The organism is Bacteroides sp. AM07-18, from assembly GCF_003602695.1.
In the GTDB taxonomy this organism is placed as follows: domain Bacteria; phylum Bacteroidota; class Bacteroidia; order Bacteroidales; family Bacteroidaceae; genus Bacteroides; species Bacteroides uniformis.
Genome location: NZ_QTLM01000018.1, coordinates 1 through 86,666 on the forward strand (window position 1 = coordinate 1; position 86,666 = coordinate 86,666).

At 47.0% G+C, this 86,666-nt stretch carries 58 protein-coding genes and 1 pseudogene; 28 read left to right on the forward strand and 31 right to left on the reverse strand.

Going from position 1 to position 86,666, the window contains the following annotated elements:
- Positions 1–23: 23 nt before the first annotated feature.
- The 7 genes from DW096_RS16820 to DW096_RS16850 all read right to left on the reverse strand — a co-directional run bounded on the left by DW096_RS16820 (position 24) and on the right by DW096_RS16850 (position 8,712).
- A complete protein-coding gene (locus tag DW096_RS16820; RefSeq protein ID WP_118931134.1) occupies positions 24–1,484 on the reverse strand; it encodes a serine/threonine-protein kinase in 1,461 nt (486 codons plus the stop codon).
- Between the two features lie 16 nt (positions 1,485–1,500).
- The gene (locus DW096_RS16825; protein ID WP_005833300.1) at positions 1,501–2,559 is read right to left on the reverse strand and encodes a PP2C family serine/threonine-protein phosphatase; all 1,059 of its coding nucleotides are present in this window, start codon (positions 2,557–2,559) and stop codon (positions 1,501–1,503) included.
- A gap of 8 nt (positions 2,560–2,567) precedes the next feature.
- Positions 2,568–4,310 carry an FHA domain-containing protein gene (locus DW096_RS16830; protein WP_005830088.1) on the reverse strand — a complete coding sequence of 581 codons (1,743 nt, stop codon included), beginning with the start codon at positions 4,308–4,310 and terminating at the stop codon, positions 2,568–2,570.
- 16 nt (positions 4,311–4,326) lie between these two features.
- Entirely contained in the window at positions 4,327–5,601 is a 1,275-nt protein-coding gene (locus DW096_RS16835) for an FHA domain-containing serine/threonine-protein kinase (RefSeq protein ID WP_005830090.1), read from the reverse strand.
- A gap of 11 nt (positions 5,602–5,612) precedes the next feature.
- On the reverse strand, positions 5,613–6,437 hold the full coding sequence (locus tag DW096_RS16840) for a zinc ribbon domain-containing protein (protein ID WP_022401387.1): 825 nt from the start codon (positions 6,435–6,437) through the stop codon (positions 5,613–5,615).
- Positions 6,438–6,509: 72 nt separating this feature from the next.
- Positions 6,510–7,280, reverse strand: a complete 771-nt coding sequence (locus tag DW096_RS16845) for a BACON domain-containing protein (RefSeq protein ID WP_005830094.1) — start codon at positions 7,278–7,280, stop codon at positions 6,510–6,512.
- Complete coding sequence (locus DW096_RS16850) at positions 7,267–8,712, reverse strand: serine/threonine-protein kinase (protein ID WP_005830096.1); 1,446 nt, start codon at positions 8,710–8,712, stop codon at positions 7,267–7,269. The genes DW096_RS16845 and DW096_RS16850 overlap by 14 nt, the downstream gene beginning before the upstream one ends.
- Before the next feature lie 345 nt (positions 8,713–9,057).
- Between DW096_RS16850 and DW096_RS16855 the strand changes: the two genes are divergently transcribed.
- Together DW096_RS16855 and DW096_RS16860 are read left to right on the forward strand one after the other, a co-directional pair.
- Positions 9,058–11,088 carry a histidine kinase gene (locus tag DW096_RS16855; protein WP_117749108.1) on the forward strand — a complete coding sequence of 677 codons (2,031 nt, stop codon included), beginning with the start codon at positions 9,058–9,060 and terminating at the stop codon, positions 11,086–11,088.
- A gap of 132 nt (positions 11,089–11,220) precedes the next feature.
- Positions 11,221–11,973: a LytTR family DNA-binding domain-containing protein gene (locus DW096_RS16860; RefSeq protein ID WP_005833286.1), complete on the forward strand. Its 753-nt coding sequence runs from the start codon at positions 11,221–11,223 to the stop codon at positions 11,971–11,973.
- 138 nt (positions 11,974–12,111) lie between these two features.
- On the opposite strand, the gene DW096_RS16865 is transcribed toward DW096_RS16860, so the two are convergent.
- From DW096_RS16865 to hemW, 6 genes are all read right to left on the reverse strand, one after another.
- The gene (locus DW096_RS16865; RefSeq protein WP_005830102.1) at positions 12,112–12,465 is read right to left on the reverse strand and encodes a hypothetical protein; all 354 of its coding nucleotides are present in this window, start codon (positions 12,463–12,465) and stop codon (positions 12,112–12,114) included.
- 290 nt (positions 12,466–12,755) lie between these two features.
- Positions 12,756–13,889, reverse strand: coding sequence for a DUF4249 domain-containing protein (locus DW096_RS16870; RefSeq protein ID WP_057281588.1), 1,134 nt, complete (start codon positions 13,887–13,889; stop codon positions 12,756–12,758).
- A 12-nt stretch (positions 13,890–13,901) separates the two neighbouring features.
- Positions 13,902–16,631 carry a TonB-dependent receptor domain-containing protein gene (locus tag DW096_RS16875; RefSeq protein WP_233555728.1) on the reverse strand — a complete coding sequence of 910 codons (2,730 nt, stop codon included), beginning with the start codon at positions 16,629–16,631 and terminating at the stop codon, positions 13,902–13,904.
- A 2-nt stretch (positions 16,632–16,633) separates the two neighbouring features.
- The gene (locus DW096_RS16880) at positions 16,634–17,152 is read right to left on the reverse strand and encodes a DUF4974 domain-containing protein (RefSeq protein WP_005830106.1); all 519 of its coding nucleotides are present in this window, start codon (positions 17,150–17,152) and stop codon (positions 16,634–16,636) included.
- 285 nt (positions 17,153–17,437) lie between these two features.
- Positions 17,438–17,983, reverse strand: a complete 546-nt coding sequence (locus DW096_RS16885; RefSeq protein WP_057097576.1) for an RNA polymerase sigma-70 factor — start codon at positions 17,981–17,983, stop codon at positions 17,438–17,440.
- 20 nt (positions 17,984–18,003) lie between these two features.
- Positions 18,004–19,134: a radical SAM family heme chaperone HemW gene (gene hemW / locus DW096_RS16890; protein ID WP_057281589.1), complete on the reverse strand. Its 1,131-nt coding sequence runs from the start codon at positions 19,132–19,134 to the stop codon at positions 18,004–18,006.
- 505 nt (positions 19,135–19,639) lie between these two features.
- Between hemW and DW096_RS16895 the strand changes: the two genes are divergently transcribed.
- From DW096_RS16895 to DW096_RS16935, 9 genes are all read left to right on the forward strand, one after another.
- On the forward strand, positions 19,640–20,893 hold the full coding sequence (locus DW096_RS16895) for a DUF2264 domain-containing protein (RefSeq protein ID WP_057281590.1): 1,254 nt from the start codon (positions 19,640–19,642) through the stop codon (positions 20,891–20,893).
- Positions 20,886–22,217, forward strand: a complete 1,332-nt coding sequence (locus tag DW096_RS16900; RefSeq protein ID WP_118931133.1) for a BNR repeat-containing protein — start codon at positions 20,886–20,888, stop codon at positions 22,215–22,217. The genes DW096_RS16895 and DW096_RS16900 overlap by 8 nt, the downstream gene beginning before the upstream one ends.
- Before the next feature lie 17 nt (positions 22,218–22,234).
- Complete coding sequence (locus tag DW096_RS16905) at positions 22,235–23,362, forward strand: glycoside hydrolase family 88 protein (RefSeq protein WP_009037912.1); 1,128 nt, start codon at positions 22,235–22,237, stop codon at positions 23,360–23,362.
- Positions 23,363–23,502: 140 nt separating this feature from the next.
- Positions 23,503–25,413 (forward strand): family 43 glycosylhydrolase, encoded by a 1,911-nt coding sequence (locus DW096_RS16910; RefSeq protein WP_369904505.1) that lies wholly within the window; start codon positions 23,503–23,505, stop codon positions 25,411–25,413.
- A 30-nt stretch (positions 25,414–25,443) separates the two neighbouring features.
- Positions 25,444–27,390 (forward strand): glycoside hydrolase family 97 protein, encoded by a 1,947-nt coding sequence (locus DW096_RS16915; protein ID WP_057281591.1) that lies wholly within the window; start codon positions 25,444–25,446, stop codon positions 27,388–27,390.
- Positions 27,391–27,593: 203 nt separating this feature from the next.
- A complete protein-coding gene (locus DW096_RS16920) occupies positions 27,594–30,137 on the forward strand; it encodes an alpha-L-arabinofuranosidase C-terminal domain-containing protein (protein WP_120028840.1) in 2,544 nt (847 codons plus the stop codon).
- Positions 30,138–30,194: 57 nt separating this feature from the next.
- Positions 30,195–32,186 (forward strand): glycoside hydrolase family 127 protein, encoded by a 1,992-nt coding sequence (locus tag DW096_RS16925; RefSeq protein ID WP_165853735.1) that lies wholly within the window; start codon positions 30,195–30,197, stop codon positions 32,184–32,186.
- Positions 32,187–32,240: 54 nt separating this feature from the next.
- Complete coding sequence (locus DW096_RS16930; protein ID WP_005830131.1) at positions 32,241–34,190, forward strand: alpha-L-arabinofuranosidase C-terminal domain-containing protein; 1,950 nt, start codon at positions 32,241–32,243, stop codon at positions 34,188–34,190.
- A 177-nt stretch (positions 34,191–34,367) separates the two neighbouring features.
- On the forward strand, positions 34,368–37,463 hold the full coding sequence (locus tag DW096_RS16935; protein ID WP_005830133.1) for a glycoside hydrolase family 2 TIM barrel-domain containing protein: 3,096 nt from the start codon (positions 34,368–34,370) through the stop codon (positions 37,461–37,463).
- Between the two features lie 125 nt (positions 37,464–37,588).
- Here DW096_RS16935 and DW096_RS16940 read toward each other — a convergent pair whose 3' ends face one another.
- Positions 37,589–38,167 carry a DNA-3-methyladenine glycosylase I gene (locus DW096_RS16940; protein ID WP_005830137.1) on the reverse strand — a complete coding sequence of 193 codons (579 nt, stop codon included), beginning with the start codon at positions 38,165–38,167 and terminating at the stop codon, positions 37,589–37,591.
- Between the two features lie 137 nt (positions 38,168–38,304).
- Here DW096_RS16940 and DW096_RS16945 point away from each other — a divergent pair, with 137 nt between their 5' ends.
- Positions 38,305–39,525, forward strand: a complete 1,221-nt coding sequence (locus DW096_RS16945) for an ATP-binding protein (RefSeq protein ID WP_005830138.1) — start codon at positions 38,305–38,307, stop codon at positions 39,523–39,525.
- On the opposite strand, the gene DW096_RS16950 is transcribed toward DW096_RS16945, so the two are convergent.
- Complete coding sequence (locus tag DW096_RS16950; RefSeq protein WP_118931131.1) at positions 39,522–41,615, reverse strand: BT4734/BF3469 family protein; 2,094 nt, start codon at positions 41,613–41,615, stop codon at positions 39,522–39,524. The genes DW096_RS16945 and DW096_RS16950 overlap by 4 nt on opposite strands.
- A 572-nt stretch (positions 41,616–42,187) precedes the next feature.
- Positions 42,188–42,628 carry a DUF6078 family protein gene (locus DW096_RS16955; protein WP_005830148.1) on the reverse strand — a complete coding sequence of 147 codons (441 nt, stop codon included), beginning with the start codon at positions 42,626–42,628 and terminating at the stop codon, positions 42,188–42,190.
- Between the two features lie 156 nt (positions 42,629–42,784).
- Between DW096_RS16955 and DW096_RS16960 the strand changes: the two genes are divergently transcribed.
- The 4 genes from DW096_RS16960 (at position 42,785) to DW096_RS16975 (ending at position 53,688) form a co-directional block, all read left to right on the forward strand.
- On the forward strand, positions 42,785–46,921 hold the full coding sequence (locus tag DW096_RS16960; RefSeq protein WP_057252965.1) for a hybrid sensor histidine kinase/response regulator transcription factor: 4,137 nt from the start codon (positions 42,785–42,787) through the stop codon (positions 46,919–46,921).
- A 166-nt stretch (positions 46,922–47,087) separates the two neighbouring features.
- Positions 47,088–50,366, forward strand: coding sequence for a TonB-dependent receptor (locus tag DW096_RS16965; RefSeq protein ID WP_005833257.1), 3,279 nt, complete (start codon positions 47,088–47,090; stop codon positions 50,364–50,366).
- Positions 50,367–50,389: 23 nt separating this feature from the next.
- Entirely contained in the window at positions 50,390–52,447 is a 2,058-nt protein-coding gene (locus DW096_RS16970; RefSeq protein WP_120028830.1) for a RagB/SusD family nutrient uptake outer membrane protein, read from the forward strand.
- A gap of 98 nt (positions 52,448–52,545) precedes the next feature.
- Entirely contained in the window at positions 52,546–53,688 is a 1,143-nt protein-coding gene (locus DW096_RS16975) for a glycoside hydrolase family 43 protein (protein WP_057281598.1), read from the forward strand.
- 77 nt (positions 53,689–53,765) lie between these two features.
- Here the strand turns inward: DW096_RS16975 and DW096_RS16980 are convergent, their stop codons facing one another.
- On the reverse strand, positions 53,766–57,086 hold the full coding sequence (locus DW096_RS16980; protein ID WP_118931130.1) for a beta-galactosidase: 3,321 nt from the start codon (positions 57,084–57,086) through the stop codon (positions 53,766–53,768).
- Between the two features lie 147 nt (positions 57,087–57,233).
- Positions 57,234–59,003, reverse strand: coding sequence for a gamma-glutamyl-gamma-aminobutyrate hydrolase family protein (locus DW096_RS16985; protein ID WP_022401411.1), 1,770 nt, complete (start codon positions 59,001–59,003; stop codon positions 57,234–57,236).
- Positions 59,004–59,253: 250 nt separating this feature from the next.
- On the opposite strand from DW096_RS16985, the gene DW096_RS16990 reads away from it, so the two are divergent.
- The 3 genes from DW096_RS16990 (at position 59,254) to DW096_RS17000 (ending at position 63,962) form a co-directional block, all read left to right on the forward strand.
- Positions 59,254–61,410: a translation factor GTPase family protein gene (locus tag DW096_RS16990; RefSeq protein WP_005830172.1), complete on the forward strand. Its 2,157-nt coding sequence runs from the start codon at positions 59,254–59,256 to the stop codon at positions 61,408–61,410.
- 300 nt (positions 61,411–61,710) lie between these two features.
- Positions 61,711–63,255 carry a sensor histidine kinase KdpD gene (locus tag DW096_RS16995; protein ID WP_005830174.1) on the forward strand — a complete coding sequence of 515 codons (1,545 nt, stop codon included), beginning with the start codon at positions 61,711–61,713 and terminating at the stop codon, positions 63,253–63,255.
- A 5-nt stretch (positions 63,256–63,260) separates the two neighbouring features.
- On the forward strand, positions 63,261–63,962 hold the full coding sequence (locus DW096_RS17000) for a response regulator transcription factor (RefSeq protein ID WP_005830176.1): 702 nt from the start codon (positions 63,261–63,263) through the stop codon (positions 63,960–63,962).
- A gap of 89 nt (positions 63,963–64,051) precedes the next feature.
- On the opposite strand, the gene DW096_RS19470 is transcribed toward DW096_RS17000, so the two are convergent.
- The gene (locus DW096_RS19470; RefSeq protein WP_005830181.1) at positions 64,052–64,228 is read right to left on the reverse strand and encodes a hypothetical protein; all 177 of its coding nucleotides are present in this window, start codon (positions 64,226–64,228) and stop codon (positions 64,052–64,054) included.
- Positions 64,229–64,428: 200 nt separating this feature from the next.
- Entirely contained in the window at positions 64,429–64,875 is a 447-nt protein-coding gene (locus tag DW096_RS17005) for a MarR family winged helix-turn-helix transcriptional regulator (protein WP_005830183.1), read from the reverse strand.
- A 159-nt stretch (positions 64,876–65,034) separates the two neighbouring features.
- On the opposite strand from DW096_RS17005, the gene rpsF reads away from it, so the two are divergent.
- Genes rpsF through rplI form a run of 3 tightly spaced genes read left to right on the forward strand, consistent with a single transcriptional unit; the run spans position 65,035 to position 66,119 of the window.
- Entirely contained in the window at positions 65,035–65,379 is a 345-nt protein-coding gene (gene rpsF, locus DW096_RS17010) for a 30S ribosomal protein S6 (protein ID WP_005657357.1), read from the forward strand.
- Positions 65,380–65,381: 2 nt separating this feature from the next.
- Positions 65,382–65,654 (forward strand): 30S ribosomal protein S18, encoded by a 273-nt coding sequence (gene rpsR, locus DW096_RS17015; RefSeq protein WP_004288442.1) that lies wholly within the window; start codon positions 65,382–65,384, stop codon positions 65,652–65,654.
- A 15-nt stretch (positions 65,655–65,669) separates the two neighbouring features.
- Entirely contained in the window at positions 65,670–66,119 is a 450-nt protein-coding gene (gene rplI / locus DW096_RS17020; protein WP_005830185.1) for a 50S ribosomal protein L9, read from the forward strand.
- A gap of 264 nt (positions 66,120–66,383) precedes the next feature.
- Here rplI and DW096_RS17030 read toward each other — a convergent pair whose 3' ends face one another.
- From DW096_RS17030 to DW096_RS17040, 3 genes are all read right to left on the reverse strand, one after another.
- Complete coding sequence (locus DW096_RS17030; RefSeq protein ID WP_005830186.1) at positions 66,384–66,629, reverse strand: RNA-binding protein; 246 nt, start codon at positions 66,627–66,629, stop codon at positions 66,384–66,386.
- A 333-nt stretch (positions 66,630–66,962) separates the two neighbouring features.
- Complete coding sequence (locus tag DW096_RS17035; RefSeq protein ID WP_005833237.1) at positions 66,963–67,175, reverse strand: hypothetical protein; 213 nt, start codon at positions 67,173–67,175, stop codon at positions 66,963–66,965.
- Positions 67,176–67,332: 157 nt separating this feature from the next.
- Positions 67,333–69,006, reverse strand: coding sequence for a long-chain fatty acid--CoA ligase (locus tag DW096_RS17040; protein WP_008664099.1), 1,674 nt, complete (start codon positions 69,004–69,006; stop codon positions 67,333–67,335).
- 85 nt (positions 69,007–69,091) lie between these two features.
- Here DW096_RS17040 and mtaB point away from each other — a divergent pair, with 85 nt between their 5' ends.
- The 4 genes from mtaB to DW096_RS17060 are packed head-to-tail and all read left to right on the forward strand — an operon-like array spanning position 69,092 to position 72,937.
- Positions 69,092–70,408, forward strand: coding sequence for a tRNA (N(6)-L-threonylcarbamoyladenosine(37)-C(2))-methylthiotransferase MtaB (gene mtaB / locus DW096_RS17045; protein ID WP_120028832.1), 1,317 nt, complete (start codon positions 69,092–69,094; stop codon positions 70,406–70,408).
- Between the two features lie 54 nt (positions 70,409–70,462).
- Positions 70,463–71,362, forward strand: coding sequence for a lysophospholipid acyltransferase family protein (locus DW096_RS17050; RefSeq protein ID WP_005833230.1), 900 nt, complete (start codon positions 70,463–70,465; stop codon positions 71,360–71,362).
- Positions 71,355–72,371 carry a glycosyltransferase family 2 protein gene (locus DW096_RS17055; protein ID WP_005830203.1) on the forward strand — a complete coding sequence of 339 codons (1,017 nt, stop codon included), beginning with the start codon at positions 71,355–71,357 and terminating at the stop codon, positions 72,369–72,371. The genes DW096_RS17050 and DW096_RS17055 overlap by 8 nt, the downstream gene beginning before the upstream one ends.
- A gap of 47 nt (positions 72,372–72,418) precedes the next feature.
- A complete protein-coding gene (locus DW096_RS17060) occupies positions 72,419–72,937 on the forward strand; it encodes a methylglyoxal synthase (protein WP_005830204.1) in 519 nt (172 codons plus the stop codon).
- A 653-nt stretch (positions 72,938–73,590) separates the two neighbouring features.
- Here DW096_RS17060 and folB read toward each other — a convergent pair.
- The 3 genes from folB to DW096_RS17080 form a co-directional block, all read right to left on the reverse strand.
- Positions 73,591–73,956, reverse strand: a complete 366-nt coding sequence (gene folB / locus DW096_RS17070) for a dihydroneopterin aldolase (RefSeq protein WP_009037931.1) — start codon at positions 73,954–73,956, stop codon at positions 73,591–73,593.
- Positions 73,957–74,230: 274 nt separating this feature from the next.
- A complete protein-coding gene (locus tag DW096_RS17075; RefSeq protein WP_120028831.1) occupies positions 74,231–76,924 on the reverse strand; it encodes a 4-alpha-glucanotransferase in 2,694 nt (897 codons plus the stop codon).
- Between the two features lie 131 nt (positions 76,925–77,055).
- Positions 77,056–79,593, reverse strand: a complete 2,538-nt coding sequence (locus tag DW096_RS17080; RefSeq protein ID WP_005827290.1) for an adenosylcobalamin-dependent ribonucleoside-diphosphate reductase — start codon at positions 79,591–79,593, stop codon at positions 77,056–77,058.
- Between the two features lie 417 nt (positions 79,594–80,010).
- Here DW096_RS17080 and DW096_RS17085 point away from each other — a divergent pair, with 417 nt between their 5' ends.
- The gene (locus DW096_RS17085) at positions 80,011–80,745 is read left to right on the forward strand and encodes an NADPH-dependent oxidoreductase (RefSeq protein ID WP_044468986.1); all 735 of its coding nucleotides are present in this window, start codon (positions 80,011–80,013) and stop codon (positions 80,743–80,745) included.
- Positions 80,746–80,830: 85 nt separating this feature from the next.
- On the opposite strand, the gene dnaA is transcribed toward DW096_RS17085, so the two are convergent.
- From dnaA to DW096_RS17100, 3 genes are all read right to left on the reverse strand, one after another.
- Positions 80,831–82,216, reverse strand: a complete 1,386-nt coding sequence (gene dnaA, locus DW096_RS17090) for a chromosomal replication initiator protein DnaA (RefSeq protein ID WP_005827286.1) — start codon at positions 82,214–82,216, stop codon at positions 80,831–80,833.
- 351 nt (positions 82,217–82,567) lie between these two features.
- Entirely contained in the window at positions 82,568–83,461 is an 894-nt protein-coding gene (locus tag DW096_RS17095) for an MlaD family protein (RefSeq protein ID WP_005827282.1), read from the reverse strand.
- 13 nt (positions 83,462–83,474) lie between these two features.
- Positions 83,475–84,710 carry an N-acetylmuramoyl-L-alanine amidase gene (locus DW096_RS17100; protein ID WP_005827280.1) on the reverse strand — a complete coding sequence of 412 codons (1,236 nt, stop codon included), beginning with the start codon at positions 84,708–84,710 and terminating at the stop codon, positions 83,475–83,477.
- A 200-nt stretch (positions 84,711–84,910) separates the two neighbouring features.
- Here DW096_RS17100 and DW096_RS17105 point away from each other — a divergent pair, with 200 nt between their 5' ends.
- On the forward strand, positions 84,911–85,864 hold the full coding sequence (locus DW096_RS17105) for a transporter (RefSeq protein WP_035449132.1): 954 nt from the start codon (positions 84,911–84,913) through the stop codon (positions 85,862–85,864).
- A gap of 12 nt (positions 85,865–85,876) precedes the next feature.
- On the opposite strand, the gene DW096_RS17110 is transcribed toward DW096_RS17105, so the two are convergent.
- Positions 85,877–86,152, reverse strand: coding sequence for a hypothetical protein (locus tag DW096_RS17110; RefSeq protein ID WP_005833197.1), 276 nt, complete (start codon positions 86,150–86,152; stop codon positions 85,877–85,879).
- A gap of 143 nt (positions 86,153–86,295) precedes the next feature.
- Positions 86,296–86,625: pseudogene (locus tag DW096_RS19745) on the reverse strand (Crp/Fnr family transcriptional regulator); the annotation flags it as partial.
- Between the last annotated feature and the right edge of the window lie 41 nt (positions 86,626–86,666).

Below are 86,666 nucleotides of genomic sequence, written 5' to 3' on the forward strand. Positions count from 1 at the left end.
ACCGACTAGTGACCAAAAAATTTTTAGTGGACACTAGTGATGTGTATTTCTTGAGTGGAAGGATTGGACTGCATCATTTCTGATTCTATTTGCTGGATTGCTCTTTTGGCTTTATGTACAAACCTGCCTTTGGGATATTTTCGCAAATATTCTTCGTAATCTGCTACTGACTGGCAACTATAGAAGAGGCGTTCTTCATTTTCTCTTCTGACTTCTCTTATATCAGTAATGGGAAGTTCTGGCTGTGAAGAAGATTGTGGATGCGGGTGGACAATCTGTTTTTTAGGTTCCTCTTGGAACTGTTCAAGTTTTGCAGTATCCGTTTTTACCGAGTCCATAACGATGTTTTCTTCTCTATTTATTGGGGAGATTGGATTTACCTTGTTTCCCAAAAATTGTTTTATAAAGTTTGCATGAGATGAGGAGGGGTATTCTTTTAGAAAATCTCTGTAGTCTTCTTCTGTACGGCATGCAGCGTACTTGCGCTCTTCTTCAAGGTGTCTAAAGTATATGGAACCTCCTTTGACAAGCAATAGAATCAATACTATACCAAGGCCGGTCCATCCTGCTATGCGTTTATGCATGTTCGAAGGACAGAACTTTTCTTTAAGGCGTGGTGATGTTGTTTTAGGAAAAAGTGGAGCAATAGGCTTCAGCTGTACTGAAGGAGAGTCTGTCTTTGTTTGTTTTAGTATGGAGCAAGCAAACTCATAGGCTTGTTGGGCTGTGGGTCGGTCCCAAGTGTTGAGGGCAAGGCATGCGTGAACAAACTGGGACAATTGGGAAGAATATTTCTCATCTAATGCTGGAATATGTGCACCATTCAGTTGGACACAACCTCCCATACCTTCCCATAATACAAGACCAGTGGATAATTCATAAACACTCATCCCTAAAGACCATATATCGCTGGTAGCCACAATCAGTGGTTTCTCTGCAAAACGTTCTGGTCCCATATAGGCGAGTGTTCCGGAACTTTCTACTTTGTTGATACTTTTACGAAAAGTATGCTCCAGTTTACGGCTGATGCCAAAATCTGAGATGATGAATTTGTCATCATCCCCTATCAAAATATTATCGGGTTTTATATCTTGATGAATGATAGGAGGATTCTGATTATGAAGAAACATCAATCCGCATGATACATCGCGTATGAAGCGCCAGATTTGCTTTTCAGACATTTTGCCTTTCAAGCTCGCTGAGGACCCTTTGGGACAGTAAGGCATTACCAAAAAAGGGCACTGTCCAAAAACATCAAAATGATTAAGGTGCAGTAGATTGGGATGGTGTAATTTGTAGGCAAGTTTGAATTCTTCCCGGAAATCTTTTATGCCGTTGTCATCCAACAGTCCGTACAACTTTATGGCAACGTCTACATCTGCCAATATATTTCGGGCAAGCCAGACTTCACCAAAGCTTCCGACTCCTAATAGTTTCTTCAGCTGATAGTGTTCAGCAAATATATCACCATTTTTCAGTTGCATAGTTTCACAATAGTAATCAATCTGTTAGGGTAGTGTTAGTAGTGTCTGTCTCTGTAACCAGAACCGTATCTGCCTGATATAGTATCGTTTTCCATTTTGCATATTGCTGTGGATTTCTATATAAATAGAAGCCTGCCGCTAAAGCCAGTACCAGGAGTAACAGAAGAATTTTCCGGATTTTGTGGTGGTTGGGTTTGCTGAACACTGTATTGTTCAACTTTGCTTTGGGCTCGGTATCCTGTAGCATGATGTGGCATAGCACAATCGTAATATTGTCATATCCACCTGCTTCAAGAGCAGCTTCTATCAACCTATCCTTGCATGTCATTAAATCATCCTGGTTCTCTTCTATAATTTGCATTATCTCTTCGTCGTGGCATAAACCACATAACCCATCACTACATAGTAGGAGAGTATCGCCATCCTTTAAATTATAGGAACGGAAATCGGGATTGGAACGATTGGTCGGGTCTCCCAAACAGCGGGTAATGATATTACTGTAAGGATGGTCAAACGCATTTTCAGGATCTAGTTTTCCCTGATCTACTAAATCTTGTACATAGGAATGGTCTTTAGATAAACGGCAAAAACCTGAATTGCCATTGAATACATAACAACGACTGTCGCCACACCAACAGATATAGGCTTTATCGTTCAATATCCAAGCAATGACAATAGTAGTACCCATTCCCTGGGTACTACTATCTTCTTTACTTGCATTGACAATATTTAAATCAGCGGTTTTGACAGTTCTACCCAGAAATTCTTCAACGGCTTCTTCTGAGGTAACAATGCCTTCCTGCGTAATAATATCTCCTAAATTCTCGGGGGTGAATGCATTTTGCACCGTCTCAATGGCTATGGCAGAAGCAACTTCTCCGGCATTGGTGCCGCCCATTCCGTCGGCCACTACCAATATGCTGCCATACCGTCCTAAAGAAATGGGTTCTATCGATTGGGGGATAATCCACTCTGATTGGCATAAATCACGATTGACAACAAAATTGTCTTCGTTGTTTTTCCTGACTAAACCAACATTGGTACCTGCCGCTAATTTAATGCTTATCTCGGACATGTTTAATTTTAATGTATTAAATTTCTGATTGGTACTAAACGATCCTTACCCTCTATGCTTCCTACCATGAAACCCACTACTTTGTAAGAACCATTTTCTAGAAGGAATGCTGGAGAACCATAATAACCGGGCTCTGCCACACGATTCTGTAATATGGTAGTCTCATATTTTGTGTCGGCTATATTGGTATGGTCATTGAAATGAGCCGGAGTAAGATTATGAATATCAGCATAACCTGCATAGCCCACCATTTGAACTTCTGTACCTCCACTCATGTTGTCTGCGGCGGTAATGTCGTAAGGCAATCCCTCACCATAAACGCCTTTTCCTCTAATGTATGCCCAACTGTTGGCAGCAGGGGTAACAATGCTGACACTGATATATTTCCTACGTGTATAGGTCAATTTTATCCCATGTTCCCTTAGTTGTACCCTGATGGATTTATCTACTTCTATTTCGGTCACTTGTACATCATTTCGTCCGTCTTTGGCAAAATCGCTACTGGTAAATGTCAGAGGCTTTCCAGTTCCTTTGGTACTGTATGCACGGTAATGGATAATGATATTACATCCTGCTCCTTTGTATACAGCCAATAGTTTACGCCATGGGTCTTTCCACTCTGTGTTGGAGTATATCCATGGCTCGACATTCTGCCTGTCTGTTACAAACATTCCGTTTGATAGCATGAAGCCAGTTCCGCAGATTATATCTGAAACTTGTATGCCCGGATCAAACTTTGTTCCATTATATTCGATTTCAATACGGTCGACTTTAATTGTATAGATATAATCATAATAATCTTTCAAATCTCCTGAAGCATTACTGTCTTGTTCATCTGCTATATCAGGGTCTTCATAATATTGGTCTTTGGAGAGTCTGGTGCCTTCTTGTATATTTGCGTTAATGGCATTGCTTGAATTCTCAATGCTTTTAGTGCTTATGCTGTTTGAGAGATTGTCCAAGTCTGATTTGACCTTATAGAAACTTGCATTGACATTCTTTAATTGACTATTAACGTTGTCCAACTGTGTTTTTAAGGCCTCTGCATTACCGTCACTGTTTCGTAATTTGGTCTCTAACTCCCGTTGCTGTGCTTCTAGAGATGCTCTTTCGGTCCCCAGTGAATCCAATTGGTTTTGGTATCCTTTCAGTTGAAGTTCTTGTTCTTCTGTCTTCTGTGCCAACAAATCATTTTTTACACCTAAACTGTAGTTCCAGGCAGCCAATCCTGCCACCGCCAGTACGAAAACAATTCCCATGATTGTTAATGCGGTCTTGTAGGGGCGTAAGGCTTGTTTGCGGAAAAGGCTCATTCTCTCAGTCAATCCAATGCTGGAAGTTAATGCTTGGCGACCTTGTGGAACAATGAATCCCAAGCGTGGTCCGCCAACGGATAATTGTATTTCATCTCCTGTTTGTAAATAGTAGGACCCATTTATAGGATGTCCGTTGACCAATGTCGGATTGGAGTGTGAAAGGTGGATAAGTTTCCAGTTTTCACCGTCGCGTACAATTGCAGCATGTTTGCGGCTAACTGTTTCGAAACTTTCATCAAAGCGTACTTGGCAGGAAGCGTCTCTACCTAATTCTACTTGGTCGACAATGATTTTTTGGGATTCTCCCGCTTGATGATACTTTGAAGAGGTCTTGTGCTCCAAAATAAAGTAAGTTCTACCGGAAGCACCCATTAATGCCCCCATACCAGCCCCTACTGAGCCGGCTAAGGTACGTTTGTAATTTTGTGTATCCATACTACTTGATATATAATTAATAGTTTTCAAATCTCATTTTTACATCCCCAATGGAGATGATATCTCCAATTTTCAGTATATGCCCTTGTTTGGTGACTTGGGTGGAATTGACATAAGTCCCATTACTGGACTCCTGCCACAACTTTAACTCCTTCTGCCATTGCCCGTCTCGAATAATCCATTTATCAGTGGCGGGATTTGTTTCTATTGTGCAATGATGGCGTGATATATAGGCACTTTGCTGTTCTGTTATATGTAGCAGATTGTCGCGTTCTCTCCCGATAGTAAGGATTCTATTGCCATATTTTATAAGTTCACTTAATTGATATATTTTTCCGTACTCTTCACCTTGCATAATACGTATACAGAAACCATTGACTGTTTGTGGTGGACAATATCCTCTTTCCATAGGGACTTGGCTTATTGCTGGCAGGTGTTCCAATACCTCTTGCACAGACTGGAAACGTTTTTTGAAATCTGGATTAAGACATCCTGCAAAGAGTTGCTGCCACTGCTCTCTATGTTTCAACTGTGTCAATTTCTGCCGGTTCCAATCTCCATTTTTCCCACGTTTCTGGTATAGTGCCAATTCATTATGACTGCTCAATTCGCCAAAGGGCAAACTGCCAGTTAATAATTGAAAGGCTAATACTCCAAAAGAAAAAATGTCCGTAGTGGGTAGGACAGTGGCCTCACCTCGCATGCGGTTCACTTGTTCTGGCGGCATATATGCATAAGTCCCGAAGATTTGGTTGGGTTTACCAAAAATATTGCGTTCAGTCATACGTTTGTTTCTATCCCCTGCTATACCGAAATCTGTCAACGCAGCAATTCCGTTACTCTTGAAAAGGACATTCTCCGGCTTTAGGTCACGGTGAACCTTGCCTCTGGTATGCAAAGCATGTAAACCTATTAGAATTTGTTGGCAAATTAGAGGAATCTTACTGCTTCCAGAACCTAAATAAGGTGTTAAATCTCCTCCGGAACAGTATTCCATTACAATATAAGGGTTGCCTCCAACTGTACCGTAGTCCAATGAACGCACTAAATAGTCACAATCAATTTGCCCAGTTTTGAATTCCATCTCGAAACGTTCCATTAATGGTTTACGTATTTCAGGAGGAACTTCCCATAATCTCAGTAGTTTAAGCGCATAATCTTTGCTTGCGCTGTCCGTAACCCGATATACTTTACCGAATGAACCTTCGCCTAATGTTTGGGAAACCCTATAACGGTTATTGATATATTCCCCTACATTATAATCACATCTGTCGACAGTCCGGTTATTCACAAGAGTTATATTTAGTCACATTCAAACTTGAATCTTCGGTCGCCTAGTACAATGATATCATCCGGTATGATTTCTATTTTTCTGTTTACCTGGATATAGGTCGTTTGGAGCATACTTCGGTCAAGCAGATACCAATGACCATCATCGAAAACTATTTCAGCTTGTTCCTTTGAGGTGATTGTACGATTAGACATTTCTGTATTTTCCCGGTTCAAGATGATGGAGTTCCCTTCATATTCAAATCTTTTCGGAAGAATGTTCTCTTCTTCTTCCGGTATAATTGTTAATGAACAGTGAGGTTTGGTTTCCGGTTCTGTCTCTGTGATGTTCTTTATTTGTCGGCGTATGGTTGGCCGATGTACGCGGACACCGCAGTTCGGGCAAAAAGAGCAGGTTATTGCTATCTTACTTCCACATTCATGACAGAGCATTTTCTCTTCAGAAACGGAAGGTGCTTCCTCTTCTACTCTTATTGTTTTGTATTCATTGTTTGTTGATATGTTTGCTCTTTTCAATGGAGTTCCGCAGCAGGGGCAACTTGTGAAATCTCCTACTACCGGGTAATTGCAATTGGGACATTCTATAATTGGCTGTACAACAGTAGAATGATTCTCTTCTTCATTTGTTGTGGAAAACACCACAGTTTTTCTGCATTTTTCTTCATTAGAGCTGACATTCAATACTGTCGGTTTGGGTATAGCTTCTCCATGACCTTCTTTTGAAATAAAAATGTCCTGGCTGTTGGCATAATTCTCCGGCATTCGCAAAGGTTGCCCGCATTTTAGGCATACTGTTGTGTTGGAAAGGTTGTCCCAACCGCAATTCATACATCTCATAAGATTTTACTTTAATAATGGAATTACTTTGTATAAATCAGAGTTTCTCACCATTGTCGGTTTACCATGAATTTAGAATAGACCTCCCTTTTTCTGGGAGAGAATAATTGAAGATATTTTTCCTCCTTTGCTTTTAACTATGAGAGTTCCTTCTCTGGCCTTCTTGGTTTTTCCCACTTTTAGAATGAGTTTGCCACGGTCTTTTGCTATAGCTTCACACCATTCAGGAATATCTGCAACTTCCCATTCGGCATTGGAGTCTACTTGCAGTTCCTTAATTTCTCCTTTGGAGCCGAATTCCAATTTATCTAATGCGATATTAATGAATTCTTCTTGGCCACCTTGGGTAACACTGACCGTAGCTTTCATCTTTTCATTACTGATTGTAATGGTGGCTTTACGTTCGGTAGTCAGCCAATTGGTCTGGCAGCTTATGGAGAGTTTCTTCTCACCGGGAGTCACTTGACACCAGTCTGCATCTGATATTGCAGTCCATTGTTCTGGAAGACTTTCTATTTTTATACTTTCTGCAGTCTTTGTCTCACACCCAAATTCCAGGCTTTTTCTGTCTATGGTAAGTCTGGTGATTTCGGCAGGAGGCGCTGGCTTGGGAGCGGGATTTATTTTTTCCTCACACTCTTTGATTTTATTTTTGCATGCTTGCTCCAGATTGCTGTCGCATTTCATGGCTGCTTTAAAACTTTTAATAGCGTCTCTGTATCTTCCTCTTTTCATGTATGTCTCTCCCTTTTGATAGATGGAGGCGCATTGCCCCCATATACTTATTGGCATAGAGAGAGCGAACGCTAAAACAATCAGTCTGATAAGTTTATTCATTTTCATTGTTGTCTATGTTTATATATGGTTCTATTTTTTTTGCACGGTCTTCAAAAGCCTGGGCTGCTACGGCTTGGTCAAGGTCTTTCATGATATTTGCCTTTTCTTTAAAAACATGATAGGCAGAATCCAGTATGGCCTCTACTTGCTGTTTCAGTTCTGTTGCATTTAAGTATATTTTCGCGGAGATGGAATCTTTGTAGTAATTTATTTGGCGGTATTTGCCAATGGCATTTATGTAAAAATCCTCAAATACGGAATCATTGTTTTGCTTTAAAGTGTCAATGTCAAATCGGAAAACATCTCCTTGTATTTTAGAGTTTTCGCCTTCTTGAATGATTGACAGACACATTTGGTCGTAATCAATCGTTGGAGTCGGTTCCGGTATGGATTCCACTACTGGTTCTTTGCCGCTTATTAGCGAAAAGATGATGACAATTGTTGCGAATATAGCTGTGATTGCTGCTACGACTATAACTTTTTTGCGTTTCCCTTTGTCTTGATAGGGTGACATCTTATTTATGTCAGAAGAGTGTGCGCTAATGGAATCCTCATGGGTTTTGTCCTCTTCCTCTTGCAAAGTATCATGGCTGTTGTTTGACAGACTAAAGGGGACGGGACTTCCATTGATATGTTGGGAAGTGTAGTCTGCAATTTGTCTGGCTGTGGGTCTGTCCCATGGATTTAAGGCAAGGCACTTGTAAATGATATCTTTTAATTCTTGAGAAAAGTCTTCGTTGATAAGTGGAATGTCTGCACCGTTTTTTTGCAATACGCCTCCATGATCGCCATAGGGCGGCATACCGGTTAGAAGCTCATACATTGTTGCTCCCAATGACCAAATGTCACTAGCCATAATAGGGGCGGGAGATGGACCAAAACGTTCTGGTCCCATATAGGCCAAAGTTCCTCCACTGGATTCTTGGCCTTGGTTCCTGCGTAATGTACTTCTAATCCGTGCGCTGATTCCGAAATCCGTAATCATATACCTATTCTCATCATTAATCAGAATATTATCGGGTTTTATATCCTGATGGATAACCGGGGGAGTTTTTGCATGAAGATAAGCCAGTCCCTCTGCAACATCATGGAGCAAATGCCAGCTTTCCGTTTCTGTTATCCGGTTGTTGTCAGTAAGGTATTGGAAGGCTGAACCGTTTTTGCAAAAAGGCAAAATCAGGTATGGCATCCGTTCCCAGCAGTCATAATAAGTAGGATGCAGTAAATTGGTATGATTCATATCAAATACGAGGGAGAACTCTTGTGTGAAAAGGGATATCCCCGCATCGTCAAGCCCCATCCCCGGAGCATATATTTTTATGGCGACCTTAACATCCGTAAGTTTGTCTTGTGCCAGCCAAACTTCAGAAAATCCTCCTCTTCCTAGTTGTTTGAGTAGCTCGTATCTATCTGCTATGATTTGTCCACTGTCTAACATAGAACTTATAAATTATGTAAAAGAACTGTTTTCTTTTGGAAACAGCCTTTCTTTGTGTGATTGTATTATTTTGTTTGATTGAGTATATTCGCAATTCTTTATCCACAAAGTAATTAATAAAAATGTAAATAAGAAAATGAGAAAAAGTTTGAAATGTACTAAAATGTTGTTTTAATGGCTTATGTAGCTAAATATTGTACTATGATGTGATTTTTTGTTTCGTTTTAATAAAGCGGTAGCGTATGCTCTTTTGTGGTTGAGAAATACGCCTTATGCTTGACGGTATTTCGCAAAAATATTTTAAGTTTGCAGATGTATTGAATAAATAATCTAATTACGAGAAACATGGGAGAGAGGATGGATAAGCGAATTCGATTTTATATTTATTGGATATTAGGGTTTGTGCTTCTAGGAGCTTGTGCGCCCGGAGATAAAGAGGACGTATACACAGAAATGAGAGCTTTTGAGGATTTTTCCCATATAAATGGAGATTCTGTGGCCATTGTGCCCCGAAAGGTAAGGTTGAAGGCTTTTCAAAAGATGGAAGAGGCAAAGGATAGCTTGGTCAAGTATAATTATCTGGCAATGACACTGAAAACATATTTGATTACTTCACAGCTTGATTCGGCACAAATCGTAATCCAGCAGATACATGACTTTATAGAAAGGCAGCATAGTTCTTCTCAAATGGCAGATTTGGAGTCTGAATGTTTCAATATGAAGGGAAATATCTTTGCACGTGTTGGGAATATGGATTCTGCCGAAATTTGTTTCCGGAAGGCTTATGAATTACGGATGAGAGGGACTAGGATTGAAGTGGTGCCGGATATTTTGATGAATCTTGCTGATGCGAATAACCGTTTAGGAAAATTGGATATAGGGGCAGCTTGGTATAGGAGAGCTTTATTGATGTGCGACTCTTTGCATATAGCTTCTACCAAGAAACCTCCCATTTATTATGGTTTGGCACAAGTATATGTTACCATGCGTGATTTTGAACAGTGTGATTACTATTATAATCTAGCAGGAGAAAGCTATGACAGTATGCTACCTTATGAAAAATATATTTATTTGAATAATAGAGGGACTTCTTACTATTATAGGGAGGATTACCAGACAGCGATAAAATATTTCCAAAAGGTTATTGATTTAGTCGAAGGATATGCTGATATGAGTTTTGAACTTAATCTGGGGAGGTTGAATTTAGGAGACTGTTATCTTCAACTGAATATGGTTGATTTGGCTGTTAAATATATAAATGAATGCCAACTTTTTTTTGAGGAAATGGGGGTAAGTACTGCACTATATTATATCGATACGCAGAAAATAGAATTGGCTCTGCTTCAGAAAGACTTTCAAGAGGCACGTCGTTTATTGTCCGAGAGTGTAGTCCCTCCGGGCATCGACCCTGATATGGTACATATCCGTAATAAATACCTTCAGCAGTTTTACGAGGAAACCGGCAACTACAAGAGGGCTTATCACTATCTGCAGAGGAACAACCAGCTTGATGATTCTATCAGGAATGAGCGTGTCCGGATGCGTACGGCAGACTTGACTTTGCGTTATCAGCAGGATTCTACCTTGATGGCACATCGGGTTTTGCTTCAGGAGCAGAAAAACGAGGTGCTGGTGCTGAGGCAGACACAGTTTGTCGTGTTTGCTGTAGCTGTTGTATCTATATTGACGGCGGTTTTCCTTTATCTGTACAGCAAAAAGAAACGTGCTTTGTTGCTTGCACGGAATCATCGCACAGTCTCTACACTTCGTCTGGAGAATATCCGTAACCGCTTGTCCCCTCATTTCATCTTCAATGTGCTGAACCGGGAGATGGCGGAGCGGAATGTGGAAGGAAAGCAAGAGCTTTCGTCGCTGGTAAAACTGATGCGTCGCAATCTGGAATTGGCGGAACAACTGTGTGTAACCTTGGCAGAGGAGCTGGATTTTGTGAAAACATATATTAATCTGGAACGCCGTTCTTTAGGTCCGGATTTTCATTCGGAACTGAAGATAGAAAAGGATGTGCAGCCGGAGCAAATAAGGATTCCGTCTATGATGATTCAAATTCCGGTTGAAAATGCAGTGAAGCATGCGTTGCGCGAGAAGGAAGGTGAACGTAATCTTTGGGTTTCGGTCTGCCGCCGGGGAAGCGGTATCTGTATAAAGATAACGGATAATGGTGGCGGTTATCGTCCGGACAGTCGGAACCGGGGCACGGGGACGGGAATGAAAGTCATTATGCAGACCATTCAGATTCTCAACAATAAGAACAAGGAGGCCATTGATGTTTTGGTGCACAATGTCTCTCTACAGAGTGGTGAGATGGGCTGTGAGGTGACTTTCTGGTTGCCTGACAACTACGATTACGGAATTTAAAAGAACCGTTTAATCTTATTTTTTGCAAGGATAGGCATGTTTACGGATAAATAGTCCGTAAATGACCTTCTATTGCTTTGTATGGGAGTAGGATTATGTATATATTCGCGAGAAGAAAAACATAAAAGGAACATGGATAAATATAAGGTTGCAATAGTTGACGACGATGAGGTGGCTCTTGAGAATCTGAGTTTTGAATTGGGAAAGGATGCACGCTTCTTTTTGAAAGGAACTGCCCGTAATGGTAAACAAGGGAAAAAACTCATTGCCAAGGTACAGCCGGATTTGTTGTTCTTGGATGTGGAACTGCCGGACATGACTGGAATGGAATTACTGCAGGAAATACGTGACAGTGTTTCGTGGAATATGCGGATTGTTTTCTATACGGCTTATGATAAGTACATGATTCAGGCTATCCGGGAGGCTGCGTTCGACTATCTGCTGAAACCTTTTGAAGAGCAGGAGTTGCGGGATATTCTTGCGCGTTTTGTAGAGCAGGCAGAGGCCGGGCAGAGAATGTCATATCCCATTGGTGCACCGTTGCATACCGGACAGACATTTATCGTATTTACGCCAACTAATGATATGCGTGCGTTGCGTCCGGCTGAAATCGGCTTTTTTCGCTATTGTTCCGAGCGTAAACAATGGGAGGTGATACTAAACAACCAGCCGCCGTTGGTGTTGCGTCGCGGAATGACTGCTGAGCAGATTACTCAATATTCATCCAGTTTCGTGCAGATACATCAATCGTATATTATCAATATTGATTATCTGATGATTATAAAGGATAGCAAATGCATGCTTTATCCACCATTTGACAAAGTGACGGAACTGCTGGTTTCCAGAAAGTATAAGAAAGAGCTGCAAGACAGATTCTGCTTGTAAAGTGATAAGAATTATTTGGTTAGGGAGTTGACGCCGCAGGTTTTGGTGGCGTTGACGTAAAGAAAAGGCATTGAACCTCTAAAGTCCAATGCCTTTTTATTTATCAAATACTATTTTCGTATTTATCAGAAGCGAAGTTTATTTCACTTCTATACCTTTGTTCTGCAGTGTGACGTTCAATACTCTGGCATAATCAGCATACTGCTTTTCATTCAGAGTCTTTTTCATCAACTTCAGATTACCATAAACTGCATTACGGAGTAACTTCTCCTGATTCTTCTTGGAATTTGTAGCGCGTTCCATCTGTTCTGTAAAATATTCGCAGATGTTTGCCACTTCTTCATGCTGGTTGGAATCCAGATTCAAATACTTGCTCAACTTTGTTATGTTGATGTTACCTTCCCATTTTGCAGTTGTAGGTTGGTTTCCTGCTGCAAATGTTGTAGCAGTCAGGCAGACTGCTGCCACTAATGTTAATCCTAAACGTTTCATAATACCTACTTTTAATTGTTATTCCTAAAAACTAATCTCAATCTAATACCTATTGAAAACTCTCTAAGCGCTTAGCTTTTTCTTTTTACCTATGCAAATATAGGTATATGTTTTATAACACAAAAATGAATACGTGAAAAAGTGTAGTTTATACCTTCATTTCTTGACTTAAATCAATTTTGTAGTGTGAAAATGCTTTGTTTGGATGCTTTTTGTAATACGAATGTAATGTGGGTTAAATGAAATTCAGTTTATTATAATGGATAAAAGGGGTTTTATTAGTCAAAATGTTATCGCCAAACAGTTTCGGGCAATTCTATGATTACTCTGCTTTCCGAGCAGACTCCCACAAAGCCTAATCCGCCTATGACGTTGCAAGGCAGACTGATAGGTTCCATTAAAGCATCGTCGTAATCCCCATCATCCAGGCAGTTTAAGGCTTTCAGGTAGCGGTATTCGGCTTCAGTGATGCTAAGCAGCCGTACGGTGATGGTTTGTTTGCGGGATATATGGTCGTAGTAGTGTCCCTCTACCGGATAATATTCTTGGTAGAGAGGGGTATATACTTTTAATGTGGCATACGAATCACGGAAAGTGTTATCATTGAATATGTTGTATTTGTTATTTATGGTGGGAAACAATTCATTTTCTTCATCATCATAGTTGCCAGGGTGGCCGTCAGTCAGTATAACATCTTCCCGGTTGATGATTTCGTTCTGTCGGGGAGCAAGGATGGTAGTGTCTCTGGGTATGGAGGCCCAATGCCAAGAGCCGTCCTCGTCTTCCACTTTGATGAGGCTGCCGTTTTCATCTTCCAGGTATTCTTTCCATTTGCAATAGTAACTACGGTCATTCCAAATGTCCAGCCGGTAGTAGTTCTTCTCGTTGGGGCGGTCTTGCAATGTAATTTTGTATTGGCGGTAAAGGGTTTGTCCGCTGTACTCGCGCAGGTAGGCCAAGCAAGTGTCCACGTGCAGGCTCTCTATCGGTTGCGGCACGGTGACTTCGGCACTGGCATGGTATTTTCCGTTTTCGGCAGTGGCTTCTAGGCGTATGTTGTCGCCGGGATGCAAAGGGGTGTTGAGGCGAAACAGCTTATACAAGATAGCATCGTATACAAAGATGGCGTCTTCCGGATAATTTTCCGGTGGACCGAAGATTTCCTCCGGTGTCAGTGCTTGAGGAGTTTCAGCAATGCGGTTATTGATAAACAAGGTCAGTGTAGCTTCGTTCAAACGTACTATGCTGCTGCCCTTGCTCAAGTGCAGAAAGACTTCATTAACGTCTTTTCCTGCATCCAGTTGGGCATTCATGATGAGTAGCGGTTGTTGGTTGTCTGGATTGTAAGGAATTTCATTTTCACATGATGCCAACAAGACAATAGCTACTATATATAATAGGTGTAATTTCATTTGGATCTTCATATGCTGATGTGTTTAAAATCTGTAAGTATAGGTAACTGAAGGGATGCAGGGCAGGATGGTCAGTTTTTTGATACTGATTTTCCCTTCCTCTTTATGTTCTATGAATCCTCCATTACCATCCGGTTGGTATAGATAACTGCTTTTCTTGTATTTGCTGTAAACGATGTTCGGATTCATGGCATTGTATGCATTGTAGATACTGATATTCCAGGTGCGTATGCCATGTTTGGTTTTTTTGTTGAAGTTAACACCTAGGTTCAAACGATGGCTGGCAGGCAGGCGATAGTTGTTGCGTCCGGAGATGTAGCCGGTCTCTTCGATGACTCCATCGGGGCTGACGATAATAGTAGCCTTTTCGGGGATAGTGATACATCCACCGGTATTGAATATCCAGGAAGCTCCTGCATCAATGCGGTCACTGAACTTATGGCTGAGATTGAGGCTGATGCTGTGGCGGCGGTCATATTTGTAGGGGAACCATCGGCCTTGGTTGATGGTACCGTTCTTAAAACGGTGATCGGTCTTGGATAGGGTATATGCCAGCCAGCCGGTAGTCTTGCCCAATGTTTTCTGTACCATCAGTTCCAGACCGAAGGAGCGGCCTTCGCCCATTTCCACTTTTTCTTCCCAGTTGGTAGAGGTGCCGAAGAAGGATACACCGTCTTGATATTCAAGTATGTGTTTCATCTGTTTATAATATCCCTCGACGGAGAACTCCCAACCCGGCAGTCCGGAATAGTAGCCTCCTATGGAGAACTGGTTGGCATACATCGGACTGATGTCTTTGGTAATGGGTACCCAGAGGTCGGTAGGCATAGACAGCGGAGTAGAGGACAGCAGATGCACATACTGTGCCATGCACGTATAGGATGCTTTGGCAGAATATCCTTGTCCGAGGTCATAGCGGGCGGAAAGGCGGGGCTGCAGCGAATAGTAGCTTTTCCCTTGTGTGTGGAACAGCGATGTGCGTACACCTGCATTCAGACTGAGCCTGGCGTTTACATTGAAATTGTCTTCGGCGTAAAGGGAGATTTCTTGTCCGCGCATGGCATGGCTGTTGCTGGTATTGTAAACCGTATCTTCCTGGAGGGCGCCATTATCTATATCTTGTATTTTCGAGGTAGCTATTCCCGGACGGAACGTATGGTGGATGTACTCTGCACCGAACTTGATGTGGTGCTGCGGCATGGGGGTGTAGTCAAAGTCCATACGCGCACTCCAGTCACGGATACCGGAGTTGAACTTGGAGGAGTAATAGTATCTGTCTTGTACTTTATTGGCGACAGTATAGGTATCTTCCATGTTTCCGTCCAGCCCCATCTCATATTTGTTGTATGAGACGGTGGTGTTGCAAAACAGCTTGCTGTTGAATACATAGTTCCAGCGGCCGTAGGCGATGGTGTTTCCCCAATTCAGATGGCTGTTGTCCTTGGAATAATTCTTAATGCTGTTGTCGTAATTGTCACCGTGGTAGTAACTGTCATAATGATAGTGGTCTTTCCCCTTGTAGAAACTGAGGAAGATGCGGCTACGGTCGCTGAACTTATGGTTGACCTTTGCATTGACGTCGTAAAAATAGTAGTTGTATTTGTCGGAATAGGTGTCGTCTTTGTCTACAATGAGATTTTTGAAGAATAGGGTGGGGATGGCTCGTGCGCTGAAACTGAAGGAGGTCCGTTCTTTCCAGATAGGGCCTTCGATATGCAGTTTGTCCGTCAGCAGGCCTATGCTGAATGCGCCGTGGTATTTATGCATGTCCCCGTCGTTGGTCCGTACATCTACTATAGACGAAAGACGCCCGCCGTAGCGGGCAGGAAAAGAACTTTTGAAGAGTGTGGTGTTCTTTACCGCTTCGGGCGTAAAGATGGAGAATACTCCCAGCAGGTGGTCTGCGTTGTAAACAGGAATTCCGTCCAGCATAACCAGGTTTTGGTCGGGACCTCCCCCTCGCACATACATGCCTGCAAAACCTTCCATACCGGCTTGCACACCCGGCATCAGCTGAATGGTCTTCAGCAGGTCGGCTTCTCCCAATATGGACGGGGTATGCCTGATTTGTGTCATCGGTATCTCATGCGCTCCCATGGCTGTGCTTTCTATGCCGGCCTCCCGCTTGTCCGAGAGCACCACGACCTCTGCCAGCTGGTTATTGCTGTCCAGCCTGACGTTGAGTAAGGTGTCTTTCGTCAGTTCGAACCGGCTATGCCGGCTTTCGTAGCCCAGGTAGGAGAAAACCAGTTCCGTTTCCCCTTCCGGCAGGGTGAGGGAATAGAAACCGAAAGGATTGGTGGCAGTACCTGTGGAACGACGACTCTCAAGGATATTGGCACCAATCAGCGTCTCGGAAGACGCTCCGTCGGTCACGTATCCGCTGATGGTGAACTTACGGCTAACGGGTTTCTGCGGCACGGGCCGCTTATGGAGTAGAATGTGCTTTCCGGATATTTCGAACGTGATGGGTTCGTTTTCAAAGGCACGTTGCAATATCTCACTGATGTTCTTTTGTTTCATCTCCAGTGTGATGCGGTGCGTGAGCTTTACTTCTTCCCCATAGATGAAGGAGAATCCGGTTGCATTTTCCAGTTGCTTCACGAAACTCTCTAAAGTTGCGTTACGGATATTCAGGTTTATACGTGTTTCCTTGTTTTGTGCCTGTGCATGGAGTGAGGCGCTTAAAAGAACCACACACATCAGAAGTACGGTTCTGATGCGGTGGTGCGAACAGATAGTAGAGCTGGTCATTGTCAGTTAAGTTTAGTAGTAAGGATAATAGTGTTGTTTTCTTTTTTATAGGTAAAGTTGCCGGCGTCCTTCAGTAGGTCGAGGATTTCTGTAAGACTCTCCCCTTCGCGGAAGGTAGCTGTCATATGATAGTTCTTCAGGCTGTCTCCTTCGATACGTATATCGGTACGGAACGTTTCGGAAAGTTGACGGACGATTTCCTGCAAGGGTTGCTGATCGAATGTCAGTACGCTATGGATTACTTGGGTTTCCTCGGTAGTATGTATGGCTTCTGTGGGAATGGCTTCCCGTTGTGGTGCTACGTATAAGAACTGATAGGCTGCCCAGCTCGTTACACAGAGCAGGACTACGGCTGCGGCACTGGCTGTACGCATCCAGAACCGCTTCATGCTGCGGCGCTTTAGCAAACGGCTTTCCAGCAGCCTCCAGCTGTTCTCTGCCGTAAAGCGTCCTCGTGGGGAACGGGTAGAAGCAACCAGTTTGTTCAGTACCTTGTCGAAATTCTCGTTATTCACTTTCATTTTTGGCAATTTATTAAGAGCCTATGACTCCTTTTCCGTATGTAAAGACAGCTGCTTTTCAGGAATTCCCTATGCCTATATCCTGAAATAATGTTAATCTGAAGCTCTTTGTCCGTGAAAGTCCGTCCTGCCTACGTATGACTTCCTTGCTTCTCTGTTTCAATCAATAGGGAAAGTCTGCATGAGATGTCATCTCATGTTGTGCGAAATGTACATCTCATGCAGCTTGAGATGTGCATCTCATACATGCATACGGGGCTTCTTGCGAGGAAGATGAAGCAGAGTTCACTCCGTCAGCAATGCTTCCTTGAGTCTTGTGAGTGCTTTTTGCAGTTGCGCGTCTACTGTCTTTGTGCTGATGTTCAGCTCCTCCGCCACTTGTGCATAGCTTTGTTTCTCTTCGCGCAGGCGGATGAATACTTCACGGCAACGCTCCGGCAGGCGGTCGAGCGCCTTGACATATCGGGCAAACAGTTCTTCGCTGATAAGAGTGTCTTCGGGAGAATCGGCCTGGCCGGAAAGTTCGGGAAGCTGTTCGGACGAGAGTGTAGGGTGTCGGTTCTCTTTTTCCAGGTAATTGAGGGAGGCGTTTTTGGTAAGGATAAAGCAGTAATCCTCTATGTTGTTCACTTCCGGCAACCGGGCGCGTTGTTCCCAAAGCTTCATGAAGACGTCGAGCACAATTTCTTGCGCCCACTCTTCGTGCTTCACGAAATAGCAGGCAATACGGAACAAGCGGTCGTAGCACAGATTGTAGAAACTGTGAAAAGCCCGTTCCGAGTCTTCTTCCTTCATTTGGCGCAGATAGCGTCTGACTTCTTGTTCGGTCATGCAGTCTCCCGGTTTTGTTGTTAATCAATGAACATCAGGTCACTTATTATACCGTCCGAAACAAAGATGCCTTCCCGGGTCAGGTGCAGGCGGTCTGCCTGCATCTCCAGTTTGTGGCTTTGGAGGTAGGGGGCTGCCATCTTCGTGCAATATTGGCGCAACTCTGTGCCGAAGGCTTCTTCCGTATATGTCAGGGAGACTCCCCACATGGTACGCAGGGAAGTCATGATGTATTCATTGTAACGGGTCACTTTATCCAGGATTTCTGTTTCGGAGGAACGCTGTCCCTCTTCAATGGACTTTATGTATCCTTCCAGAGAAGCTGTGTTCCATTCCCTTGTCTCCGCATTGAAGGAGTGGGCGGAAGGGCCGCACCCCAAATACGGAATGCCTTTCCAGTAAGCAGTGTTGTGGCGTGAGTACATGCCGGGCTTGCAGAAGTTGGATATTTCATAATGCTCATACCCCGCGGCTCCCAGGGTGTCCATGAGCGCCGAGAAGAAGCGCACGCTACTCTCTTCATCTACTTCGCTGATGCGGTGGCTTTGCAGCATTTCGTAGATGCGGGTGCCTTTTTCGTAAGTCAGATGATAAGCGGAGATATGCTCCACATCAAGGCCGACGGCTTGTTGCAGGTCGCGTTCCCACCGTTGGTCTGTTTCATCCGGCAGTCCATAGATAAGGTCGATGCTGATATTCCGGAAGCCGGCTTGGCGGAGGCGGTGTACGGCTGCGATGGCTTGCGCGGCATTGTGCCGGCGGTTCAACAGTTTCAGGGTGGGGGCGTCGAATGTCTGTATCCCCATGCTTATGCGGTTGAAGGGGAGGGTGCGCAACATGGACACATATTCTTCCGTCAGGTCGTCGGGATTGGCCTCGAGGGTAATTTCTTCGGCATGTTCTGTTCCATACACCTCTTTGATAGTCCGGAATATCTGTTCGAAATCTTCGTGAGCGAGCTGTGAGGGAGTTCCTCCGCCAAAGTAGATGGTCTCTATCGGTTCTTCCTTCAGATAACCCTTGCGGGTTTTCAGTTCAGTGCACAAGGCACGGATGTACTGCTGCTTCAATTCGCTGCGAGTGGTGGAATAGAAATCGCAATAGATACAGCGTGTCTTGCAAAAAGGTATATGAATATAGATGCCTGCCATGGTATGCTTATGGATATTTGTTGCAAAAATAGTCTTTTGGCAGGAGAATATATCGGTTTTCGGGACATTTAATGTAATATGGAAGTATTCAGTGTCTTGGTGGATATTCTCAGTTTTGTCTGTAATCCGGAAAAATAGAACATTTTTTGAGTCGTATGGAAATTCATTATTCCGAATAAACTCCTTTCCTTTGTTATCAGAAAAAGGAATGGGTGTCTATTAAAATAATGAGTAATATGTTTGAAGGACTTGACTTTTGGTTTGAACAGATTATAGCTTATTGCATTGCCCTTGTACTGGTGCAGTTCATGAAGAAACAAATATAGCGGCAAATACTTTATTCACTCCCGTCGTAGCACGGTTTAATCTTAGGCTTTTTCTTGTGATTTCTGAGCTTTTGGGGTACTAATGACCGATATTTACCCCTTTTTGAAACAATAGTGCCCCCGAAATTACCGGGAATGGGGTAATTTTGCAGTATTGAAAAACAAACTTAAATAATATCATGAGAAAAAGTAACTACTTATGGCTGCTGCTAGTGGCAGTTTTATTGCTGCCCGCTCAGGAAATGGCTGCCAAGAAGAAAAAAGAGAAGGAAGTGACAGACCGCGAACTTTGGGCCGGGGTGTTGTATCAAATGGCTGCTCCGGTACTGAGCAATATGAGTGAAGGGAAGCTCCAGAAAAATATGCAGGTGGAGCTTAGTCCCACTTGGGATGGACGCGACAAACGGGTGACCTATATGGAATGTTTCGGCCGTCTGATGGCGGGGTTGGCGCCCTGGCTCTCTTTGCCGGACGATGACACTGCCGAAGGCAAGCAGCGCAGGCAGCTCCGCGAATGGGCATTGAAAAGTTATGCGCAGGCGGTAGACCCGGAAAGTCAGGATTACCTACTTTGGCGGAAAGAGGGGCAGCCGCTGGTCGATGCCGCTTATGTTGCTGAAAGCTTCCTGCGAGGATACGATGCTTTGTGGGTGCCTCTGGATAGTTTGACCAAACGGCGTTACATTGAAGAGTTCACCCAGTTGCGCCGTGTGGACCCTCCTTATACCAACTGGCTGCTGTTCTCGTCTACGGTAGAATGTTTCCTGCGCAAGGCTGGTTCCAAGAGTGATGCTTACCGTATTGTCTCCGCTCTGCGCAAGGTGGAAGAGTGGTATGTAGGTGACGGCTTCTATAGCGACGGACCGGGATTTGCCTTTGACTATTACAACAGCTTCGTACTCCATCCCATGTATGTGGAGTGTCTGGAAGTCTTTACGAACAGTGGAAAAAATAAGATATGGAATGCGCCGAATTGCAATTTCCAGCGTGCCCAGAAGCGCATGCAGCGTTTCGGCATGATTCTGGAACGTTTCATCTCTCCCGAGGGGGCCTTCCCCGTATTCGGGCGTTCCATTACCTACCGCACCGGTACCCTCCAACCATTGGCTTTGTTGGCATGGCGTGGATGGTTGCCCAAGGAATTGTCGAACGGACAGGTACGTGCTGCCATGACAGCTGTCATCAACCGTATGTTCGGTGACAACCGGAACTTCAACGAGAAAGGTTTTCTGACATTGGGATTCAATGGTTCCCAGCCTCATATCTCCGACTGGTATACTAACAACGGCAGCCTTTACATGGCTTCCCTGGCATTCTTGCCCCTGGGCTTGCCCGCCGACCATCCGTTCTGGACAGATGCTCCGCAGGCATGGACCTCGAAAAAGGCGTGGGGTGGTGAAGAATTCCCCAAAGACCATGCCTATTATGAGTAAGACTGATTCATTTTTTATAGTATTTATATTAATTGTTTGGGGGATTGGTGGATTTCCGGTGGCACTCTGTGCACAGGGTGCTGCCGGTGTCCTTCCCGAAACGCATCTGGTGGAAGTGGGGAAAGGATACAGCCAGACTTCCGTCAACACTGCCGTATTCCGTAATAATTCGCTGGTGACGCAAGGTGACGAGCAATACATCAGTTACTATGATGCGGAAGGGTTCCTGACTCTTGGAAAACGGAACCTCCATGCCGGACAGTGGACACTGCACCGCACACAGTATAAAGGGAATGTGAAGGATGCCCATAACGTCATCAGCATGATGCTGGACGGTGACGGGTATATTCATGTAGCCTTCGACCATCACGGACAGCTCTTGAACTACTGTCGCAGCATTGCACCCCATTCACTGGAATTGGGTGAGAAGGAGCCCATGACGGGCGTGGATGAAGGCAATGTAACCTATCCGGAGTTTTATCTGCTGTCCGGAGGCGACCTGCTGTTTGCATACCGTTCCGGTTCTTCCGGCCGGGGCAACCTGGTGATGAACCGCTATTCCTTGAAGGAGAAGAAATGGAGCCGTGTGCAGGATGTACTGATTGATGGCGAGAACAAGCGCAATGCTTACTGGCAGCTATATGTAGATGAGCTTGGAACCATCCATCTGTCGTGGGTCTGGCGCGAGACTTGGCATGTGGAAACCAACCATGACCTATGCTACGCCCGTTCCTTTGACAATGGCGTAACATGGTATAAGGCAAATGGCAAGAAATATGATTTGCCCATCCGTCTGGGTAATGCAGAGTATGCCTGCCGCATTCCTCAGAATTCGGAACTGATAAACCAGACCAGCATGAGTGCCGATGCAGGCGGCAATCCGTACATTGCTTCCTATTGGCGCGACCCGGACAGCGACGTCCCGCAATACCGGATTGTCTGGCATGACGGGCAGATGTGGCACAGCCGCCAGGTCTCCGGGCGTACCACTCCGTTTTCCCTGAAAGGTGGAGGCACGAAGATGATTCCGATGGCCCGTCCGCGCATCGTAGTAGATGGCGGGGAGATATTTTATGTATTTAGGGATGAAGAACGGGGGAGCAAAGTCTCTTTGGCGCACGCTACGGATGTGGCAAACAGTAAGTGGAGCATCAGCGATTTGACCGACTTCACTGTCGGTGCCTGGGAACCGTCTCATGACACGGAATTGTGGAAGAGCAGGAAGCAGCTGCATCTGTTTGTGCAGCATGCCAAGCAAGGAGACGGAGAGCGGGTTGTGGAGTTTGCACCGCAACCGGTATATGTATTGGAAGTGATAAGATAAAAGAACAGTATTAGTATATGAAAACGACATGCTTATTTTTATTGGGTTTGGCTTTTTGCTGGGGACTGTTCTCATGCACCGCTCAGCAGCCGAAACCGGAAGAAGTGATTGAGATTATCAATCGGGTGAACAACTATTGGCAGGAGACCCATCCGCAACATGGGCGCTCTTTCTGGGACAATGCCGCCTATCATACGGGAAACATGGAGGTGTTCTTCCTGACCGGTAATCCGGAATGCTATGCCTATTCCGAGGCGTGGGCAGAACATAATGAATGGAAAGGCGCGAAGAGTGACAACAAGGAAGAGTGGAAGTACAGCTATGGGGAGAGTGATGATTATGTGCTTTTCGGTGATTATCAGATTTGTTTCCAGACTTATGCGGATTTGTATACCGTGAAGCCGGATTCCGGGAAGATAGCCCGTGCGCGCGAAGTGATGGAATACCAGATGAGTACGGACAAGAACGATTATTGGTGGTGGGCGGACGGACTTTACATGGTAATGCCCGTTATGACAAAGATGTACAAGCTGACCGGCAATCCGTTATATCTGGAGAAACTGCATGAATACTGGACCTATGCCAACAGTATCATGTACGATTCGGAGGAAGGCCTATACTATCGCGACGGCAAATATATTTATCCAAAACACAAAAGTGTGAATGGTAAGAAAGACTTCTGGGCACGTGGCGACGGTTGGGTGCTGGCTGCTTTGGCAAAGGTACTGAAAGACCTGCCCGAAACAGACCAATACCGCCAGGAGTACATAGACCGCTTCCAGACGATGGCCAAATCCGTGGCTGCCTGCCAGCAGCCGGAAGGCTACTGGACACGCAGTATGCTCGACCCTGAGCATGCTCCCGGTCCTGAAACCAGCGGTACGGCTTTCTTTACCTATGGTCTGTTATGGGGGATGAACAACGGCTTGCTGGACAAGGCTGCTTATCAACCCGTAGTGATGAAGGCGTGGAATTATCTGACTACTGTAGCCTTGCAGCCCGATGGCCGCATAGGGTATGTACAGCCGATTGGCGAGAAAGCCATTCCCGGACAGGTGGTTGATGCCAACTCTACTGCTAACTTTGGGGTAGGGGCATTTCTGCTGGCAGCTTGTGAGATGGTGCGTTTTTTGAATGCCGACTGATTGGAGAGATTAAATAAGTGTATATGTTACACAACATATACACTTTCTTTGTATTATAATGTATATAGTGTTAATTTTACACCCGTTAAAAGGTTTAATATAAAAAGATTATGATTGTACGGATGAAAAACACTTTCCGGATGCTTTTGGCAGCAATGTTATTATCGTTGTTTGCACTTCCGGGATATTCCTGGCAAAAATCCTTTCCCGAAAAAGATTATGTAGCTTATTTGTTCACTTATTTCACTGGGAATAGTGGCGATGAAGAAGCTGTGCGCTATGCTGTAAGCATGGACGGTTATACCTACTGGGCATTGAATGATAATGAACCGGTAATCGACTCGAAAGTCATCAGCTCCACCGGGGGAGTCCGCGACCCGCATATCCTTCGTTGCGAGGATGGCAAGACTTTCTATATGGTAGTGACAGATATGGTTTCAGCCAATGGATGGAGTTCAAACCGTGCCATGGTTTTGCTGAAATCTACCGACTTGGTCAACTGGTCCCACTCCGTTATCAATATACAGAAACGTTATTCAGGTCAGGAGGATTTGAAGCGTGTATGGGCTCCGCAGACTATCTACGACCCGGAGGCGGGAAAGTACATGGTGTATTGGTCCATGCTGCATGGCGATGGAGCCGATGTCATATATTATGCTTATGCCAATGCGGAGTTTACGGATTTGGAGGGAGAGCCCAAGCCATTGTTTCTGCCGGAGAACGGGAAATCGTGCATCGATGGAGACATTGTCTATAAGGATGGTGTTTTCCACCTTTTCTATAAGACGGAAGGGCATGGAAACGGCATAAAGGTGGCCACCACCCGTTCCTTGACCTCCGGGGCATGGACGGAAGAACCCGATTACAAGCAACAGACTAAGGAAGCCGTAGAGGGTGCGGGCACTTTCAAACTGATAGGGCAGGATAAGTATATCCTGATGTACGACGTCTATATGAAAGGAAGCTATCAGTTTACGGAAACCACTGACTTGAAGAATTTTAAGGTGATAGACAGCGAGGTGAAGATGAACTTCCATCCCCGTCATGGGACCATTATCCCCATTACCCGCCATGAGCTGTTGCGCATTACCGATGAATGGGGTAAGCCGACAGAACTGGGCGCATTGCCCAACAATCCCGTATTGCCGGGTTTCCATGCCGACCCGGAAATCCTTTATTCCCATCAGACCCAAAAGTATTACATCTATTCTACTACGGACGGACAGCCGGGTTGGGGAGGCTGGTATTTCACCGTATTCTCCTCCACGGATTTGAAGACCTGGCAGGATGAAGGCGTCATGCTGGACTTGAAGTCGGAGCAAGTGCCCTGGGCAGATGGCAATGCTTGGGCGCCTTGCATTGAAGAGAAAAAAGTGGACGGTAAGTATAAATACTTCTTCTATTACAGTGGAAACCCCAAGAATGGCGGCGGCAAGCAGATTGGAGTGGCTACGAGCGATTCTCCTGCCGGCCCTTTCACCGATTTGGGACGCCCTATCATTACCGCTTCGCCCGTCGGTGGCGGGCAACAGATTGATGTGGATGTGTTTACAGACCCTGTTTCGGGCAAATCCTATCTTTACTGGGGCAACGGCTACATGGCAGGTGCCGAGCTGAACGACGATATGGTGTCCATCAAGGAAAATACCGTTACGGTGATGACGCCGGCGGGAGGCACCTTGCAGGACTATGCTTTCCGCGAAGCAGCCTATGTCTTTTATCGCAACGGGCTCTACTATTTCATGTGGTCGGTAGACGATACCGGTTCGCCCAATTACCATGTGGCATACGGTACATCCAAGTCGCCGCTCGGTCCTATCGAAGTTGCCAAGCAACCCGTTGTGCTGATTCAGAATCCGGAAAAGGAAATTTACGGTCCGGCACACAACGCTGTATTGCAGATTCCCGGTACAGATGAGTGGAGAATCGTTTACCACCGTATTAATAAATGGTACTTGAAAGATGGCCCCGGCGTTCATCGTGAAGTCTGCATAGACCGGATGGAGTTCAATGAAGACGGAACCATCAGGCCGGTGGTGCCTACCTTTTAATTTAATGATATAACATAATAATTTAATACCATGAAGAATAGATTGAAATTACTGGTTTGGTTGTTTGCCCTCTCAGGTCCGCTGGCAGCACAGAGTGTATCTGTCAATGGTCCGGATGGAAAATTGCAGCTTACGGTATCCTGCCCGTCAGCCAACGGCGAAGTGTCTTACGCCGTCACCTACAATGGAAAGCAAATGCTGGAATCTTCTCCCTTGGGGATGGAGACAAATGTGGGTGATTTCTATAGAGGATTGCAGTTGAAGGAACATAAAGTCACAGCTCTTGATACGGTTTATGAACAATCCCGAATCAAAGCTTCGCACATCCATTACCGGGCAAACGAATTGCTTTGTTCATTCGTCAACGGTGAGGGGAAGAATGTGCAGATAACTTTCCGCGTCAGCAACAATGACGTGGCTTTCCGTTACACCCTGCCGAGGGAGCAGGGAAAAGGAAGCGTCACGGTGAACAGCGAACGGACCGGCTTCCGCTTCCCGTCGCAGACCACCACTTTCCTTTGTCCGCAGAGCGACGCCATGATAGGGTGGAAGCGTACCAAACCCAGTTACGAAGAAGAATATAAGGCAGATACCCCGATGAACGAACGTTCGGGTTATGGACATGGATATACATTTCCCTGCTTGTTCAAGGTGGGGGATGACGGCTGGGTACTGCTCAGTGAAACCGGAGTGGACAGCCGTTATTGTGGCTCGCGTTTGAGTGATTGGGATAACGGCGTGTATCGCATTGCTTTCCCCATGCCGGAAGAGAACAACGGCAATGGAACGGTGGCACCTGCCTTTTCCCTGCCGGGCTCCACGCCGTGGCGTACTGTGACGGTGGGGGAAACCTTGAAGCCGATTGTGGAAACCACCGTCCCCTGGGATGTAGTGGAACCACGCTATACCACCACCCATGATTACAAGCCGGGCCGTGGCACATGGAGCTGGATTCTCTGGCAGGACGGCAGCATCAACTACGACGACCAGGTGCGCTATGTTGACTTGGCAGCCGCCATGGGATACGAATATGTATTGATTGACAACTGGTGGGACAACAACATCGGTCGCGACCGCATGGAACAGTTTATCAAGTATGCCCGTAGCAAGGGTGTGGAGGTATTTTTGTGGTATAGCTCCAGTGGTTACTGGAACGATATAGAGCAGAGTCCCGTCAACCGGATGGATAACTCCATTGCCCGCAAGCAAGAGATGCGCTGGTTGCAAAGCCAGGGTGTGAAGGGTATCAAAGTAGACTTCTTCGGCGGTGACAAGCAGGAGACCCTGCGTTTGTACGAGGAGATTCTGAGCGATGCCGACGACCACGGTCTGATGGTTATCTTCCACGGCTGTACCTTGCCTCGCGGCTGGGAACGGATGTATCCCAATTACGTAGGCAGCGAGGCGGTGCTGGCTTCCGAGAATCTGGTATTTAGTCAGCATTTCTGTGATAACGAGGCGTTCAATGCCACGCTGCACCCTTTCATCCGCAATGCTGTGGGATGCATGGAGTTTGGCGGTGTGTTCCTGAACAAGCGTTTGAACCGCAGCAACGATGGTGGAACTATTCGCCGCACCACGGACATCTTTCAGCTGGCAACGGCAGTGCTGTTTCAAAATCCTATCCAGAACTTCGCCTTGGCACCTAATAACCTGACGGATGCTCCGCAAATCTGCCTCGACTTTATGAAACAAGTGCCCACTACTTGGGACGAGACCCGTTTCATTGACGGCTATCCGGGGAGATATATTGTTCTTGCCCGCCGTCATGGAAACACGTGGTACATAGCCGCTGCCAATGCAACGGTGGAACCGTTGAAACTGAAACTTGACCTTCCTATGCTGGCAGGACAAGAGGTGTCTCTGTATAGTGATGACAAGAAGATGCAGCCTCAATTAAAGCTACAGAGGATAAAGGCTGACGGCTCTCTGCAACTCACGGTTCAGCCGCAGGGAGGGGCGGTAATCGTGGAATAAAGAAGGCATGGAGCAACCCTTGTTTTGTAATGATATATCATAACGGATTACTCCTTTTGCAAATCTTTGATTATCAGAGGTCTATAATTGTCCTGATTCAGTCGTATACTGAATGGCATTCACTATACGACTGAATGGCATTCAGAATACGGCTGATTGTGACTATCGAACTAAATGTAAATGATTAATACCGACTTAATACCATGAATGGATTCTTGAAATTATTGTCCTTGTGTCTGTTCTTGACACTGACCGTTCCTTTGCAGGCTATAACGAATGGAGTGGCGAATGAACCCGATTCAGTCTATCTCTTTTCCTACTCCCATGCCGACGGCAGTGGCGGTCTGAAACTAGCCTGGAGTCCCAATGGCAACCGATGGTTCAGCGTGGCAGAGGGCAGCTCCTTTGTCAACTCGGACTTCGGCCCCTGGGGGCAAATGAAGCGGATGCTGAAACCGCACTTGATGCAGACCCGTGCCGACGACCGTTGGCACTGTATCTGGGAACTGACGGAAAGCGGAAACTCCCTTGCATACGTCGAGTCTCCCGACCTGCTGCAATGGAAAGCGCAGAAATACTTTGACCGTTCCCGCCTTGCCGAATACCGGCCGGCAGAGGTCTATCCCACCGTGCGGAAGGAGGTTCTGCTGAACGGTACCATGCAGCAGGGCTGGATGCAGCGTGTGCCGTATGCCACGGTGCAGCGTGTCATCTCCTTTGCGGAGCATAAGAAGTACCGCCAGGCACTCTATGCCGAACGTGCCGAGCAAGACCCCATTCGTTTTGCCGGCCTGAAACCGGTGGAGGCGACTATTGAGGTGGAGACGGAATGTGCAAAACCCATCAGCAAGCATCTGATAGGCATCTTCTTCGAAGACATCAACTATGCAGCGGACGGCGGGCTGTATGCCGAGCTGGTACAGAACCGTGACTTCGAGTATTCGTCCAAAGACGGTTCTCGTCAAGGTTGGGACGCTACATATGCCTGGGCGGTGAAAAAGGGCAATGCTTCGGCTGCCGTAACCATTGCCACTGCCGACCCCATCCATCCCAACAATCCTCATTATGCCGTACTGGAAGCTCGTCCCGGAGTGACATTGCAGAACGACGGTTTCGACGGCATCAGCTTGAAGAAAGGGGAGAAGTACGATTTCTCTCTCTTCGCCCGCGTGGCACCGGGCAGCAAGGGAGGCAAGGTGGTTGTTTGCCTGCTCGACCAGACGGGCCGTGAGATTGCCCGCTCTTCCGTCAATGTGTCCTCCAAAGAGTGGAAGAAACAGCAGACGGTGCTGACGGCGAATGCCGACGTGCGTGCCGCCGTCCTCTCGCTCCAGCCGCAGACGGTGGGGACACTGCATCTCGATATGATTTCCCTTTTTCCGCAAAATACATTCAAGGGCCATAAGAACGGCTTGCGTGCCGACCTGGCGCAGACGCTTGCCGACCTGCATCCACGCTTCGTCCGCTTCCCCGGCGGCTGCGTGGCTCATGGCGACGGCATTGATAATATCTATGACTGGAAAGGCTCTATCGGACCGCTCGAGGCTCGTAAGCCGTTGCGCAATCTGTGGGGGTATCATCAGACACGCGGACTGGGCTACTTCGAGTACTTCCGCTTCTGCGAAGATATAGGTGCCGAACCTCTGCCGGTATTGGCAGCGGGCGTGCCGTGCCAGAATTCGGGCACACACTCGCACTATGCCGACAACTGTCCGCAGGGGGCCAACAAGGAACTGATGCGCTACGGCCAGCAGGGTGGCATCCCGATGGAAGAGATGCCTGCCTATATCCAGGATGTGCTCGACCTGATAGAGTATGCCAACGGCGATGCACGCCGCACCGTGTGGGGCAGGAAGCGTGCTGAGGCAGGCCATCCCAAGCCTTTCAATCTGAAGTATATCGGCATCGGCAACGAGGATATGATTACCGAAGTGTTTGAGGAGCGCTTTGCCATGATATACAAGGCTGTCAGGGAGAAGCATCCCGAGATTACGGTTGTCGGCACCGTAGGTCCCTTCTACGAAGGCACGGACTATGCGGAGGGCTGGCGCCTTGCCACGGAAATGGGCGTGCCCATGGTGGACGAACACTATTACGTGGATCCGGGCTGGATGATTCACAACCAGGACTACTACGACCGTTATGACCGTACCAAGTCCAAGGTCTATCTGGGCGAATATGCCGCCCACCTGCCCGGACGTCCCAACAACATAGAGACAGCGTTGGCAGAAGCCCTCTATCTGACTTCTGTGGAACGTAATGCCGATGTGGTGGAAATGACCTCATACGCTCCGTTGCTGGCAAAGGAAGGGCATACGCAGTGGAATCCCGACTTGATTTATTTCAATAACACGGAGGTGAAGCCTACCGTGGGCTACTACACACAGCAGATGTACGGACAGAATGCGGGTACGCAGTACATCACCTCGCACATCACACTGAGTAATGGGCAAGAGGCTGTCCGCAAGCGCGTCGGCGTTTCGGTGGTAAAGGATGAGGCCACGGGTGACCATATCGTAAAGCTGGTGAACCTGCTTCCGGTGGAGGTTTCCTCTACAGTGAAGCTGAAGGGCATCGACTTGCAGAATCCCTCGGCAGTGAAGACGCTCCTGACGGGTGACCCGAAAGACAAGCAGGCACGTTCCGTGACTTCCGCCTTCGTCGACATCGGCGGTACGGAGTTTCCTTATACCTTGCCTGCCTATTCGTTTACGGTGATACGTATCCATGAGAATAAGGGGAAATAAGGATAAATCCGTGTAATTCCGTGCGTGGGAACTTAAGAACTTAAAAACTTAAAAGATATGATACGATTATTGACTTTGGCACTTGTTGCAGCCATGACCGGCAGTGTGTCGGCACAAAAGCAACAGACTTTGCATTCCGGTTATCCCATCGACCCGGTTCCTTTCACTTCAGTGAAGGTGACGGACAGTTTCTGGGGACAACGCTTGAAGGCAAGCCGCGAGGTAACCATCCCGTTGGCTTTCAGTAAGTGTGAGGAAACGGGACGTTATGAAAACTTTGTGAAAGCTACTCATCCCAGTGATGAGTATAAGGTGGGAGGCTTCTCCTTTGACGATACGGATGTCTATAAGACGATTGAAGGTGCAAGTTACTCCTTGCAGACTTACCCGGACAAGAAACTGGAAGAATATATCGACAGCGTATTGGTCATAGTGGCCGCCGCCCAAGAACCGGACGGGTATCTTTACACCGCACGTACCATGAACCCCAAGCATCCGCACGATTGGTCGGGGCCGGAACGCTGGTCGGAGGTGGAGAATTTGAGCCACGAGTTCTATAATCTGGGTCACATGGTGGAAGGGGCTGTGGCTTATTATCAAGCTACAGGCAAGCGGAACTTCCTGGATATAGCTATCCGTTATGCCGACTGCGTATGCAAGAATATCGGTGAAGGCCCCGGACAGAAGCGTGTGATTCCCGGACATCAGATTGCCGAAATGGCATTGGTACGCCTCTATACCGTGACAGGAGATAAGAAATATCTCGACCAGGCCAAGTTCTTCCTCGACGCGCGCGGCACTACGGCACGCAAGGACATCTATTTGCAGTCGCACAAGCCTGTACTGGAGCAGGAAGAGGCAGTGGGACATGCCGTACGTGCCGGTTACATGTATTCCGGTATGGCTGATGTGGCTGCCATTACGGGTGACAGCTCCTACATCAAGGCTATCGACAAGATATGGGAGAATATCGTCGGCAAGAAGATATATATTACCGGCGGTATCGGTGCGCGTCACACGGGCGAAGCTTTCGGTGATAACTATGAATTGCCGAATCTGACTGCCTACAATGAGACCTGTGCCGCCATCGGCAATGTTTACATGAATTACCGCCTCTTTCTGCTGCATGGCGATTCCAAGTATTTCGACGTGCTGGAACGTACGCTTTACAACGGATTAATCTCCGGCGTTTCATTGGACGGAGGCAAGTTCTTCTATCCCAATCCGTTGTCTTGCGATGGTAAGTATCACTTTAATGCCGACCATACGATTACACGCCAGCCGTGGTTTGGTTGTGCCTGCTGTCCTAGCAACATCAGCCGGTTCATTCCTTCTTTGCCGGGATATGTGTATGCCGTGAAAGACAATCAGGTGTACGTCAACCTTTTCTTGTCCAACCGTGCCGAGCTGAAGTTGAATGAAAAGAAAGTGGTGCTGGAGCAGGAAACCGGATACCCCTGGAACGGAGATATTCGTGTGAAGGTGGCTCAGGGCAACCTGCCGTTTACGATGAATATCCGTATTCCGGGTTGGGTGCGCGGCAGTGTACTTCCGAGTGACCTTTATTCGTATGCCGACGACCTGAAGTTGGGCTATCGTGTATTGGTGAATGGCGAGGAGGTGACCGGTGAACTTCGTAAAGGCTATCTCCGGATAGACCGGAAGTGGAAGAAAGGGGATGTGGTAGAGGTGCATTTCGACATGCAACCCCGTGTGGTGAAAGCCAATGAAAAAGTGGTTGCCGACCGTGGACGGGTGGCCGTTGAGCGTGGTCCTATCGTTTATTGTGCCGAGTGGGCCGATAATGATTTTAATATACAGAATATCATCCTGAACCGTCATCCGAAATTCCAGGTGACGGAGAAGCCCGAACTGCTGTATGGCATCAACGAAATTACCACAGAAGTGCAGGCTCTTGGTTTTGATGCTGCCGGAAAGTTGGCAACCAGAGATGTGACGCTGACCCTGATACCTTATTATGCATGGGCACACCGGGGTGAGGGCAAGATGGATGTATGGTTGCCGGTAAATAGGATTGATGTAGAATAGGTAAGTATGTCGTCATAATTTAGCTTATGCTATCGTTATAAACAGATTAAAACCATGAAAAGACTTTTATTTCTATTGACATTGTTCGTTGTTCTTGGCATGCAGGCGCAACAGCATGTGATGACTGTTGATGTATCAAAACCGACGGCTCGGATAAATCCTGCCATGTATGGAATCTTCTTCGAAGACATTAATTTCGGTGCGGACGGTGGTTTGTATGCCGAACTGGTAAAGAACCGCTCTTTTGAGTTCCCGCAGCCGCTGGTGGGGTGGATACCTTTTGGCGAGGTGACGGTACAGGACGAGCGGCCCTGCTTCGACCGCAATCCGCATTATGTGCGCATTACCAATGACGGCTGTCTTTTGCGTGCCGGACTGGATAATGAAGGTTATCGTGGCATCGGCCTGAAAAAAGGAGAAGATTACCGTTTCTCCGCCTATGTCCGTACGCCGGATACCAAACCAATGAAGCTTTCCGTCGAACTGGTGAATTCCAACGGAGAGAATCTCCTGAAGAAGGAACTGGAAGTGAAAGGCAGTGAATGGCAGAAGCTGACGGCTGTGCTGAAAGCTCCTTTTACCGATGTTCGCTCGCGTCTGCGTGTTGTGTTGCAGACGGAGGGTACGGTAGATATGGACCACATCTCTCTCTTCCCGGTGAACACTTGGAAGAAGCGTGAGAATGGATTGCGTGCCGACTTGGTACAAGCCCTCTATGACCTCAATCCCGGAGTATTCCGTTTTCCCGGCGGTTGTATCATCGAAGGCAACAGCCTTGCCACCCGTTATCAATGGAAGAATTCCGTGGGTCCGGTAGAGAACCGTCCTTTGAACGAAAATCGCTGGAACTATACATTCAAGCATAAAGCTTTCCCGGATTATTTCCAGAGTTACGGACTTGGCTTTTACGAATATTTCCTGCTGAGTGAAGACCTCGGTGCAGAGCCTCTGCCGGTACTGAGCTGCGGGCTGTCCTGCCAATACGAAAGCAACGAAGTGGTTCCCCTTGGAGAACTCGGCCCGTACGTGCAGGATGCCCTCGACCTCATCGAGTTTGCCAACGGTGCTGCAACCTCCAAGTGGGGAAAGGTGCGTGCCGATATGGGACATCCCGAACCGTTCGGTCTGAAAATGATTGCCATCGGCAATGAACAGTGGGGGGAAGTCTATCCCGAGCGTCTGGAAGTGTTCACGAAAGCCATCCGTGCGGAATATCCCGATATGCAGATTGTAGGTTCTTCCGGTCCGAGTGCAGATGGGGACAAGTTCGATTACCTATGGCCCGAAATGAAACGCATCGGGGTGGATTTGGTGGACGAGCATTATTATATGGCTCCCGACTGGTTCTTTGCCAATGCTGCCCGCTATGATGACTATGACCGTAAAGGACCGAAAGTCTTTGCCGGTGAATATGCATCGCATGACCACCCCACCGGGAAAGCCAATAATTTCTTGGCGGCACTGTCCGAAGCAGCTTTTATGACGGGACTGGAACGTAATGCCGATGTGGTGCGCCTGGCTACCTATGCTCCGTTGTTTGCCCATGTGGATGCCTGGCAGTGGAATCCCGATTTGATTTGGTTCGACAATCTCCGTATGATGCGGACTCCCAACTATTACGTACAGCAGATGTACGGTATGAATGCCGGAACAGATGTGCTGAACCTGCAAATGGACGGAAAACCCGTGACGGGGCAGGACAGCCTTTATGCATCGGCAGTGCTGGATGCTCCTACGGGAGAAGTAATTCTGAAGCTTGTCAATGCGGGCAGCAGATCGGAGAAGGTACAGATAGAGTTCAGCGGATTGAAGAAGCGGCAGCTTGTCTCGGGTTCCTGCACCTATTTGCAAAGTGATGACTGGAAAGCCAAGAATACACTGGAGCAGGAGGCTATTGTTCCACGTATTCGTCCGGTGGAGGTGGCTTCCCGTTCTCTGAGCCTGGAGCTTCAGCCCCGTTCGTTCGGAGTCTATCGTTTGCGGATAAGTACTCAATCAAAATAAATTCCCATTTAGTCACCTATTTAATTATGTGAACTAGTTATGAACACTTATTTAAAGAATTAAATTCAGCCTTTTTTGAACGATTATTCTTCCTTTTAATTATAGGATAGGCGTATCTTTGTGACGGCATACCGGTTCTGCTTGTATGCCGTTGCTAATTTTTATAAACTATTTACCATGAAGAAACATTTCATTACCGGACTGCTTGCGACTTTTGCCATTGCCGCAAGCGCACAGTCCTTCACTGAATGGCAAAACCCTGAAGTAAATGCCGTGAACCGTGCTCCGATGCACACCAACTATTTTGCCTATGAGTCGGCAGATGCTGCGGCTCGTGGAGCAAAAGAACATTCTTCCAATTACATGACTCTGAACGGTATCTGGAAATTCTTCTGGGTGAAGAATGCCGATGCCCGTCCCACGGATTTCTGGAAAGTGGGGTTCAACGACAAGGGATGGAGCGATATGGCCGTTCCCGGTATGTGGGAACTGAACGGTTTCGGCGACCCTATCTACGTGAATACCGGATATGCCTGGCGCAATCAGTTCAAGAACAATCCACCGCAGGTGCCAACGGAGAATAACAATGTAGGTTCCTACCGTCGTGAGATTGTAATACCTGCCGACTGGAAGAGTAAGGACATCATTGCTCATTTCGGTTCCGTGACTTCCAATATGTATTTGTGGGTAAACGGCAAGTACGTAGGTTATAGTGAGGACAGCAAACTGGAGGCTGAATTCAACCTGACACCCTACTTGAAGCCGGGACAAAAGAATCTGATAGCCTTTCAGGTATTCCGCTGGTGTGACGGGACGTATCTGGAAGACCAGGACTTCTTCCGTTATAGCGGTGTAGGGCGCGATTGCTACTTGTATGCCCGTGACAAGAAGCGCATTCAGGACATCCGTGTCACTCCCGATTTGGATACTGCTTATAAGAACGGTTCCCTGAAAGTACAGCTTGATGTGAAGGGTGGCGGCAATGTCAGTCTTGAACTGCTGGACGCTGCCGGAAAACAGGTGGCTACAGCTGTCGCCAAAGGTAGCGCTACTGCCTTGATAAATGTGGAGAATCCTCATAAGTGGACGGCGGAAACGCCTTACTTGTATACCCTGCGTGCCACTTTGCAAGGCAGCAGTGAAGTGATTCCCGTAAAGGTGGGCTTCCGAAAGATAGAGCTGAAAGGAAGTCAGATACTTGTCAACGGCCAGCCCGTTCTCTTCAAGGGAGCCAACCGCCACGAGATGGATCCGGACGGTGGTTACGTCATTTCTCGCGAACGCATGATTCAGGATATTCAGGTGATGAAGCAGTTCAACCTGAATGCCGTGCGCACCTGCCACTATCCCGACAATAATCTCTGGTACGACCTCTGCGACCAATATGGTATTTACGTAGTGGCCGAAGCCAATATCGAATCCCACGGAATGGGTTATGGGGAAGAGACACTTGCCAAACGTGAGGACTATAGGAAAGCACATATGGAGCGTAACCAGCGCAATGTGCAGCGTAGCTTCAATCATCCCAGCGTCATTTTCTGGTCTTTGGGCAACGAAGCCGGCTATGGCGCTAATTTCGAAGCTGCCTACGATTGGATAAAGGCTGAAGACCCGAGCCGTGCCGTACAATATGAACAAGCCGGTAAAACAGGCAAGACAGACATCTATTGCCCGATGTATTATGGCTATGACGGATGTAAGAAATACAGTGAGGATGATTCTATGACAAAGCCCCTGATTCAGTGCGAATATGCTCATGCGATGGGAAACTCGCAAGGAGGTTTTAAAGAATATTGGGATTTGGTGCGTAAATATTCCAAATTCCAAGGTGGCTTTATTTGGGATTTTGTTGATCAGTCTGTACGTTGGACAGGAAAAAACGGTAAGATGATTTATGCCTACGGCGGTGACTTTAACCGTTTTGATGCCAGCGACGGTAACTTCTGCGATAACGGTCTTATCAGCCCCGACCGTGTGCCCAATCCCCACATGTATGAGGTAGGCCGTATCTATCAGGACATCTGGACTACTCCGGCCGACTTGAAGAACGGCGAAATCAATGTGTTCAATGAATACTTCTTCCGTGATCTTTCTGCCTATTATATGGAGTGGGAGGTACTGAAAGGCGGTAAGGTGATACGGACCGGTCGTGTGGATAATCTGAATGTAGCTCCCCAACAGACAGCCAAAATCAAGTTGGACTTGGGCAAGACTTGCCAATGCACCGAGTGGTTGCTGAATGTTTCCTATAAGCTGAAGAACCGTGAAGGATTGCTTTCCGCCGGACATGTAGTGGCAAAAGACCAGTTGACGCTCAATCCTTACCAAGCTCCTTCCATGGAATTGAAGAACTGCGAACAGAGCAATATCGAGATGACGGCTCCCCAAGTACAGGATAACGATTGGAACTACCTCATCGTCTCCGGTGATGCTTTCCGTGTAGAAATCAACAAGCACAACGGTTATCTGACCAAGTACGAAGTGAATGGCCGGGATATGATTAAAGACGGCGAGGCTTTAAAACCAAACTTCTGGCGTGCGCCTGTTGACAACGACTACGGTGCCAATCTGCAACGCAAATATATCGCTTGGAAGAATCCGGAAATCAAACTGACCTCTTTCAAACAGCGCACGGAGAACAATCTGGTGATTGTAGAATCTGCTTACGACATGCCGGGTGTTTCAGCTAAGCTGAACCTTGTTTATGTCATCAACAATGCCGGTGCCGTCAAGGTGACCCAGAAGCTGACTGCCGACAAGAATGCCAAAGTATCGAACATGTTCCGTTTCGGTCTGCAGATGCCTATGCCGCGCAGCTTTGAAACCGTTGAATACTATGGACGCGGTCCGGTTGAAAACTATATTGACCGTAATCATTGCGCCGACTTAGGCATTTATCGCCAAAGTGTGGCCGAGCAGTTCTATCCCTACATCCGTCCGCAGGAAAATGGAACAAAGACCGATATTCGTTGGTGGAAGATGTTGGATCAGTCTGGTAATGGCATCAAGATTGTGGCAGCCGCTCCCTTCTCCGCATCTGCCTTGCACTATACCATCGAGTCTTTAGATGAAGGCTGGAGCAAAGAGCAAGGACACTCGCAAGAGGTGGATGAAGCTGATTTGACTAATCTCTGTATCGACAAGGTGCAAGCCGGTCTGGGTTGCGAAGACAGTTGGGGACGTATAGCCCGTCCGGAATACCTGGTGCCATACGCTGATTATGAGTTTACGTTCATCCTTTTTCCCGTATGCCATAGTATCGGAATAGAATAACATTTCTTCTCAGTGTATTACATACTGAGAAACAGATTTTATAACACTGAAGCGGTCGCCTTTCCGATGGGGGAGGGTGACCGCTTTGTGTTGATGTTTTGCTTGCTTCTGTATATTTCTTTGTTTTATTGTTTCTGATTTCGGCAAATGCAATCCGTCAGATGGTCGTTGATAAACCCCGAAGCTTGCAGATGGGCATAGCAAATGGTAGAGCCGAAGAACTTGAATCCCCGTTTTTTCATGTCTTTGCTCATGGCATCTGATTCGGGAGATGATACTGGAATCTCACTCAATGACTGAAAATGATTGATAATGGGGTTCCGGTCGGGGAAGAAGGATAGCGTATAGTTGTAAAAGCTGCCGAATTCTTTCTGTATGACAAGAAACTGCTTTGCATTGGTGATGGTCGACTTGATTTTCAGACGGTTTTTCACGATGCCGTCAAAGTGCATCAGCCGTTCCACGTCTTCGTCGGTCATTTGCGCCACTTGCGCGGCATCGAAATTGCAAAAGGCTTTGCGGTAGCCTTCCCGCTTTTTGAGGATGGTTATCCAGCTCAGTCCCGCCTGGGCACTTTCCAATACAAGAAACTCGAATAGTGTCTTGTCGTCTGTTACCGTTTTTCCCCACTCTTCATCGTGGTATTTCACATACAGCTCGTCGGTTCCGCACCAGCCGCAACGTCCGTTTATAATGTCTTGCATAAGCGTTATTTTTGTAATGAGGTGCTAAGGTAGTGCTTTCATTCCGAATAAACAAATCTATCTATTCTAAATGGATAGATTTGTTTATTCAGAATGGAATGTTTATATTTGTATCTGAATATAAATGACATAGCCCTATGATAAGCAAATCGGATATAGTAGAAGCCATACGTGTGCAACGTGAACGGTTGAGGAAATTTCAAAGTTTCCGACGTGACCTATTGTTGTCTTTACCTCCCTTGGTAGCAGACTATGCACTGATTATATCTGGTATTCGCCGTTGTGGTAAGAGTACATTGCTGGCACAATTATCGGTGGATAGATACAAGCCGGAAGAGGTGCTCTCCTTGAATTTTGATACCCCTTTACTGTATGGATTTGAATTCAGTGATTTCCGTATAGTGGATGAAGTTATTAAGGAACATGAAGGGTGTATCGCTCTTCTTTTTGACGAAATACAGATTGTTGATGGTTGGGAGGTGTATATTCGGGGCAAGTTGGATGAAGGGTTTTATGTGGGAATCACCGGCTCCAATGCTTCGATGTTGAGTCGTGAATTGGGCACGAAGTTGACAGGAAGACATATTACGAAAGAACTGTTCCCTTTTTCGTATGCTGAATATTGCGGTTTTACGGGTAAGACTATCGGTGACAGTTCCTTGTACGACTATCTGCATCAGGGTGGCTTCCCTCAATACTTGCAACTGGATGATCAGGATGTTCTGACGGATTTAGTCAATGATATAGTATATCGTGATATTGCCGTGAGATATAATATACGTGATGACCACTCTTTGAAAAGTCTCTTGGCCTATTTGATGGGGAATGTGGGCAATCTGGTGTCTGCTACAAAACTGAAACAGATACTGGGAATGAAAAGTACTTCTACTGTGTCTGATTATTTCTCTTATTTCGAACAGACTTACTTGATAAACTTTGTTCCGAAATTTTCATATTCATATAAAGCGCAACTGTTGAACCCGAAGAAAGTGTATTGTGTGGACAATGGTGTTGTATTTGTCACCTCTCCATCTTTCACCCGTGATGAGGGTCGGAGGCTGGAGAACATGGTTTTTGCGGAATTGCGTCGCCGTTATTCTGAGATATTCTATTATAATGAGAACCGGAAGGAATGCGACTTTATAGTTGTACGCAATTCTGTGCCCCAGCTTGCCATCCAGGTATGCTATGCCTTGACCGCAGAAAACCGGAAAAGGGAAGTAGATGGCTTACTGGATGCCTTGTCTTTCTTCAAGATGGGGCATGGACTGATACTCACTTATAACCAACATGACAAATTTTCCGTAGGAGATAAAACGATAGAAGCATTGCCGGTGTCTGAATATTTTAAAGACTAATCTTCTTGTCTCTTGCACTCCACCACATGATACAGCGTGCCGAACCGTGTTCTGCGGGATGGCACTTCATGTTTCTGCAGTATCCTTCCGAATACATTCACTCTCTTGGTGGACAGCGGGATGGCGCTGTACCGGCGCAGGCGGTTCAGTATTTCGGCAGACGACAGCCATTCTCCCTCCTCGTCATTTCCGGCAACGCGGAAATAGTGGTAGAACAGTTGCTCTTCGGGCGGTATCTGTTCGAAATCGTGGTTGTTTTCCGTCATAATCCGTTCGTCCGACTGGTCGAACCAATAGCGTTCGCCGTGGTCCAGTTCGTGCATGGCCTGGGTATAAAGCTGGTTGTAGTCTATCGGGCGGTTGGTGTCTATTGCTTCCGTCACTTCTATGCAGATGAACCGGCGACTGCCGCTGGGGTCGGTCAGCAAGTCCTTCTGGTTGCTGGTGGCGATGAACGAGGCGTATCGGCGCATCTCGAGCACGGCATTGGCGTATGGCTTGCGCACGTTGACCACCGGCTTCTGGAGGATATGTTTCAGGAATCCTTGCTGGGTGCTGCTTATCTGGTCGAATTCATCGATGTTGATGAGCGCAAAACGGTTGAGGTAAAGCTCAGCGTCACGCTTGCGCGAGAAGTCGATGCTGTCCGTATAATAGGCACGCAGCTCGGGCGGGACGATGCTTCGGCAAAAGGTGCTTTTGCGGGTGCCTTGTGCACCTACCAATAAGGGGGAGACGCTGTTGGCATATTTCTTGTCGGTATTGCCGCGCCAGTGTGCCACCATGTTGAGAAACCAGCGGTGGAACAGTTCGGCCCAGTACGGGTTGTTGCAGGGTACTGTCCGGGCGAGTGCCAGGATACGGTCTTTCCCGTCCCAGTGCGGAAGGTCGTACAGATAATCTTCCAGCGGATTGAATACCGGGATGCGGTTGGAGTAGATATATCGGCTGATGTCCCTATCCCACAGGGGAATGCCTTCGCTCTGTGCGTCGAGGGCAATGCTGTTCAGCGTGCGCTTGTCGATGGGGGAGAAGCGGAAACGGAACGAGTGGCGTTCACGGTATTCCACCTCACCCACTTGGGTGTTGTAGCGGAAGTCGTAGCGGCGTTTCATGAACTCGTCCGTCTGTATGGCAAGTCTTTGCTCTTTGCTGAGGCTGCTTTGGGTATTGAAGCCTTTGTTCTCTTGGTAAACGCTTCTTATAATCTGCCGGATGACAGTCTCTTTTTGGCGTAGATAATAATGGAAATAGGTACGCTTCACGGTCTCTTCTTCGGGGATGCCCGAACGGAAACAGTTCTCGGCAAGGCGCACGGTCAGGGAGTGCAGGCTGTTGTCGGCACCGGCACCCGTCGCTTCGGCGAAAGTCTTCTGCAAGGCGGCCTCAAACAGCATGATGATGGCTTCTTCGGCTTCATATCCCGGCACGGCGCGCGTCAGGGGTGACTTCTCGTCTTGCAGGGCTTCCCGATAGGTGGTTTCGTCGGGCATGGAGACGGGCTGTGCAAGATAGAACTGTATGGAGTCCGGGCGGTACATGGCTTCGGGGTCGAAGGAGAGGCGGGAGTACTGTTCCAGCTTGGGCTCTTTCAGCAGAATGTCGAAAGGCAGTTGGGGCTGGTAGCATTTCACGGCAAGGCGGTAGGCATGGGCGTGGAACACCTCGGCTTCTTCCCGTTTGCCCGGCAGCGAGTTGTTCGGACGGGTGAAGGTAGTCCAAATCTTTACAGTCCGTCCGCTGGAACCGGTGAATACGAGCCGCGTCTGGGGCTGTTCCCAGGCAAGACGTTTCACAAGGGCTATTTCGGACTTGCCGGAAAGCGGGCCTACGGTCAGTTCCACGATGCCGTTGTAGGTTTTCATCTGGCAAACACCGTTCGTCTTGCGGAATTCGGCTGCCGGGAGTACTTTGGGCAGTCGGTCTGCCTCGTTGCAGCGCTTGCCGGGCAAGCAGTATCGCAGTTGCTGGCGGAAAGTGGATACGGGCTGGGTTTTGGTCTCCGTTTTGATTTTCTGTAGGAAGGTGTCTAAGTCTGTCGTGCTCAGTGTCAGATTCCCGTCTTTTTCTCTCAGTTGGGTGATTTTCATTTCTATTTTTTGTTTTGTCACATGCAGGCAAAATGGTTTGCTTACAGTGTACTAAGGTACGACAATCAGGCTCTTTTTGCAAGTGATTCCATGCTTTTTTAGGTCGATTCCAGCGTTTTTCTGTGGAAAATCTGATGTTTTGAGTCGAAAAAGCAGGTGATTTGGGATGCTTTGTGCAGACTTCCACGCTGGTTTTGCTTGTCGGAACAATAGTTTCCGGCTATTGAAACAAAAGGTTTTACTTGTTGAAACCAATGGTTTTCCTAAGGGAAACTCTTAGTTTCTCTTGTTGAAACTTTTGTTTTAGAAGGTTGAAACCAATAGTATTTGCTTAAGAAACTAAAAGTTTCATACTGAGAACTAGGCATATAGCACTATTCTGTGGTGAATGAAGTAAGTATCGGATACTGCTTTTGTTATGGCGTGATGGATGGTTGTGAAGATTTTTATCTATCACGGGTATCTTTCACGCTTTAATCGGTTTATAATCAAAAGGATATCCCCCTCTGCGTGATAGCATGACAGATGTTTTTCAAAAATAAACTTTGTAAGAGCTGAGCTGTCCGGATGCTTCAATCGTTGTAGCTGTATTCTTCGCTGTATCTCTCGAATTTCGGTTCTTCGGCAATTCCGTATTGTTTGAAAACCTGACGGATATATGCTTGTGCCTTTGGAAACAAGCCTTGTTCCTGGCGGTAAAAGCGATAATAGGTGGTCTTGCCAAAGTGTCCTACAAGCTGGTTCCTCATCGGGGCTGCACATTTGTGGGGTACATTGTCCAGCAGGTGCCGGATGCCCCATGCAACCCGGCACTTCAGGGCTTTCCGGAAATGAGGGCAGTTGGTGGTATCGGCAGGGATACAGTTCGGATTGATGATGCTTAAAGTAGGACATTGCGAGGTGCAATTGGTAGCAGCCAAGTGGTGCAGGCATTCTTCCTTATGGACGCACTGGCTGTTGAAGCAATGTGCAAAGCCATAAGGCACAGACTGGTAGTCGAATTTATTTTCCATATGTTGTTTGCTTGTCTACGGTTAGGGTGTAGAACACGGCTGTAAAGGTAAGGAATAAAGCCTTGTTTGAAGTATTTGCAGACAAAAAAAGAGCATAATTCTTCTTTAAAGTGAGCTGAACTTGCTATATTTGTCATAATTCCTAATATCTGGTATATGAAAAATAGAGTAAGTTTTTTTTGTTTGCATACGTGTCTTCTCCTGTTCAGCTTTTGGACAATGTATCCTGCCTTGGGGCATGCGGCTGATGGGAATGTTATTTCCCGTTTGAAGTTCAAGCAGATTTCTACATTAGACGGATTACCGACGGATGAGGTCCAGAAAATATATCAGGATAAGGAAGGTTTTTTGTGGTTTGCTACCCGGTATGGTTTCTGTAAATACGACGGTTACCAGATTACTGTCTATAAATCGAGCTTGAATACTCCCGGTTTGTTGACCAGTAACAACATTTATTGTTTTGCCGATGACAATGACGGCTTCTTGTGGATTGGTACACAAGAGGGGTTGAACACACTCAATAAGAAAACCGGAGAAATCCGTCAATATACTGCGCCTGCCATTCCAAACAATGCGGTCTCATGCCTGTTGGTCACCCGGGAAAATGAGGTATGGATTGGTACGGATTCTGGCTTATGCCGGTATGTGGCAGAGAAGGACTCCTTCGTGATGTATGACGGCAAGTCCACCGATGGTATATTTCCCGCAGCTTCCATCAAATCGTTGTTCGAGGACTCGGATGGGGATTTGTGGGTCGGTACCTGGTCCAGTGGTCTTTTTCGTTATTCCCGGAAGGAGGATAAATTCTATGCATATCCCAAAATCAATGAACGGAACTCGGCACATGTTATCTATCAGGATTCAAACCGGAAAATGTGGGTCGGTGGCTGGGATTGCGGATTATTTCTCTTGAATCACCCAAAGGATATGGCAAACGTGTCTTATACGCATTATTCGCATAGGATAGGGGATGATGCCAGCTTGTCGGACAATATTGTTTATGATATTGTGGAGGATGTACACACCCATACCTTGTGGATAGGGACCCGGGTGGGGCTGAGCATTATGAAGCAGGAGAATCCCGGTACATTCATTAATTACAAGTCGTTGCATTCGGCATATCATATACCTTGTGATGAAATAAATTCACTGTTGCGCGACCGCTTCAATAATATCTGGCTGGGTTCCATTGGCGGCGGTGTCCTGATGATAGACACGAAACAATCTCCGTTTGCTTTCTATTCTTTGAATCTGGCAGAGGATGACGTGCCTACTACTGCCGTCCGCGCTTTGTTTGCCGATGCAGATAAAGACCTTTGGCTGGGTACCGGAAGTTATGGGCTGGCACGCAAGGATTATGAAACCGGTGTGTTGTCGTTCTTTTCCCATATCCCGGAATTCTCGGATATTCCCGGTGTACCCACGGTCAATTACATTATTCAGCGTAAGAATGGAGAAGTATGGTTCGCTACCTATGACGGTGGTATCTTGATTTATGAGAAAGGAGAGAAAGTGAAGGTGCTGACTGAATCCGACACGCCTTATCTCTATTCGGATTGCGTTTCGGCCTTGTGTGAGGACAGTAAGGGGAATTGTTGGGTAGGCTGTCGCGGCGGTATGGGAATCAGTTTGGCCGATGGAGGGCATTATAGGTTCGGAACACTTTCTTTTGCCGGAGGCGGGTTGGCGGATTGGTATCATGTGAAGGATATTGTGGAGGATGCGGATGGCAGCTTCTGGATTGCGACAGCCAACTATGGAATTATACATATTATGGGGGATGTGCAGCATCCCGAAACGCTGAAATATAGTAACTATAGTTATAACAACGGCCAGCTGGCAACGAACTCGGTGTTGTGTTTGCATGTGGATAAATCGGGAAGGCTATGGGCCGGAACTGAGGGAGGAGGGTTGTATCTATATGATTATAAGGAAAATGTATTTACGGAAAAGAATCAGGAATATCAGCTGTCTGCCGACATGATAGGGTCTATAGAGGAAGACAGGCAAGGGTGTCTATGGATGGGGACTAATATGGGGCTGGTACAGCTTTTTGTACCGATGGACGAGAATTTGGCTACGGTCCGTGTCTATACGACAGCAGACGGTCTGCAGGATAACTTTTTCATATCACAGTCTTCTTGCAGTAGGGAGGGCGAGTTATTCTTTGGAGGAAATAAGGGTTATAACAGTTTCCTTCCTGCATCTCTGGAGAAAGACAATGAAGCTGTGCCTTATCTGATTACGGATATAAAAATCTTCAACCGTTCTTTTGCGGTATTGGAACCGGAGGTCAGAGAACGGATTTCTTCTGTCATGCCTTCGTTTACGCGGAAGTTAGATCTGCCTTACGGATATAATAATTTCAGTATTGAATTCGCATCTCTTACTTATAAGAATCCCGGTTTAAATCGGTATGCTTATCAGCTTGTAGGTTTTGACAAGGATTGGCAATATACGGATGCCAACCGCCGTTTTGCCTATTATAATAATTTGAAGAGCGGTACTTATCGGTTCCGTCTGAAAGCCACCAATGAAAATGGCATTTGGAGTCAGGAAATCCGTGAACTTGAGGTGGTGGTATTGCCACCGTTCTGGGCTACATGGTGGGCTTATATCATTTATGCACTGATAGGGGCAGCTATTGTCTGCTTCATTCTCCGGACAGCAAAGAACAGGATGCAGCTGCGTAATGAGCTGCATCTTCGGGAGATGGAGAAGTCCAAACTGGAAGAACTGAATCATGCCAAATTGCAGTTCTTTACAAATATCACGCATGAACTGCTGACTCCGCTGACCATTATCTCGGCTACCGTCGATGAGTTGAAGATGCGGTTTCCCGGGCATGACGACCTTTATACGGTAATGGGTAGCAATATCAGCAGGCTCATCCGTCTGTTGCAGCAGATTCTTGAATTTCGTAAAGCAGAAACCGGCAATCTGAAGTTGCGTGTCTCTCCAGGAGATGTGGCGGCGTTTGTGAAAAATGAAGCCGAATCTTTCCTGCCGCTTGTCAAAAAGCGCAAGATACATTTCTCCGTACTCTGTAATCCGGAGTCGATTATCGGTTATTTTGATACGGACAAGCTGGACAAGATTCTCTACAACCTGCTTTCCAATGCCGCCAAATATAATAAGGAGGGTGGCTATATACAAGTCACGCTGATGTATGCCGAAGACAGGGACTTCGTCCGGTTGCATGTAAAGGATAATGGCAGTGGCATTTCAAAGGACAAGCAGAAGAGCCTCTTCAAGCGGTTCTACGAGGGGGATTACCGGAAGTTCAACACCATTGGTACGGGCATCGGCCTTTCTTTGGTAAAGGACTTGGTGGAGCTGCATGGAGGAAGCATTGAAGTGGAGAGCGAGGAAGGCCGGGGAACGGAATTCATCGTGACCTTGCCCGTAGACCGCTCTTACTTTAAGGAAGAACAGATTGATGAGGAAGCTGTACTTCCGGTACAGAAAACCGTTACCTATCTTGAAGAGGAGAATGCGGAGAATGTGGTTGCTGAAAAGCCCAAAGCGCATACCATATTGGTGGTGGAGGACAATGAGGAGCTTTTGCAGTTAATGGTCCGGCTGCTGAAACGTGAATACAATGTCCATACGGCCGAAAACGGTCAGGAGGCTGTGACTGTGCTTGACAATGAGGATATTGACCTGATTGTTTCGGACGTGATGATGCCCGTAATGGACGGCATCGAGTTTTGCAGGTATGTGAAGAACAAGTTGGAACTCAGTCATATTCCCGTGATTCTTCTGACAGCCAAGAACAAGGAGGAAGACCGTGCCGAAGCTTATGAAGTGGGGGCGGATGCCTTTATCAGTAAACCGTTCAACCTGGCCGTGCTGCATGCACGCATCCGCAATCTGCTGAAATACAAAGAACGCAAGGCGCATGACTTTAAGAACCAACTGGTGTTCGAAATCAAGGAACTGGACTATACCAGCATTGATGAGGACTTCATGCAGCGTGCCATTGACTGCGTAAACCGCCATCTGGAAGATTCAGACTTCGACCAGCCCCAGTTTGTGGAGGAGATGGGCACCAGCAAGTCCACCCTTTACAAGAAACTGAAATCCCTGACGGGACTGAATACTTCTGCCTTTATCCGTAACATCCGTCTGAAAGCGGCCTGCCGCATTATGGAGGAGAAGGGGAGTTCTGTGCGTGTTTCCGATCTGGCGTATGCCGTCGGTTTTAATGACCCGAAATATTTCAGTTCTTGTTTCAAAAAGGAATTCGGCATGTTGCCGACGGAATATCAGGAACGCTTCATACAGTCATAGATCAAGTCAAATTATGCTTCAATTAGGTCGAATAACTAAAATTCTACCTCGTAGAAGCATTATTGGAGGTCTTCCTATCAGCATTCGCCTACATTTGCCATTGTTTTCACGGTTAAAATGAAGAGTGAAAGTGAAACAATTAATGTTTAATCTTAAAGTTTATACAATGAAAAGACAGAGATTCTTTGAAGGACTCGGGCTGAAAGTGTATGTCACTTTGGCCATTTGTATGGCCCTTCTGTTGAATGTTCAGTTCTTGAACGCACAGAGTTCGACAATCAATGTAAAAGGTGTGGTTAATGATGCGATGGGACCGGTGATTGGCGCCAGTGTAGTGGAGAAAGGGAATGCGACGAATGGAACAATTACCGACATTGACGGTAATTTCTCTTTGAAAGTCCCTTCGGATGCCACTTTGACAATCAGCTTTATCGGTTATAAGACGGTAGAGCTGCCGGTGGCTGGAAAAACATCCTTTACTGTGACTCTGAAAGAAGACAGCGAAATGCTGGACGAGGTGGTAGTGGTAGGTTTCGGCACGCAGAAGAAGGTGAACCTGACAGGTTCTGTGGGGCTGGCTACGGCGAAGGAAATTGAAGCACGTCCGGTAGCGAATGCCACGCAGGCATTGCAGGGCTTGGTACCGGGCTTGCAGATTACGACCAATACCGGTGAACTGGACAAGAATATGTCCATCAATATCCGTGGCAACGGTACCATCGGTGACGGCTCAAGCGGAAGTCCGCTGATTTTGATTGACGGTATGGAAGGTGACATCAATACGGTGAATCCGCAGGACATCGAGAATATTTCTGTATTGAAGGATGCTGCCGCTTCCTCTATTTATGGGTCGCGTGCACCGTTCGGTGTTATCTTGGTGACTACCAAGAAAGGCAAATCGGGCAAGCCGACTATCAACTACAACAACAGCTTCCGCTTCAACAGTCCGGTGAATCTGCCGGAGATGATGGACTCCTATACCTTTGCCAACTACTTCAATGAGGCTGCACGCAACGGTCAGGACAATGCCCAGTTCTCTGATACAGTGATGCAGCAGATGCTTGACTTCCAGGCTGCGGGAGGTACTAATCGTGGCGGTTTGCCTACTGATGGCAATGTATGGGGTAAACCGGCAGGCGACCCGTTTACTACGGCGTATGCCAATACTGACTGGTTTTCCGAAATCTACAAGGGCTCTTCCTTCTCGCAAGAACATAATTTCAGTGTAAGCGGTGGTGGTGACAAGTTCAATTATTATGCTTCATTGGGCTATCTGGATCAGAATGGTTTGCTCCGTCATGGTTCCGATGACTTGAAGCGCTATAATGCTACTGCCAAATTTGGTGCCGAGCTGACCAAATGGTTGAAGTTCAATTACAGCTTGCGTTATGTCCGTCAAGACCTTGGCCGTCCTACCAATTTTGGTGGCGGTTTGTATGAGAGAATCGGCCGTCAGACTTGGCCTAATCTTCCGGTTTATGATGAAAACGGCTATTATTTTAATGGTAATGCCGATACGCCGGCGATGTCACTTGCATTGGGTGGTGAGCGCGATGTGCAGACAGATAAGGTTTATCATCAAGCAAGCTTGGTATTCGAACCCGTGAAGAATTGGATTACCAATGTTGAGTTCAACTATAGTACCAATTCTATAGATACACGTGAAACCGGACTTCCTTACTATAACCACGATGTGAGTGGAAATATTGTGGATACGCAAGGAACCTCAAGTCTCTATCAAGACTACAAGAAAGAGAGCTACATGAACTGGAATATTTACTCCACTTATTCTCTTGCTATCAATGATGATCATAATTTTAAGGTAATGGGTGGTTTTCAGTCCGAAGAAATGCGCCAGAAGTTTTTTAGTGCCAAAGGATATGGTTTGCAGGTGGAAGACCTTCCGGAACTGGACTTGATTTCGAATATTGACGGCGCCGGTAAGGATAAGGTGCCCGAGGTGGGTGGCTATCGTAATGAGTGGGCCACAGCGGGTTTCTTTGGCCGCTTGAACTATGATTATAAAGGTCGTTATCTGGCAGAGGCCAATTTGCGCTATGATGGTACCTCCCGCTTCCGCCGTGGCAATCGTTGGCAGTTGTCTCCCTCCTTCTCTTTGGGTTGGAACATTGCCCAGGAAAACTTCTGGGAAGATTTTGCGGATGTTTGCAATCAGTTGAAGTTCCGTTTCTCTTATGGTGAACTGGGGAATATGAATACAAACGGCTGGTATCCTACTTATCGTGCCATGACATTGAAGCAGGCAAACGGAAGCTGGCTGCAGAATGGACTGAAACCAAACACTGCTTATGTAGGCGACCTTATCAGTACAGCCTTGACTTGGGAGAAAGTGCGTACCTGGAATATCGGTCTTGACTGGGGGCTGTTCAACAACCGTCTGACCGGGTCATTCGATGCTTATATCCGTTATACGGACAATATGGTAGGTCCGTCTGTAGAGTTGCCCGCTACATTGGGTATTGCGACTCCCAAGACCAATAACTGTGACTTGAAGACGAAGGGTTGGGAACTTACCATCGGATGGCAGGACCGCACCAACTTCGGTATGGGCTATGGCATTAAGTTCAATGTTTCTGATGCACGTACTTATATAGACAGATACCCGGGTAACCCGACAAACTCAATCAATACTTATATCGCAGGCCGCGAGATTGGTGAAATCTGGGGCTTTGAAACCGTGGGAATTGCCAAGACAGATGATGAGATGCAGGCGCATCTGAATAAAGTGGGCGGACAAAGTGCCATCGGTTCCGGCGTTTGGACTGCCGGTGACATCATGTATGCCGACCAGGATGGAAAACCGGGCATCACCAAAGGTGCACAGACTTTGGAGGACCACGGTGATTTGAAGGTGATAGGCAACAATACTCCCCGTTATCATTTCGGTCTTGACTTGAATGCCAATTACAAGGGATTTGATGTTCGCCTCTTCTTCCAGGGAGTGATGAAGCGTGACTACTGGCAGGGTTCCAATATCTTCTGGGGCGTTGGCCAATGGGGTATGTGGTGGTCAACCGGTTTGAAGGAACACGAAGATTACTTCCGTGATGAACCCGTCGGGCTGGCCGGTCATGAGATTGCCGCCAATGTCAATTCATACTATGCGCGTCCGAGATTTGACAGTACCCAGAACCAGGAAACCCAAACCCGCTATCTGCAGGATGCGTCTTATATCCGTTTGAAGAACTTCCAGCTTGGCTACACATTGCCTGCTTCCATGATTCGCAAAATCGGTATCACCAACTGCCGCATCTTCGTATCGGGCGAGAATCTGTGGACGGGAACCAAACTGAGCAAGTTGTTCGATCCCGAAACCATCAGCGGTGGTAACACGGACAGCAATGCTTCTGCACCTATCAAGAGTGCCGGTAATGCATACCCGCTTTCAAGAACTTGGTCTTTTGGACTTAGCGTATCACTTTAATCCCATAAATAATGAAGAATATTATGAAATCGAATTATAGATATATTGTAAAAGCGTTCATGGCAATGGCAGTGATTGCCGGAACGACTTCCTGCGATGATTTTCTGGACAGAGAGCCGATGTCAAGCATTTCTCCCGAAACCTATTACTCCACTGCGGCCCAGTTGGAAGCCAATCTGAATGATGAATATCCCAATGTCCTTCCGTCATTCGGCCAGTGGACTTATGGCATCTTCGGTGAAGACAAAGGAACCGATAACCAGATAGAGGTGAATGCCAATGACCGCTATACCCAGGATCGCTGGAAAGTACCTCATAGCGAAAGTGACAATTGGAAGTTCGAACGCATCTATCGTATTAATTTCTTTTTGTCTGAAGCACTTCCCAAATTCGGTGAGGACATGAGCGGTTCACAAAATACAATTTCCGGGAGTGTAGCCACCATCAAGCACTATATCGGAGAAATGTACTTCCTGCGTGCTTACGAGTACTTTAAGAAGCTCCAGTTGTTCGGCGACTTCCCGATTATCAACCAACCGCTTGCCGATGAGATGGAAGCTCTCCGTGAAGCCAGCAAACGTTTTCCGCGTAATGAAGTGGCACGTTTCATCATTTCCGATCTTGACAAGGCTTATGCCTATATGAGTGATGTCGATATGGCGACGACCCGTATCAATAAGGATGTTGCGATGCTGGTTAAGTCACGTGTGGCACTGTTCGAGGCTACTTGGTTGCAGAATTTCAAGGGTACGGCATTCGTACCTGGTGGAGAAGGCTGGCCGGGGGCATCTCTTCACAACAATTATCAGTATCCGAGCGGAAACATTGATAATGAAGTGAAGTACTTCTTGGAACAGGCCGTAGAGGCTTCCAAACTTGTAGCAGATAAATACAAAGGGAGTTTGACGGAGAATACCGGTGTGTTGCAACAATCAGCTGATGACCCGTCAAATCCTTACTTTGATATGTTTGCACAAGAAGACCTTTCGGATGTGAAGGAAGTACTGTTGTGGCGCCAGTATGCCCGCGGACTCTCTACTCATAACATCAATGCCGCTGCCGGACGTGGTAATTACCGTATCGGTCTGACCCGTGGATTCGTACAGAATTTCCTGATGAAGGATGGTACTCCGGTTTATGCTCACGGTTCTTATGCGGATGGTGACGGCTATTATATGGGCGACAAGACGGTTGCTGATGTACGTGTAAACCGTGACCCGCGTCTCAGTATCTTCCTGAAAGAACCGGGACAGAAGAACATCCTTTTTGAAGTTGATAATAATGAAGGTACGGAAGTTGTGATGGAAGAGCCCTATCCGGCCATTACGAGTGGTGACGGTGAGCGTGGCTATGCTACCGGCTATGCATTGCGCAAGGGTGGTTCATTCAACCGTAAGTATTATGCCAATGGCGGTGGTTATACGGCAGCTGTATGTTTCCGTGCGGCTGAGGCTCTGCTGAATTATATGGAAGCAAGTTATCTGCTCAATGGAACGCTGGATGCTACGGCTCGTGAATATTGGACTGTACTTCGTCAACGTGCCGGCATCAGTACTGATTTTGACAAGACTATCGCTGCAACGGACATGAGCAAGGAGGCTGAAAATGATTGGGGAGCCTATACGGGTGGAAGTGTCATCTCTGACAAGACTCTGTATAATATCCGTCGTGAACGTCGTTGCGAGTTCCTGGCTGAAGGTCTTCGCTACATGGACTTGTGCCGTTGGCGTTCTATGGACCAACTGATGACTGCTCCCAGCCATCTGGAAGGTATGCATTTGTGGAATACTCCGATGGAGGACTGGTATCTGGATGATAATGGAAAATCCATTTTGGTTGCTGACGGGACAGACAAGGCTAATGTCTCATCGAAAGACAAGAGTGAGTATCTCCGTCCATTCGAGAGAAGCAGCAACCAGTCTGCCTATAACGGCTGCACTTGGAAGATGGCACATTATTTGAATCCTATTATGATAAAACAGTTCCAGTTGACAGCCTCTTCGGGAGCGGATGTATCGACTTCTATTCTTTACCAGAACCCTTATTGGCCGGTGGTAGCTGACCAGCCGGCTGAGAAATAAAGGTATTTTTCAATAGGTATTTGATTTAGGGAGGAGGATACACTTTCCGGTGCGAAGGTATCCTCCTCCCTTCTTTATAAATAGAAACAAGACAGAATATGACTCATTTGAATTTCAAGTTTTTAGTGGTATGCTTGGTTGTCGTGGCGTCAGTCGTCGGCCTGCAGGCACAAAATGATGTCCCTATAAGGGGGGAAGGTGAAATCGTTCCAGCCGGAGTATGGAACGATGTAAACGGGGAGTACATTAATGCACATGGTGGTGGTATACTGTTATTTGACAGTAAATATTATTGGTTCGGTGAACACCGTCCTGCAAAAGGATTCTCTACGGAGGTAGGAGTAACATGTTATTCTTCTGCCGATTTATGTAATTGGAAATATGAGGGGGTGCCCTTGTCTGTATCGGAGGAAGCTGGCAATGAAATAGAGAAAGGCTGTATTATAGAACGTCCCAAGGTGATTTATAACGAAAAGACGAAGAAATTTGTCATGTGGTTTCATCTGGAACTGAAAGGGAAGGGCTATGCGGCTGCCCGTGCAGGAGTGGCTGTCAGTGACTCTCCGGCGGGACCTTATCGTTTTGTTTCTTCAAGTCGTGTTTGTCCGGGAGTATTTCCGCTGAATATGACGGACGAAGAACGGGACATACAGTGGAATATGGAACAGTTTGAAGAATGGTGGACGCCTGAGTGGAGAGAGGCTGTCAATAAGGGGTTGTTTGTGAAACGTGACTTGAAGGGAGGACAGATGTCCCGGGACATGACATTGTATGTTGACGACGATGGAAAAGCTTATCATATCTATTCTTCGGAAGAGAATCTAACCTTGCAAATTGCCGAGCTGACTGATGACTATCAAGGACATTCCGGAAAATATATCCGTCTCTTCCCGGGAGGGCATAATGAAGCTCCGGCACTATTCAAACATGACGGTACGTATTGGATGATTACTTCCGGCTGTACGGGATGGGAGCCCAATGAGGCACGTTTGTTTTCAGCATCCTCCATCTGGGGACCGTGGAAACAGCATCTGCATCCTTTTATAGGTAAGGGGGCTGAAAAGACTTTCGGCGGTCAAAGTACCTTTGTCATTTCTACTCTGGAAAATAGATTTGTCTTTATGGCTGATGTCTGGAAGCCGGAGAGTTTGATGTATTCAAAGTATATCTGGCTGCCGATTGGTTTTGATGATACTGGTAAACCGGTTATCGAATGGAAAGAAAGTTGGAATCCTTGCTGATATATTTGAGAAAAAAGGAAAGGAACTTGCCCCGTTATCGCGGCAAGCTCCTTTTTTTATGGATAAATCTGTCCGGCTTAATAGTTGAAAGCCTTGGATTTTACGTAAACCTTGAAGTCTTTGATTCCACCCGGTACCTCGCTCTCCATTCTGGGAAGATATTGTATGCCAGTCAGTGTGCGGGTACTGCCCAAATCAATCACGACTGCATGCGGGTATGGAGTACCTTTTGTCGTGCTCCAGTAGGTTGATTCCTGGAGGTCGAAGAGTTTGTCTGCAGAACAGTTGACACGGGATACGTCTTCGCTGTCGGCATAATTGACAATCCAGGGCTCGCGTGACAGGCGTTCTCCATTCTCATCCAGCAGGTACATTTCGGCAATGCAAGCCAAGTCTTTCCCGTCTTGGGAACTTAGTGCTTCCAGGCAGACGTAACGTCCGGTGACGGGTTGGCCGAATTTGCGTTCCTGCCAGCCGTTGCCGGAATTGAAGCTGCCGGAGAGGACGGGCTGCTCACCGGACAAGTCGAGGCTCTCGCCCTCATTGCGGTGCGTCAGCGGTTTGGTGACGAGCAACTGGTCCAGCAATGGCTCGCTCAGTCCTTCGGACTTAACTTCTTTGGGACCGATGATGTCGAAGACAATCACTTCATTCTCACCTTTCTTCAACCAGCATCCCGGGATGTAGAGGGTCTGTTGCGGGCCGATTTCCCAAATGCGTCCCATGGCGTGCCCGTTGACGTAGACAAGTCCCTTGCCCCAAGTCTCGAAGTTTAGGAATGTGTCGCTGGGCTTGTTCACCTTAAAGGTGGCACGGTAGCAACCCGGAATGCGTTGTCCTAACTCATCTTTCAGTGAGCCGATGGGCTGGAACTTCATGTTCTTATAGAAATCGTATGTATCTTCGAGATTATAGACTTCCCAATCCTTCAGGTTGCAGGTGAAAGGACGGCCGTCGATGTCTACGGTAAGTTCTACGCTTTGGGTGATACCCTTGAAGTCCTTGATGGCACGTCCAAAGTTGATGCGGCCCATGGCTTCTACCAGAATGTCGAGGCGTGCACCTTTGGGGCAGGCGGGGAATTCCAGTTGCTTTTCACCGTTGCGGCGGTCCAGTTTGCCGATGTATTTGCCATCCAGGAAAACTTGGGCATAATCGTGCGCATCGTTCACAGTGAGCAGGGACGGGGTTTTCATCTCGGGCAGTGTGGTGCGGTAGAGAATACTTCCGAATCCCTGGTTATATTCCTCCATGGTACGGATATTGCGGTCTTTCTTGGCAGCAGGAAGATTGTCGAACAAAGGAGCCATCTCTGTAAATTGGAAAGACGGAATACGGATGGGCTTGATTAAAGCGGGAACTTTAGCCTGCTTCTCGCCGTTCATGTATTTGGACAATGCTTTTCGCAATTCCCAGTATTTGGGAGTGGTCTGTCCCGATTCGCTGATGGGGGCGTCGTAGTCGTAAGAGGTTACGTCAGGGGCGAATCCGGGTGAGTTGGCTCCTGCCCAGTGTCCCCAGTTGGTCCCTCCGTGGGTCATGTAGAGGCTGAAGGAGATGCCTTTGGACAACATCTCGTCAATGCCGGCAATCATGTCGGCAGCCGGACGGGTTTCGTGGTTGGCTCCCCACTTGTCGAACCAGCCGCTCCAGAATTCGGAGCACATCAGCGGGCTATCAGGACGGAGTTTCTTCAGCGGTGCAAACTGTTGGTCGATGTTGGCTCCTGTACCGAAGTTCATGGTCCATACCAGGTCGTGGAGTCCGTTCTTGGTGAAGTTGGACGCCCAGTCGCATTGGAACAGTGCTACGCCGGGGTAGTTGGCGCGTACGATGTCGCGGATTTGCGATACGTAGCCTTTGTCTTCCCCGTAGGAGCCGTATTCGTTCTCTACTTGTACCATGATGATGGGACCTCCGTTCTGTATGGTCATACCAGCTACCTGCTCGGCAACGGCTTTTTCGAAGATACCTACACGCTCCATAAAGTAGGGGTCGGATTCGCGCAGGCGGATATCTTTTTTCTTGAGTAACCACCAGGGCAGTCCGCCCATTTCCCATTCGGCACAGACATACGGTCCCGGGCGCAGGATGACATACATGTCATTCTGCTGGCATAGGCGGCAGAATTCCGCCAGGTCATTCTGTCCGGTGAAGTCGAACACTCCCGGCTGAGACTCGTGGGAGTTCCAGAATACATAAAGGCAGATGGTGTTCATGCCCAGTGCCTTGCATAGCTTGATGCGTTGGTCCCAATAGGCTTTGGGGATACGTGGATAGTGCAGCTCTGCGGCTTTGATGACAAACGGCTTGCCATTCAATAGGAATGTTCCTTTGCCGGCAGAGAAGTCGCCTTGTTCTTCCCATTGGGTACGCGGGTCCCAGCTGTCGCGCCAGGGTATCGTGATTGTGCCGTCCTTGCCGAATTCAAGCGGGAGCCATACGTAGCGTGAGTCCTCAAGGTTTTTCTTTTTCCAGCGGTCGAACATGGCAATGTAGGCATTTCCTTTTCCGTATACTTGCTGCACGTAAGTGCTTTGTGCATAGAAGGTCTTATCTGCATCAGGACCGGTACACGGATTGCCGATGGTAGTCCATTGCCCCATGATGGAGTCGGCCACAGCCAGTTCGGCAACATTGGGATCCCAGCCGGTACAACCGGAAGAGAGCATATAGTACTTGCCGTTATACTTGAATACGGCGGGTGCTTCGCGGCTTTGCTTCACGAAATTGCGTGTATAGCGACCAGTGGGCTTCAGGTAGTCATCCGTTAGTTCGCTTATATATAAGGTAGCGTTGTTTTCCGACGAGTAGAACTGATATGCCTTGCCGTTATCATCAACGAACACTGTTTGGTCGCGGCTCATCGCACCGTTGGGACGGAAGCTGCCTACATAGGTGAATGTCCCGGTAGGAGAATCGCTGACCGCTACGCCGGCACATGCCTTACTGTAGTCGGCGCTTTCCACATGCGCCCACATGACGAATTTCTTTGTCTTTTCGTTGTAAATCACTTTGGGACGTTCCAACACCTTGCTGGGGTGCAGGTCGTGTTTCTCGTCATCTTTCACGGCAGGAAGTACAATACCCTCGAACTTCCAGTTCAGCAGGTCTTTTGAAGAGTAGCAGCTGACACCGGTTACGTCGGTGCGGTAGCATTCCCACGTAGCCCATTCGGGCAGGATGGTTTCCCCTTTTTTGTATTCGCCATACCAATAGTAGGTCCCTTCGTGGTAAAGAAGGCCGCCGCCATGGGCGTTGATGGGATTGCCGTCGGTGTCTTTCCATACTTCCCCGGGTATGATTGCGGCATTTTTCGTTTGTGCTTTTGTTTTTGCAGATGGCAGGCAGCAAAGGCAGGCCAGCAATGCAAAACTCCAAATAATTTTCCTTTTCATTTAAGAATTCGGTATTAGATAATTAATAAATCGTTTATGTTTTGGGCAAAGATATGCGAAAGTTGAGAAATGGAGGGTATGTAAATGTGTCAAAAAGGAGAGATTATAGCTCTAATCTCTCCTTTTTGTGATGTTTTTCGGTCTTTTCTATTTGGTTTGTACTTGTTTCATCACCCGGAGGAAATTTCCACCCCATATCTTGGCGATGTCTGTTTCTGTAAATCCATGTTCCAGCAGACGGACGGTGATATTGATGAAATCATTGTCCCCATTGCATCCTTTGACCCCGCCTCCACCGTCGAAGTCCGAGCCAATGCCCACGTGGTCTATGCCTGCCACTTCAACCATGTGCAGCAGGTGTTTCATGAAGTCCGTAAGGTTGGTTTTCTTGGCATCCGGGTTCAGGAACTCGTCTACCAGGCAGGCTTGAGCCACACCGCCATGTGCGGCAAGGGCGCGTAGCTGTTCGTCGGTCAGATTGCGGTCGTGTCTGTAGATGGCGCTTGCAGAGGAGTGGGAGACTATGACCGGTGCTTTTGAATATTTCAGTACATCCCAGAAGGTGCTTTCGGCTGCATGGGAAAGGTCTATCATTATTCCCAGCCGGTTCATTTCTTTCACCACTTTTCTACCGTAAGGACTTAAGCCGTTCCAACGGGCAGTCGTGTCCGAAGAACTGTCGCAGATGTCATTGTTGCGGGTGTGGCAAAGGGTGATGTAGGTAACGCCTGCATCATGGAAACGGGTGATATTCTTCAAATCCTTGCCGATGCCGTATCCGTTTTCGATGCCAATATAAAAAGCTTTCTTTCCTTCGGTCTTGAGCCTGGACAAATCATCGGGCGTGCGGGCTATGGCACATTGCTCCCCGTTCATCTCCACTTGTCGGTAGATGTGGCGTATCAACTCATCCACTCGGTCAATGGCTTTCAGACTGTTCTCTTCATCGCACGGGCCTTGGCGCACCCAGCATGCCAGGTATTGTCCATCCAATTTTCCTTCTCGCATCTTGGGCAGGCAAACCTGCGTTTTTTCGCGCGTACCTATATTATAGGAAACGTCAAAATCAAGTGGGGTGTCTGTATGCGTGTCGAGGGAGAGGATGCGGCGGTGAATCTCTTTGGCATGCCGGTAGGTAGCTGCCTTTTGAACCAGAAAATAGAAGAATCTGGCAGAGATGCTGTCGCCTGCCGTAGCCAGAGCTTCGGGATGGAATTGCACACCCCATATCGGATATTCGTGGGAAGACTCTATAGCTTCGGGAATACTGTCTGACGACCAACCCGTTACGCTGAATCCCGGGGCAACTTGCTTGACCGCCTGGTGATGGTGAGTATTGGTGAAAAGTTGTGTCTGTCCGGTTATGGATGCCATGGCAGAACCGGGAGTGAGGTGGACGGTATGAGTTGGTATACTGCTCGGTTCCTGCTGCTGGTGGCAGACAGTGGTGTCGGGATGCTGGGTAGGGATATCCTGATAAAGGGTTCCGCCGAAAGCTACATTGATTAACTGTTCTCCTCGGCAGATGCCAAACATCGGAATGTTACGCCGGGTAGCCAGGCGGATGAGTGCCATGTCGTATACATCACGCAGGGAGTCCACCTCTCCCAGCTGTTCGATGGGCGATTCATTGAAATAGGAAGGGTGGATGTCTCCTCCTCCTATCAGAATGATACCGTCCAGCCGGTTGGCAATGTCTGTCAAGACAAGGCTATCGGTAGTGATGGAAATCAGTATAGGTGTTCCACCTGCCTGGATTACAGACTCGGTATACGTCATCTGTGTGGATGAGCTTCGGCCCGGATGTGAGCAGGAAATGCCGATGAGAGGGGCTTTCCTGGTTGTTTTTTGGTTGGACTGTCCCATTGCCAAATATGGACATAGAACGAGCAGTGTTGTTAACAGTAGTTTGTTCATGGTTTTCGGGGGGGATTCTTTTTCCTGCAAAGTTATAAGAAATATTTAAGCCGTCCAAGAAGTTGGATGACTTGTGAATTCGGGCAGTTTATTGGCAGAAGAACATTATATTCTTTGTTGGCGGAGGAAGTGTGTTATATAACATGCTTCCCGATGTTGCTTTTCTTTGAATTAATGCCTAATTTGCGCCTCACAAAAAGTTAACGGCATCATCGTATGTCAGGTTATTCACTTAAAATCTTAATATATCATGAAAGTATATCAGACGAATGAAATTAAGAACATTGCCCTCCTTGGCAATGACGGCTCGGGTAAAACCACTCTCACGGAAGCGCTGCTCTTTGAGAGTGGTATTATAAAACGCCGCGGCAGGATTACTGCCAAGAATACAGTCAGCGATTACTTCCCGGTGGAGCAGGAATACGGCTATTCTGTGTTTTCCACCGTTTTCCATGTGGAGTGGAACGGCAAGAAACTGAATATCATTGACTGCCCGGGTAGTGATGACTTTGTAGGGGCTGCCATGACGGCGCTCAACGTTACAGATACTGCCATTCTGCTGCTGAACGGGCAATACGGTCCCGAGGTAGGTACGCAGAACCATTTCCGCTACACCGAGAAACTGGGCAAACCGGTTATTTTCCTGGTAAACCAGCTCGATAATGAAAAGTGCGATTATGATATGGTGCTTGAGCAGTTGCAAACCATATACGGTCCGAAGGTGGTGCCCGTGCAATATCCGCTGGCTACCGGACCGAACTTCAATTCGTTGATCGATGTACTTTTGATGAAAAAATATTCGTGGGGACCCGAAGGTGGCGCTCCCATTATTGAAGAGATTCCGGCCGAAGAAATGGAAAAGGCTACAGAACTGCACAAGGCTTTGGTAGAAGCTGCAGCCGAACATGACGAAGGCCTGATGGAAAAATTCTTTGAGCAGGACTCTTTGACAGAAGACGAAATGCGCGAAGGTATCCGCAAGGGACTGGCTTCACGAGGTATGTTCCCGGTATTCTGCGTCTGTGCCGGCAAGGATATGGGTGTACGCCGTCTGATGGAGTTCCTGGGTAATGTGGTGCCGTTTGTGGACGAAATGCCACCGGTGCACAATACACGCGGTGAGGTGGTGAAGCCGGATTCTAACGGACCGACTTCCTTGTATTTCTTCAAGACTGCCGTTGAGCCGCATATCGGTGATGTTCAATACTTCAAGGTTATGAGTGGTAAAGTGCACGAAGGTGATGATTTTACCAATGCAGACCGCGGTTCCAAGGAACGCATCGCGCAGATTTATGCTTGTGCCGGTGCCAACCGTATCAAGGTAGAGGAAATGGTAGCCGGTGACATCGGCTGTACAGTGAAACTGAAGGATGTACATACCGGCAATACATTGAACGGTAAGGGCTCTGAAAACCGTTTCAACTTCATTAAATATCCGAACTCCAAATACTCACGTGCTATCAAGCCGTTGAACGAGTCGGATACAGAAAAGATGATGGTTGCTTTGAACCGTATGCGAGAGGAAGACCCGACGTGGGTGATAGACCAGTCTAAAGAATTGCGTCAGACTATTGTACACGGACAAGGTGAATTCCATTTGCGTACCTTGAAGTGGCGTCTGGAAAACAATGAAAAACTGCAAATCAAGTTTGAAGAACCGAGAATACCGTATCGCGAAACGATTACCAAAGCTGCCCGTGCGGATTATCGCCATAAGAAGCAGTCGGGTGGTGCAGGCCAGTTCGGTGAAGTTCATCTGATTGTTGAGCCTTACTACGAAGGCATGCCGTTGCCCGAAACCTATAAATTCAATGGTCAGGAGTTCAAGATGAACGTCAAGGGTACCGAAGAAGTTCCATTGGAATGGGGTGGCAAGCTGGTATTCGTCAATAGTATTGTGGGTGGTTCCATTGATGCACGTTTCATGCCGGCCATCTTGAAGGGTATCATGTCACGTATGGAGCAGGGACCGTTGACTGGTTCGTATGCTCGCGATGTACGTGTCATCGTATATGACGGAAAAATGCATCCGGTTGACTCCAATGAAATCTCCTTTATGCTGGCGGGACGGAATGCGTTCAGCGAAGCGTTCAAGAATGCAGGCCCGAAGATTCTAGAACCCATTTATGACGTGGAAGTATTTGTTCCGTCGGACAAGATGGGTGATGTGATGGGGGACTTGCAGGGACGCCGTGCCATGATTATGGGTATGAGCAGCGAGGCCGGTTACGAAAAACTGAGTGCTAAGGTGCCTTTGAAGGAAATGTCATCCTACTCTACGGCACTTAGCTCACTGACCGGTGGACGTGCTTCGTTCATCATGAAGTTTGCCAGCTATGAACTCGTTCCGAGTGATGTGCAGGATAAACTGATTAAGGAATTTGAGGCAAAGCAAGCTGAAGAATGATTTTCAGGGGTTGGTAGTTTGGCTGTTGTAACTACCGGCTGCTAATATAACAATTGTTAAAGCCGTTGTTACTTCATGGCAAGTAATAACGGCTTTTTTCATTAACGTAGATTAAGAACATGCAGAATTGTGAATTGAATGATTAATTTTTTATTAAATTTGCAAACCAAAGGCTTGTGTTTTTGTTATAATGCTCATAATACAACCTAAAAAATGGTCTTCGGTTAATTTACGAGAACGTCCGGTTAAATCAGGTTAATTGGTTAGGAGTGTTAATTAGGGAGTGTTAATTTTGTGACTATGAAAAAGTCAACTATATGGATATTAGGTGTTGTTATGGGGCTTTCCTTCCTTAGTTTGCTGTATCTGCAGATAAGCTATATTGAGGAAATGGTGAAGATGCGTAACGGACAATTTGATGAATCGGTGAAGCGTGCGTTGATGGCTGCTTCGAAAGAGGCAGAGTCCGCAGAGGTTGTGCGTTGGCTGAATGAGGATATCTCCGAGGCAGAAAAGAAGGCGTGGGAACAATCGCAAAGCAGTAGCGGAGTGATGCGTACCCAGCGGTTTGTGATGACAGCTCCGGATGGCAGTGTCCGTTCTTCGGTGGAATTGAAAACTTTCAGTAACGAGCCTTCTGAATTGCCAAGAGCAATGATTTCACGCAAACACGGAGCAAAAACCATTCCTCAGACTTCACGCTCGCAGATAGAGATGCTTAAAAACCGCTATCTTTACCAGCGTGCATTGGTAGACGAGGTGGTGTTGCAGATGGTATACAATGCCAGCGACAAGCCGATTGAGGAGCGTGTTAATTTCAAAAGTCTGGACCAGTATCTAAAAGCAGGTCTGATAGAGAATGGTCTCGGTGATATGGATTATCACTTCAAGGTGATAGACCGGGAAGGTCGGGAGGTATACCGTTGTGCGGATTATAGCGATGCAGGGAGTGAAAGCTCTTATTCGCAGCCATTGTTTTTGAATGACCCACCAGCCCGTATGAGTATCGTCAAGATACATTTTCCGGGAAAGAAGGATTATATCTTCGATTCGGTCAGGTTTATGATACCGTCGATGATATTTACTTTTGTACTGCTGGTGACGTTCATCTTTACGATTTACATCGTATTCCGCCAGAAGAAGCTGACGGAGATGAAGAATGATTTCATCAACAATATGACGCACGAGTTCAAGACGCCGATATCGACGATTTCTCTGGCGGCACAGATGTTGAAAGACCCGGCTGTGGGCAAGTCTCCGACTATGTTCCAGCATATATCGGGTGTCATCAACGATGAAACGAAGCGCTTGAGGTTCCAGGTAGAAAAAGTGCTTCAGATGTCGATGTTTGACCGTCAGAAGGCTACTTTGAAGAATAAGGAACTGGATGCCAACGAGCTGATAGCGGGTGTTATCAACACGTTTACACTGAAAGTGGAGCGTTATAATGGAAAGATTGAATCGGAGCTTAAAGCTACCAACTCTGCCATTTTTGCCGATGAGATGCATATCACCAATGTGATTTTCAATCTCATGGATAATGCAGTGAAGTATAAACGTCCGGATGCGGATCTGCAACTGACGGTGAAGACTTGGAATGAGCCTGGCAAACTGATGATTTCCATCCAAGATAACGGCATCGGCATCAAGAAGGAGAATTTGAAAAAGATATTCGAGAAGTTCTATCGCGTGCATACAGGTAATCTGCACGATGTGAAAGGCTTCGGCTTGGGACTGGCTTATGTGAAGAAGATTATCATGGATCATAAGGGAACTATCCGGGCAGAAAGTGAACTGAACGTAGGAACTAAATTTATTATTGCATTACCTTTATTAAAAAATTGATTGATATGGACGAGAAACTGCGTATTTTATTGTGCGAAGATGATGAAAATCTTGGCATGCTTTTAAGAGAATATTTACAGGCAAAAGGTTACGCTGCCGAGTTATATCCCGATGGAGAAGCAGGATACAAGGCTTTCCTGAAGAATAAATATGACTTGTGTGTGTTTGATGTGATGATGCCAAAGAAAGACGGATTCACACTGGCACAAGAAGTGCGTGCGGCCAATGCCGAAATACCTATTATCTTCTTGACGGCAAAAACATTGAAGGAAGATATTCTGGAAGGTTTCAAGATTGGTGCCGATGACTACATCACCAAGCCCTTCAGTATGGAAGAGCTGACTTTCAGAATTGAAGCTATCCTGAGACGTGTTCGCGGAAAGAAGAACAAGGAGAGCAACATCTATAAGATTGGTAAGTTTACATTCGACACGCAGAAACAGATTCTGGCGACTGCCGAGAAGCAGACTAAACTGACCACCAAAGAATCCGAACTGCTGGGCTTGCTTTGTGCACATGCCAACGAAATTCTGCAGCGTGACTTTGCGTTGAAGACTATTTGGATTGATGACAACTATTTCAATGCACGTAGTATGGATGTATATATCACAAAGCTTCGTAAGCACCTGAAAGAAGATGATTCGATTGAAATCATCAACATTCACGGAAAAGGATATAAACTGATTACTCCGGAAGCTGAGTCTTGATGAGACTCGGCTCCTCTGGGGGAGAGAAAATAAAAAAGGCGGTCTGCATGTATATGCTAACCGCCTTCTTTATTTCTTTTCTTTTGATATTAGTCGACAATTCTCTTGTTGATGACAATGTAGGAAATCAATCCCACTACAACCAAAACGGCAGAACTGCCCAAGATGGCATTGTTGTTAACATTGCCGGTAAAAGAACATGCAACCAGGATTACAGCTCCTATTACGACTAATATCAATCCCAGATTTTTTAATAAGCCTTTCATGTGTGTGTATTTTAATTAGATTATTATATTCTTTCGTATTCTTGTCACAAAGAAAAGCATAATTCTTTAACAAGCGAAATTATTTTTGCAAAAAATCCATATTTTAATAAAGAATGGAAGATGAGGAATGAAAAATGACGCTTCATCCCCTTGTTTTCTCCTCCCTTAATCTCTAATCCTTAACCCCTAATCCCTATATCTTAGTCCTTCGTATTGAAGAAAATCTTCCTCAGTACCTCCTGGCTCACACTGAGCTCTTCAATGGTGATGCCTTTCAAGGCTTCTTTGAGGGTCTGGTTGGCAATGACGCGCGCGCGTTCTTCCAGCTCCTTGCCGTCCTTGGTCAGATGTATCAGATTGGTTCGGCGGTCTTTCTTGTCCGATATGCGCACGACGAGATGCTGACGCTCCATATTGTCTATCAAGCGCGTCATGCTGGGCTTGTCTTTGAAAGTTGCATTACACAACTCTTGTTGCGTCACCCCGTCCTTTTCCCATAAGAAGATGAGGACGGTCCACTGTTCCGGAGTAATCTCCAAACCGTTCTGGCGGAAGTTGCGGGACAGCTTTCGGTTAATGGCAGCCGACACTTTACCGTTCAGTATGGCAAAGATAAGGCGGATATCAAAGTTGAATTGCTCTATCATGAAATTATTGTTTAAACAACTTTGCAAAGATAGTGCAAGCCGAAGACAATTCCTATATCCCTACACAAAAAAACATTAAATGTTTGTAGTTCAAAATAAAATGTCTACCTTTGCACCGCATTTTTAAAACGAATAATTTATTTATTTAATTAAACGAGTATGAATCAATACGAAACCGTTTTCATTTTGACTCCCGTTTTGTCTGATGTTCAGATGAAGGAAGCGGTAGAAAAATTCAAAGGCATCCTTACTGCTGAAGGTGCTGAGATTGTAAATGAAGAAAACTGGGGACTGAAGAAGCTGGCATATCCTATCCAGAAGAAGTCAACCGGTTTCTATCAGCTGATTGAGTTCAATGCAGAACCTACTGTCATTGAGAAACTGGAAATAAACTTCCGTCGTGACGAGCGCGTTATCCGTTTCTTGACTTTCAAGCAAGACAAGTACGCTGCTGAATATGCTGCGAAGAGAAGAAGTGTTAAATCAACTAAAAAGGAGGATTAATCATGGCACAACAAGTTCAATCAGAAATCAGATATTTAACTCCGCCCTCAGTAGACGTTAAGAAGAAAAAATACTGCCGTTTCAAAAAGAGCGGTATTAAGTACATCGACTACAAAGATCCCGAATTCTTGAAGAAATTCTTGAATGAGCAAGGTAAAATCCTTCCGCGTCGTATTACCGGTACTTCTTTGAAGTTCCAACGTCGTGTAGCTCAAGCTGTGAAGAGAGCACGTCACTTGGCGTTGCTGCCCTATGTAACTGACATGATGAAATAATAGGAGGAGGAAAGTATGGAAATTATATTGAAAGAAGACATTGTAAACTTGGGTTATAAGAACGACATCGTAACAGTAAAGTCTGGTTACGGTCGTAACTACCTCATCCCGACTGGTAAAGCTGTCATCGCTTCACCGGCTGCAAAGAAAATGTTGGCTGAAGAGCTGAAACAACGTGCTCACAAGCTGGAGAAAATCAAAAAGGATGCTGAAGAACTGGCTGCTAAGCTGGAAGGCGTATCATTGAAGATTGCTACTAAGGTTAGCTCTACTGGTACTATCTTCGGTTCTGTTGGTAACATCCAGATTGCTGAAGAGTTGGCTAAATTGGGTCACAACATCGATCGTAAGATTATCGTTGTTAAGGACGCAGTGAAAGAAGTTGGTAACTACAAGGCTATCGTTAAGCTGCACAAGGAAGTTTCTGTAGAAATTCCTTTCGAAGTAGTTGCTGAAGAAGCATAAGAAAAGACTTCATAATGATAAGGAAGCCCGGTTCTGATAAAGGACCGGGCTTTTCTATGTTCGGAGCGTATGTGTGTGAGCTTATTGAGGGATACGTAAAGCTGCGGTTATAGAGGTTTACGAATCTGAAGTAGAGGTTTACGCGCGCGGTATAGAGGTTTGGCAAGAATACTCTTGTGTCTCTTTACGAGGTTACTAATGCAAAAAAAAGAGCATATCCACTCAGGGGTATGCTCTTTGCCTTATTGTCAGCCAATAATTCTTTTAGTTTCTTGGCAATGCTTCTTTCACTACCATTTGGCGGCCTACATATTCTGCTCCATTCAGTTTGTTGATTGCTTGTTGGGCTTCAGCAGCTTCGGGCATCTCTACGAAGGCAAAACCTTTTGATCTGTTTGTATTACGGTCCATAATCAGTTTTACTGATTCTACTGTTCCATACTCTTCCATTACTTGTCTCAAATCTGATTCCCTAACGTTGTAGCTAAGGTTTCCAATGTACATATTCATAAAATACAAAAATAAAAAATTAATAATTCAATAAAGGAGTCTTAGGAAGTTGTAGTCAGAAATGAAAATTCTCAATGTGGCTAATCGAGGAGAAACATAGTGAAACGTAGATCGTAATAAACCTCTTATTGTTTTGTTGATGCAAAGTAACGGCTTTTATTTGGTATATGCACTATACTTTATCATTTATCTGCCATATAATACCCTTTTTTGTGAAATAAGACCAAGACTTAACAATTGGAAGGGAACAGAAGGAGAGGATAAGACATAAAAAAAGTCTGGTGTGCTTGTATGCACGTCAGACTTTCAATTCTCTCGAGTGTTGTACTGAAATTATTCAGCTACAACAGCTGCGCTATCTACTGCTACAGTGTCAGCTGCTGCGGCTGCTGCTGCGGCTTCAGCTGCTGCTGCTTCTACAGCTGCGATTGAGTCAGCGATACGGATAGAATCTGCAGTTGCTTGTTCAGCGTTAGCTGCTTTGTTGCCACAAGATGCGAAAGATACTGCTACGATAGCTGCAGCCATCAAAACTAATTTTTTCATTTTCTTTACTTTTAAAACGTAATACAATCAATTGCTTTATTAAAACGTTGCAAAGGTATGTACTTTTTGAATATGTTGTTCTCGAAACCCCAACTTTTTTTATATTTTTTTTGGAGCTTCGGCTGTTTTTATCCCTATCTATATGTTTTACAACATATTAATCTTCGGCAATGCTGTTGTATAAGTATCTCTTGATACTTCTTTTGGGCGTTTTCTCAAATTCAGTCGGATAAAGTTGGATTTGGCTTACTTTTTCATAGGCTGCCACACTATTATTCAGATTTTTGAGATTCTCATCCATAATGGTTTTGAGGTTGTCCGGCTGGTTCAACCCTAAAGAATCCAAGGCTTCATAGTCGGCATAAACCAGCGCTACCAGTCTTTTATTCCGTTCGATGACAAGACTTTCCAGGACGAAAGGCATGTTGTTGAGCCGTGCTTCTATCTCTTCGGGGAAGATATTCTGTCCACTGGAACTGAGAATCATGGTCTTGCTGCGTCCGCGTATGTATAGGTTGTTGTCGTCGTCCAGTGTACCCAAGTCGCCGGTGCGAAGCCATCCGTCTTCGGTGAAGACTTCTTTGGTGGCTTCGGGGTTTTTGTAATAACCCGTCATCACGTTCTCGCCACGTACTTGTATTTCGCCGAGTTTGTCGTCCGGGTTTTCCTTGCAGATACGGGCTTCCATGATGTCGAGTACCCGTCCGGAGGAAGTCGGGACGAATTCATTCCAGGGAGCATAGCTGATGAGAGGGGCACATTCAGTCATGCCGTAGCCGATGGTGAAGGGGAACTTGATGCGGTGGAAGAATTCTTCCACTTCCGGGTTCATGGCTGCGCCTCCTATGATGACTTCCTTGAAACGTCCGCCCAGTGCGTCAATCAGTTTCTTGCGGATTTGCCCGTATATCTGTCCGTCGAGCAAGGGAATGCTGAGCGCCCATTTCATGGTCTTTTTGTTGATGATGGGCTGTATGACATTCTTGTATATCTTTTCAATGACAAGGGGGACGGTGATAATCAGGTTGGGTTTCACTTCCTCGAAAGCTTTCATCAGAATCTTTGGGGAAGGCACTTTTCCCAACAGTGTGACGTGTGTGCCGACGGCCGTGGCGGTAAGGAAATCGAATGCGCAGCCGTATGCATGTGCCAAAGGCAGGAAAGAGAGCACTTTGTCCCCTTTCTTCAGCAGCTCGGTACGTATGCCGAAGGTGACGTTGCCGGCCAGGTTGTTTCCCGTCAGCATGACGCCCTTACTGAATCCGGTGGTGCCCGAGGTATAATTCAGCAGCATGACCTTGTCGTTGGAAAGGTCCGTGTAAACGATGTCTTCCTTGCGGAACCCGTTCGGGTAGGTCGCTTCCATTTCATCGCCCAGATGCTTGAGGAAACGCTGGATGGTTTCGCCGTCCCGCTGATACAGACAGCGGAAGTCGCTCAGCGAGAACACACCGCGAAGTCCAGTAAGCCGTTCTTCTTCCAGATGTTCCCAAATGGCATCGCTGGTGAAGAGGAACGTTGATTCGGAGTGGTTTACGATATGATGGACATCATTGGGGTTGAAGTCTTGCAGAATGGGGACTACGATACCACCGTAGGTGATGGTGGCCATATAGGCGATGCACCAGCGGGCATTGTTCTTGCCGATGACGGCTATCTTGTCGCCGCGGCGCAGTTGGCAGTACTTGAAAATAAGATGCAGTCTGGCTATTTCTTGTGCCACTTCGCCATAAGTATAGCTCTCGTTTTCTCCATAGTTGGTATAGCAGGGGAGGTCCCAATTCTCGCGGAAACTATGCTCGTATAGTTTGATAAAGTTCTCTTGTATCATTGCACAAATTTTAGTTGAGTGTGCAAAAGTAGGAAAAATAGATTAATAATGTATATATTTGCAGCATAAATGTGTTTATAAGCTCATGATAGATACCAATATATTTCAAGATAAGACGGCGGTTTACTATACGTTGGGGTGCAAACTGAACTTCTCGGAGACCTCTACTATCGGTAAAATTTTGCAGGAAGCGGGCGTACGTACGGCGCGCAAGGGTGAGAAAGCGGATATTTGTGTAGTGAATACCTGCTCGGTGACGGAAGTGGCAGACAAGAAGTGCCGCCAGGCCATCCACAAACTGGTGAAGCAACATCCGGGTGCATTTGTCGTGGTGACCGGTTGCTATGCCCAGCTGAAACCGGAGACGGTGGCAAAGATAGAAGGTGTGGACGTCGTGCTGGGAGCCGAGCAGAAGAAGGACCTGCTCCACTACCTGGGCAATCTGCAGAAGCACGAGACCGGCGAGGCCTACACTTCCGCTTTGAAGGATATACGTTCGTTTGCCCCGTCTTGTTCGCGTGGCGACCGGACACGCTTCTTCCTGAAAGTGCAGGACGGCTGCGATTATTATTGTTCCTATTGCACCATTCCCTTTGCCCGCGGACGTAGCCGTAACGGCAGCATTGCTTCTATGGTGGAGCAGGCCAGCCAGGCGGCTGCCGAAGGTGGAAAGGAAATTGTATTGACCGGCGTCAATATCGGAGACTTCGGCAAGTCTACCGGTGAGACTTTCTTCGACTTGGTGAAGGCGCTGGACGAGGTGGAAGGCATTGAGCGTTACCGCATATCCTCCATCGAGCCGAATCTGCTGACAGATGAAATCATAGAATACGTGTCCCGTTCCCGGCGTTTCATGCCTCATTTCCATATACCGCTGCAGTCGGGCAGTGACGAGGTGCTGAAGCTGATGCGACGCCGTTACGATACCGCCTTGTTTGCCTCGAAGATAAAGAAGATAAAGGAAGTGATGCCCGATTCCTTTATAGGGGTAGACGTGATTGTGGGTACCCGTGGAGAGACGGAGGAGTATTTCGGGCAGGCTTATGAGTTTATCAAGAGCCTGGACGTGACGCAGCTCCATGTCTTCAGCTATTCGGAGCGTCCCGGCACGCAGGCCTTGAAGATAGACCACGTGGTGGCACCCGAAGAAAAGCACCGCAGGAGCCAGCAATTGCTGGAGCTTTCGGACGAAAAGACCCGTGCTTTTTATGCGCGCCATATCGGGCAGACGATGCCGGTGTTGCTGGAACGTCCCAAACCCGGACTGCCGATGCACGGCTTCACTCCCAATTATATCCGTGTGGAAGTCCCTCATGATGCTGCCTTGGACAACCAGCTCGTGTCTGTGCGCCTGGGCGATTTCAATGCCGACGGCACCGCACTCTTGGGAGTAATGGAATGAGGAATGCCGCCTTTGCAACAAATAACTCATAACTTATAACTCATAACTGACGAAGTGAAATCAAAAATTGTCTATTGGTTGACTTATGCGGGCATGTGGCTTGTGGCACTTCTGCCTTTCCGGGCGCTTTATGCATTGTCCGACGGGCTGTACTTCCTGATGCGCCACGTCGTGCATTATCGGAAGAAAGTCGTTCGCCGCAACCTTCGCAATTCCTTTCCGGAGAAGTCGGAAACCGAATTGATGGAGATAGAGCGCAAGTTCTACCATTATATCTGCGACTATATGCTGGAAGAGGTGAAGATGCTGCGCATGTCTTTCGAGGAGCTCTGCCGCCGGATGAAGTATGATAATAAGGAAGAATACCTTGCCATGATAGAGAAGCATGGAGGCATTGTACTGTTGATTCCCCATTATGCCAATTTTGAGTGGATTATAGGCATGGGGGCCATCATGCATCCGGGCGACATCCCGGTGCAGGTGTACAAACCGCTAAGCAATAAGTATCTGGACGAGATGTTTAAGCATATCCGCGCCCGGTTCGGAGGATACAATGTGGCGAAACATTCCACGGCACGCGAAGTGATAAAGCTTCGCCGTGAAGGCAGGCGGATAGCCATCGGCCTGATTACAGACCAGTCGCCCAACCGCAGCGAGGCCCATTATTGGACCACTTTCTTGAATCAGGACACCGTGTTCATGGATGGCGCCGAGCGCATTGCCAAGCTGATGGACTTCCCCGTCTTTTATTGTGAATTGGAACGGACATCCAGGGGATATTGCAAAGTGCTCTTCGATTTGGTTACCGAAACTCCCAAGCAGACGGCGGATGGCGAGATAACCGAGTGCTTCGCCCGTCGTCTGGAGCAGACCATCCGGCGCGAACCGGCTTATTGGTTCTGGTCTCATAAACGCTGGAAAAATAAACGAAAAGAATCTGTGCAACATGGATAAGATTGCTGTTGTCATATTGAATTGGAACGGATGTGATATGCTCCGTTCCTTCCTTCCCTCTGTTGTGCGTTTTTCGGAGGCGGATGGTGCTGTGGTGTATGTGGCGGACAATGGCTCTACGGATGCTTCTGTGGCAATGCTCCGTCGCGAGTTTCCTTCTGTGCACTTGATTCTGCTGGAAGAGAACCACGGTTTTGCCGACGGATACAATCTAGCATTGAAGCAAGTGGAGGCAGAATATGTAGTGCTGCTCAATTCCGATGTAGAGGTCACCGAGCACTGGCTTGTCCCGTTGGCAGAGTATATGGATGCCTATCCGGAGACGGCCGCTTGCCAGCCGAAGATACGCAGTTGGCGTAACAAGGGGCAGTTTGAGTATGCCGGAGCTGCGGGAGGTTTCATCGACCGCTATGGCTATCCCTTCTGCCGCGGCCGTATTATGGGCGTGGTAGAAGAGGACAAGGGGCAATACGACACGGTGATACCCATTTTCTGGGCTACGGGGGCGGCTCTGTTCATCCGTCTGGCAGACTACCGGGAAGCGGGTGGGCTGGACGGACGTTTTTTTGCCCACATGGAGGAGATAGATTTATGTTGGCGGCTTCGTGCCCGTGGCAGACAGTTGGCATGTATACCGCAGAGTGTGGTATTTCATGTGGGAGGGGCCACTTTGAAGAAGGAGAATCCGCGCAAGACCTTCCTCAATTTTCGTAATAACCTTGTCATGCTTTATAAGAATCTGCCGCAGGAGGACTTGGCGTCCGTGATGCGTGTACGTGCGGTGCTCGATTATGTGGCTGCGTTCAGTTTCATGCTGAAAGGCCAGTTACCCAATGCTTTGGCCGTATTCCGTGCGCGCCGTGCCTACCACTCCCTCCGCACTTCATTAGCAGCGTCCCGCAAAGAGAATCTGAAAAAAACTACGCTTGCCGTAATACCGGAACGGACAAAAAACAGTATATTGGCGCAGTTTTATCTGCATGGAAAGAAATTCTTTTCCCAATTGTAGGAACTGTTGCCTTTTATAATTGTTCAATCTATTAAAGGTTTTGAATTATGGAAAAACTAGTTAGAAAAATCGGATTAGTGGCACACGACGCCATGAAGAAAGACCTCATCGAGTGGGTACTGTGGAACTCGGAATTGCTGATGGGGCATAAATTCTATTGTACGGGCACCACGGGTACCCTTATCCTCGAAGCCCTCCGGGAGAAACATCCTGATGTGGAGTGGGATTTCACTATCCTTAAATCCGGTCCTTTGGGCGGTGACCAGCAGATGGGCTCGCGCATTGTGGACGGAGAGATTGACTATCTTTTCTTTTTCACCGACCCGATGACCCTTCAGCCGCACGATACGGATGTGAAGGCGTTGACCCGCCTTGCCGGTGTGGAGAACATCGTGTTCTGCTGCAACCGCAGTACGGCAGACCATATCATTTCCAGCCCGTTGTTTGTCGATCCAACGTATGAACGCACTGTTCCCGATTACAGCAACTACACCAAGCGGTTTGCAAATAAGCCGGTGGTGGCCGAAGCGGTGGAATCGGCAAAGAAGCGGAAACGGCAAAAATAAGGATGAAACTCGGTTCTACTGGGCATTCTTAATCTATCGCTACCCTTCGTTCATGGACAGCCCACACTGGTGCGATAGCCCACCCTTGCCGTTTGAAGTCATAGAGTTGCACAATAATGGTGTTGGTGAATCTGCCCATTCTATGTCGTTGAGGTATTGGTAGGGGAAGCGGAACTCTGTGAGGTTTATTTTCAATAGTTCATTCCTTCTGAAGTCTGCATAGTTGTATGGGTTTGTAAAGTCGTAAGGGGTGGGCAGGTAGAGGGCATTTCTTCAATGAAACTCGGAGCTGTATTTGATAGCAAGCGGCCGGTAGCAGGAAGAGAGCGACGATGGGGAGTAATGCCAGTCGTTGTATAGCGTTTCTCATTGACTTTTTGTTGATGATGGGGCAAAGGTACGGAATATTGGTATCAATGGTTGTATTCTACGGCAGAAAAGTTGCTGCATGCTCACTGCAGAACTTCTGTATACATTTTGCAGTGCTACTGCATATCTGTTGCAGCGTTACTGCAAAGCTGTTGCAGTACTACTGCAAATATATGTGCAGTGTTACTGCAAACCGTTTGCAGCGCCACTGCAAAAAGCATGCAGTGTCTTTGCAGTGGGAAGTGCCTGTGTATCAATAGTGAATGGGGTGATTCGGCAATCTGTCATTCTCCGCGGCGTTGGCATATTTCCACTCCTGCAGCCTCTATATCCGCGCCCATCGGTGGATTGCGCTTTGCCAGCTTGAGGGTTATTTCCTCTATCTGTGGGAAGTCGCGGAACAATCGGTTTATAATTCGCCCGCATACATGTTCCAATAGTTTGGAAGGAATGTCCATCTCTGCCTTCACAGCTGTATGTACATCGGCATAGCTCACGGTGTCGGCTACGTCGTCCGTTTCTGCCGCACGCCGGATATCAACTTGCAGGCGCAGGCTGACGGTAAACTCATTGCCTACCACGGTTTCTTGTTCGCCCACGCCGTGATGGGCGAAGAAGCGAAGCGTGTCAAGGAAAATATAACTGGTCATTACTTGTAGATTGTTTTCTGCAAACTTACTGATATTTTGTGGTACGGGCAAATCAGTATCCGGTTATTACGATTCAGGCTGTGGATTGTATTCTGTAAAATATAAAAATAGCGCGAAATTGTTTTTTATAGAATACAATTATGTGAGGGTCGGAATAAACTTATCGAACTATTTTAGGCACGGAATTATACGGGTTATCACGGTTGCTTTCAATATTATCCGTGATTGTCCATGTAATCCGTGCCTAAAATAATACTTTGCTAAGAATCCTTTCTTATCTTCCGGTGCTTTCTATCATGCACCTTATTTTCTCGTTCAAGCTTTCTGCCTTCATCAGTTGTTCCAGTGTCAGGTGCATGCGCCAGCGCCAGTAGTGCCGCGGGTTGGCAGGAATATTGATGCGTTCTTCCTGCACGTTCGGGTTGCGCCATTTGCCGTCCATGGACATCCAGTCTTGCAGGGAGAGGATGCAGAGGATGGAGTTGCTATGGAGGTGATTGCGAACCACTTCTTCGCAGAGCTCCGGCGTGGCCGTTGCCGGTGCGGCACCGTAGTGCCCGAGCATGGTGTTGTAGTAACGCTGCGTCTGTTGGAAGTCTTCTTCCCACCAGCCGCGCAGGGTAGACATGTCGTGCGTGGAGATGGTGCAGACCGAACGGTATGGATACCAGTCTGTGTGGCCGAATTCTTGTTTCGGGTCTTTCGGCATACGTTGTATCTCCAGGGAAAGGATACGCAGGTCGTTCATCACCCATGCCACGCAATCGGGAATCATGCCTAAGTCCTCACCGCATACCAGCATGCGCGTGGACTGTGTCAGTTGCGGCAGTTTCTTCATGGCTTGCTGTCCCCAGAAGTCGTTGTGGCGGTGATAGTAGTACTGGTCATACAGCCGGTTGAAGGCAGCCTTTTCCCAATCGTTCAGTGCGCGGTAGATGTAGTCGTGCTGCACGCCGATGCGCGGATGGTATTCGTGCGGATTGTTGCGGTCGGGCACGAACAGCACATCGCTGATAAGGGCGTAAAGCCCGTCACGAATCCAGATGCTGTCATCGTCCGTTTTTCCGGCAAAGTAGGCTTCCACCTTGCGCTGGGTGTCGAACTCGGGACGCATGCGGTAAATCTCCCACGTGTCTGTCGGCTCTATGAAGGTCTGTTTCACATAGTCTGTATGCGGGCCGAAGATTTGTCCGAGGAAGTACTCATGGATATAGGGCTTCAGGAAGAAGTCTTCGCGGAATGCCAGCCCGTAGCTTTCTATCTCCTCGCGCGTCATGGGCAGGGCGGGGACGAATTGTCCCAACAGCCCGTGTACGGCGTGCATTGGTATCTCCCAAATGCGGAAGAAGCCGAGGATGTGGTCTATGCGGTAGGCATCGAAGTATTCTGCCATTTTGTGGAAACGTTTCATCCACCAGGCATAACCGTCTTTTTCCATGACATCCCAGTTGTAGGTGGGGAGGCCCCAGTTCTGTCCGTTCACGGAGAAGTCGTCGGGCGGTGCACCGGCTTGGCCGTTCAGGTTGAAGTAGTGGGGTTCCTTCCAGGCTTCCACACTGTTGCGGCTGATGCCGATGGGGATGTCGCCTTTCAGCACTACGCCGTTGGCGCGCGCATGCTCGGTGGCGGCAAGCAGTTGCAGGTGCAGATTGAACTGGATGTAGTAGTAGATGGCAATATGCGGATAGTCGGCAGAGTCCGGCCGGCACAATGTCTCTATCTCTTTGGCATCGTAGGTGGCATACTTGGGCCACTCGTGGAAATTCGGGGTCTTGTAGGCATCACGCAGGTAGCTGAAGACGGCATATGGCTGCAACCATTCCTTATTGGCTTCGTAGAAATTACGGAAAGCATCCGATGCCAGCACCTTTTCCCCTTCCTGCTTGAAGATGAGGTGGAAGTATTCCCACTTTGTCTTGTTCACAGCTTCGTAGTCCACGGTGGGCAGGGCATTCAGTTCCTTCTGGCGTTTGTTGAATTCGGCCATCACCTTCTTGTCCTTCAAGCCGCCCAACTGCTTCAAGTCGGCGTACATGGGATGGAAGGCATAGATGGAGATGCTACTGTAAGGGTAGGAGTCTGTCCAGGTATGCGTCATGGTAGTGTCGTTGATGGGCAGAATCTGCACCGCCTTCTGATTGGTGGCAACTGCCCAGTCAATCATGCGCTTCAAGTCGCCGAAATCGCCTACACCGAAGCTTTTCTCGGAGCGCAGGGAGAATACGGGTACGGCTACTCCGGAACCTTTCCATGCAGGAAGATTGAAGTATACATAACGGTCGCCGACAGCCAGCGTTTCGTTGGCGGCTATCTGCGGGTCGGCCATATAACGGTTGGGATTGTTCTCCCAGGCCACGGCACGGCGCTCTTTCTTGTTGTAAAGGACGAATTTATACTCCAGCGGGAAGCTGATTTTACCGGCATCCACTTCTACCTGCCATTCGGGGAAGTCGATGTCGCTCATAAGGGCAGCTTTGTCCGGGTTCCAGTCACCCAGCGCCTTCTGGTTTCCGCAGAGTGCCAGGCAATGGTCGCTGTCTATGCAGGGGGCGTACGCCTTTATCAGCAACCCCTTTTTGTAGCTTTTCGGGGCGGCACTGCGTTCGCGATGCGCCAGCAGGGATTCTGTGAAAGCGGATGTATAAAAATACTGCTGCTCGGGCAGATTCTTCCAACAATCTTCTATGCGGTAAACTTTCTTCGGATTGTCTGCAACGTGCAGGATGCGTGGCAGGCTGTTCCACTCTGTCCGTATGGTTCTGCCATCTCGATAGATGTGGTAACTGTATTCGACGCTTCCATTACCGGGAATCTGGATATCCACTTCCGCAGTCCAGTGAATGCCGTCTACAGTGTGCAGGGGGGTGGCTTTGTCGGGCTGGTTGTTGCCAAGTTCCGGGATGGAACCCAGGACTCTGACTTCTTCACCCCAGCTGGTGCGATACTCGATATTGAATATTAGTGTCATATTATATTAGATTTAGAAGTAGCAATAGCTGCAATGATTATGCAAGTATAGAAATTATTCCTCATAATCATGCAGCTACCGTTATCTAAGTCATTTAAATTCCTATGCAAACGTTTGTGCTTGCCGTGGGATTATCCACAGCGGGAAGCTCCGCACGTCTTGCAGATGAGGCAACCTTCTTGGTAAACCAGTGTTTCGTTACCGCAGTTGGGGCATTTCTTGCCTTTGGCTTCCGTGCCGTCCTGGATGTATTTCTTCAGGGCGCGTTCCACACCGTTCTTCCAGGTGTTGATGTTTTCGCTGTCCAGTTGCAGTGAACCTACCAGCTTGATGACCTGCTCGATAGGCATGCGGTAGCGCAATACACCGGAAATCAGCTTGGCATAGTTCCAATACTCTTTATTGAACTTCTCGGACAGCCCCTCGATGGTGACTTTGTATCCGCGCTTGTTCTCGAACTGGAAGTCGTAACGCTTGTTTCCGTGCTCATCCACATTCTTGATGATGTGGCCCGACACCACATTCTTCGGCAGGATGATGCCTTCATCATCATCCAGCACACCGGTGAATATTTCGTAGGGATGATTGTCCAGCAAGCCGACGAATGCCACCCATTTCTCCTTGTTGTTCTGGAAGCGGACAACGTCTGCATCCAATATTCTGGGACGTGTTTCAACGACTGTAGGCGGTTTGCACGGGGGAAGCTCGGACTTCTTGTCGCTCTTGGTAGAGATGAGCACGCCGGAACGCGAACCGTCGCGGTAAACCGTACAGCCCTTGCAGCCGGATTTCCATGCTTCTACATACAGACGGTTCACGAGGTCTTCGTCTACGTCGTTCGGCAGGTTGATGGTTACGCTGATAGAGTGGTCCACCCATTTTTGGATACGTCCCTGCATCTTGACTTTCATCAGCCAGTCCACGTCGTTGGAGGTTGCTTTATAATAAGGTGATTTCTCTACCAGGGCATCCACTTCTTCCTGCGTGTAGCGTTTGGCGGGGTTGTATCCTTGTGCTTCCATCCAAGTCACAAACTTGGGGTGGAACACGATATATTCTTCAAAGGCATCTCCGGTTTCGTCGATGAAGTCCACATGGACGTTCGTATCGTTGGGATTCACTTTGCGGCGGCGCTTGTACACGGGCAGGAATACGGGCTCGATACCGGAGGTGGTTTGAGTCATCAGGCTGGTGGTGCCGGTCGGGGCGATGGTCAGACAGGCAATGTTGCGGCGTCCGTACTTCTTCATCTCCTCGTACATTTCCGGGTCAGCTTCACGCAGGCGGTTGATGAACGGGTTGTTCTTTTCGCGTTCTGTATCGTACACCTCGAATGCGCCGCGTTCTTTGGCCATTTCTATGGAGGAGCGATAGGCGTTGAGTGCCACCGTCTTGTGTACTTGCTCCGAGAATTCGGTTGCCTCTTCAGTGCCATAACGCAATCCCAGGGCGGCAAGCATGTCGCCTTCTGCCGTGATGCCTACACCGGTACGGCGGCCTTGGGCGCTTTTCTTGTAAATCTTCTGCCACAAAACGCGTTCTGTATGTTTCACGTCTTCACTTTCGGGGTCGGCATCTATCTTGCTCATGATGCGCTCTATCTTCTCCAGTTCAAGGTCGATGATATCGTCCATGATGCGTTGGGCCAAAGCTACATGCTTCTTGAATAGCTCAAAGTCAAAGTAGGCGTCCGGCTTGAACGGATTGACCACGTATGAGTAAAGGTTGATGGCGAGCAGACGGCAGGAGTCGTACGGGCACAGTGGAATTTCGCCGCATGGATTGGTGGATACGGTACGGTAGCCCAGGTCTGCATAGCAGTCGGGCACGGATTCCTTTAATATGGTATCCCAGAACAATACACCGGGTTCTGCCGATTTCCATGCATTGTGCACAATCTTTTTCCATAATGCGGATGCGTCAATGTCTTTTTGAAATGCCGGCTCTGTGGCGTCAATCGGATATTGCTGTGTATATGGTTTGCCTTCGATGGCGGCCTGCATGAAGTCGTCGGTCAGTTTTACGGAAACGTTGGCTCCGGTCACTTTGCCCTCAGTCATCTTGGCATCGATGAAGGCTTCCGAGTCGGGGTGTTTGATGGATACGCTGAGCATCAGTGCGCCGCGGCGTCCATCTTGAGCTACTTCGCGTGTAGAGTTTGAATAGCGTTCCATGAAGGGAACCAAGCCGGTGGAGGTCAGTGCCGAGTTCTTTACCGGTGAACCTTTCGGACGGATATGGGATAAGTCGTGTCCCACGCCGCCACGGCGTTTCATCAGCTGTACTTGTTCTTCGTCTATCTTGAAGATGGCACCATAAGAATCCGCTTCGCCGTCCACACCGATAACAAAGCAGTTGGACAGAGAGGCTACCTGATAGTTGTTCCCGATTCCGGTCATCGGGCTTCCTTGCGGAACAATGTACTTGAAGTGGTCGAGCAAGCCGAAAAGTTCCTCTGAACTTAATGGATTGGGGTACTTGGCCTCAATGCGGGCTACCTCATTGGCTATCCGCCAATGCATGTCTTCCGGAGACTTTTCGTAAATATTTCCGAAAGAATCTTTGACTGCATATTTGTTTACCCAAACTCTGGCAGCCAACTCGTCGCCTTGGAAGTATTTTAAAGATTCTCCGTAGGCTTCGTCATAAGAATAATTTTTCTTTTCCACAATGTTGTATCTCTTAGGATTAGTTACAAATAAGTAAAGTTGTAGAAGTTGTACTTATCGTTAACAAATGTATTTGCAAAGCTATGAATGTTTTTCAACTTGGCAAAATTAAAATGAATGTTTTTATTAACCGATATATAGTTTTCTATTGATTGCTATTAATTTATTGGTTTATAATGTTTTAATGATTTGAGTAAACGAATAAGTTTTCCAAAATGGAATTTATTAACAACTTGTTGGGCTGAAAGGTTCTCGGTTTAGTCGAACATAAGGTTACTTTTATCTGCTCGTAGAGATAATAATTGTTCATTTCTTGTTGAAAAGATGTATTTTATTCCGGATATATGATGATAAAAAAAGTGTGAACTCTTGAATGAATTGTTCGTGGATTACATTATCTTTGCAAAAAAAGAAAGAATGGAAAGCTTGAAACAAAGGAGAACAATCCGAAAATACCAGCAGAAGGATATTTCTGCTGATTTGTTAAATGATTTGCTTGAAACCTCTTTCCGGGCTTCTACAGTCGGGAACATGCAGGTTTATAGTGTGATTGTGACGCGTGATGCAGAGCGTAAAGCCAAACTGGCGCCTGCACATTTCAATCAGCCGATGGTTCGGACGGCGCCGGTAGTGCTTACTTTCTGCATAGATTTGCGCCGCTTCAGCAAGTGGTGTGAGCAACGTAAGGCTGAGCCGGGATACAACAACTTTGAGTGGTTTGTGACGGGGGCTGTCGATACCTTGCTGGTGGCACAGACTTTTTGTGTGGCTGCCGAGGAGAAGGGGTTGGGCATTTGCTATCTGGGAACTACCACTTACAACCCTCAGATGATTGTCGAAGCGTTGGAGTTACCGGAATTGGTGTTTCCCATCACGACAGTCACAGTGGGATGGCCTGCCGAACAGCCGGAACAAGTGGACCGTTTGCCGCTGGAGGCCATTGTACACGAAGAGGTTTATCATGATTATACTCCTCAGGACATTGACCGGTTGTATGCCTATAAAGAATCGCTTCCTGAGAACAAGCAGTTCATCTTGGAGAACAATAAGGAAACGCTGGCGCAGGTCTTTACAGATGTGCGTTATACGAAGAAAGACAGTGAGGCAATGTCGGAGAATCTTTGGAAGATAATGAAAAAGCAGGGATTTTGAAAATTAAGGATTAGGGATAAGGGATAAGGGATAAGGGGTTAAGCTAATGCATACTTAGCTGCATTTAATCCCTTATCCTTTATTCTTATCCTTTTTTCAGTGCGGCTTGAATCTCGTCGATTTCCGCACGGAATGATTTGTCCACCTCTTTCAGTTCTTTGATGGTTTTACATGCATGCAATACGGTGGCATGGTCTTTATGTCCAATTAGCGCACCGATTTTTGCAGTAGAGAAGTCTGTATGGTTTTTGGCTAAATACATGGCTATTTGTCGTGCTTGCACCACTTCCCGCTTTCTGGATTTTGTGTGGATGGTGGCAGTTTCCAATCCGAAGTGCTTGCATACGGTGTTGATGATTTCATCGACAGTCACTGCCTTGCTTTCGCTGTTCACTACCTTGCGGACGATACGTTGCGTCAGTTCCAGGTCTATTTCTTTATTGTATATGGTGGAATGCGCCATAATGGAAATGACGATGCCCTCCAGGTCACGTACACTGTCGCCCACGTTCTCTGCAATATAGTCAATCACTTCCTGGGGGAACTGCAGGCCGTCACGGTGTATCTTGTTGCGCAGAATGTTCTTGCGGAGTTCTACGGTAGGTTTCTCCAGCTCAGCCACCATTCCCCATTTAAAACGTGTAATCAGACGCTCTTCCATGCCCTGCAGCAATACCGGTGCACGGTCGGAAGTGAGGATGAGCTGCTTGCCGTTCTGATGCAGATGGTTGAAGATATGGAAGAATGTATTCTGCGTTTTGGTCACGCCGGCAAATTCCTGAATATCATCAATGATTAGAATATCAATGGTCTGGTAGAAGTTGATGAAGTCGTTAGTCGTATTGTTACGTACGGAATCGGTGTATTGCACTTGGAATAGGTGTGCAGATACATACAATACCCTTTTCTCCGGGTATAGTTCCTTGATTTTGGTTCCGATAGCATTGGCAAGATGGGTTTTGCCTACACCTGATGCTCCGTATAGGAACAGCGGATTGAAGATTGTTTTAGCCGGATTGAGAGCGACAGCTTCTGCAACGCTGCGCGACAGCTTGTTGCTGTAACCTTCGATGAAGGTTTCAAAGTTGTATTCTGGATTAAGGTGCGGGTCAAGTTCGGGGACGGGAATCTGCGGAATCCTTTTGTCCATCACTTGTTTTTGCGGTATGATGGTACGCTGTGTAGACTCCAGGTCGACGGTTTTCCGCGAGCTCTTGTCCACCATTACGTTATACATCAATTTAGTTCCCTCACCAATGACCTTATAGAGAGTCTTGCGCAACAAATCAACAAATTTGTCCTCCAAAAACTCATAGAAGAACTGGCTGGGCACTTGTACGACCAGCGTTTTGTCTTCATATTTTAAAGGTATGATGGGAAGAAACCATGTTTTGTATGTCTGCTCCGGAACATTGTCTCTGATGATTTCAAGACAGCGGTTCCACAGCCCGACATGATCTATTTCACTCATAACGGCTATAAATACATTTATTAATTAAGCATAACTTCTACGATTGCAAAATTGGCAATCTTATTCGAGAAAAACAAATCCTTTTTTTCTTGCGTTTTTAGGGAAAGTAATAAGCTCTTTACTTTCAGCTACTTATCGGTTACTATGAGTATACTCCTTATATAAGGTGTGTTGCATTTATCTAATACTTTGTCATATAGTGGTTTATGTAGCTTTGCGTCTCTTGTTTTCTTTCTGTGCCCAGAGCAGGAAAAAGCCCTTTTTCGCTCCTTGTATAGAGCAAATGAGGGCTTTCCTTTTAATTCCTTTATAGACTTATTATTTAGACAAAATCTATATAACGTCCATCTTTTACTTATCTTTCTTGCCGAATAGGGAGAAATGGACGTATCGTTTCGGATGCGATTTCAAGTCTTCCAATAAACTTGCTGCGTTGGCAGTGGTGGCGTTCAGATTATTATATAGAGAAGGGTCGTTTAGCAAAAGTCCGACGGTATTGTCTTTCTGGTTCAATTTGTCTGTAATCATTTTTACATTGTTCAAAGTTGCGTCTACCTTTTGCATGGCGGCAGCATAATCTATCTCCTTTAAGTTGTTGGAAATGAGTGCAAAGTTGTCTCCAATGGTATTGAGCTTGCCGGTCAGTTGTGGAATATCATCCTTCATTAGAGTTTGCAACTGGCGGCTTGTGACGGCCATACTTGCTGTTAAATCTTGTACGTTATGCAAGGTTGCAGGGATGGCGGGGTCGGCTAGTATGACATTTAAGGATGCGAGGATGGAATCCAGCTTGGGCAGCATCTTCTCTACTTGCGGCATCATGGTGGCAACTTTTTCCATCATTCCGTTGTTCAGCACGCCGGGGATTGTGTCTCCAATCTGGTATTTCTCCCGTGGGTTATTGGCAAGCAGCAGGTTCATCTTTACGCCGCCAAGCATTTCGGCTGCCAGTTCTGCCGTACTTCCTTTGGGAATGCGCAGCTCTGGGTCAACATCTATTTCGGCAACGACTTTGCCCGGTTGGGTATAGTCGTAGTACAAGTCGCGGACAATACCCACGCGGAAGCCGTCGGCAAAGACCGGGCTGGATTTTGTCAGCCCATTGACATTCTGGAATTTCACGTAGAAATAGCTGGAGGGCTTGAACATATTTATCCCTTTCAGGTAGTTGATGCCGTATACCAATATGCAAAGTGCAGCTATGCCTGCTATTCCTATTCTAACTTCTTTTGTAATATACTTCATGATGTATCTTTTGTTATTTATTTCTGTTCTTTTTAAATTCGCTGATGGCTGTGTTGACGTTTATCTTTTCTCCATTCTTGAACGCAATGATGAATGCGTCCTTGAATTTGTCCGTAATGCTACGTTTGCTGCGCAGCACCTTGTTGTAATCGGGTGATGCGCCGTACGTATATTTGTAGATTCCGCCTTCTTTATAATAATCCACGTCTTTCAGTCCTTTCAGTCTTTTGTCATTCTTGGCCAGAGGACGTGAAGAAGTGAGTATCTGTATCTTAAACACGATGCCGCTCTGTTCTGTTTGGGAAACGGCTGCATTTTCTGACCTTTGCGGGCGTTGGGCAGCTTGGTTACTCTCCGCTTGAGGTGCATTTTTCTTTTCCGGTGTCGCTGTAGCTGCGTTGCCTTCTTCTTGAACGGGCTCGGGTACATCCTCCGGAAGAATGGTATTGCTGCTTCCGTTCAACCGGATTTCCTGCTCGCGCTTATAGGTGAGGAAAGCGCGGAAGATACCGTTGGCAAGTGAGGTGGTTCCTGCTTCAGTGTTCAGGTACCGTTCCTCTTCCGGTGTGGAGATGAATCCGAGTTCCACCAGTATGCTTGGCATGGCACTGGCCTTCAATACCAGAAAACCTGCCTGGTGCACGCCCCGATCTGTACGTTTGCAGGTTTGGCGGAAATGCTTTTGTACGAGGGAGGCGAGGTGCACACTCTGTGACATGTATTTGTCTTGCATGAATTCGAAGATGATGTAGGACTCTGCCGAGTTGGGATTGAAGCCGGCATACCGCGTCTTGTAGTCGCTTTCGTAGAGGATAACGGCATTTTCGCGCTTGGCTACTTCCAGATTGGCATCCGATTTTGCCAGACCCAGTGTCCAGGTGGAGGCTCCTTTGGCCGTCCGGTTTTTGGCCAGGGCATTGGTATGTATGGAGATGAACAAATCAGCTTTGGCGTTATTGGCAATTTCAGCGCGCCGGTCCAGGGGGATGAATATGTCCCGGTCCCGCGTATAGATAACTTTTACATCAGGGCAGTTCTTCTTGATTTGTTTGCCAAGTTTGAGTGCTACATTCAGGTTGATATTCTTCTCTTTGGAAATTTTTCCCACTGCACCCGGGTCGTGTCCACCGTGTCCGGGGTCTATAACGACAACAAAGTCTTTCGCTTCAGCGCTGCCACTGCAAAAGGGGGAGATAAGCAGCCCTAAGCATATACTTATATATAATATGTATCGTCTGTATAGTTTCATATAATTGTAGCAAAGACAATGCTTCCTTTTCGCTTGGCAAATGTAGTGGAAATTTATAGAAAACTAATGGATTATGTTCAGTTTTATTGTTCTTCTTCTCATTTTTAGTGTAATTAATGTCTGTGTTTGAGTAATTAGTGGCTCAATGTATTGATAATATGCGTAACTTTGCGGCAGATAATTAAAATAGCAAATCAAGTATGCTGGTTCGTTTTATAAAGAACTGGACGTTGCCTTTGGCAATGCTTGCCGGTACTTTGGGATATTTCTTTTTTGCAGACATTCCTTTTGTGGCGCCTGCCAAACCTTATGTGAATGGGTTAGTGGCTTTCCTGACTCCGCTTTTGATTTTTTCCCAACTTCTGCTCACTTTCTGCAAGGTGGAGGTGCATGAACTGAAACCCAAATCGTGGCATGGATGGTTACTGCTGTTCCAGACGGTTTCTTGCTTGATTGTTGCGGTATTGTTGGTGTGTTGCCCTATGGAGGAGGTCTACCGGGAAGTGTTTGAAGGTGCAATGGTCTGCCTCATTTGTCCCACTGCAACCGCTGCGGCTGTCATTACCGGTAAACTGGGTGGAAGCGCATCCAGCCTGACGACCTATACGTTGTTGTCCAATCTTCTGGCAGCTGTGGCTGTTCCTTTGGTTTTCCCGTTGGTGGAGCCTCATGCTGACATTACTTTTTTTGTTGCATTCCTGAAAATTCTGAGTAAAGTCTTTCCATTGCTGCTTTGTCCTTTCTTGCTGGCATGGTTTCTGCGTGCGTTTGTGCCGAAGGTGCATCATTTTCTGTTGGGTTTCCATGATGCAGCCTTCTATTTGTGGGCGGTAGCTCTTGCCATTGTCTCAGGGCAGACGGTACGTTCATTGGTCAATAGTGATGCACCGGTATTTGTTGAACTGCTGATAGCCCTGGCGGGACTGATAACCTGCTGTATACAATTCTATTTGGGAAAGAGAATCGGCGGTCATTATGGTGAGCGCATCAGTGGAGGGCAGGCGCTGGGGCAAAAGAATACGGTGCTTGCCATCTGGATGGCATATACTTATCTTAATCCGTTATCTTCCGTCGGTCCGGGATCGTATGTGCTGTGGCAGAATATAATCAATAGTTATCAGCTGTGGAAGAAAAGGAAAAATGAGACGGAATAACTGCTGAGTATTTTACATCTTATTTGCTTTATGGACATAGAGGGCGGTTGCAACAATTATCAGTACAAATGCCATAATGAGGAATATTATCCGGATAAGGCGATGTTTTGAAAATAGGTTGGCCATGCAGGCAGAAGCCACGCTGAAACGGGCTATTATAGAATCAATTGTGGCGTTTTCGAAAAAGACTGATGCAATACTCCATAGTGCAATAATGGTTAATATAGCATTGGCTGATAAACAAAGAATTTTATCAAGTGGCATTCTAAATACTTTTCTTGTTCTCATATATAGGACTCTATGTTTAACTCCTTTCATTCCTGCCTTTCGCTGAATCAGCCAAAGGATAGGGCAAAAATAAAAGAGAACTTCCTGACAGAATCAATATTGTCTTGGAATATTGTTAAATGATTGAATTTCTAAACCTATGTTTATTCTTTGCTGTCAAAACTCTGTTTGTGTCTGATGCGGCTCATGTGAATAGAGGTTATTTTCAAGTAAGACGCAATTTCTTTTAGGGGTACCATTTGTAGGATTTCTGGACATTTTTTAAGAAGTTGGAGATAGCGTTCTTCCGATGTAAATCTGAACAAATCCAAGTAACGTGAATACGACTGAAAAAATAATTGTTCGGCTGCAATGCGGGCTATTCGTTGATTTTCTTTGTTCTCTTCAAATTCTTGTAGAAGTAATTCGGAAGAACAGATGTAGATTCTACATGGGGTTATTGCTTGTATATTCAATTCAGATTTTATGTCGTATCATTAGTGTCCACTAAAAAATCATAGTCGTTCTTTGAAAT

What these genes read in the sequence shown, in the direction of transcription:
- DW096_RS16845 (WP_005830094.1), bottom strand. Translation starts at nt 7,280, where the DNA reads ATGAAAATGAATAAACTTATCAGACTGATTGTTTTAGCGTTCGCTCTC.
- DW096_RS16965 (WP_005833257.1), top strand. Translation starts at nt 47,088, where the DNA reads ATGAAAAGACAGAGATTCTTTGAAGGACTCGGGCTGAAAGTGTATGTC.
- rpsF (WP_005657357.1), top strand. Translation starts at nt 65,035, where the DNA reads ATGAATCAATACGAAACCGTTTTCATTTTGACTCCCGTTTTGTCTGAT.
- DW096_RS16825 (WP_005833300.1), bottom strand. Translation starts at nt 2,559, where the DNA reads ATGTCCGAGATAAGCATTAAATTAGCGGCAGGTACCAATGTTGGTTTA.
- DW096_RS16970 (WP_120028830.1), top strand. Translation starts at nt 50,390, where the DNA reads ATGAAATCGAATTATAGATATATTGTAAAAGCGTTCATGGCAATGGCA.
- DW096_RS16990 (WP_005830172.1), top strand. Translation starts at nt 59,254, where the DNA reads ATGAAAGTATATCAGACGAATGAAATTAAGAACATTGCCCTCCTTGGC.
- DW096_RS16860 (WP_005833286.1), top strand. Translation starts at nt 11,221, where the DNA reads ATGGATAAATATAAGGTTGCAATAGTTGACGACGATGAGGTGGCTCTT.
- DW096_RS17095 (WP_005827282.1), bottom strand. Translation starts at nt 83,461, where the DNA reads ATGAAGTATATTACAAAAGAAGTTAGAATAGGAATAGCAGGCATAGCT.
- DW096_RS16915 (WP_057281591.1), top strand. Translation starts at nt 25,444, where the DNA reads ATGAAGAATAGATTGAAATTACTGGTTTGGTTGTTTGCCCTCTCAGGT.
- DW096_RS16870 (WP_057281588.1), bottom strand. Translation starts at nt 13,889, where the DNA reads ATGAAGATCCAAATGAAATTACACCTATTATATATAGTAGCTATTGTC.
- dnaA (WP_005827286.1), bottom strand. Translation starts at nt 82,216, where the DNA reads ATGAGTGAAATAGATCATGTCGGGCTGTGGAACCGCTGTCTTGAAATC.
- DW096_RS16895 (WP_057281590.1), top strand. Translation starts at nt 19,640, where the DNA reads ATGAGAAAAAGTAACTACTTATGGCTGCTGCTAGTGGCAGTTTTATTG.
- folB (WP_009037931.1), bottom strand. Translation starts at nt 73,956, where the DNA reads ATGACCAGTTATATTTTCCTTGACACGCTTCGCTTCTTCGCCCATCAC.
- DW096_RS16850 (WP_005830096.1), bottom strand. Translation starts at nt 8,712, where the DNA reads ATGTTAGACAGTGGACAAATCATAGCAGATAGATACGAGCTACTCAAA.
- DW096_RS17105 (WP_035449132.1), top strand. Translation starts at nt 84,911, where the DNA reads ATGCTGGTTCGTTTTATAAAGAACTGGACGTTGCCTTTGGCAATGCTT.
- DW096_RS16840 (WP_022401387.1), bottom strand. Translation starts at nt 6,437, where the DNA reads ATGAGATGTATGAATTGCGGTTGGGACAACCTTTCCAACACAACAGTA.
- DW096_RS17110 (WP_005833197.1), bottom strand. Translation starts at nt 86,152, where the DNA reads ATGAGAACAAGAAAAGTATTTAGAATGCCACTTGATAAAATTCTTTGT.
- DW096_RS16830 (WP_005830088.1), bottom strand. Translation starts at nt 4,310, where the DNA reads ATGGATACACAAAATTACAAACGTACCTTAGCCGGCTCAGTAGGGGCT.
- hemW (WP_057281589.1), bottom strand. Translation starts at nt 19,134, where the DNA reads ATGGCAGGCATCTATATTCATATACCTTTTTGCAAGACACGCTGTATC.
- DW096_RS16975 (WP_057281598.1), top strand. Translation starts at nt 52,546, where the DNA reads ATGACTCATTTGAATTTCAAGTTTTTAGTGGTATGCTTGGTTGTCGTG.
- DW096_RS16880 (WP_005830106.1), bottom strand. Translation starts at nt 17,152, where the DNA reads ATGAAAGTGAATAACGAGAATTTCGACAAGGTACTGAACAAACTGGTT.
- DW096_RS16920 (WP_120028840.1), top strand. Translation starts at nt 27,594, where the DNA reads ATGAATGGATTCTTGAAATTATTGTCCTTGTGTCTGTTCTTGACACTG.
- DW096_RS16945 (WP_005830138.1), top strand. Translation starts at nt 38,305, where the DNA reads ATGATAAGCAAATCGGATATAGTAGAAGCCATACGTGTGCAACGTGAA.
- rpsR (WP_004288442.1), top strand. Translation starts at nt 65,382, where the DNA reads ATGGCACAACAAGTTCAATCAGAAATCAGATATTTAACTCCGCCCTCA.
- DW096_RS16820 (WP_118931134.1), bottom strand. Translation starts at nt 1,484, where the DNA reads ATGCAACTGAAAAATGGTGATATATTTGCTGAACACTATCAGCTGAAG.
- DW096_RS17035 (WP_005833237.1), bottom strand. Translation starts at nt 67,175, where the DNA reads ATGAAAAAATTAGTTTTGATGGCTGCAGCTATCGTAGCAGTATCTTTC.
- DW096_RS16910 (WP_369904505.1), top strand. Translation starts at nt 23,503, where the DNA reads ATGCTTTTGGCAGCAATGTTATTATCGTTGTTTGCACTTCCGGGATAT.
- DW096_RS17075 (WP_120028831.1), bottom strand. Translation starts at nt 76,924, where the DNA reads ATGACACTAATATTCAATATCGAGTATCGCACCAGCTGGGGTGAAGAA.
- DW096_RS16985 (WP_022401411.1), bottom strand. Translation starts at nt 59,003, where the DNA reads ATGAACAAACTACTGTTAACAACACTGCTCGTTCTATGTCCATATTTG.
- DW096_RS16865 (WP_005830102.1), bottom strand. Translation starts at nt 12,465, where the DNA reads ATGAAACGTTTAGGATTAACATTAGTGGCAGCAGTCTGCCTGACTGCT.
- DW096_RS16950 (WP_118931131.1), bottom strand. Translation starts at nt 41,615, where the DNA reads ATGAAAATCACCCAACTGAGAGAAAAAGACGGGAATCTGACACTGAGC.
- DW096_RS16935 (WP_005830133.1), top strand. Translation starts at nt 34,368, where the DNA reads ATGAAGAAACATTTCATTACCGGACTGCTTGCGACTTTTGCCATTGCC.
- DW096_RS16855 (WP_117749108.1), top strand. Translation starts at nt 9,058, where the DNA reads ATGGGAGAGAGGATGGATAAGCGAATTCGATTTTATATTTATTGGATA.
- DW096_RS16875 (WP_233555728.1), bottom strand. Translation starts at nt 16,631, where the DNA reads ATGACCAGCTCTACTATCTGTTCGCACCACCGCATCAGAACCGTACTT.
- DW096_RS16930 (WP_005830131.1), top strand. Translation starts at nt 32,241, where the DNA reads ATGAAAAGACTTTTATTTCTATTGACATTGTTCGTTGTTCTTGGCATG.
- DW096_RS16960 (WP_057252965.1), top strand. Translation starts at nt 42,785, where the DNA reads ATGAAAAATAGAGTAAGTTTTTTTTGTTTGCATACGTGTCTTCTCCTG.
- DW096_RS17030 (WP_005830186.1), bottom strand. Translation starts at nt 66,629, where the DNA reads ATGAATATGTACATTGGAAACCTTAGCTACAACGTTAGGGAATCAGAT.
- DW096_RS19470 (WP_005830181.1), bottom strand. Translation starts at nt 64,228, where the DNA reads ATGAAAGGCTTATTAAAAAATCTGGGATTGATATTAGTCGTAATAGGA.
- DW096_RS17055 (WP_005830203.1), top strand. Translation starts at nt 71,355, where the DNA reads ATGGATAAGATTGCTGTTGTCATATTGAATTGGAACGGATGTGATATG.
- DW096_RS16980 (WP_118931130.1), bottom strand. Translation starts at nt 57,086, where the DNA reads ATGAAAAGGAAAATTATTTGGAGTTTTGCATTGCTGGCCTGCCTTTGC.
- DW096_RS16905 (WP_009037912.1), top strand. Translation starts at nt 22,235, where the DNA reads ATGAAAACGACATGCTTATTTTTATTGGGTTTGGCTTTTTGCTGGGGA.
- DW096_RS17005 (WP_005830183.1), bottom strand. Translation starts at nt 64,875, where the DNA reads ATGATAGAGCAATTCAACTTTGATATCCGCCTTATCTTTGCCATACTG.
- DW096_RS17000 (WP_005830176.1), top strand. Translation starts at nt 63,261, where the DNA reads ATGGACGAGAAACTGCGTATTTTATTGTGCGAAGATGATGAAAATCTT.
- DW096_RS17040 (WP_008664099.1), bottom strand. Translation starts at nt 69,006, where the DNA reads ATGATACAAGAGAACTTTATCAAACTATACGAGCATAGTTTCCGCGAG.
- mtaB (WP_120028832.1), top strand. Translation starts at nt 69,092, where the DNA reads ATGATAGATACCAATATATTTCAAGATAAGACGGCGGTTTACTATACG.
- DW096_RS16900 (WP_118931133.1), top strand. Translation starts at nt 20,886, where the DNA reads ATGAGTAAGACTGATTCATTTTTTATAGTATTTATATTAATTGTTTGG.
- DW096_RS16885 (WP_057097576.1), bottom strand. Translation starts at nt 17,983, where the DNA reads ATGACCGAACAAGAAGTCAGACGCTATCTGCGCCAAATGAAGGAAGAA.
- DW096_RS17100 (WP_005827280.1), bottom strand. Translation starts at nt 84,710, where the DNA reads ATGAAACTATACAGACGATACATATTATATATAAGTATATGCTTAGGG.
- rplI (WP_005830185.1), top strand. Translation starts at nt 65,670, where the DNA reads ATGGAAATTATATTGAAAGAAGACATTGTAAACTTGGGTTATAAGAAC.
- DW096_RS16940 (WP_005830137.1), bottom strand. Translation starts at nt 38,167, where the DNA reads ATGCAAGACATTATAAACGGACGTTGCGGCTGGTGCGGAACCGACGAG.
- DW096_RS17085 (WP_044468986.1), top strand. Translation starts at nt 80,011, where the DNA reads ATGGAAAGCTTGAAACAAAGGAGAACAATCCGAAAATACCAGCAGAAG.
- DW096_RS16995 (WP_005830174.1), top strand. Translation starts at nt 61,711, where the DNA reads ATGAAAAAGTCAACTATATGGATATTAGGTGTTGTTATGGGGCTTTCC.
- DW096_RS16955 (WP_005830148.1), bottom strand. Translation starts at nt 42,628, where the DNA reads ATGGAAAATAAATTCGACTACCAGTCTGTGCCTTATGGCTTTGCACAT.
- DW096_RS17060 (WP_005830204.1), top strand. Translation starts at nt 72,419, where the DNA reads ATGGAAAAACTAGTTAGAAAAATCGGATTAGTGGCACACGACGCCATG.
- DW096_RS16925 (WP_165853735.1), top strand. Translation starts at nt 30,195, where the DNA reads ATGATACGATTATTGACTTTGGCACTTGTTGCAGCCATGACCGGCAGT.